Origin of the sequence: Gorillibacterium terrae (genome assembly GCF_051594785.1) — a bacterium.
In the GTDB taxonomy this organism is placed as follows: Bacteria; Bacillota; Bacilli; order Paenibacillales; family NBRC-103111; genus Gorillibacterium.
The window spans coordinates 2,117,864-2,233,206 of sequence record NZ_JBPPGI010000001.1; the positions used below are offsets into that span (position 1 = coordinate 2,117,864).

General features: G+C 59.4%; 91 protein-coding genes, 1 pseudogene and 1 riboswitch (1 of these 93 cut by a window edge). Of the genes and pseudogenes, 23 read left to right on the forward strand and 69 right to left on the reverse strand.

The features are described 5' to 3' along the window. Positions 1-26 precede the first annotated feature (26 nt). The 16 genes from ACSEXS_RS09430 to ACSEXS_RS09505 form a co-directional block, all read right to left on the reverse strand. Entirely contained in the window at positions 27-413 is a 387-nt protein-coding gene (locus ACSEXS_RS09430; protein ID WP_058304694.1) for a MerR family transcriptional regulator, read from the reverse strand. A 105-nt stretch (positions 414-518) separates the two neighbouring features. After that, positions 519-1,769 carry a methionine gamma-lyase family protein gene (locus ACSEXS_RS09435; RefSeq protein WP_438432904.1) on the reverse strand — a complete coding sequence of 417 codons (1,251 nt, stop codon included), beginning with the start codon at positions 1,767-1,769 and terminating at the stop codon, positions 519-521. 167 nt (positions 1,770-1,936) lie between these two features. Then, positions 1,937-3,259, reverse strand: a complete 1,323-nt coding sequence (gene hflX / locus ACSEXS_RS09440) for a GTPase HflX (RefSeq protein ID WP_438432905.1) — start codon at positions 3,257-3,259, stop codon at positions 1,937-1,939. A gap of 851 nt (positions 3,260-4,110) precedes the next feature. After that, positions 4,111-4,317: a cold-shock protein gene (locus ACSEXS_RS09445; protein WP_438432906.1), complete on the reverse strand. Its 207-nt coding sequence runs from the start codon at positions 4,315-4,317 to the stop codon at positions 4,111-4,113. A gap of 92 nt (positions 4,318-4,409) precedes the next feature. Beyond that, complete coding sequence (locus ACSEXS_RS09450) at positions 4,410-4,610, reverse strand: cold-shock protein (protein ID WP_438432907.1); 201 nt, start codon at positions 4,608-4,610, stop codon at positions 4,410-4,412. A 202-nt stretch (positions 4,611-4,812) separates the two neighbouring features. After that, positions 4,813-5,802: an AAA family ATPase gene (locus ACSEXS_RS09455; RefSeq protein ID WP_438432908.1), complete on the reverse strand. Its 990-nt coding sequence runs from the start codon at positions 5,800-5,802 to the stop codon at positions 4,813-4,815. Between the two features lie 60 nt (positions 5,803-5,862). After that, a complete protein-coding gene (locus tag ACSEXS_RS09460) occupies positions 5,863-7,062 on the reverse strand; it encodes a DUF445 domain-containing protein (RefSeq protein ID WP_438432909.1) in 1,200 nt (399 codons plus the stop codon). Between the two features lie 111 nt (positions 7,063-7,173). Next, on the reverse strand, positions 7,174-8,991 hold the full coding sequence (kimA, locus tag ACSEXS_RS09465; RefSeq protein ID WP_438432910.1) for a potassium transporter KimA: 1,818 nt from the start codon (positions 8,989-8,991) through the stop codon (positions 7,174-7,176). Positions 8,992-9,300: 309 nt separating this feature from the next. Continuing rightward, entirely contained in the window at positions 9,301-9,951 is a 651-nt protein-coding gene (locus ACSEXS_RS09470; protein ID WP_438433119.1) for a peptidylprolyl isomerase, read from the reverse strand. Between the two features lie 23 nt (positions 9,952-9,974). Further along, positions 9,975-12,533 (reverse strand): transglycosylase domain-containing protein, encoded by a 2,559-nt coding sequence (locus ACSEXS_RS09475; RefSeq protein ID WP_438432911.1) that lies wholly within the window; start codon positions 12,531-12,533, stop codon positions 9,975-9,977. Positions 12,534-12,730: 197 nt separating this feature from the next. Further along, positions 12,731-12,967, reverse strand: coding sequence for an RNA chaperone Hfq (gene hfq, locus ACSEXS_RS09480; protein ID WP_347767152.1), 237 nt, complete (start codon positions 12,965-12,967; stop codon positions 12,731-12,733). Between the two features lie 82 nt (positions 12,968-13,049). Beyond that, entirely contained in the window at positions 13,050-13,991 is a 942-nt protein-coding gene (miaA, locus tag ACSEXS_RS09485) for a tRNA (adenosine(37)-N6)-dimethylallyltransferase MiaA (RefSeq protein ID WP_438433120.1), read from the reverse strand. A gap of 17 nt (positions 13,992-14,008) precedes the next feature. Then, entirely contained in the window at positions 14,009-14,779 is a 771-nt protein-coding gene (locus ACSEXS_RS09490; RefSeq protein ID WP_438432912.1) for a class I SAM-dependent methyltransferase, read from the reverse strand. A gap of 19 nt (positions 14,780-14,798) precedes the next feature. Next, a complete protein-coding gene (locus ACSEXS_RS09495; RefSeq protein ID WP_438432913.1) occupies positions 14,799-15,503 on the reverse strand; it encodes a hypothetical protein in 705 nt (234 codons plus the stop codon). Next, positions 15,500-16,408, reverse strand: a complete 909-nt coding sequence (locus tag ACSEXS_RS09500; RefSeq protein WP_438432914.1) for an ATP-binding cassette domain-containing protein — start codon at positions 16,406-16,408, stop codon at positions 15,500-15,502. The genes ACSEXS_RS09495 and ACSEXS_RS09500 overlap by 4 nt, the downstream gene beginning before the upstream one ends. Positions 16,409-16,449: 41 nt before the next feature. Further along, positions 16,450-17,622 (reverse strand): ROK family transcriptional regulator, encoded by a 1,173-nt coding sequence (locus tag ACSEXS_RS09505; RefSeq protein WP_438432915.1) that lies wholly within the window; start codon positions 17,620-17,622, stop codon positions 16,450-16,452. A 180-nt stretch (positions 17,623-17,802) separates the two neighbouring features. Here ACSEXS_RS09505 and xylA point away from each other — a divergent pair, with 180 nt between their 5' ends. Beyond that, positions 17,803-19,119 (forward strand): xylose isomerase, encoded by a 1,317-nt coding sequence (gene xylA / locus ACSEXS_RS09510; RefSeq protein WP_438432916.1) that lies wholly within the window; start codon positions 17,803-17,805, stop codon positions 19,117-19,119. A gap of 148 nt (positions 19,120-19,267) precedes the next feature. Here the strand turns inward: xylA and ACSEXS_RS09515 are convergent, their stop codons facing one another. The 5 genes from ACSEXS_RS09515 to yiaY all read right to left on the reverse strand — a co-directional run bounded on the left by ACSEXS_RS09515 (position 19,268) and on the right by yiaY (position 29,329). After that, entirely contained in the window at positions 19,268-20,980 is a 1,713-nt protein-coding gene (locus ACSEXS_RS09515; RefSeq protein WP_438432917.1) for an ATP-dependent nuclease, read from the reverse strand. A gap of 172 nt (positions 20,981-21,152) precedes the next feature. Continuing rightward, the gene (mutL, locus tag ACSEXS_RS09520; protein WP_438432918.1) at positions 21,153-23,294 is read right to left on the reverse strand and encodes a DNA mismatch repair endonuclease MutL; all 2,142 of its coding nucleotides are present in this window, start codon (positions 23,292-23,294) and stop codon (positions 21,153-21,155) included. Between the two features lie 30 nt (positions 23,295-23,324). Continuing rightward, a complete protein-coding gene (gene mutS, locus ACSEXS_RS09525; RefSeq protein WP_438432919.1) occupies positions 23,325-26,174 on the reverse strand; it encodes a DNA mismatch repair protein MutS in 2,850 nt (949 codons plus the stop codon). A gap of 233 nt (positions 26,175-26,407) precedes the next feature. Then, a complete protein-coding gene (locus ACSEXS_RS09530) occupies positions 26,408-27,967 on the reverse strand; it encodes a glycosyl hydrolase (protein WP_438432920.1) in 1,560 nt (519 codons plus the stop codon). Positions 27,968-28,174: 207 nt separating this feature from the next. After that, a complete protein-coding gene (gene yiaY, locus ACSEXS_RS09535; RefSeq protein WP_438432921.1) occupies positions 28,175-29,329 on the reverse strand; it encodes an L-threonine dehydrogenase in 1,155 nt (384 codons plus the stop codon). Positions 29,330-29,528: 199 nt separating this feature from the next. Here yiaY and ACSEXS_RS09540 point away from each other — a divergent pair, with 199 nt between their 5' ends. Then, positions 29,529-30,401 carry a helix-turn-helix domain-containing protein gene (locus tag ACSEXS_RS09540; protein ID WP_438432922.1) on the forward strand — a complete coding sequence of 291 codons (873 nt, stop codon included), beginning with the start codon at positions 29,529-29,531 and terminating at the stop codon, positions 30,399-30,401. A 111-nt stretch (positions 30,402-30,512) separates the two neighbouring features. Here ACSEXS_RS09540 and ACSEXS_RS09545 read toward each other — a convergent pair whose 3' ends face one another. The 3 genes from ACSEXS_RS09545 to ACSEXS_RS09555 all read right to left on the reverse strand — a co-directional run bounded on the left by ACSEXS_RS09545 (position 30,513) and on the right by ACSEXS_RS09555 (position 33,964). Then, positions 30,513-32,144, reverse strand: a complete 1,632-nt coding sequence (locus ACSEXS_RS09545; RefSeq protein WP_438432923.1) for a putative amidoligase domain-containing protein — start codon at positions 32,142-32,144, stop codon at positions 30,513-30,515. 116 nt (positions 32,145-32,260) lie between these two features. Beyond that, entirely contained in the window at positions 32,261-32,821 is a 561-nt protein-coding gene (gene cotE, locus ACSEXS_RS09550) for an outer spore coat protein CotE (RefSeq protein WP_438432924.1), read from the reverse strand. A 171-nt stretch (positions 32,822-32,992) separates the two neighbouring features. After that, on the reverse strand, positions 32,993-33,964 hold the full coding sequence (locus ACSEXS_RS09555; RefSeq protein ID WP_438432925.1) for an aromatic acid exporter family protein: 972 nt from the start codon (positions 33,962-33,964) through the stop codon (positions 32,993-32,995). Between the two features lie 221 nt (positions 33,965-34,185). On the opposite strand from ACSEXS_RS09555, the gene ACSEXS_RS09560 reads away from it, so the two are divergent. Then, a complete protein-coding gene (locus ACSEXS_RS09560) occupies positions 34,186-34,329 on the forward strand; it encodes a hypothetical protein (protein WP_438432926.1) in 144 nt (47 codons plus the stop codon). A 182-nt stretch (positions 34,330-34,511) separates the two neighbouring features. Then, positions 34,512-35,840 carry a hypothetical protein gene (locus tag ACSEXS_RS09565; RefSeq protein WP_438432927.1) on the forward strand — a complete coding sequence of 443 codons (1,329 nt, stop codon included), beginning with the start codon at positions 34,512-34,514 and terminating at the stop codon, positions 35,838-35,840. A 56-nt stretch (positions 35,841-35,896) separates the two neighbouring features. On the opposite strand, the gene ACSEXS_RS09570 is transcribed toward ACSEXS_RS09565, so the two are convergent. Further along, entirely contained in the window at positions 35,897-36,799 is a 903-nt protein-coding gene (locus tag ACSEXS_RS09570; protein ID WP_438432928.1) for a GNAT family N-acetyltransferase, read from the reverse strand. Positions 36,800-37,059: 260 nt separating this feature from the next. After that, positions 37,060-38,430, reverse strand: coding sequence for a glycine--tRNA ligase (locus ACSEXS_RS09575; RefSeq protein WP_438433121.1), 1,371 nt, complete (start codon positions 38,428-38,430; stop codon positions 37,060-37,062). A gap of 491 nt (positions 38,431-38,921) precedes the next feature. Further along, a riboswitch (guanidine-I (ykkC/yxkD leader) is annotated at positions 38,922-39,021 on the forward strand. 78 nt (positions 39,022-39,099) lie between these two features. On the opposite strand from ACSEXS_RS09575, the pseudogene ACSEXS_RS09580 reads away from it, so the two are divergent. Then, a pseudogene (locus ACSEXS_RS09580) lies at positions 39,100-39,453 on the forward strand (DMT family transporter). Further along, a complete protein-coding gene (locus ACSEXS_RS09585) occupies positions 39,450-39,764 on the forward strand; it encodes a DMT family transporter (RefSeq protein WP_438432929.1) in 315 nt (104 codons plus the stop codon). Before ACSEXS_RS09580 ends, ACSEXS_RS09585 begins: the two are co-directional and overlap by 4 nt. A gap of 162 nt (positions 39,765-39,926) precedes the next feature. On the opposite strand, the gene ACSEXS_RS09590 is transcribed toward ACSEXS_RS09585, so the two are convergent. From ACSEXS_RS09590 to ACSEXS_RS09600, 3 genes are all read right to left on the reverse strand, one after another. Further along, complete coding sequence (locus ACSEXS_RS09590; RefSeq protein WP_438432930.1) at positions 39,927-42,878, reverse strand: glycoside hydrolase family 48 protein; 2,952 nt, start codon at positions 42,876-42,878, stop codon at positions 39,927-39,929. A 30-nt stretch (positions 42,879-42,908) separates the two neighbouring features. Continuing rightward, a complete protein-coding gene (locus ACSEXS_RS09595) occupies positions 42,909-45,476 on the reverse strand; it encodes a glycoside hydrolase family 9 protein (RefSeq protein ID WP_438433122.1) in 2,568 nt (855 codons plus the stop codon). A 354-nt stretch (positions 45,477-45,830) separates the two neighbouring features. Then, on the reverse strand, positions 45,831-46,265 hold the full coding sequence (locus tag ACSEXS_RS09600) for an acyl-CoA thioesterase (RefSeq protein WP_438432931.1): 435 nt from the start codon (positions 46,263-46,265) through the stop codon (positions 45,831-45,833). A gap of 229 nt (positions 46,266-46,494) precedes the next feature. On the opposite strand from ACSEXS_RS09600, the gene ACSEXS_RS09605 reads away from it, so the two are divergent. The 3 genes from ACSEXS_RS09605 (at position 46,495) to ACSEXS_RS09615 (ending at position 55,616) form a co-directional block, all read left to right on the forward strand. After that, positions 46,495-47,382, forward strand: coding sequence for a fructose bisphosphate aldolase (locus tag ACSEXS_RS09605; RefSeq protein WP_438432932.1), 888 nt, complete (start codon positions 46,495-46,497; stop codon positions 47,380-47,382). Positions 47,383-47,553: 171 nt separating this feature from the next. Then, positions 47,554-54,303: a CLIPPER-2 domain-containing protein gene (locus ACSEXS_RS09610; protein WP_438432933.1), complete on the forward strand. Its 6,750-nt coding sequence runs from the start codon at positions 47,554-47,556 to the stop codon at positions 54,301-54,303. Further along, entirely contained in the window at positions 54,300-55,616 is a 1,317-nt protein-coding gene (locus ACSEXS_RS09615; protein WP_438432934.1) for a COG1361 family protein, read from the forward strand. The genes ACSEXS_RS09610 and ACSEXS_RS09615 overlap by 4 nt, the downstream gene beginning before the upstream one ends. 94 nt (positions 55,617-55,710) lie before the next feature. On the opposite strand, the gene ACSEXS_RS09620 is transcribed toward ACSEXS_RS09615, so the two are convergent. The 6 genes from ACSEXS_RS09620 to ACSEXS_RS09645 all read right to left on the reverse strand — a co-directional run bounded on the left by ACSEXS_RS09620 (position 55,711) and on the right by ACSEXS_RS09645 (position 60,129). Further along, positions 55,711-56,154 carry a hypothetical protein gene (locus ACSEXS_RS09620; RefSeq protein ID WP_438432935.1) on the reverse strand — a complete coding sequence of 148 codons (444 nt, stop codon included), beginning with the start codon at positions 56,152-56,154 and terminating at the stop codon, positions 55,711-55,713. Between the two features lie 46 nt (positions 56,155-56,200). Continuing rightward, positions 56,201-56,551, reverse strand: a complete 351-nt coding sequence (locus tag ACSEXS_RS09625; protein WP_438432936.1) for a hypothetical protein — start codon at positions 56,549-56,551, stop codon at positions 56,201-56,203. A 17-nt stretch (positions 56,552-56,568) separates the two neighbouring features. Next, positions 56,569-56,994: a zinc ribbon domain-containing protein gene (locus ACSEXS_RS09630; protein WP_438432937.1), complete on the reverse strand. Its 426-nt coding sequence runs from the start codon at positions 56,992-56,994 to the stop codon at positions 56,569-56,571. A 160-nt stretch (positions 56,995-57,154) separates the two neighbouring features. Then, on the reverse strand, positions 57,155-58,144 hold the full coding sequence (locus ACSEXS_RS09635; RefSeq protein WP_438432938.1) for a GNAT family N-acetyltransferase: 990 nt from the start codon (positions 58,142-58,144) through the stop codon (positions 57,155-57,157). Beyond that, entirely contained in the window at positions 58,141-59,076 is a 936-nt protein-coding gene (locus ACSEXS_RS09640; RefSeq protein WP_438432939.1) for a carbon-nitrogen hydrolase family protein, read from the reverse strand. The genes ACSEXS_RS09635 and ACSEXS_RS09640 overlap by 4 nt, the downstream gene beginning before the upstream one ends. 132 nt (positions 59,077-59,208) lie before the next feature. After that, positions 59,209-60,129, reverse strand: a complete 921-nt coding sequence (locus tag ACSEXS_RS09645) for a helix-turn-helix transcriptional regulator (protein WP_438432940.1) — start codon at positions 60,127-60,129, stop codon at positions 59,209-59,211. A 93-nt stretch (positions 60,130-60,222) separates the two neighbouring features. On the opposite strand from ACSEXS_RS09645, the gene ACSEXS_RS09650 reads away from it, so the two are divergent. After that, positions 60,223-60,714, forward strand: a complete 492-nt coding sequence (locus ACSEXS_RS09650; RefSeq protein WP_438432941.1) for an effector binding domain-containing protein — start codon at positions 60,223-60,225, stop codon at positions 60,712-60,714. A 168-nt stretch (positions 60,715-60,882) separates the two neighbouring features. On the opposite strand, the gene ACSEXS_RS09655 is transcribed toward ACSEXS_RS09650, so the two are convergent. Then, entirely contained in the window at positions 60,883-61,194 is a 312-nt protein-coding gene (locus ACSEXS_RS09655; RefSeq protein ID WP_438432942.1) for a putative quinol monooxygenase, read from the reverse strand. Positions 61,195-61,221: 27 nt separating this feature from the next. Beyond that, positions 61,222-61,617 (reverse strand): VOC family protein, encoded by a 396-nt coding sequence (locus ACSEXS_RS09660; protein ID WP_438432943.1) that lies wholly within the window; start codon positions 61,615-61,617, stop codon positions 61,222-61,224. Between the two features lie 149 nt (positions 61,618-61,766). Between ACSEXS_RS09660 and ACSEXS_RS09665 the strand changes: the two genes are divergently transcribed. Further along, positions 61,767-62,738: a MerR family transcriptional regulator gene (locus ACSEXS_RS09665; RefSeq protein ID WP_438432944.1), complete on the forward strand. Its 972-nt coding sequence runs from the start codon at positions 61,767-61,769 to the stop codon at positions 62,736-62,738. A 32-nt stretch (positions 62,739-62,770) separates the two neighbouring features. Here ACSEXS_RS09665 and ACSEXS_RS09670 read toward each other — a convergent pair whose 3' ends face one another. From ACSEXS_RS09670 to ACSEXS_RS09705, 8 genes are all read right to left on the reverse strand, one after another. Then, a complete protein-coding gene (locus ACSEXS_RS09670) occupies positions 62,771-63,025 on the reverse strand; it encodes a GNAT family N-acetyltransferase (protein ID WP_438432945.1) in 255 nt (84 codons plus the stop codon). Positions 63,026-63,079: 54 nt separating this feature from the next. After that, positions 63,080-63,583 (reverse strand): GNAT family N-acetyltransferase, encoded by a 504-nt coding sequence (locus ACSEXS_RS09675; RefSeq protein WP_438432946.1) that lies wholly within the window; start codon positions 63,581-63,583, stop codon positions 63,080-63,082. A 162-nt stretch (positions 63,584-63,745) separates the two neighbouring features. Beyond that, positions 63,746-64,537: an ABC transporter permease gene (locus tag ACSEXS_RS09680; protein WP_438433123.1), complete on the reverse strand. Its 792-nt coding sequence runs from the start codon at positions 64,535-64,537 to the stop codon at positions 63,746-63,748. A 32-nt stretch (positions 64,538-64,569) separates the two neighbouring features. Beyond that, positions 64,570-65,358 (reverse strand): ABC transporter ATP-binding protein, encoded by a 789-nt coding sequence (locus ACSEXS_RS09685; RefSeq protein ID WP_438432947.1) that lies wholly within the window; start codon positions 65,356-65,358, stop codon positions 64,570-64,572. A gap of 54 nt (positions 65,359-65,412) precedes the next feature. Continuing rightward, positions 65,413-66,411 (reverse strand): ABC transporter substrate-binding protein, encoded by a 999-nt coding sequence (locus ACSEXS_RS09690; RefSeq protein WP_438432948.1) that lies wholly within the window; start codon positions 66,409-66,411, stop codon positions 65,413-65,415. A gap of 230 nt (positions 66,412-66,641) precedes the next feature. Continuing rightward, complete coding sequence (locus tag ACSEXS_RS09695) at positions 66,642-67,655, reverse strand: glycosyltransferase family 2 protein (RefSeq protein ID WP_438432949.1); 1,014 nt, start codon at positions 67,653-67,655, stop codon at positions 66,642-66,644. Between the two features lie 17 nt (positions 67,656-67,672). Then, complete coding sequence (locus ACSEXS_RS09700; protein WP_438432950.1) at positions 67,673-70,051, reverse strand: glycosyltransferase family 39 protein; 2,379 nt, start codon at positions 70,049-70,051, stop codon at positions 67,673-67,675. 303 nt (positions 70,052-70,354) lie between these two features. Continuing rightward, entirely contained in the window at positions 70,355-71,872 is a 1,518-nt protein-coding gene (locus tag ACSEXS_RS09705) for a carboxypeptidase M32 (protein ID WP_438432951.1), read from the reverse strand. Between the two features lie 174 nt (positions 71,873-72,046). Between ACSEXS_RS09705 and ACSEXS_RS09710 the strand changes: the two genes are divergently transcribed. Then, positions 72,047-72,637: a beta-class carbonic anhydrase gene (locus tag ACSEXS_RS09710; RefSeq protein WP_438432952.1), complete on the forward strand. Its 591-nt coding sequence runs from the start codon at positions 72,047-72,049 to the stop codon at positions 72,635-72,637. Positions 72,638-72,826: 189 nt separating this feature from the next. Beyond that, positions 72,827-73,363, forward strand: coding sequence for a ferritin family protein (locus tag ACSEXS_RS09715; protein ID WP_438432953.1), 537 nt, complete (start codon positions 72,827-72,829; stop codon positions 73,361-73,363). A gap of 47 nt (positions 73,364-73,410) precedes the next feature. Here ACSEXS_RS09715 and ACSEXS_RS09720 read toward each other — a convergent pair whose 3' ends face one another. Beyond that, positions 73,411-75,138, reverse strand: coding sequence for a hypothetical protein (locus ACSEXS_RS09720; RefSeq protein ID WP_438432954.1), 1,728 nt, complete (start codon positions 75,136-75,138; stop codon positions 73,411-73,413). 215 nt (positions 75,139-75,353) lie between these two features. On the opposite strand from ACSEXS_RS09720, the gene ACSEXS_RS09725 reads away from it, so the two are divergent. Next, positions 75,354-76,466 carry a glycosyltransferase family 2 protein gene (locus tag ACSEXS_RS09725; RefSeq protein WP_438433124.1) on the forward strand — a complete coding sequence of 371 codons (1,113 nt, stop codon included), beginning with the start codon at positions 75,354-75,356 and terminating at the stop codon, positions 76,464-76,466. Next, positions 76,463-78,004 (forward strand): glycosyltransferase, encoded by a 1,542-nt coding sequence (locus tag ACSEXS_RS09730; protein WP_438432955.1) that lies wholly within the window; start codon positions 76,463-76,465, stop codon positions 78,002-78,004. The genes ACSEXS_RS09725 and ACSEXS_RS09730 overlap by 4 nt, the downstream gene beginning before the upstream one ends. A 112-nt stretch (positions 78,005-78,116) precedes the next feature. On the opposite strand, the gene lpdD is transcribed toward ACSEXS_RS09730, so the two are convergent. The 3 genes from lpdD to ACSEXS_RS09745 form a co-directional block, all read right to left on the reverse strand. After that, on the reverse strand, positions 78,117-78,473 hold the full coding sequence (gene lpdD, locus ACSEXS_RS09735; protein ID WP_438432956.1) for a prenylated flavin chaperone LpdD: 357 nt from the start codon (positions 78,471-78,473) through the stop codon (positions 78,117-78,119). Positions 78,474-78,617: 144 nt separating this feature from the next. After that, positions 78,618-82,211 (reverse strand): alpha-amylase family glycosyl hydrolase, encoded by a 3,594-nt coding sequence (locus ACSEXS_RS09740; protein WP_438432957.1) that lies wholly within the window; start codon positions 82,209-82,211, stop codon positions 78,618-78,620. A 314-nt stretch (positions 82,212-82,525) separates the two neighbouring features. Next, positions 82,526-84,628, reverse strand: a complete 2,103-nt coding sequence (locus tag ACSEXS_RS09745) for a thioredoxin domain-containing protein (protein WP_438432958.1) — start codon at positions 84,626-84,628, stop codon at positions 82,526-82,528. A gap of 221 nt (positions 84,629-84,849) precedes the next feature. On the opposite strand from ACSEXS_RS09745, the gene ACSEXS_RS09750 reads away from it, so the two are divergent. After that, positions 84,850-85,533 (forward strand): aspartate/glutamate racemase family protein, encoded by a 684-nt coding sequence (locus ACSEXS_RS09750; RefSeq protein ID WP_438432959.1) that lies wholly within the window; start codon positions 84,850-84,852, stop codon positions 85,531-85,533. A gap of 25 nt (positions 85,534-85,558) precedes the next feature. Here ACSEXS_RS09750 and ACSEXS_RS09755 read toward each other — a convergent pair whose 3' ends face one another. Then, positions 85,559-86,134: a dihydrofolate reductase family protein gene (locus ACSEXS_RS09755; RefSeq protein ID WP_438432960.1), complete on the reverse strand. Its 576-nt coding sequence runs from the start codon at positions 86,132-86,134 to the stop codon at positions 85,559-85,561. A gap of 280 nt (positions 86,135-86,414) precedes the next feature. Between ACSEXS_RS09755 and ACSEXS_RS09760 the strand changes: the two genes are divergently transcribed. Further along, on the forward strand, positions 86,415-87,146 hold the full coding sequence (locus ACSEXS_RS09760) for a GH12 family glycosyl hydrolase domain-containing protein (RefSeq protein WP_438432961.1): 732 nt from the start codon (positions 86,415-86,417) through the stop codon (positions 87,144-87,146). 73 nt (positions 87,147-87,219) lie between these two features. Continuing rightward, the gene (locus ACSEXS_RS09765; protein ID WP_438432962.1) at positions 87,220-88,029 is read left to right on the forward strand and encodes a lipase family protein; all 810 of its coding nucleotides are present in this window, start codon (positions 87,220-87,222) and stop codon (positions 88,027-88,029) included. Positions 88,030-88,054: 25 nt separating this feature from the next. Here ACSEXS_RS09765 and ACSEXS_RS09770 read toward each other — a convergent pair whose 3' ends face one another. The 3 genes from ACSEXS_RS09770 to ACSEXS_RS09780 all read right to left on the reverse strand — a co-directional run bounded on the left by ACSEXS_RS09770 (position 88,055) and on the right by ACSEXS_RS09780 (position 90,526). Continuing rightward, positions 88,055-89,341, reverse strand: a complete 1,287-nt coding sequence (locus ACSEXS_RS09770; protein WP_438432963.1) for a DUF4179 domain-containing protein — start codon at positions 89,339-89,341, stop codon at positions 88,055-88,057. Then, positions 89,331-89,873, reverse strand: coding sequence for a sigma-70 family RNA polymerase sigma factor (locus tag ACSEXS_RS09775; RefSeq protein WP_438432964.1), 543 nt, complete (start codon positions 89,871-89,873; stop codon positions 89,331-89,333). Before ACSEXS_RS09775 ends, ACSEXS_RS09770 begins: the two co-directional genes overlap by 11 nt. A 230-nt stretch (positions 89,874-90,103) precedes the next feature. After that, a complete protein-coding gene (locus tag ACSEXS_RS09780) occupies positions 90,104-90,526 on the reverse strand; it encodes a hypothetical protein (RefSeq protein WP_438432965.1) in 423 nt (140 codons plus the stop codon). Positions 90,527-90,732: 206 nt separating this feature from the next. Between ACSEXS_RS09780 and ACSEXS_RS09785 the strand changes: the two genes are divergently transcribed. Beyond that, positions 90,733-91,461: a glycosyltransferase gene (locus tag ACSEXS_RS09785; RefSeq protein ID WP_438432966.1), complete on the forward strand. Its 729-nt coding sequence runs from the start codon at positions 90,733-90,735 to the stop codon at positions 91,459-91,461. A 93-nt stretch (positions 91,462-91,554) separates the two neighbouring features. Here ACSEXS_RS09785 and ACSEXS_RS09790 read toward each other — a convergent pair whose 3' ends face one another. After that, positions 91,555-92,010, reverse strand: a complete 456-nt coding sequence (locus ACSEXS_RS09790) for a CBS domain-containing protein (protein ID WP_438432967.1) — start codon at positions 92,008-92,010, stop codon at positions 91,555-91,557. Positions 92,011-92,410: 400 nt separating this feature from the next. Here ACSEXS_RS09790 and ACSEXS_RS09795 point away from each other — a divergent pair, with 400 nt between their 5' ends. Beyond that, positions 92,411-93,439: a CdaR family transcriptional regulator gene (locus ACSEXS_RS09795; RefSeq protein ID WP_438432968.1), complete on the forward strand. Its 1,029-nt coding sequence runs from the start codon at positions 92,411-92,413 to the stop codon at positions 93,437-93,439. 58 nt (positions 93,440-93,497) lie between these two features. On the opposite strand, the gene ACSEXS_RS09800 is transcribed toward ACSEXS_RS09795, so the two are convergent. The 9 genes from ACSEXS_RS09800 to selD form a co-directional block, all read right to left on the reverse strand. Then, positions 93,498-94,643, reverse strand: coding sequence for a glycerate kinase family protein (locus ACSEXS_RS09800; RefSeq protein ID WP_438432969.1), 1,146 nt, complete (start codon positions 94,641-94,643; stop codon positions 93,498-93,500). 24 nt (positions 94,644-94,667) lie between these two features. Then, positions 94,668-95,960, reverse strand: a complete 1,293-nt coding sequence (locus tag ACSEXS_RS09805) for a GntP family permease (RefSeq protein ID WP_438432970.1) — start codon at positions 95,958-95,960, stop codon at positions 94,668-94,670. 375 nt (positions 95,961-96,335) lie between these two features. Further along, the gene (locus tag ACSEXS_RS09810; RefSeq protein ID WP_438432971.1) at positions 96,336-97,271 is read right to left on the reverse strand and encodes an aldo/keto reductase; all 936 of its coding nucleotides are present in this window, start codon (positions 97,269-97,271) and stop codon (positions 96,336-96,338) included. 111 nt (positions 97,272-97,382) lie between these two features. Then, the gene (locus ACSEXS_RS09815) at positions 97,383-98,618 is read right to left on the reverse strand and encodes an MFS transporter (RefSeq protein WP_438432972.1); all 1,236 of its coding nucleotides are present in this window, start codon (positions 98,616-98,618) and stop codon (positions 97,383-97,385) included. Between the two features lie 271 nt (positions 98,619-98,889). Further along, positions 98,890-100,008, reverse strand: coding sequence for a sugar ABC transporter permease (locus ACSEXS_RS09820; protein WP_438433125.1), 1,119 nt, complete (start codon positions 100,006-100,008; stop codon positions 98,890-98,892). Between the two features lie 69 nt (positions 100,009-100,077). Further along, positions 100,078-101,601, reverse strand: a complete 1,524-nt coding sequence (locus ACSEXS_RS09825; protein WP_438432973.1) for an ATP-binding cassette domain-containing protein — start codon at positions 101,599-101,601, stop codon at positions 100,078-100,080. A gap of 87 nt (positions 101,602-101,688) precedes the next feature. Next, positions 101,689-102,798, reverse strand: coding sequence for a sugar ABC transporter substrate-binding protein (locus ACSEXS_RS09830; RefSeq protein ID WP_438432974.1), 1,110 nt, complete (start codon positions 102,796-102,798; stop codon positions 101,689-101,691). Positions 102,799-102,997: 199 nt separating this feature from the next. Further along, on the reverse strand, positions 102,998-104,044 hold the full coding sequence (mnmH, locus tag ACSEXS_RS09835) for a tRNA 2-selenouridine(34) synthase MnmH (RefSeq protein ID WP_438432975.1): 1,047 nt from the start codon (positions 104,042-104,044) through the stop codon (positions 102,998-103,000). Positions 104,045-104,113: 69 nt separating this feature from the next. Continuing rightward, entirely contained in the window at positions 104,114-105,175 is a 1,062-nt protein-coding gene (gene selD / locus ACSEXS_RS09840; RefSeq protein ID WP_438432976.1) for a selenide, water dikinase SelD, read from the reverse strand. A gap of 207 nt (positions 105,176-105,382) precedes the next feature. Between selD and ACSEXS_RS09845 the strand changes: the two genes are divergently transcribed. Beyond that, positions 105,383-106,012 (forward strand): acetate uptake transporter, encoded by a 630-nt coding sequence (locus ACSEXS_RS09845; RefSeq protein WP_438432977.1) that lies wholly within the window; start codon positions 105,383-105,385, stop codon positions 106,010-106,012. A gap of 105 nt (positions 106,013-106,117) precedes the next feature. On the opposite strand, the gene ACSEXS_RS09850 is transcribed toward ACSEXS_RS09845, so the two are convergent. Beyond that, on the reverse strand, positions 106,118-106,876 hold the full coding sequence (locus ACSEXS_RS09850; RefSeq protein WP_438432978.1) for an SDR family oxidoreductase: 759 nt from the start codon (positions 106,874-106,876) through the stop codon (positions 106,118-106,120). 108 nt (positions 106,877-106,984) lie between these two features. Then, positions 106,985-107,869, reverse strand: coding sequence for an ROK family protein (locus tag ACSEXS_RS09855; RefSeq protein WP_438432979.1), 885 nt, complete (start codon positions 107,867-107,869; stop codon positions 106,985-106,987). Positions 107,870-108,104: 235 nt separating this feature from the next. Between ACSEXS_RS09855 and ACSEXS_RS09860 the strand changes: the two genes are divergently transcribed. Together ACSEXS_RS09860 and ACSEXS_RS09865 are read left to right on the forward strand one after the other, a co-directional pair. Beyond that, on the forward strand, positions 108,105-108,509 hold the full coding sequence (locus ACSEXS_RS09860; protein ID WP_438432980.1) for a CBS domain-containing protein: 405 nt from the start codon (positions 108,105-108,107) through the stop codon (positions 108,507-108,509). Between the two features lie 14 nt (positions 108,510-108,523). Further along, entirely contained in the window at positions 108,524-109,342 is an 819-nt protein-coding gene (locus tag ACSEXS_RS09865; protein WP_438432981.1) for a class I SAM-dependent methyltransferase, read from the forward strand. A gap of 9 nt (positions 109,343-109,351) precedes the next feature. On the opposite strand, the gene ACSEXS_RS09870 is transcribed toward ACSEXS_RS09865, so the two are convergent. The 4 genes from ACSEXS_RS09870 to kdpA all read right to left on the reverse strand — a co-directional run. Next, positions 109,352-111,685 (reverse strand): histidine kinase, encoded by a 2,334-nt coding sequence (locus ACSEXS_RS09870; protein WP_438432982.1) that lies wholly within the window; start codon positions 111,683-111,685, stop codon positions 109,352-109,354. Between the two features lie 98 nt (positions 111,686-111,783). Continuing rightward, on the reverse strand, positions 111,784-112,404 hold the full coding sequence (gene kdpC, locus ACSEXS_RS09875; protein WP_438432983.1) for a potassium-transporting ATPase subunit KdpC: 621 nt from the start codon (positions 112,402-112,404) through the stop codon (positions 111,784-111,786). A gap of 47 nt (positions 112,405-112,451) precedes the next feature. Beyond that, complete coding sequence (gene kdpB, locus ACSEXS_RS09880; protein ID WP_438432984.1) at positions 112,452-114,485, reverse strand: potassium-transporting ATPase subunit KdpB; 2,034 nt, start codon at positions 114,483-114,485, stop codon at positions 112,452-112,454. 65 nt (positions 114,486-114,550) lie between these two features. Further along, positions 114,551-115,343, reverse strand: partial view of a potassium-transporting ATPase subunit KdpA gene (gene kdpA, locus ACSEXS_RS09885; protein WP_438432985.1) — the end only. 884 nt of this gene lie beyond the right edge of the window; only the last 793 of its 1,677 coding nucleotides appear in the window; the start codon falls outside the window, past its right edge; the stop codon is at positions 114,551-114,553.

The window sequence follows — 115,343 nt, forward strand, 5'->3', positions numbered from 1 at the left end:
GCCTCACAAGTCCGAACGAAGTCGCCTCAATGGAAGAAGCGGGACAGCTCCCCTTGAATAAGCGATACCTGATTGGGACGCTTGTTGCCCGTGAACAGCTGCTGCTTGAGCATCTTGTGCAGTTGGGAGTCGGACAGCTCCTTGCGCTTCTGCTCCGTTTCCACCGTGATCACGGTCGCTTCCTCGGAATTCTGGGTGATCGGAGACAGGACCTGCTTGATCCCCGCGATGTTGACGCCCTTCTCGATGAGATTCTTGATCTCGAGAAGCCGTTCCACATCGATAAAGGAATACAGCCGTTGGTTCCCGCCCGTACGCGCCGGCTTCACCAGCTCGTGCTGCTCATAATAGCGGATCTGTCTGGCGGTGAGGTCGGTCAGCTTCATCACGATCCCGATCGGAAACAGCGCCATGTTCCTGCGGATTTCATCATTGTTCAAGTCCAATCACTCCTGTGACTGATATTCTCTCCCATCTTACTCCGAAAGAGAAAAAGTGTCAACCTGTGTGAGGTTTAATCACAACAAGTTTCGCTCCTTCAAATTCGACAGCGCGTGCAAGACGCCGAGCTTGGCATGGGCATAGGTAAGTCCGCCTTGCATATAAGCGATGAAGGGCTCCCGCACGGGAGCGTCGGCGGACAGCTCGAGGCTGCCGCCTTGAATAAACGTTCCCGCCGCCATGATAACGGGATCTTCGTACCCCGGCATATCCCATGGCTCGGGCACGACGTGAGCATCGACCGCCGAGGCTTTTTGGATGCCCTGCACGAAGGCGATCAGGTGGTCCGGTCCGGTGAACCGGATCGCCTGGATCAGATCCGTCCGCGTGTCTTGCCAGCGAGGCTGGGTATCGAACCCGAGGTCCTCGAATAAAGCGGCCGCGAAGACGCTCCCCTTGAGCGCCTGGCCGACCAAATGGGGAGCGAGGAACAGCCCCTGGAACAGGCTGCGCATCGTGCCGAGCATCGCCCCCACTTCGCCGCCGATTCCCGGTGCGGTGAGGCGATAGGCCGTCTTCTCCACCAGATCGGCCCGGCCCGCCACGTACCCCCCCGTCGGAGCGATTCCGCCGCCGGGATTCTTGATCAGCGAGCCCGCGATGAGGTCCGCTCCCGCTTCGGTCGGCTCCGTCAGCTCGGTAAACTCGCCATAGCAGTTATCTACGAAGACAATCGCGTCGGGTTTCTTGTTTTTGACGAAACGGACCATCTCGCCGATCTCTTCCACGGTAAAGGAAGCCCTCCAGGCATACCCCCGCGAGCGCTGGATACCGACGACGCGGGTGTCCGGGGTCAGGGCGTCGGCAATGGCGTTCCAATCCGGTTTGCCTTGCGCATTCAGGTTCACCGCATCGAAGCTCACGCCGAAATCGGCCAGCGACCCGGAGCCGTCCCGCCCCGTGCCAATCACGTTGTGCAGCGTATCGTATGGGCTTCCCGTTATGTAAAGCAGCTTGTCGCCCGGCCGAAGGATGCCGAACAAGGCGGTTCCGATGGTATGGGTTCCGGAGACGAAATGCGGCCGGACAAGCGCCGCCTCGGCGCCGAACACTTGGGCGTAAACCAGGTCCAGCACTTCCCGGCCCCGATCATTGTAGCCGTAGCCGGTTGAACCGGCAAAATGAAAATCGCTCACCTTGTGGCGCTGAAACGCCTCGATGACCTTCCACTGATTGGCCTCCGCGAGCCGGTCAAGTTCCTTCAGGCGGCTCTCCGCCTTGGCTTCCGCCTGTTCCGCCAAGCGGCGGATCTCCTCTGAAATGGACATGGCTGATTCTCCCTTGCATGACATAAAAAGCGCAAAAGTTGAGTCTACCACGATTGCCTTCCACGGTCAATTCATTCGGGTAAAATGAAGTTGAGCCTGCTTGGACAAAAAAATCGAGGCTGTCCCATCCGTCAAGAAAAAACGACGGAGGAACAGCCTCGCGGTGATCAAGCTTCGGCATCGGGAACGGGCTTGCCGGACCGGTCCGCGCGATAAGGCGCCAGCGCGCGTCCGTGCTTTTCCGCTTCCGCCGCGTCCAGCCGCACGCTCAGCAGCATCTCGTCCTCCTCCACGGCGCTGTCCAGCACCGTACCGATCCGGTAAGCGAGCGCAATCAGCTCGCCTTTATCGGCCGGGATGCGGTAGTGCGCCACCCCGCCGGACAGCTTGCGCTCCAGAAGCGCCTTAAGGCCGTCCAGATCGGCTTCGTTGAAGGCGGAGATGCGCAGGTATTCGCCGGGAGCGGCGAGCAGATTCCGCTGCTCTTGCGGCAACTGATCGACTTTATTGAACAGCGTCACGGTCTCCTTGTCTTGGGCCCCGAGCTCGCGGAGCACCCCGTCGACCACCCGCATCTGCTCGTCCCGCATCTCCGAGGAGCTATCCACCACGTGCAGGATGAGGTCCGCTTCGTTCGCCTCCTCCAGCGTGGCCCGGAAGGCGGCGACCAGATCGTGCGGCAGGTTCTGGATAAACCCGACGGTATCGGTCAGGACGATTTCCTTGCCGTTCGGAAGCTCCAGGCTCCGCGTGGTCGGGTCCAGGGTCGCGAACAGCTTGTTCTCCACATAGACGTCGGCCTGGGTGAGCTGGCGAAGCAGCGTCGACTTGCCGGCGTTGGTGTAGCCGACCAGCGCCACCTGGTAGACGCCGGTCTTCTTGCGGCGCTCGCGGTGCAGGCTGCGCAGGCGCACGACCTCCTGCAGCTGCCGCTTAAGCGTCGAGATGCGCTCGCGGATGTGCCGCCGGTCGGTTTCCAGCTTGGTCTCGCCGCCCCCGAAGCGGGTGCCGACCCCGCCGCCTTGGCGGGACAAATTTTTGCCTTGTCCGGTCAGCCGGGGCAGCAGGTAGCTCAGATGCGCCAGCTCCACCTGAAGAATCCCTTCGCGGGTCTTGGCCCGCTGGGCGAAAATATCCAGGATCAGCTGGGTGCGGTCGATGATCTTGGCATCCAGCAGCGCTTCCAGGTTGCGCACCTGCGCGCCGGACAGCTCCTGGTCGAACACCACGATATTCGCTCCGGTCTGGATGACCATCTGCTTCACTTCTTCCGCCTTGCCTTTGCCGATAAACCACTTGGAATCGGCGGTTTCGCGGTTCTGGGTGATGACCCCAAGCACCTCGAGCCCCGCCGTCTCAGCGAGGTTGATCAGTTCGTTCAGCGAATGCTTGGCCATCTCGGGCGTCCATTTGCGGTCGTCGGTGACGAGGCTGACGAGAATGGCTTTTTCGTCGAGGGCCTGAGCCACTTCATGGGATGTCGGTTTCATATAGCCTCCTTGCAGTCAGACCGCCGGGAAAGGATCACCCGGGCGTCTGCCGCCTGTCGCGTAGAATGGGATAAAAGAAAAAGGCAAGTCCTCGGGTCTGTCCTATCAGCATTTGCCGGGGCTGGAGCGGCTATACCCTGCACCTCGGCGGGTTTTCCCGGAACGAACGCGTTCCTTTCTTGTATTGTTCCACGGCGGAGGCGCGAATTCAAGGGTGATTTTTCCTTTAGCCGTTTCCTCGGACCGAACGAAACAAAAGAGGAAAAGGAGGCCGCATGGTCGGAACCCCCTTCCCTCAGCTTGCATATAGGTCTTTGTCATTCGGCAACCGATACGGAACCATTCTTGTTCGCCTGCTCACGCGCATATGCCGTCTTCCGCATCACACGGGTCGCAACCGTTACGCCTGATCCGCTCATCCTTTCCCGAAAGCGGGCACCGGAACCCGTTTTCGCCGTTTTTACCCGAACTGTACGTCCCTGAACCGCTCCAAACTCCGCATCCCCGGAACCGGTCCGTTCCTTTGGACATCGGTCCGCACTTGCAGCCTTGCTCCGATCCTGGCATCCCTAAGCAAAAGCGATCCTTCCTCCGGGCCGCCGAATTTCCGCCGCATCCCGCCGCCGTTTCCCGAGCCATCGGCGCGCGGCATCCGCCTGCGAAAGCGGCCTCTCGCACCTCATCCTCGCCTCCTGACCTCACTATATGAACGGTCCGGAATGTCCCATTCCAGCGCCTGATCGGCAGCGCAAAAAAACCGCCAAGCGCTCTTTGGTGCGCTTGGCGGCTGGTTCCGCTGGAATCCCTGCCCGGCTTCCTCCGGAGAACCAACGATCCGATCCGGAGGTTGCTCAGGGAAAAGCCACAGTTTTCGTCGAATTCATCAAGACGGGAAGCATCCGGGTCTCCTGCTGCATCCCCGATCCGCACAACGGACAGACGGGTTCATCCGCGAACACGAAGTTCGTTCTCATCCAGCCCTTGCAGTTGCCGCTGACGCAGGACCATACCGCCGTGTCCTCTTCGGGCAGCGCTTCGGGAATCTTTTTGGAGAACATATTCATCCCTCCCTATCCTCAAGGATGACCGCTAATGAATTCATTCTGCCGACGGTGCCGGCGGACTCTCAAGTCACGGATAACGCTGTTCCTTACAGCCGAACCACACTCTCGGCCTGCGGCCCCCGCTGGCCTTGAGTCACATTCAGCTGCACGCGCTCGCCCTCGTTCAGAGATTTGAAGCCTTCTCCCTGGATCGCGCTGTAATGGACGAAGACGTCCTGGCCTTCCTCCAATTCAATGAAGCCGTACCCTTTTTCCGCGTTGAACCATTTCACCTTACCGGTCGTCATCCATCCAAACCTCCAACATGAATTGGCTGGGTTGCCCCAACTCTATACAGTATGCGGGGACGAGGCCAAATATATGCAAAGGCCGGCGGGCCGCCAAAAAAATACCCGCGCGGGTCCCCTGCGGCATGGACCGCAAAGAACCGAACGCGGGTATATGGCGCCGTTTGGATGCCTGGCTGGCCCAATACGGCCTCTATTCCCGTCATAAGGAGAACAAGAGCTTCTCCTGCGGAGCGGGCGTCTGGGGCAGATCCTCCGGCCTCAGAGCCATCAGCTCCTGCTTGGACGGAGTGCCGGTGCCCTGGCGAAGCAGGCGGACCGCTTGATTGCGCAGGGCCTTCTCCAGCAGGTTGCGGATAAACCGGCCGTTGCTGAAGGCCGCGAGGCAGGTATCCTTCTCCCGCTGAATCTGCTGCCGCAGCTTCCATTCCGCCTGCGGGGTCAGCACGTACTCGCGCTCCTTCAGCATCAGGCCGGCGATTTGGATGAGCTGGTCCACGGAATAGTCGGGAAAGTCGATGATCACCGGGAAGCGCGACGGCAGCCCCGGGTTCGTGCCGAGAAATTCCTCCATCTCGTCCGGGTAGCCGGCCAGAATGAGGATGAATTGGTTCTTGTGATCCTCCATCGCTTTCACCAAGGCGTCGATGGCCTCCTTGCCGAAGTCCTTCTCGCCGCCGCGGGCCAGGCTGTACGCTTCATCGATGAACAGGACGCCGCCCATCGCCCGCTTGATCAGCTCGCGCGTCTTCAGGGCGGTATGGCCGATGTATTCGCCGACCAGGTCGGCCCGCTCGGCTTCGATGAGATGGCCCTTGGTGAGCACGCCCATCTCCTGGAACAGGCGGGCGACCATCCGGGCGACCGTGGTCTTGCCCGTCCCCGGGTTGCCCTTGAACACCATATGGTAAACCTGCGGCTGAATCGCCAGGCCCGCTTCCGATCGGTAGCGCCTTACCGCCAGCATGGCGTAAATCTCATACAGAAGGTCCTTCACTTCCGTGAGGCCGATCATCCGGTCGAACTCCTGCATCATCTCGGCAAACGGCTCCGGTTTGCGCTCCGCTGCGGCCGCCGGCTGGGCGTCCGGGACCGCTTCCGCCTTGGGTCCGCGCAGGACCACGCTGATCTGGCGGGCCGGTCTCTCTTTTTGAACGGACTCCTGGGGCATTCTGTTCTCGCCCACGCTCATGCTCTTCACCTCTCCCTTCCGGTGTTAGCAGTATACGCGGGAGCCCAGATTTTAGTTCGATTATAAACGGAACAGCGTGAGGACGAGACCGACCAGAAACCCGCAAACGGCTCCGTTCAGCCGAATCCACTGCAGGTCGGTGCCGATCTTCTCCTCCAGCATGCTGACAAGCGCCTGGTCGTCCAGCCGGTTGATGTTGTCGCGGACCAGGCTGCCGATCCGGTAATGATTGCGTTCGACAGTGTTCACGAGAGCCTCCTGAAGCTGGCGTTCCCACTGGCCGGTCGTCTCCGGCATGTCCGCGAGCTTATTCAAGATAAAGCGCAGAACGCGCACCACCCTGGGGCCTCCCCGCTCCGCCTCCTCGTCCAGCTTCGCCAGCACGGATTCGCGGATCTCTTCCAGCCGCTCTCTCAGCCAAGCTTCGGTATGGGCCGACGCCAGCTTGTCCAGCCCCCAGGAGCGCAAGCCTTCCGCGAGGCGCGGATCGTCCGCGGCGGCGAAGGCATGCCGCCGGATTTCCTCCAGCACCTTCGCCCGCATGGGCGCCTGCGGCCAGCGCAGATCCCTCAGCGTCGAAGCGAGCATGCCCTTCAGCATGCTGCCGAGCCGCTCTTCGCTGAGGAAGCCCGCCGCCGCCTGAAAGGCGATGCCCATCAGCCCGCCCACCTGCAGCTCCCTCAGCTTGCCGTGGGCCATCTGCCCGAGGAGCGCCTCGGTTTCCGGCCGCTCCACCCATTCCTCGCCGGCGGCCAGCACCGCGTCGAGGGCCCGCTCGTCCCAGCCGTCGCGGATGCCGGCCTCGGCCAGGCGGCGAAGCGGCGTCTGAAGCTCGGCCCGCTCCAGGGCGCTGCCGAGCCCGGCCTGCAGGACGGCGGCGGCCTTGTCCAGGGGCAGCGCGCGGACGGCGGCCGCGGCTCCCCGGACTACCGCGGTCCGCGTGCTGCGCTTGCCGGCCAGCTTGACGGTTCCGGACGCGGCCAGGGGCAGCAGCCGGACCTCCGTCAGCTTGCGCTGGATGCTCTCCTTGTTGAGCAGCTCCGTCTCCAAGGCGCCGACCAGCGAATCGACGATGCGGTTGCGGTTCTTGAGCAGGAGCGAGGTGTGCGGGATCGGAATGCCGAGCGGGTGGCGGAACAGCGCCGTCACGGCGAACCAGTCCGCCAGCCCGCCGACCAGTCCGGCCTCGAAGCCGCCGGACAAGATGCGGTAAAAGGGGCCTTCCGGGAAGAACAAACTCCCGGCAAAGCCCCCTGCCATCACCAGCAGCGACACCGCTGCCAGTTGACGTGTATTCGATTCGTTCTTTGGTTTTTTCGCGCGAGTTAATCGAATCGGAAAAACCCCCTTCCCAAATTCACGAAGCCTGACTTAGCGGTTAAAATGGTACGGGACTGTTGCGATAACGACATCCTTCTGGGCGAACAGGTAAGCCCGGATCAAAAAGCTGGTCTGGTTGTGCAGCAGATTCTGCCACCAGTGCTTGGTGATAAACTGCGGAATGAGAATCGTGATGTGGTCCTTCTCCGACGTCTTCCACTCCACCGTGTTGATGAACCGCGTGAGCGGTCGCAAGATGCTCCGGTATCGGGAACGCAGCGTAATCAGCCGCACGCCGGGATTCCACTGTTCCCACTTTTCTTCCATCTTCGCGATTTCCTCTTCGTCAAACCCGACATAGACCGCGACGACATTGTCGGTGAGCGACTTGGCATAGCTGATGGTGTGCAGGACCACCCGGGTGATGCCGGCAACCGGTACGATGATCGTGCTACCCTTGATGACCGGCTTTTCCTCGCAGATGTCGATTCTCAGCAGGTCGGCTGTGTTCTTGTAATGCAGGCTGATCCGGTTAAACAGGTAGATGACCACCGGCAGGAAGATGAAGATTCCCCAAACGGAATGGAACTTGGTGATGATGAAGATCATCGTGATCGTCAGCGTGGTCAGCATGCCGACAGTGTTGATGGCAAACTTGACCAGCCATCCCTTCGGCCGTTTCTTGTACCAGCGGACCATCATTCCGAGCTGGCTGATGGTAAACGGGATGAAAACGCCGACGGCGTAGAGCGGAATCAGGCTGGTGGTGTCGCCGCCCGAACCGATGATCAGGAACGCCGACATGGCGCCAAGGAAGATAATCCCGTTGGAAAAGCCGAGCCGGTCGCCGCGCACCTGGAAGGCGTGGGGCAGGAATTTATCCTTCGACAGCATGAAGGCGAGCAGCGGGAACGCCGCATAACCCGTATTCGCCGCCAGGAAGAGAATGATAGCGGTGATGCCTTGAATCCAGAAGAACAGCACGCCGCGGCCGAAGGTGGCTTCGGTAATCTGCGAGACGACGGTCATCTTCTCGTTCGGCAGCACGCCGTTCCAATAGGCGAGCAGGCTGATGCCGATAAACATAAAGCCGAGAATGGCGCCCATCATCATGAGCGTCTTGGCCGCATTCCGCTCCGCCGGCTGGCGGAAGTTGGGAATGGCGTTGGAAACGGCCTCTACCCCGGTCAAGGCGGTACAGCCGGAGCTGAAGGCTTTGAGCAGCAGGAATAGACTTATGCCGGAGACGGAAGTACCCATCGCAGGGACAGTTCCGTGTGCTCCGTACATCGCGTATTTCACCACTCCGGTGATGATTAACACCACGATGGAGGCGATGAACAGATAGACCGGAATCATCAGGAAGCTGGCCGATTCGGTGATACCGCGTAGATTGATGAGCGTCAGGAAGATGATCATCACCAGCGCGATCAATACGCGATGCTCATGCAGCGACGGGAAGGCGGATGTGATCGCGTCGGTACCCGCCGACGAGCTGACCGCTACCGTCAGAATATAATCGACCAGAAGCGAGCCGCCGGCCATCAAGCTGGTGGTTTTACCCAGATTGTCCTTGGCGACGATGTAGGCTCCGCCGCCGGACGGATAAGCGTAGATCGTCTGCCGGTACGACAGGATCAGCACGAGCAAGAGACCCAGAACGGCGAGCGAGATCGGAATGGAATACCAGATCGCAATGGCTCCGGCCGCCATCAGGGCGATGAGGATCTGCTCGGTGCCGTACGCCACCGAGGACAGGGCGTCAGAGGACAGAACAGCCAGCGCTTTAAGCTTGGTCAGTTTTTCACCTTCGAGCTCGGTCGACTTCATGGGACGACCGATCAAAAAGCGCTTCAGTTGGTTAGCCATTGCAGCAAAACTCCTTTATGGATCAGGCGGTTAGGGCTGAGCGTCAGCCCGATTTCTAATCATAAAGTAACGCAATTTATCCGTAAAGAATCGCTCTTCCACATTTTCATGAGCCGTTGCTTCTGTAACCGCAACCATTTGCCGCTTCCGGGGCAAAACCTTAATTTCTTTCCGCCAATCCCCCTTCTATCTAGGTTTTGCTTCCATTCTCTCGTTCATTCCTCCGACTCGCGCTCGCGGTTCCAATAAAAAACAGCCCGCCAAAATGGCGGGCTGCCGAAAACGGCTCCAACCGGCTTGGAGGCTGCGTCAGGAACCGGTTTTGATGGTGATGCTCTTGATCGTTACTGTCTCCGTGGGCCTGCTTGGCTCGCCGCTGGCGCCGGTGGTCACGGGGGTGGCGGCAATCGCCTTCACCGCGTCCATGCCATCGCTGACCTTGCCGAAGATGGAATACTTGGCGTATTCCGGCTGGTTCAGCCCCTTGCTGTCATCGCCGGTGCAGATGAAGAATTGGCTGCCGCCGGTGTGCGGGTCGCCGGTATTGGCCATGGCGAGGATTCCCGGCTCATACGAATGGCCATTGTTCAGTTCGTCCTCGATCGTATACCCGGGACCTCCGGCTCCCGTTCCTGTCGGGTCCCCGGTCTGGATCATATACGTCTCCAGGATCCGATGAAAGGTCACTCCGTCGTAAAAGTGTTGGTTGGCCAGGAACACGAAGTTGTTCACCGTGATCGGAGCGTCCTTGGCAAACAAATCGACGGTGAAGCTGCCTTTGCTGGTCTCGAATACCGCTTGATAAGTCTTTGCCTTGTCGATGGTCATCTTCGGTTCCTCGGTCCAACTGGCCGGGGATGCGCTCGCTGCCGAATCCGAGGCTGACGGGGTGGACGATTGAGACTTGCCGCAGCCTGCCGCGACGGTCAGCAGCACCAAGGCGAGAACCGGGAGGATCATTCTGGATTTTGCAAATGCGACATTCACGGATTTCTTCCTCCATTTCCATTTCCATTGCCACGGCCGTTGCCGTTGTGCAACCCATTTCCGTTGCCGCCAAGGACGGCGCCGACTCCGTCCGCACCGCCCTCTTCATTGCCGGACGCCGGCGTGGAAGTCGGCGTTGGATTGCCTTCGTCGGGCGAAGGCGTGACCGTCGGGCTCTCCGTCTCCCCAGGGGGAGGCGTCGGTTCGGCGCCCGTATCTCCCGGAGACGGCGTCGCCGAGTCCGATGGCGTCTCGCCTTCGTCCGGGGTCGCGGACGGAGTCTCCGATGGGCTTACGGAAGGAGACGGCGTAAGGCCCGCATCCGCCGGGATGGCGATCACAGCCGTGTTCGAAGGCGTTCCCTCTTCCCCGCCTTCGGGATCATAGGTCGTCACATAGTATTGGTAATTGCCACCGGCCACAACCGTCATGTCTTCGAACTCGCTCACGCCGGAGAGCTCCTGCAGCACGGTCGCGGCATCCTCGGACGCTTCCTTGCGGTACAGCCGGAAGGTCAGCTTGGACGCGTCGGACGGAGCCGTCCAAGTCAACTTGACATGGGCCGTTTCCGGATCAAAGACCGCGGTGAGGTTGGTAACCCCGGCGGGCGGAGTCGCAGCGTCCTGAATGCCTGCCGGACGCTCAAAATCTTTCACCGGGTGCCCGGCCAAGGCTTTTTCCATGACCGTCTTAAAGATCACGCCGGCGCTGCCGCTCGACATGGTGATGTAATGGCTCTTGTCGGTGGTGTCGAAGCCCATCCAGACGGCGCCGGTCCATTCCGGCGTATAGCCGACGAACCACAGGTCGGTATTATACTTCTCCAAGCCCTTGACCGTGAGCTGACTGGAGCCGGTCTTGCCGGCCAATGGGCGGTTCATTGCCGCTTTCGCCCCGGTGCCGCCCGATTGGACGACCGTCTCGAGAATCTGCGTCATGTTCCACGCCGTTTCCGCGCTCATGACCTGCTTGGCCTTGGTCTTGAAGGAAGCGACGGTATCTCCGTCTGCCCCCTGAATCTCGGTGATCGCGTGCGCTTCGTGCAGGGTTCCGCCCGTCGGGAAGGACGTATAGGCCTGCGCCATCTGCAAAGGCGAAACGCCGTGCGCCATGCCGCCCAGAGCAAGCGCCAGGTTGTTGTCGCTCGGATCGAACGAAAGCCCCAGCTTCTCGGCGAAGGCTTTGCCGGTCTTGACCCCGATGTCCTGCAGAACGGACACGGCCGGTACGTTCTTGGACTTTTTGACGGCGTACTGCAGGGTTACCTTGCCTTCGTACTTCCCGTCGGCGTTGCGCGGGCTGTACCCGTTAAAGTCGGTCCGGGTGTCGTTCAATTGGCTGTACGGCGTATATTTGCCGCTCTCCAGCGCCGGCGCGTAGACCAGAACCGGCTTGATCGACGAACCGGGAGAACGGGTCATGTTGACGGCCCGGTTGAAGGTCATCTTCGACTGGTAATCCCGACCGCCGGTCATGGCGACGATGCCGCCTGTGGCGTTGTCGAGAATGACCATGCTGCTCTGCATCATCTCGCCGTTCATGTCTTCCTGGAACAGGCTGTCGTCCTTGTAGGCGGTATCCATCGCCTTCTGGGCGCTCTGGACCAGCGTCGTCTTGATTTGGTACCCGCCGCGGGCCAGCTTGTCTTCGTCGATTCCGTACTTGTCCTCCGCTTCCTGAACGACGTAGTCCTTGAAGCTGTCGAATGCGGCGGTGCTGCCCGTCTGGGCGCTCTTCGCCGGCTTGACGTATTTGACCTTGGCCGCCTGCTCCATCTGATCCTTGGTGATGTAGCCTTGGTTGTACATCAGGGTGAGCACGACCTCGCGCCGCTCCATCGACTTGTCCGGATGCTTGATCGGATTATAGTAGGAAGGCGCCTTCGGCATCGCGGCCAGCGTCGCCATCTGCCAGAGCTCCAGCTTTTTCAGGTCGGTGACGCCAAAATAAGTTTTCGCCGCCGTCTTTACGCCCCATGAGCTGTTCCCGAAGAAAATCTGATTGAGGTACTTCTCCATGATTTCCTTCTTCGTAAACTGCTGCTCCAGCGCCATGGCCATGGACATTTCCGTCGCTTTGCGGAAGAACGTCTTGTCCGCGTTCAGGAACATGTTCTTGGCGAGCTGCTGGGTGATGGTGCTGCCGCCCTCGACCGCTCTGCGCTGCACGACGTCCTTGACGATCGCCCGGGCGATCGACTGGGGGTCGACGCCGGAGTGATCCCAGAAGCGTTTGTCCTCCGTCGCCACGAACGCGTCGACGAGAAGATCGGGAAATTCCTCGTATTTGGCGATGATCCGATTGTTCTCGCCGTTGTAGAGCTTGGCGACTTCATTGCCCTCCACATCGTAGATCGTGGAGGCTTGGGCCATGACGAATTTATTCTCGTTTTCCTTCAGCTGCTTTTGGCCGCTGTACAAGATGAACACGTAGCCTGCGAGGCCGACGACGATCGCCAGCGCAGCGGTAATGATCAGCGCCGTAAAGACCTTCTTCTTGCTCAGCCGCTTTTTCTTCTTGACCGGCTGTCTCTTCTGCGGTGTTCGATTCGACATGCGAATCCCCCCTATCCTCTATTTCTCTGCGGTCAACCGTACACTATACGAGACGAACGGCGGATATGTTTCGTTTTACACCAAATCGAATCGGCTCAAAACAAAGAACAACCCAGCGCGTGAGGGCTCGGGTTGCTCTGTCTGCCGTACATGAAAAGCCCCAGCGGGGCGAAAAGCTTGTCTTAGGTTCCGGCCGGTCAGTCCGCGTTCGAATCGGACAGGAAGGAGACCGAGCGAAGCGGGGTAAACGTCGAGATGGCATGCTTGTACACCATCTGCTGACGGCCTTCGCTGTCGATAATGATCGTGAAGTTGTCAAAGGCTTTGACCAAACCCCGGATTTGAAACCCGTTGGTGAGGTAGACCGTAACCGGAATATTCTCTTTGCGCAGCGAGTTCAAAAAATTGTCTTGGATGTTGATCGACTTGTTCATGCAAGGGTCCCCTTTCCTGATATAAGGCTAAATCGACCCGGCGCTCGACTGTCCGGTTTCGTTTCTATTCGAATGATTCGCTTTACCTATTGATCTTTCCTGCTATTATAGCATCAATTTCAAGCATTTGCTTGGAAAAGTTTTTTCCGCTTCCCGCCTCCACCCAGTGGATTTCGCGCATATGGCGGAACCAGGAGAGCTGCCGCTTGGCAAAGCGGCGGGTATTTCGCTTGAGGAGCGCAACCGCTTCCTCCAGGCCGAGCTCCCCGGCGAGACAGGCGGACAACTCCTTGTAGCCCAATCCCTGCATGGCCGGAAGCTCTCGGCCGTAGCCTTCGTCGAGCAGGCGCTTCACCTCGTCCAGGAAGCCTTCGGCCATCATCTGGTCGACCCGCTCCTCGATCCGCCGGTAAAGCTCTTCCCGCTCCATGGCGAGCCCGAGCAAGCACAGGCGATAGGGAGACTCCCTCCGCTGGCGGGCGAGATGCTCGGACTGCGGAATGCCGGTCAGATGCGCCACTTCGAGCGCCCGGATCACCCGCCGGTGATCGTTCGGGTGCAGCCGGTCGGCGCTCGCGGGATCGATCTCCCGGAGCCGGGCGTGCAGCGCCAGCTCTCCGTGCGCTTCCAGGAACGCCTGCTGCTCGCGGCGGAACGCCTCGTCGGCTCCGCCCTCGCTGAACTCGAAGCCGTAGACCAGGGATTCGATGTAGAGGCCCGTCCCTCCCACCACGAAAGGCAGCTTGCCCCGGCTCGCGATCTCCGCGATCGTTTCCCGGGCCCGCCTTTGGAAATCCGCCGTGTTGAACGTCTGGTCCGGGCGGACGATGTCGATAAAATGATGGGGAATGCCCTCCATCTCCTCCGGCCGGATCTTCGCCGTGCCGATGTCCATGCCCTTGTACACCTGCATGGAATCGCCGGACAGGATCTCGCCGTTCCATGCCTTGGCGATGGAAAGGCTCAGCTTGGTCTTGCCGACGGCGGTCGGCCCGACCAGGACGAGCAGCGGCGGCTTGTCCATCCATTCGTGCGGCCCGCTCACAGCTCGATCACCCCGTAAGCGACCTTGGTGCGCGAGCGGTGCTTATGGAACCCGAGCCGCTCGTACTCGGGGCTGTCGTGATGCTCCTTTAGCAGCACCCGCCGCACGGCGACCCGCTTCGCCTCTTCGACGGCTTCCGGCGTCAGGGCGGCGGGATTGGCGATCTCGCGGAAGGGCGAGATGGCGCTCGATTCCGTGACCGGAATGCGGAACATCGGATCGAAGTAGACGATGTCGTAGCTCTTATCGGGCAGCTTCCGCAAGTAGTCCAGATGGTCGGCGTGCACCACCTCGATCCGCCTCATCGCCTCATTAACGGCATTAAACTTCGCTTCGTAATGCGCCAGCCCTTCCTCCAGCAGCAGCACGGTGATCGCCTCGCTCTCCAGCGCCGTCACCTTGCCGCTGTCGCCCACCGCATGGGCGAACACGATCGAATCGCTGGCGAGTCCGGCGGTACAGTCGAGCACGCGGTCGCCGGGGCGCACACCGGACAGATTGACCAACGGATCGCCCTCACCCTTCGTCATGCGCTTGACACGAATGTAAGCCGTGCTCGGATGGAAATAAATCGGGTCGCCCGCTACCGGGCAATACATCAATTTCTCTTCGGTGAGCAACAGGATGCCCACGTTCCCATAACGCTTGCGCAGGTCGGGCAGGGAATCCCGCCGCCGGTCCACATAGCGCCCGCCCGATTTCGCAGCGAGGCGCTGTGCTTCCGCGCGGGTGGCGGGTGTTGCGTAATAGGATGTCGTAACGAGCATGAAGGTACCTCTTCTTCTGTCAGGAATGGGGACGCCTTCCGAGCCGCCAGAAGCCGGCGGCGGCCAGGATCAGCGCGTAGAGAGCCGGCGCCGCCAGCAATCCGAGATAATGCGGCGTCGAGTAAGTCGGCTGGTTAAAAAGGGCGTCGTTCACCCGAAACACCGGCGGAATCAGCCATGCCACGGGGCGCAGCACCTGCGGCAGCCACTGCTCGATGCCTTTTCCGCCGAGCGAGGCCGCCAGGACAAAGATGAGAGACAACAAGATATCCAGATAGTTCCGGCCGGTAAACGACAACAGCCAGACCAAGAGAATCATCACCAGGGACAGGCTCAGGTGAGCATAGAGTCCGCTCGCCAGCTCCAAGCCGCTCGGCCGGTGGACGAAGGCGCCCCGCAGCACGGGTAGGAGCAACGCCAGAACGCTCATAGCGGCTGTGAGCAGGAACGCCGCAAGCAGCCGTGCCGCTTCATACCGGATGCGGCTCCCGGCGTGGAGAACGGTCAGCTGTCCTTGAACAGGAGATTCCGTGCGTAACAGATTCAGCGTCAGCCAGCCGGTCACGGCGAAGAGCAGGGTCGCAGAGGTCGAATAGCTCTCGAGCACCGGATTCGGAACGACCATGTACATCCAGGCGACGAAAGCGGCATAACTGAACATCGGAGCGAAATACCGGTGCGATCGGAAAAAGTCGCGCAGGAGGTAAACGCTTGTGCTGATCATGACGACAACCCGCCTCCCCTCTGCGCCGGGGCAGCCGGTTCGTCCGATCTCACCGACCGAATGGCGGCGCCGCGCCGAAGCAACTCCATCAAGAGCCGGTCGGATAGCGCCCGGTTCGTCGCCAAGCGGAATCCCGCCTGTTCGCCCGTAGCTGTGTCCAACCACTCCTGAGCCGGCCGCTCAGCCAAGGGACATTGCTCGAGGATGCTGTCCAGCGTCTCGGCATCCAATCCCTCCGCTTCAATGACGACCGCCCTTTCCCCCCGCTTATCCGGGGGAAGGGATTCGGTCTGTACCAACCGGCCTTCTTTTAAATGATAGCAGCGGTCGGCGAGCTCTGCCACGGATCGATCCTCGTGGGTGGAGAAAAGCATCGTCATCCCTTCCGCATGCAGCCGTTTGAGCATCGCGAGCAGCTCGGTCCGGGACGCTTGATCCAGCCCCGACATCGGCTCGTCCATCAGCAGCAGCAGGGGTTCGTCGAGCAGGGCTTGCAGCACGGCGGTTTTCTGCAGCATGCCTTTGGAATAATGCAAGACGGGCCGGTCCGCATCGGCCGTGAGACCGGCGAATTCGGCCAGCTCGGATATCCGACGGCGCAGACGCCCCGCCTCCATTTTGCGTATGCGGCCCATGGCCGTCAGGTATTCGTTCAAGGAAAAGCGCAGCGGAGGAAACCGGTCGGGCACGTAGCCCATCTGACGGGTCGGTATTCCCGGTTTCACCGTCCCGGCCGAGGGGATATCCATACCTGCAGCCAGCCGCAGCAGCGTGCTTTTGCCCGAACCGTTCCGGCCCTTGATTGCCGCGCTCTCTCCCTGCGCCAGTGTCAGATCAATTCCGCTTAGAACCATTTTTGAGCCAAATCGTTTTTCCACGTGCAAAAGCTGCAAAACATCTCCCATCGTCTCATCCCCGCTATTCCCGCAGCGCTCCGGCGCCGAAATCAATCCATGGATACCTTCGGAGATGCAAAAAAGCTGGCAATGGCGATCGAGGCCGCTCCCCGAACGGTCGCCCGATCCCCCAGTTGGGAGAACCGGATCGCCAAATTCGTCCTCGGGTAAGGCAGCGATCGCTGCTCGACCCATTCCACCATCGGCTCCATGAGCCAGGGCTCAGCCGACGCCAGTTTGCCGCCCAGGACGATCAGCTCCGGATTGAGACTGTTCATGATGTTAATAATTCCCGCCCCCAGGAGGCGCGCCTGCCGCTTGAGCAGCTCAAGCACTGCCGTCTCGCCCCGAACCGCCCGTTCCAGCAGGCGGTCCAGCGTTAAAGCCGGATCGTCCAGGACGCTTCTCGCCTGCTCCATGAAGGCGCTCTCCGATGCGTACAGCTCCCAACAGCCCGCATTGCCGCACCGGCAGGGCTTGCCGTCGTAGAGAATGGAGATATGGCCCATCTCTCCGGAAAAGCCCGACGAGCCGCGATACAGCTCGCCCTTCAGCAGGATTCCCGTCCCGATCCCGGCGCCGATACTCACATAGACGAGATTGGATACCCCTTGGGCCAGACCGTAGCGGCTTTCCCCCAAGGCTCCTACGTTCGCTTCATTTTCAATGACGACGGGCATTTGAAATTCGTTCTCCAGAATCGCCTGAAGCGGAACGTTCTCCCAGCCGAGATTCGGCGCAAACAGCACGTTGCCCGCTTCGTCGCTGAAGCCGGGAATGCCGATTCCCACGCCGACGACTCCGTAAGGACTCGGAGGGACCTCCTCCGACAGCCCGCGGATGCAGGAGATGAGAAGCCGGGTCGCCGAAGCGGTGTCCCGGTTATCGTGGCTTACCCGCCGCTCCTGCACGATGGTTCCGTTCAGGTCGGTCAGCACGGCGGTCAACCCGTCCGTGCCGAGGTCGATGCCGATCGCATATCCCGCGTCGGCCTGAAATAGCAGAGTGACGGGCTTGCGCCCGCCTCTCGATTCGCCCGCTCCGCTCTCGAAGGCCAGATTCGCCTCGATCAGCTCGGTGACCAGCGTCGACACCGTCGCTTTGGTGAGTCCCGTCTTCTCGGCAATCCGCGCGCGGGAGGTTGGCGATTCGAAGCGAATCAGGTCGAGCACGAGCGCTTTGTTCAGTTTTTTCATCAGGCTTAAATCGCCGGTTTGCTTCATGACTTCCCCCAACCGTTCAATATTTCTCGATTTTATCATGTTTCCTAAGCGAATTCATCTTTCTTTCCACAAAGTTAGTTTATTCAATTTACAAAGTCCTTGGCAAGTGGTATGATGACCTTGTAAGCGTTTCTCCGTCAGAGGCGAAGCGCCAATCCAGAAACCCGGAGGGAATCATCCATGAGCTATTTCGGCAATGTGGACAAAGTCAAATACGAAGGCAAGCAATCGACGAATCCGCTCGCATTCAAGCACTACAACCCGGACCAGGTCATCCTCGGCAAAACGATGCGCGAGCATCTTCGCTTCGCCGTCGCTTACTGGCACTCTTACACCTATAACGGCAGCGATCCGTTCGGCGCCGGCACGATGCTGCGCGGCTACGACCGCTACACCGGCATGGACCTCGCCAAAGCCCGCGTTGAAGCGAACTTCGAGCTGCTGAACATCCTGGACACCGATTTCTTCTGCTTCCACGACCGCGATATCGCTCCGGAAGGCGACACCCTCCAGGAAACGAACAAGAACCTCGATACCATCGTCGCCCTGATTAAGGAAAACATGAAGACCAGCGGCAAGAAGCTGCTGTGGAACACCGCCAACATGTTCACCAACCCCCGGTTCGTGCACGGCGCCTCCACGACCAGCAACGCCGAAGTCTACGCATACGCCGCCGCTCAGGTCAAGAAAGCGCTTGAGCACGGCAAGGAGCTGGGCGGTCAAAACTACGTGTTCTGGGGCGGCCGCGAAGGCTACGAATCCCTGCTGAACACGGACATGGCCCTCGAGCTCGACAACATGGCCCGCTTCATGCATATGGCCGTTGATTATGCCAAGGAAATCGGCTTCGACGCCCAATTCCTGATCGAACCGAAGCCGAAGGAGCCGTCGAAGCACCAGTACGACTTTGACGCCGCCACCTCGCTGTCCTTCCTGCAGAAGTACGACCTGAAGAAGCACTTCAAGCTGAACATCGAAGCCAACCATGCTACCTTGGCCGGCCATACCTTCGAGCATGAGCTGCACGTCTCCCGCATCAACGACGCACTCGGCTCGATCGACGCCAACCAAGGCGACGTGCTCCTCGGCTGGGATACCGACGAATTCCCGACGGACCTGTACTCCTCGACGCTCGCCATGTACGAAATCCTCCAGAACGAAGGCGGCATCGGCCGCGGCGGCGTCAACTTCGACTCCAAGGTTCGCCGTCAATCCTTCGAACCGATCGACGTCGTCTACTCGCACATCGCCGGGATGGACTCCTTCGCCCGCGGCCTCGTCGTCGCCGCCAAGATGCTGGAAGACGGAGCCCTCAAGAAGGTGCTCGACGAGAAGTACGAAACGTTCAAATCCGGCATCGGCGCGGATATCGTCGCCGGCAAAATGGACTTCAAATCGCTGGAAGCCCATGCCCTCAAGAACAACCCGATCGTCAACAAGTCCGGCCACCTGGAGCTGGTTCGCGCTACGGTCAACCAGTACCTGCTGAACGCGTAAGACCCGTTCGCAACGGTAGTCAGAAAGTTAACGAATAAAAAACCTTAACAAAACAGAGCCGTGTATTTTTAGGGATTTAGATCTCGTCCCCTAAATACGCGGCTCTTTTCTTTTTTAGAACACTATATTATTATCAATCCCCTTTATTTTAACTTACAAGCATATCAATTACGCTTTTTACCTCTTCGTCTATTTCTTCAGCACGAATATTTCTTACCATCCTTGCTAAAGTACAACTCTTACTGTAGTTTTCTTTCATCCAAACATTTATATCACTTATAAGCTCCTTTCCACCTATTAAACTTATTTTTTCATCATTATTCGTCCATTTTTCTAGTATTAAAGTTCTCGCTTCTTCGTTACATTTTCCTATACCTTTGCTTCGATCTAATTTGTGTATTTGTTCAGAAATTTGGTCTGTAACACTTACTCTATAAGAATCGAGTAATTCGCTAAGTTGTATATTAAACTCTTCAAACTTAGAAATGGGTAAACCAGTTAATCGAAAAAGCATCATTGGTTTAATTAGGTAATTTTCTATCTCTTTTTTACTCCAGATATGTAGATTCAAGTGGCATTCTATTGCTTTTTTGTATTGCTTATTTATAGTCACCATTGGATAATAATCTCTATCAATTACACAAAAACACTTAACATGATCTTCTGTTTCGTTATGGAATAATTTGGCTGCGCCAAAAGCTTCATCAAGTCTACTCCATCCGCCTAATTCAACTGAAGGTAATAATTCAAGCGAATAATCACTGTCTGGATATATCTTTGAATGCAATTTTGATAAAATTTTAATATCTTTCCCCTCAACAAATAAACACTTTTTTGTATTAGAAATTCGAACTAACGATACATTATGAATACTTCCGAGTCCATCAATAATATGCTGTACTCCTTTTTTACTAATAGCATATGACATTTTTCTACTTGTTTTATCAATATCAATAATATTTCTAGGCTCTACCTCTGAAATAATCTCTACCGAATGTGTAGCTATAATTACCTGCTTAAACCTCCTTTTTATTAGTTTTAGTAATTTTCGTTGTAAGTCGGGATGCATATATACATCAGGCTCATCAAGGATTATTGTGTCACAATCCTTTGACCTGCATACGAACCAAATTATCTGAAGCCACATTTGAATACCGCTACCCATCAAACCAATTTCTGATGTAAATCCAGCATCTTCAACGGAAAAAAAGATATATTCGTTATCAGTGGAAGGTTCGACTAAGTCTCGTATTCTTAGTCCAGGCCAGGTATTTTCTGAGAGTGAGCAAAAATCTGAAAAAAAATAATTTTTATATAGCATAATTTCATTCCTAAAGTGGCGTGAAGATAAATAAGTGTCTTTATCTCCAACAATAGTATTTCGAGTTAGCATTTTCTCGTTTTCCTTAATCAACCCAATCTGAGGCAGAATATTAATATTGCTAAGATTACACAAATTCGCCTTGTTTTGCGAAGTTATTAATTCGCCTTCTTGGTTATAAATGCAAGCAAATGCTACTTTGCTATTAATAAAAATAATTATCTTAGAATTATCCTTAAAGAATGCAGTAATTTGAGCTGTAACGTCTTCGTAGAAGTAAATTACCCCTCGCAAGTCAATACGTAATTTATCTGTATTAATCTTGAACCCGCGAGTGCTCGCTGATATGCCTAAGGAACGTGGTGGTTCTGTATATAAGGTAGTACTCGCTTTATTTCGCGCGCTCGATATCATTCTCAAAGCTTCGACAACTGTCGATTTTCCAGCGTTATTTTTTCCTACAATAATTGTCAAGTCTTTAAAAGACATCGTTGAGTTTTTAAAACATCGATAGTTTTCAAATTGTACTCTTGCTATCATTTCCCATCCTCCTAGTACTTTCAGTAGTTTCTTAAGAAAATTCAATTTCCGATTTGACTCATCATAAAAAAGAACAGGGAGTAATTCAGATCTCAAACCTAACCCAAGATTATTTTTAATGAAAGATTTAATAGGAGGATGGGTACTAAGTTTTCAAAATGTACATAGTGCTTCACATCACGCGCTTGAACAGCTTCTCCAGCTCGTACAGCGTGAAGCTGATCAGGATCGGCCGGCCGTGCGGGCAAGTATACGGGTTGCGGCAGGCAGCCAATCGGTCAAGCAGCGATTCCATGTCGGCGCGGGTGATCGGCTGGTTGGCCTTGATCGACGCCTTACAGGAGCACATGGCGGCGGCAGCGTCGCGGAAAGCCGCCAGATCGAGCGCTTTCTTCTCCGTCAGCACCCAGTCGATCATTTCCTCGACGAGCGCCTTCTCTTCCCCGGCAGGCAGCCAGTGGGGATAGGCCCGCACGAGGAAGGACGAGCCGCCGAACGGCTCCAGGTACAAGCCCGCCTGCTCCAGAAGCGTTAGACGCGACTCGAGCACGGCGGCCTCCGCCGAGGTAAACTCCAGCGTCAGTGGCAGCAGCAGCTCCTGGCTCTCTTCGCCGGGCCGCCCGAATTTGTCGCGGTAGTATTCGTAATTGATCCGCTCGTGCGCCGCATGCTGGTCGATCAGGTACATCCCCTCCTCGTTCTGGGCGACGAGGTAGGTGCCGTGCACCTGTCCGACCGGCTCCAGCTTGGGAAAGGACGGGAGCACCGGCGCCGAGCCGTCCTCCGGCGAGGACAGGCGCGCGAGCTGCTCGGCGGTCAGCATGCCGCCCGAGCCGCCGCCCGCGGGACGGCCGTACGGCGTTCCCGGCGAAGCCGGACGGGGGTAAGCCCCCGTCCCTTCCGCTGCGGAACGCGGAGCGCCGCCTGCGGGAGCTTGGGCCGGGTTGCCCGAAGCCGTCCGGCCTCGGTCGGCCGTGAAGCCGCCGGGCATGCGGAGGTCGGCCGCGTTCGTGACCGGACGGAACGGATTCGGTTCGCCCGGCGAAGCGGTTCCCTCTTGCGGGAAGGGCCGCACGCCTTCCTGCCAGGCGGCGGAGCCTGACGGTCCAGCGCCGGCGGTACGGCCGAACGGCGAGCCCGCAGCGGCGTCGGAGCGGGCCGCACCCTGCCCGCCGAAGAACGGCGCATCGCCCTCCCGTTCGGGCGGCGCGGGCGGCAGCGGTGAGCGCTCTGCCGGATTCCCCTCGTCCGGCCGATACAGAGCGAATTGCTCCTGCACAACCGCATTCTTGCCGACCGGCGTCCGGCTGCCGCCGGGAATCAGCGTCTGCCGGCCCAGCGCTTCGCGGACGGCCGCTTCCGTCAGCGCGACCAGCTCCGCCTCCTTGCTGAAGCGGACCTCCAGCTTGGAGGGATGCACGTTCACGTCGAGCAGCGACGGGTCCATCGTCAGATGCAGCGCTCCGACCGGGTAGCGATTGACCGGGAGCAGCGTGTGATAGGCCCGCAGAATCGCCTGGGTCACCGCGAAGCTGCGGATGTAGCGTCCGTTCACGACGAGGGTCAAGGCCGCCCGACCGGTGCGGGTCGTCTCCGGCCGGGACACGAAGCCGTGAATGACGTAATCGAGGTCCTCCGCCTTGACTTCGACCATGCTCTTCGCCGTCGACGCCCCGTAGACGGCAGCCAGCACGCCGAGCAGGTCGCCGTTGCCGAGCGTATTCAGCAGAGTGTGTCCGTTGTGGCGGAGCGTGAAGGCGATCTCCGGATGAGCCATGGCGATTCGGTACAGGTAATCCGAGATGTGGCCGAGCTCCGTCTGTATTGTCTTCATGTACTTTAACCGGGCCGGCGTGTTGTAGAACAGCTCGCGGACCCGGATATCCGTCCCGCGCTCGGCAGCCGTTTCCTCGGCGGCGACGAGGGCTCCGCCTTCAATCGCCAGCCGCTTGCCCAACCCGTCCTCGCGGCCGGTCGTGACGCATTCCACCTTGGCGACGGCCGCGATGCTGGGCAGCGCCTCGCCGCGGAAGCCGAGCGTGCGGATTTGGAACAGCTCCTTGCCGTTCTTGATCTTGCTCGTGGCGTGACGGGCAAACGCGATCTCGCAATCGTCGTCGGCGATGCCCGAGCCGTTGTCCTTGACGCGGATCAGCTGGAGTCCGCCTTCTTCCACGGTTACATCGATCCGCGTGCTGCCGGCGTCCACGGCATTCTCCACCAGCTCCTTCACCACGGAGGAGGGCCGCTCCACTACTTCGCCCGCCGCGATCTGGTTGGCGATATGATCGTCGAGAATATTGATGATCCCCATCCCGGTTCCCCCTTTCCCTATCCGCTTCCGTCAGCGCCCGGCTTTGGCGTCGGCCTCGCCCAGCTTCTGCTTCAGCTCATACAGGAAATTCATCGCCGCAAGCGGCGTCATGTTGATCAGATCCGCCGTCCGCAAGCGGTCGGCCAACTGCTGCAGCTTGGCGTCCGCCTTACGCGAAGGCGAAGGCTCGGCGGGCGGCTCGGCGAACAGGCTGAGCTGCACCGCCCCGGCTTCGGCGCTCCCGTCCGGAAGGGTCGGCTCGGCCGGAACGCTTGCGTCGCTGGCCCGCGGCGGTTCAGCCGGCGCATTTGCGGCATCGGCCCGCGGTTCGGCCGGTTCGCTCTCGCCGAGAGCATTCGGCGACTCGGCCGGAACGCTTACGTCGTCGGTCCGCGACGGCTCAGCCCGTTCCGCTTCCCGCCCCGCCGCCGCAGGGCGCTTATCCGCCAGGGCCGGAGCCGCCTCCAACACGGCGGCTTGCTCCTCCGCGCCCTTCGTCTCGAACACGTTCAGGAGCGTGTACGAACGCTCGATGATCGAATCCGGCAGCCCGGCGATCCGGGCGCAGTAGATGCCGTAGCTGGTGCTGGCCGCGCCCGGGATCAGCTTGCGCAGGAAGGTCACCTCCTGGCCGCTCTCCTTGACGGCCATGCAGGCGTTGCGCAGCCGGGCCAGACTCTCTTCCAGATGGGCCAGCTCGTGGAAATGGGTCGAGACCAGCGTCTTGCAACCGATCCGGTCATGCAGGAACTCGATGACCGCCTGGGCGATCGCCATCCCTTCGCCGGTCGAGGTGCCGCGGCCGAGCTCGTCGATGATGACGAGGCTCCGCTCCGTGGCCTTCTCGGTCATGACGCGGATGTCCATCATCTCGACCATGAACGTGCTCTGTCCGCCGATCAGGTCGTCGGCCGCGCCGATCCGCGTGAAGATGCGGTCGATGAGCGGCAGCTCGGCCCGTTCGGCGGGAACGAAGCAGCCGATCTGGGCGAGGATCGACAGCACCGCCACCTGGCGCATGTAGGTGCTCTTCCCGGCCATGTTCGGGCCGGTGATGAGCAGCACATGCGTGTCGTCCCGCACGAGCCGCGTTCCGTTGGCGATGAACGAGGCATCGCCCATAACCGCTTCGACGACCGGGTGGCGTCCGCCTTCGACGACGAGGTTATACCCGTCCGTGACGACGGGGCGGACGAACCGGTTCGCCGCGCTCACGGCGGCAAAGGACTGCAGCACGTCGACCGAAGCGACCGCCTCGGCCAGCTTCTGGAGGCGGCGGATTTCCCCGCCGATCCGGTCGCGCAGCTCGCAGAACAGCTCGTACTCGAGCCCGAACATCTTCTCCTCGGCCTCGAGAATGAGGGCTTCCTTCTCCTTCAGCTCCGGCGTGATGTACCGCTCGGCGTTCGCCAGCGTCTGCTTGCGCTCATAGAGCCCCTCCGGCAGGGAGGCGAGATGCGCCCGGGTGATTTCGATATAATAGCCGAACACCTTGTTGTAGCCGACCTTGAGCGACTTGATGCCGGTGCGTTCCCGCTCCTGCCGCTCCAGCCCCGCGATCCAGGTCTTGCCCTCGCGGCTGGCCGTCTTCAGCCGGTCCAAATGCTCGTGATAGCCGTCGCGGATAATGCCGCCTTCCTTCACCGACAGGGGCGGGTCTTCGACGATCGCAGCCTGAATCCAGCTTAGCACGTCGGCGCATTCGTCCAGATTCTCCGCCAGCCGGCGCAGGGTTTCCGAGCCGGTGGCAAGACAGGCGGCGCGGAACGCCGGCATCTGCTCCAGCGAGCGGCGGAGCGCCGCCAGGTCGCGGCCGCTCGCGCTGCCGTAGGAGATGCGGCCGACCAGCCGCTCCAGGTCGTAGACCTCGCGCAGCACAAGCCGCAGTTCCTCCCGCTCGATGAGGCGGCCGACCAGCTTGTCTACCGCTTCGAGCCGCTCCTCGATCCTTCCTAGGCTGAACAGCGGCTTCTCGATCCAGCGCCGGAGCAGGCGGCCGCCCATGGCCGTCTCGGTCTTGTCGAGCAGCCAGTAGAGCGAGCCCTTCTTCGTCTGCTCGCGGACGGTCTCGGTCAGCTCCAGGTTCCGCCGCGTAAACGGGTCCATGGTCATGAACTGGTCCGTTTCGTAGAAGCGAATCTCGGTCATATGCGCGAGCGAACGCTTCTGGGTTTCCTTGAGGTACGTCATCAGCAGCACGACGGCGTCGCGCGCGGCCGGGTCGAGCCGGTCCAGGTCTCCCGCGGCAAAATGCCCGCGCACAAACTCGTCGTCCCGCTTGTTCCAATCGGTCCGCGGCACGCTCGCCACCATCGGCAGAGCGGCGAGGCGCTCCAGCATCGGACCGTGCGCCAGCAGCTCTGCGGGCTGAAAGGCGGTCAGCTCGTCCGCCAGCCGGTCGGCGGAGCTGTCCAGCCAGGTGACGTGCAGCTCGCCGGTCGACAAATCCCCGGCTGCGAAGCCGTACCGGTCCCCGACTTCGACGGCGCAAGCGATATAATTGTTCGCCCGCTCGTTCAGCAGCTTGCCGTCCATCAGCGTGCCGGGCGTGACGATGCGGACGATCTCGCGGCGCACCATCCCCTTGGCCGTGGCCGGGTCCTCCATCTGCTCGCAAATGGCGACCTTGTAGCCTTTTTCGATCAAGCGGGATATGTAATTCTCGGCCGAATGGTAGGGAACGCCGCACATGGGAATGCGTTCCTCGAGTCCCCCTTCCCGGCCGGTCAGGGTCAGCTCCAGCTCGCGGGAGGCCTGGATCGCATCCTCGAAGAACATTTCATAGAAATCGCCGAGCCGAAAAAACAAAAACGCATCCGGCACCTCGGCTTTCACGGCCAGATACTGCTGCATCATCGGGGTATACGTCAACGGTTCCATCCTCCATCATCTCCCGGTCCGCGCATCCGCTCCGTCGTCCATAGCGGCCCGCGTTCCAGCTTTGCCCGAAGCCCATCGGGCGGTTCCCGTCCGGGCTTGGGGCATTCCGGGGCAAAACTTCACCTTCCAGTATACCACACCGCAGGCCGTTCTTCGAAAGAGAAAGGGCCCGCCTGCGGGGCCGAATCAAACGGCGGCTTAAGCAGGCGGGCCCCGGAAGAGGCGACTCCTTATTAATCCGAAAGTCCATACGTCTTCAGATTGGCAGGCAGTTCGTCGAGGGTGATCACGTAATCGCTGTTGAATACTTTTTTGAGATGCTCCTGCGGGTTGTATTTGCCGTCGGTGAGGTAATCCCCCGTCCAGGTGCTGAACCAGCTCCAATGGGCTCCGTACTGCTGCAGCAGATCGGGGTCGGGAATAATGCCGTCTTCCGGAAGGGCGACCAGCTTCTTGTCGTTCACCAGCTCCAGCAACCGGTCGTACTGGTTGCTGGACGGGCTGAAATCGCCGACCTCGTTGTAGATGTCGGTGCTGACGATATCCACGACGTCGTCACCGGGGTACCAGTCCTTGGCAACCGAATTCCACACCCAGATCAGGTTGTTCAGCTTGTGATGGTTGGTTAGGCGGTCGTACATCAGCCGGTACAGCTCCTTGGCCGGTTCGGCCCCCTTCGAGCCCCACCAGAACCAGCCGCCCTCTGCCTCGTGCAGCGGCCGCCAAAGCACGGGGATATGGGCATCCTGCAGCCGTTTCAACTGGACGGCGATCGCATCGATGTCGCGAAGCAGCAAGCGATAGTCCTCCGAATTCTTGTCGGCCAGCGCTTTTTGCACGTCAAAGGCGGTCGAGTCCGCATAGAAGCCTCTCCACCATTCCTTGCCCTCCGTGTCGAACAGGCCGCTCGGGGAATTCCAGTGCCAGCAGAGAGAGACGATGCCGCCCTTGCCCGCCCAGTCGAAGATATTCTCGATTTCGGTACTGGTTGAGCCGTGCTCGACGCGCGAAGGGGAATACTCGATCAGGTCAAAAGAGAACACCGCCGGCGCTTTGCCGGTAACGAGCTGGAGAAACTCCAGGTTCTTGTAGTCTTGCTGCCCCGAGAGAATCTTGTTGCCGTAGAGGTCGACCAAGTAATTCATCAAGGCTTGCGCTTCCAGAGAGGCGTTCGGATTAACCAGCGTCTTCGCAACCTGATGCTCTTTCTTGCCCGAAGCGGGCGTCAGCTTGACGTAATCCAGGTTGTACCATCCCCAGCCCGCATCAAACCGGATCGTATTTTCTCCTTCATTAAGCATGACTTTTCCCGCGGAAAGCTCCTTAAATGTTTTGACCGTCGTCAAGGCAACCTCACCCATGGATTGCCCGTTGACGGACAGGTTCGTCTTCTTATCGCCAAACGGCGCGCTGTAGCCGATCGTCAGCTCATAGAGTCCTGCGGCTGCAGCGGTTACATGGAGCTCGGCGCTGCCTTTCTCGATGAACACGTAGCCCTTGCCCGAAAAGCCGGCATCCTTGCTCTCAATCGAGGCGCCGCTGTCGAGCACGCCGTCCTCCGCTTCCGCTTGAACCGGCTTTGCCTCAGGAGCGGGACTGGCGGCGGTTGCGGCAGGCGTAGCCGAGGCGGCGGAAGCACCGGTCGACGGCGACGTGACGGCAGAGGCCGAAGGAAGGACCGAAGGCTCCTCTGCATCGGATGCATTTCCCCGAGGCCACAGCGCGGCCGTCACAACGGCGGCAAGGATAACAACAATAACAACAATCGGTACCAACAAACGCGGATTCTTCATAAAAGCTCTCCTTCTGCCTGGATGATTCGCCCTTTCGGTTCATGTAAGCGATACCAACAGTATAAACGATAACCAATCAAATATCATCTTTTTTTATTTTATTGTTATCTTGTTATGCAATGTTCAAATAACAAAAAAACGCCTCCCGAGATCGGGAGGCGCCTGGTGAAACGCTCCATGGCAGTGGAGCGGACATCAGCTAATCGCTTACATCGCATTGCGGAACAGCTCGACGACCTGGCTGTGCGTCGGCTGAATCGGGTTGGTGGCGCCGCAGGCATCCTTCATGGCGTTGGTCGCCAGGGTGTCAAAGTCGGCTTCCTTGACGCCCAGCTCGGCCAATCCCTTCGGGATGCCGACTTCCGCCGCCAGCGCTTCGATCGCTTCGATGGCGCGGGCTGCGCCTTCTTCGGCGGACAGCCCTTCCACGTCGACGCCCAACTCCTTCGCCACATCGCGCAGACGAACGGCTGCGGCCGTGGCGTTGAAGCGTTCGATGTGCGGCAGAAGGATTGCGTTGCACACGCCGTGCGGGAGGTTGTAGAAGCCGCCGAGCTGATGGGCCATCGCGTGCACATAGCCGAGGCCGGCGTTGTTGAAGGCCATCCCGGCGAGGAATTCGGCGTAGGCCATGCGGTCGCGGGCTTCGGCATCGCTGCCGTCGCGAACAGCCGCGGCCAGATAATCGCGGATGAGGCCGATCGCTTGCAGAGCGCAGGCGTCGGTAATCGGCGTGGCATCGACGGAGACATACGCCTCGATCGCATGCGTCAGCGCATCCATGCCCGTGGCGGCGGTCAGCGATTTCGGCATCGCCATCATCAGATCCGGGTCGTTGACGGCAATGGCAGGCGTGGTGTGCTTGTCCACGATCGCCATCTTGATGTGGCGGATTTCGTCCGTGATGATGCAGAACATCGTCATTTCGCTCGCAGTTCCCGCCGTCGTGTTGATCGCCACCAAGGGCAGCTGCGGCTTCGCCGAGCGGTTGACGCCTTCGTAATCGGCGATCTCTCCGCCGTTCGCGGCAACCAGGGCAATCCCCTTCGCGCAGTCGTGGGGCGAGCCGCCGCCCAGCGAGACGACCATGTCGCAGTCCGCTTCCTTCAGCATCGCGAGGCCTTCGCGGACGTTCGTGACCGTCGGGTTCGGCTTGGTGCCGCTGTAGACCACCGATTCGACGCCCGCTCCGGTCAGCACGTCTTGAACTTTGGCGGCGATGCCGATCTGCACCAGCACCTCGTCGGTGACGATCAGCGCTTTATGGAAGCCCATGCTCTTGATTTCCTCGCCCGCGGCCTGCAAAGCGCCCGAGCCCATCAGGCTGAGGGAGGGCATTGCAAATTTATACACTTTTGTCATAGGGTAACATCCTTTCTTTGATCCATTATCTGTGGTACGATGTTATTTGTTTCACAAGCTCTTCCTTTAGCCTAACAAACCGGTGCGTCGAAAACTAACCGAAACTATGAAAAACTAGCTCAATTTTTTACCGAGCCCGCTTCCGCCGTTTCCGGTAGACGCCGGCGAAGAACTGCCCGATTCGGAGGAGTGTTGCCCCATGGAGCGCTGTTTGCATAATTTTGACCGCTATGATGAACTTCATTACAGCTTCGAATCGGAGTCGCTGCGCATTCTCTATTACGATCTGCCGCAGAGCTACGCGGAGACTTACGCCTCCTATGAAAACCCCCGGGTCTGCCTGATCCTCGACGGGGAGAAATCCGTAACCTTGAACGAGACGGAAAGCTTTCATTACGACGCGAGCGAGTTGATACTTCTGCCGCCGCACAGCCGGGTGGACATGTCCATCGTGCGCCCGACCAAAGCGCTCGCCTTGGAGCTGAACGACCATCTGCTGGACAAGCTGCGCGGGCCCGTGTCCGAGGAGCTGGAAACTCAGCTGACGGAGCTGAACCCCGCCCTCCACCGCTATCCCCTGAACGGCGAAGCCCGGCTGCTCGCCGAGCCGCTGGAGCGAATCAAGGCTTGTCTCGCGGGCAATCCCGCCGATCACGCCTTCCTCATGGACCTCGCCGCCCAAGAGATGGCGTACCATGTCCTGCGGCTGGAGGGGTCGAGGAACCTGCTCGGCCCGAACAGCACGCACCCGATTCGGCGGGCGATCCGCGACATTCACGACCACCTGCTGGACCTGCCCCATATCAAGGAGCTTGCCGCCGGCTACAACATGTCCGCCGCCCATTTCACCAACCAGTTCAAGAAGATCACCGGGCTCTCGCCGCTCGAATACATCACCCACCAGAAGCTGCTCGTCGCCCGCGATCTGCTGCGCACGAAGAGCGTCACGGAAACGGCCTACGACCTGAACTACGAGAACCTTTCGCATTTCATCGCGCTGTTCAAACGGAAGTTCGGCATGACGCCCAAGCAGTATCAGCTCAGCCTGCAGCCGCTCGCCGCCGTGCATTAACCTCGGCCCTCATACGTAAGCCAACACGCCAAAGACCCCCGGAGTCGGCAGCCGCCTTCCGGGGGTCTTGATCTTTGCCTATCGGGGCGAACCGCAGCCGCGCTCGCGGTCTTACACGAACAGCACAGCCTGCGCCGCAGCCGCAAACGGCTTGCGGCTCGGGTCGGCGGCCGCCTCCGGCGAAGCGGCGGGGTAATCCGCCGGGCCGATGCCCCAGGCGGCTCGGAAATCGCCACCCGCGTCGATCAAGCCGCCGGCGGCGGGTCCGGCGAAGAGCGCCCGCTTCAGCCAGGCCAGCTCGGCCGCTTGCCCGCGGTAGGCCGCAAGCGGCTCCAGCTCCGCCCACCGGGCGGCGGCCGCGGCCCGGAGCGGCTCCGCTTCGCCGCGGTAGTAATGCCGCCGCAGGCCGGGGTGCTGCAGCGGGTCCGCGCGCAGCTCGCGCCAATGCAGCGCGACCGTGCGGGCCAGCGCCAGCACGCCCGCCGCCAGCTCCGGCGACGCCAGCCAGCTCGGCAGCGGCCGGTATTCGAAGCCGCCGTGGCGCTTGCGGCGGCAGTCCCCGAGGCGGCCATAGCGCGGCCGCCTGCGGTGCGAGCCCTCCCCCTCCAAGAGCAGCAGGGGGAGGGCGCAGTAGTTGTCCAGCGCGCGGACGAGCGCGCTGGTGAGCGGCACGCCGCTGAAGTGGATATGCCCCCCGAGGGGCAATCCCTTCACCGGCATGCCGCCCGCGAGCCAGGCGAGCGCTTCGCCGCCCGGCAGCTTCCGGGCGGCCTCGCTCATCGTCCGCCGCAGCCCCCGCACCAGCCCCGCCGCATCCGGGCTCGGATCGGGGCGCAGCTCGGCGAGCGGCAGGATGACCCGGTGGCCGCTCAGGATCACCGCATCGCAGCCGACCCGGCCCTGCCGCTCCAGGAACCGCGAGGCGGGCACGACCTTGCCGTCCGGCCCGGCGAGCACGAACTCGGGATCGGCCCCAAGCAGCAGCCTAGGCTGCTCTGGCCACGGCTCCGCGGCGAAGCGATTCATCGCTTCCGCGAGCTTCTCCGCCCAAGGCGCGGCCAGATCGGGCTCGGCATCCACCTCGCAGATGCGAGTGTCCCCATCCGCGGTGGAGACTAACGTCACCAGGCCGTAATCGAGGCCGAGCGTGTAGACGGCCCGCACGGCATCCCGCACCGCTCGATTGGCCCGGTGATGCCGCTCGCCCTCCGGCAGCTCGCGGAAGCCGAGCTCTTGCCGCGCCTGAAGGACGGCGGTTCCGGGCGGGGCCGCTCTGCGGGCGTAGACGGCAAGCGCATCCCATTGGAAGACGGGAATGCGGTATTCCCAGACCCTCGCTTCACCCGCGAAGCGAGCCCCCGTGTCCGTCTGCCCGTCCGCCCGTTGCCCTCGTGCCTCCGGCTCTGTCGGGTCCGCCTCCTCCGCTGCCTGCCCGACATGAGGATTCGGCCGGCCGCTGCCGCTGCCGCTTCGCCCCCCGTTCCTTGCGGCATCCAGCCGGCCCGCGGTCTTCAGCCCGCACTGGCGCAGAAGCTCGCCGGCCGCCGCTCCCTTCCTCAGCCTCAGCAGCGCCGCGAGCCGGCCGAGCACAACAGGCTCCGCCGGTTCCGGCGCCAGCGTCCCGTAACGGATGACGGCGTCCCACAGCCCGTCCGCCGGCAGCTTACGCCCATGCGGGAACCGCAGGAGCTCCGCGAAGCGTTCCGCCCCCTTTTCCCCGGCATGCAGAAAAAAACACTTCATCCGCCTCTCCCCTTCCGCCGCATCATGCCCCCGAAATCGCCGCCCTCTTTTTTCAAGCAAAAGAGGGCATCCGCCCTCAGCAGCTGCCCTTCGCTTCGCATATGCTGGATCAAAGATCAGCTTAATTCTTCGTCAAGAAGCTCCAGGTCGAGGTCGTCGTATTCGGCATCGTCGGAACCGTCGAAATCGTAGCTCTTCTCGTCTCCGTCGAGACCGTGCGGACTGACCACCACGCAGACCTTGGTCTCCGCCGTCATTTCCACCTTGAACTCGCGCTCTACCCGGATGACCACGCCGTTTCCGGAAATGCTCGCTTCCACGCAGTTCGGGTCGGTGACCGCCAGCGCATACACCTCGGCGGTGGCCGGTTTATGTTTTTTGTCCAGGAACGAGAGCGGAACGACGTCGACGTACGAGACCGTTTCCTTCGCCACGTCCGTCTTCGTGTTGCGGTCATACGAATACCAGATGTTGATATCGTAGGATCCGATCACTTCCACCCCGTTCGTGGAATGAACCGCTTCGTATTGGTTATTGATGATCCAAGCGCCCAGGATGCTGGTTGGAGCGTTAGCCGGAGTTACGGTATGGCTCACCTGACTGAATTTACGACCTTTGCCGCATACAGCTTTCGTTATGATTTCTCTTAATTGCAAGTCTTTATCTGTGATGGACATGTTTCAACCTCCTCCATACAATCATTCTTTTAAAATTGTATGCAGGACATTCGTCTAGGGTGACAACTCCCTGTGAAATATTTGGGCGGCTGCCTTATCCACGACAAACGGCCGGCGCTTCCCTTTCAGGATATGCCGGCCGCGCTTGCGTTTAGAAGTAAAACTTGCCTCTTACGCCTGCGCCCTCTCCTTTACTGCTGGGCGCTTTTTTTTGAGCTGGCGCGCGATGGACAGGAAGGTCTTGAGCTCCAGGTTCAGTTGCAGGAGCGCCGAGCGCACCTCGAATTCGCGGCGGTTCTCCGGCAGCGGCATGCGCTTGAAGTCCGCGTCCAGCTTTGCCAGCTCCTCGTCGATCCGCCCCGTGTAATAGGGATTCTTCAAATCTTCCGCCAGCGCCTCGAAGAGCTCCGCGACCGCCTCTCCGTGCGGCAGATTTTGATAGACCTGGGACACCAGATCGAGCATCCGCTGAATCGAATAGAGCTGCTGACGCCGCATCTCGAAATAGGTGTGCCACTCGCCCTTGTTCTGAAAGAGGGCATTCTCGTCCGCTTCCGTAGCCAGCTTGACGCCTTCCTCGACCTTCTCCATCGCGGCGAGCAGCTCTTCCCCGCCCCAGACCCGCTCCACGTTCCGCAGGTGGCCGGCGATCTCTTTCAGGATAGCCGAGAAATTGGCTTCGACCGCCTCCTTGGTCCGCATCATCTGCTGCTCCGACCGGGGCGTATAGATGAGGTTGATGACGGCCGCCACCCCAAGGCCCATGGCGAGCAGCAGTACTTCGTTGCCGATCAGGGGTAGCGTCGTTTCCTTGGCGGCATAGAGATGAAGCATGATGACGGAGCTCATGACGATGCCGTCCTGCATTTTCATTTTGTACAAGGCCAGGTACTGCACGAAGATGTAAATCCCGATCACCCAGATGTGATAGCCGAGCAAATAAAAAGCCGCCGTCGCCACCAGCAGCCCGAGGACCGAGGCGATGAAGCGGCTGACGATGCTTCGCACGCTGCGTTTCTTCGTGGAATCGATGCCCAGAATGGCGAACAGGCCCGCCGTATAGGCATTGCTTAAGCCCAGCAGGAGCGAGCCTTCGATGGCCGCGGCGGCGGCTACGGATGATTTAACGACGCGCACTAGCATGATGAACCTCCCGGTAAGTCGATGTCATTTGACAGTATACGCGCTTTCGGGGCCTCCAACAAGACAAGCCCGCAAAAGCGCTCTGCCGTTCGATTCGGGAAACGTGCCCATGGGTGACTGGAGCGGGAGCTGCCGCCGGGCCGCTCATGAATCCCTTCTGTCCGGGGAACGCTATCTCCGGACACCTGCCGACAACAACGGCCTAAGAGGAGGGACGACGATTGGCCAACCATAAACCGGGCGACGAGCCCAAGAAGCCGAAGCATACCGGCGAGCTTCGCAACGGCCGCAAGAGCATCATCAAGAACGAGAGCAGCGGCGAAGAGACGCTCACGCCGAACGAATTTCGTTCGAACGACCGCTAGCCTAACCGAAGATTCGTCCGCTGCCGCGGTCCGGTCCCTTCCCCCGAAGGAATCGGGCCGTTTTTAATCGCGCCGTGGGCTCCATCGCCAAGGTTGGGCCGGATTGCCAATCCGGCGGCAAGTCCCTATAATCGAGAAGAACCCCATGCTTCACACCAAGCGATAAAAAGGATGTTGTGCCCATGCCGCTCGCTCAAGAGCTTGTCCGCTATTCTTCCCTGCTGCTCGCGCTCGCCTGCCTTACCGTGCTCGCCGTCAAATTCGTCCAGGAATACCTAGGAGGAACCCTCGGCTTCGGCTTGCCGGGACGAGCCTTGGTCTATCCCGAGCCGGATGCGAAGGCATTTAAACCTATGGGTCGCGCCGCGGTCTGGAAAAGGCTGCTGCTGTTATTCGTCGTTACCCGTGGCTTGATCTTCATCGGAGCTTACGCCTACAAGGCAGCCACCCAGAACGGGAAGCTTCCCTTCGTGTCCACGCTCATCAAGCTGTTTAAGATTTACGACACGGAATGGTACCTGAGCATCGCCCAATTCGGATATCTGACCGACACCGATCACAACAAGCTGTCGATTTGCTTTTATCCGTTTTATCCGGCGCTCGTCAAGCTATTCCATTTCATCGTGCCGGGCGGCTATTTCATGGCCGGGGTAGTCGTCTCGAACTTGTTCCTGCTGGTCGCGCTCTACTACCTCATGCGGCTCGTGGAGGGCGAATACCGGGATTCCCGTCTGGGTCTGCTCACCGCGGAGTTGATGCTCTTGTTCCCGTTCTCCTTCTTCTTCAGCATCGCGTACACGGAGTCCGTGTTCATCGCCTTCACCATTCTGACCTTCTATACCCTCCGGAGAAAAAAATGGCTGCTCGCCGGCCTCTTCGGAATGCTGGCCGCGCTGACGCGCAATCACGGCGTCCTGCTGATGGCTCCGATTCTGATCGAGATTCTCTACGATCATGAGTTCTTCCGCCGCTTCCGGGACAAGACGGCATCGCGCAGCGCTTGGACCCTCGGGCTGCTGCGCCGCTTCACGGCCGTCGTGCTGCCCGCTGTCGGGATCGGGATCTACCTCGTGGTCAACAAGGTTGTCACGGGCAACGCGTTCCAGTTCCTCGTGTACCAGAAGGAGCACTGGAAGCAGAAATTCGGCTTCTTCGCCGACCTGCTGTTCCGCCATACCGGCAAGATCTACACCGGGGAACCGCGCTATGCCTTCGGCATCTGGATTCCCGGCATTCTGCTGTTCTTCCTCGCGCTCTTGCTGCTGCTCTTCTGCGCCAAACGGCTGCGGCTGTCTTACTCCGTCTACGCGCTGGCCTATATCATCATCTCCTTCTCTCCGACCGGCCTGCTCAGCGGACCGCGTTATGTCGGCGGACTCTTCGTGCTTTACCTGATGGGGGCTCTCTTGCTTCGCCATGCACCGGAGCAGGTGAGATCCTCGGCAAAAATTGTCCTGTCCTTCTCGCTGTGTTACTATACCATCCTGTTCGTCTCGAAATTCGTATTTTGACGGAAACGGCAAAAATCGCCCTGCACCGAACCGATTGGTCGGACAGGGCGATTTTTTTATTCATCCCGAAGCGCGTCGTGCTCGTACAGCTTGGTCGGCCGACCCCAGGTAAACGTGGTCACGCCGATTTCGTGAAAGCCGTATTTCTCGTAGTAGCCGATATGGTCGGTCGTCAAGTATACCTGCTCATAGCCGAATCGCGAAGCCTCACGCCGGGCATGCTGGAGCAGCAGCTTGCCGTAGCGATTGCCCCTCTCCTGCGGCGCGATCAACAGCGGTGAGATCCACGGGGAAAGACCGCTTTCCACCACCTTCTCGGCTGCGAACAACCCGACCCAGCCGATCACGGCATCGTTCTTCAGCAGAAAGTAGCCCTGCGGCAGCGGACCGTCCGCTTGGAGGCAGGGTTCCGTCTGATGCTTGACCAGCTCGGGGTCGCGGAAATGACCGAGCAGCAGCTCCTGGCATTCTCGGAGCCGGGACGGCTCATCGCGAAGCGACCGGATCTCCACTCCGTGATCCACGGGGTAGCTGCGGATGACCTCTCCTTCGGTTTCCGACTTCACCCGAAATCCGAGCGAGTCATACAGGCGCCCCGCCGCCCGATTCTCCTTGCGGTGGCCCAGGCGGATTCGCGGCACCCGCTCGCTGCGAATCAGCAGCTCCATCATCCGGCGCATGGCCGCCGACGCGATGCCTTGACGCTGATAGCGGCGATCGATCATCAGCGGATTAATGAAGCCGCTGACCCCGTCCTCGTCTAGGCCGCCGCCGATGAGCCCGACGATTTCGTCGCCGCGTTTGATCGCATACAGCGTCGTTCCTTCTTCATACCGGCTGATCCCGATCCAATGAACGTTGGAAATCGGAAAAACCTCCGTTTGATCATCGCCAACCCTTAACTGGCAAGCTTCATACCAATTGGCTGCATCCAGCCTCTCGAGGGATATCTCCTGCAACGCCAAGCCTCCCGTTCGTTTTGCGTGCGAAAGCCATTGCGCCCTGCCCACACCGGCAGCCCCGCCCGCATCGGCCGCTGTCTCGGCCGTTATGTCCATTATCGGCAGCCGGTCCTTCCCCTGGCAAACGGCTTTTTGGCTATAACCAAAGTCGCCCGGCTGCGACGCGCAAGCGACCGTCCCGATGAAACGCCAAAAAAGCCGCGTCCCCTTGCGGGCGGCCGCGGCTTTCCTTGTATGCTGCAACTCGTGTCGTCCGATTACCAGGCCAGCTTCCCGTTCAGGAAGCCCTTCAGCTCGGCGATCGGCATCCGCACCTGCTCCATCGTATCGCGGTCGCGGACGGTCACCTGGCCGTCCTGCTCGGACTCGAAGTCGTAGGTAATGCAGAACGGCGTTCCGATCTCGTCCTGGCGGCGATACCGCTTGCCGATCGAACCGGAATCGTCGTAGTCGACCATAAAGTCTTTCGCCAAGCTGGCGAATACGTCGCCCGCACCGTCGGCCAGCTTCTTGGACAGCGGGAACACGGCCGCCTTGAAGGGCGCGAGAGCCGGATGCAGATGCAGCACCGTGCGGCTGTCGTTGTTCTCCAGCGCCTGCTCCTCGTAGCTGTCGATGAGGAACGCCAGCGTCACGCGGTCCGCGCCGAGCGACGGCTCGATGCAATACGGAACGTAGCGTTCGCCCGCTTCCTGGTCGATGTAGTTGAAATCTTCGCCGGAATGCTCCATGTGCTGCTTAAGGTCATAATCCGTGCGGTCGGCGATGCCCCACAGCTCGCCCCAGCCGAACGGGAAGCGATATTCAATATCCGTGGTGCCGTTGCTGTAGTGGGACAGCTCATCCTCGGAGTGGTCGCGCAGGCGGATGCTTCCTTCCTTCATACCGAGGTTCAGGAGCCAGTCCTTGCAGAAGCTGCGCCAGTATTCGAACCATTTCAGGTCTTCGCCCGGCTTGCAGAAGAATTCCAGCTCCATCTGCTCGAATTCGCGGGTGCGGAACGTAAAGTTGCCCGGGGTGATCTCGTTGCGGAAGCTCTTGCCAACCTGGCCGATGCCGAACGGCAGCTTCTTGCGCATGGTACGCTGGACGTTCTTGAAGTTGACGAAGATGCCCTGAGCCGTCTCCGGGCGCAGGTAGATTTCGTTCGTGCTCGTCTCGGTGACGCCCTGGTGGGTCTTGAACATCAGGTTGAACTGACGGATGTCGGTGTAATCGAAAGCTCCGCAGTCGGGACACACGATGTGATGCTCTTTCACCAGGTCCATCATCTGATCGAAGCTGAGGCCGTCGACGACCATCTCGATTCCCTTCGCGTCCAGGGCGTTCTCGATGATTTTGTCCGCCCGGTGGCGGGCCTTGCATTGCTTGCAGTCGATCATCGGGTCGTTGAAGTTGCCGACATGGCCCGAGGCGACCCACGCTTTGGGGTTCATCAGAATCGCGGCATCCAGGCCGACGTTGTAAGGCGACTCCTGGATGAATTTCTTCCACCAGGCTTTCTTCACGTTATTCTTCAGTTCGACTCCCAGCGGGCCGTAATCCCAGGTGTTGGCCAAGCCTCCGTAAATCTCCGATCCCGGGAAAATAAAGCCCCGGTGCTTGGCGATCGCCGTGATCTGATCCATGGTTACATTCGTGCTCATCGTTCATCGTGCTCCTTTTTGTTCATGAATGGGCAAAACGGGGCTATCCCGAGCGAACCCGTCCGGCATGGTGCAGAGGATGGTACGCATGCCGTTAGCGGCATCAAAAAAGCTTCCGCCCTCCGGACAAGATTCGCTCTTGTCCGGGGACGGAAGCCTCACGCCTCCGCGGTTCCACCCCGGTTGACGCGCCGCTCTCCGGTTCCTTGGCCGGAACCTTCGACTTCGCGTCCACCTTCTTTGCCACCGGCTCGGGAGCGCCCTTTCCGCGGCTGTGGCTTCGGGCTTTCACCATTCCCGAATCGCTGAATCCACAGGCATCCGCGTACTTTCTCTCTTTCATCGCCGCAACATGCTATTGCCTTCAGGTTACCGTTTTGACCGGCGCTTGTCAATATGGGCCGCTGCCAGTAAAGCACCATTTTCCCGAGCTTGAAGTTTCCCTTCCGGGCAGCTATAATGCAGGGGAACCAAAAAAGGTTTCCTAGGGTTCCGCAGCCGTTCGGGTTGGTCTGGTCCGAGAGGAAACTCACAGCAATAGCTGTGTCACGGAAGGATAAAAGCCTGGGAGTCACGCTGCAGATGCGGCCTACTCCCGGGTTTTTCTTTGTTTTTTCTTCCCTCATTTCATTCGGAAAGGCGGTAGGAAGCATGAACAAGCAGTGGGGATTGGTCGGGTTGGCCGCCCTGTTCGAGGTGATGTGGGTGGTCGGGCTGAAGCATTCGGACAGCCTTTGGGAATAGGCCGGTACGGCGGTAGCGGTGTTCGTCAGCTTTGGACTGATGATTCGGGCCGCCCGGACCTTGCCGGTGAGCACCGTCTATGCCGTCTTTGTCGGGCTGGGCACGACCGGAACGGTCTTGTCGGAGATGCTGCTCCTCGGCAAACCCATGAATGCCGTCAAATTGGCGCTGACCGCGATTCTGCTGATGGGAGTGATCGGACTCAAGCTGGTCACACCCGCGGCGGCGGATTCGGGAAAAGGAGGAGAAGAATCGTCATGAGTTGGGTTTTCTTGATCCTGGCCGGTCTGTTCGAAATGCTGGGCGTGGGGGCGATCAATCTGGTAAACCGAAAGAAAAGCGTTCAATCGGTCGGCTTGCTCGTTGTCTGCTTCGGCGCCAGCTTTCTCCTCCTGACCCTGGCCATGCAGGAGATTGACATGAGCACCGCCTATGCCATCTGGACCGGCATCGGCACAGCCGGAGCTGCGATTCTGGGGATGATTCTGTACAAGGAGCCGCGGGATTGGAAGCGGCTGGTGTTCATGGTCATGATCCTCGGCGCGGCGGTCGGATTGAAAGGAGTGTCTTAACCCATCAAAAAGCAAGAGCGGTTCAAAGGAAGCTTTGAGCCGCTCTTGCTTTATGGTTTGAAGGAAGGACCGCCGAGCTGCCGGCAACGATAGCCCGGCCGGTCACTCCCGCCGGATCACCGGCATTCCCGGGGGCGCGGAGAATGCCGGCTTCAGCCTGGGTTACGGGGTGACGCCGTAGACCAGATTGCCGTTTTGGTAGAGGGCGACATGGTTCCAATCGGTCAGGTTAAGCTTGGTGGCGTCGAAGGAGTAGTCGTTCGCTTCATCGAAGTTCGACCAATCTCCCTTGTGGAAGCGGGTTTGAATCACACCGCTCTGGCCTCCCGGAGCCAGCGTTCCCGAACCGGCCTTGAAGGAGATCTCCAGGTAGGTGTCGGCCGTCGCCGTCGGGGTGGTCATCGTCACGAACTGGCCTTGGATGTTGGAGCCGCCAATCTGGGCGTAATCGCAGAAGAAGTTGAGGACGGCGGAAGTCGCATCCTTGGTAAAGTAATACCGAATCTTCAGCGTGCTCAGATCCACCGAGGAGGTGCCGCTGTTCACGATGTTAAATTGCGGCATCACGGCATTGTTGGTGGCGTTGGTATCGCCCGCCTTGTACTGCACCTTCAGCGCCGGCGTAGGTGTTGCGGTCGGCGTGGCCGTCGGTGTTACAGTCGGCGTGGCCGTCGGTGTTACAGTCGGCGTGGCCGTCGGTGTTGCGGTCGGCGTAGCCGTCGGCGTTGCGGTCGGCGTAACCGTCGGTGTTGCGGTCGGCGTAGCCGTCGGTGTTGCGGTCGGCGTAGCCGTCGGCGTTGCGGTCGGCGTAGCCGTCGGTGTTGCGGTCGGCGTAGCCGTCGGTGTTGCGGTCGGCGTAGCCGTCGGGGTTGCCGTCGGCGTCGGCGTTGGGCCGCTGGTACCGATCAGGCGGTCAAATTCGGCGTAAGCCGTGGCGATGTCGACCTGCGACCAGAACCGGTGATACTTGAACGTCGGCGTCCCGTGCTCCCACTTCTGCGTGGTCGGATTCCAGGACGTGTTGTACAGGTTGAGCAGATACGCCCATTGCGGGTCCTGCGTGATCTTCGGCCGCAGCTCGGCAAAGCTGATGTAGACGCCGTTGCCGCCCTTAGCCGGATCGGAAGCGACGGCTCCGGAGCCCGGCAGGGTGTTGCCCTGGCCGTACGTGCCGGTCCAGCCGGCGGGGAAATAGACTTCCTTGGTGAAGTAGCGGAACGCATCGCTCTTCGTTTCTTCCGTGACGATACCGACGCCGTCGTTAAAGTTCCAGGCAACGTCGAGCAATTGGGCGGCAAGCGTCTTCGCTTGGGCCCCGAGTCCCGAGTCGGTTCCGGTCTCGGCGCGGCTGCCGGCGGCGAAGAAGGTCAGCGCCTTCACGTAGCTGCCGAGTACCCCGACGTCTTGACCGGGATTGCGCGTAACGGCATGATAATTCGGATTGCCGGTGAAGGCGGAGTAGCTGCTCCACGTATCCGGCTGGCCCTGCCAATCCAGCGTGCTCGGCAGGTAGAACTGCCCGGGCGCGTCGGTCGTGGCGATAACGGGATTCGCGCCTCCCATCACACGCTGACCGGATGCAGTCAGATAGTAGCCGCTGTCGTCCGTAACCGGCTTCTTGTTGACGAAGACGTAATCCATCGACCAGTCAACCCACTTGGAGATGACATTCTTCGCCATCTTGAAGTTCTCGGAGGTGATGTCACCGCTCGAAGCGAGGATATAGTACATTTCCGCTACGCGTTCGATCGGCCATGCCTGGAAGCCGAACCAGGTGTTGGAGTTCGGGTCGTGATAGACCGGCGCTTCCTGGTAAGCCATATTATAGAAGGTGCTCACTCCGGAGGGGTATTTGGCGTAGCTGCCGTTGATGCTGTTGGTGGCACCGCCGCCTACCGCTCCTTCGCTGGACAGCAGCCAGTTGTAGAATTCCAGCTGGCGCTTCAGCGAGGTGTTCCAGTCCGTCTGGGCCGTGGCGGAGGCCGGAATCAGACCGCCGGCCTGCGTGGACAGCGCGTAAGCCGCCACCGGGTTTTGATAAGCTTGGTGGAAATGGCTGGCGCCGATTCTCCAAGCCCAGTTGCCGCTGCCGTTCTCGCCCAAGCCGCCGCCCCAGGCGGTATACCAGGCCATCAGGTAGGCGCTGGCGTCTTTGCCCGTCCCGGCGGTCGGCGTGCCGTTCGCAGCGCTGCCGATCTTCTGGAAGTACTTGTCGTACATGTCATAGCGGAGATAGTCGCCCATCTTCTTCGCTTTGTCCAGGTACTTGGTATTGGTGTAGCCCAGCTTCTTCGCCCAGTACATGGCCTGGATGACACGGGCGTCCGCATCCGCAGCGTTGGTGTAACGCCATTGGGCGGCCGGAGTCTGGCTTTCCTTGGTGAACAGGCTCATGAAGCCTTCGCCCGTCTTTCCGAAGGACTTGTTGTCCTGGGAAGGCTGGGGAATCGTCTCCCATACGGATTCCTGTTCGCCCCGTTGGTAGGTGTTCACGTAAGTCGAGGTATGGGTCGGGTTGAGCAGATTGCCGAACCCGTACCAGTTGTCCACGTCGATCAGCCAGTGCATCAGATAGGTCTGGTTATTGCCGTAGGTGGACTTCAGCTCGGCGTCGAGCGGGTCCTTGCCGGCGGAATACTGCCCGGACAGCAGCGAAGGATATTGATCCGGATACGGCTTTTCCGCCGCGTACGTGGCCGGGCTGTTCGCGTTGTAGTAGCTCATCGTCGGCTGTTCTTCCTTGCCGTCCCCTTCGTTGACGGGAATGATGAACTTCTCCATGTTGTCCCAGGCCGCTTCCAGCTTGGTCCAATCGCCCGTATAATGCCCGTACAGCGTCTCCAGCCACAGCCAGTAGGAATAGGCTTCCGAGGTGCTCATGTGTCCGTAATCGGGAGCTTCGCTGAGCAGCGTCTCGATGGAGTGATATGGAATGCCTTCCTTGGAGAAGTAACCGTTTGCAGGATTCTTAATCTGATTGTACATCGTCAGGAATCGGGTCTGATACTCGCTGGTCGCTGCAGATGCCGGCTGCGGACGGAAATAAGAATTACCGCCGAGCAGCAGGGCCGAGCTCAGCACCACGGCAAGACCCACGCGAAGCTTATTTTTCATCGCTTGCCTGCCTCCTCTATCCTAGATTTGTCAGGGAGTCGTTCCGTAGACAAGGGTGCCGTTCTGGTACAAGGCTACCTTGCTCCAATCGGCCAAACTGGTTTTGGTTGCATCGAAGGAGAAATCGTTCGCTTCGTTGAAATTGGACCAATCGGCTTTATGGAAGCGCGTCTGGATGAGACCGCTCTGGCCTCCGGCGGCAATGTTGCCGGCAGCGGCTTTAAAGCTGATCTCCAGGTACGTATCCGCACTGGCCGTCGGGGTGGCCATCGTAACGAACGTCCCCTGGACATTGGCACCGCCCACTTGAGCGTAGTCGCAGAAGAAGTTCAGCGCCGCCGTTGCGGAATCCTTGGTGAAGTAATAGCGGATTTTCAGGGTGCTGAGATCCACCGCCGACGTTCCGGTGTTCACGATATTGAAGTAAGGCATAACGGCGTTGTTGGCCGCATCCGTATCGCCCGTCTTGTACTGCACCTTAAGCGTTCCGGTCGTCGGCGTAGCCGTCGGGGTTGCCGTCGGAGTTGCCGTCGGAGTTGCCGTCGGCGTTGCGGTTGGCGTAGCCGTAGGAGTCGCAGTCGGCGTAGCCGTCGGGGTTGCCGTAGGAGTTGCAGTCGGCGTAGCCGTCGGGGTTGCCGTAGGAGTTGCAGTCGGCGTAGCCGTCGGTGTCGGCGTCGGCGTCACTCCGTTCGGTTCTTGGCCGAATACCTTCACTCCCGCATCATAGACCGGAATTCGGGCGGTCTTCTGCACGCCGGTATTGACTAGGCCGTAATACGAGAAGTCATTCGAAGGGTCCCAAGCGGTCGTCGGTCCGCTGATCCGGAACTGGACTTCCTTGCGGTAGTTGGACTGGCCGCCCGGATAAATCTTCGTGCCGGTAAAGTCGACATTCACATAGTAGATTTTCTTCGCGGCGTCCCACGGCAGAATCTTGGAGATGGTCGCTCCCTGGTTGTAAGCGGAGGTCACCGTCACCTGGTCCGCCGTATAGCCGGCTGCGTAAACCTCGCTCAAGTCCAGGAAATACTTGAAGGACAGCTTATCGCCCATTCGGGCGGGCCAGCCGGAGATATTGTTCAGGTACGCCTTGATTTCCGTGAAGCCGGTGTTGCTTTGGTTGATCTGTGCTTCTACAAAGAATTCGTCCGTCTTCGTCTCCGGCGCAGGGAAGCTCGCCAGCGGCTGCTGTCCGGCTCCGTAGAGCAGGTTCATCTTGGCCAGCGCGCCGGTAAAGCCGGCGTTGTAATCCGTCGCCACCTCGTTGCTCACGTAATCGGTAACGCTGTCCGTGTAGCCGTCCGAAGCATCCGGGCCTCCGACCAGAGCGCCGTAGAGAATGTGGCGGTGGTTCGTCGGATTCGACAGGCTATCCGTCCAGGAGCTGTGGGCCGTCCGATGGTGCGGATGCTGCGGCGAGTTGTTGCCGAAGCCGACCACATAGCTGCGGTTCGCGGGGTTATCGCCCAGCATGTAGCGAATCTGGCTGACTGCAAAATCGCGGTAGCGCGCTTTCTTAACGGAATCCGTTACAAAGTCCGAGTAGACGAACGCCAGGAAGGATTCGTTGGCCGCATAGCGCAGAGACCCCCAGGAATCCAGCCAGGCGAGGCCGCCGGGCGTATACTTGATCTTCTGGCCTTCGTTGCCGACGGTCCAGTAATCGAGGTTCCGTTCCGTCTCCTTGGCGAAGTTGGCCGCTTCCGGCATGCCGAGCTGGCTGGTGATCCGGGCCAGCAGAAGCTGCGCGCCATAGCGCTTGTCGTCCCAGGCGATCGTCCACTTGAACGGCCAGGTTCCGTCCTGCTCCTTGCCCCAACTGGCCGTCGCCGCAATCGCCTTGTTCAGGTAGGTGACGTCCTTCGTAGCCAGATACAGCCAGATGCCGCCCCATGACAGCTCATCCTGGTACCCGCTCCACGATTTGTAGAACGACGCCGCGTCGGTGATGCTGTCGGAGTAGCTGCCGCGGTACGTATCCGCAAAATTGTACAGCTGCTTGGCGTGCACGAGTAGCTTATCGGCGTACGTGGGGTCCGTCGGACGGAAAACCAGCGAAGCCGCCGCGAGCGCAGCCGCGGTTTCCCCGGCCAGATCCGAGCCCGGATGGGCCGCGTCGATCTTGTACGATTTGCGTTCCATCTGCATGACCTCTGCAGGTCCCCACCAGGCGTGGTCGATGCCGCCGGTGCCGACCTGGCCCCAAAGTTCATTCGGAGCCGTATGCGCTTTCATAAAATAGTCGGTCGCCCACTTGAGGTTATCCAACAGCGCGTCAAGCTGGCCTGCCTGGGCGTAGCCATCCCGATATTCGTAAGCGGACCAAGCGAGCATCGTGGCCGAGAAGGCCATCGGGAAGCCGAACTTGACATGGTCGCCGGCATCGTACCAGCCGCCGGTCAGATCCACGCCGTTGTCGGCGCCGTCGGTCAAGCCGGAATTGCCCCGCCACTCGACGCGGTTATTTGCCGGCAGAACCCCCGACCGCTGTTCTTCATAGAAATAAACCGCCTTTTGCAGAGCCTCCGCGTAATTATAAGTGCCTGCCGCTTGGCTGATTCCGCCAAGCCTTGGAGAAGCTACGACTCCCGCCGTCATGCTGAGGGTCAGAAACCACATGCCGACCTTCTTGATTCGCTGGCGCTTGCCACTCATCTTGTCACCCTCTTTTCCGATTTTTTTGCCAGATGATGCAAATCTAACGATGAAGCGCTTACACATCCTCCCTTCATTTTGGTTGTTCAGACAAAAGGCGCATCTGGACAATCCCAGTATTACCTTTTTTTAGTAGATTGGACAGGGGAGAAAAACGACTTTTCTATGATAATCACAACTTTATTCCATATCCTACCTTTTACAGAATTCCCCGGCAGAACAACAAAACCCCTTGCCCGCTATGGGGCAAAGGGGTTATTCGCCAAGGGCAAAACCTGAGACCAAGCGTTCCTCCAGTCAATCGGAAAACGGCTCTTCCAAGCAGGCGGCAAACAAGTCGTACAGCTCGGGAACCGCCTTCTTCAGGGACACCGGCCGCCGCTTGGCATTGTCGAAATAGCAGTGGCGGGTCTCTCCGGTGGTGCGCAGCTCCCCCGTCGCCGCGTCGGTGATCCGGTACCCGACGCTCAGCCGGGCGGGACTCAGCTCCGTTACCCTGCACTCGATCCGCACCCGATCGCCGAAGCGAACCATGGATTTGTACTCGCAGCTTACGCCCGTTACCGCCAGATCGATTCCCGTCACCGTCACCCGCTCGTACCCGAAACCGATTTTATCCATGAAGTCCACCCGGGCCTCCTCAAACCAGCGAATGTAATTGGAGTGGTGGATAATTCCCATCTGATCGGTCTCGTGGTACCAGGCTTTGCGTTCGTAAGGTTGAATTTCCATCTGCTCGTCCTCCCTTTGCCCTTCGGCCGCTCCTTCAGCCGGATTTCGCATCCGTAACTTGGATCATTATACCATACCGGCCCCGTCCGCTTTGTCCCCGTTCTCCCTGACGGATACCGGCGAACCGGCGCTTGCTCCCGGACCGGTATGCATGCCGCTCCCGATTAGTGCTATAATATACAGGTTGAAGCTGCCATCTCACTCACGCGAAGGGAAAGGAGCAAGATCGATGAACAAGGAACAGTTGGACCGTATTCAACAGGGAAAAGGCTTTATCGCCGCCCTGGACCAAAGCGGGGGCAGCACCCCCAAGGCACTGCAGCAATACGGCATTGAGGAAGACCGCTATTCCGGCGACGATGAAATGTACGCGCTGGTCCATGAAATGCGGACGCGGATTATCAAGAGCCCGGCTTTCGATTCCGAGTACATCTTGGGCGCCATCCTGTTCGAGAACACGATGGACCGCACCATCGACGGTCAGTTTACCGCCGATTTCCTGTGGGAGAAGAAGGGCATTGTGCCGTTTCTGAAGGTGGACCAAGGCCTGGCCGCGGAAGAAAACGGGGTTCAGGTCATGAAGCCCATTCCCGGTCTGGATGACCTGTTGAAGCGCGCCGTCGGCAAGCATATCTTCGGTACCAAGATGCGCTCCGTGATCAAGCAGGCGAATGCGGAAGGCATCCGCAAGGTCGTCGAGCAGCAGTTTGAGATCGGCAAGCAGATCGCAGCCGCCGGTCTCGTCCCGATCATCGAGCCTGAGGTCGACATCCACATTCCCGACAAAGCAGAAGCGGAAAGCCTCCTGAAGGACGAGATTCAAAAGCAACTGAACGTCCTAGACTCCGGCGTGCTGGTGATGCTGAAGCTGTCCATTCCGACGGTGGTCGACTTTTACCGCGACCTGATGCAGGACCCGCATGTTGTTCGCGTCGTCGCCCTCTCCGGCGGTTACCCGCAGAAGCAGGCCAACGAACTGCTCGCCAAGAACCACGGGCTGATCGCCAGCTTCTCCCGGGCGCTCTCCCAAGGACTCACCGCCCAGCAGAGCGACGAAGACTTTAACGCCCTGCTTCGAGAGACGATCCAAGATATTTACGAAGCTTCGATTACCTGATTTGCCAGTACAGGAAGCATTCGCCCCAGGCGTCAACAAGCCCCGCCGGACCTTACTCCACGGTCCTGCGGGGCTTTTTTGCGCCTTGCTCGGTTTTCGGAAAAATTCCCTTAAGGACAGGCAAAATTCGCCGCCGCCTACGTATAGTTTATCAGCTAGGGCCGCTATTTTTTGAATGTTCCCCGACGGGAGGTGAAACAAATTCCGCTCATCGTCCGAGCAACCGTCAACGCTACCGGTGCCATTACGTTTACAGGGAACACCTTGGGACTCTCGCGTTCCGAGGTGTCCGGCGTTCCGGGTACAGCGGACAGCATAGGTGCGTTTACGACGATAAATACCTCTCTGCGCTATGGCACATATCCTATTGGCACGACCGACAATTATTTGCTCAACAGCTCGTCCGCCATTCTCACCCTGCCCGCCGGGAGTACCGTTCTCTACGCCGAGCTGATCTGGGGCGGAACGTATGTCAACGGTTCGACCAATCTGACGTCTGCCATCAACAACTCCGTCCTCTTCACGCTGCCGAACGGAACAACTTCGGAGATTTCTCCGGACTCCGCTACCAGCAACCAGTTTGACTTCGGCAATGGTGCCCTGGGGTACGTCCGCACTTCGAATGTAACGACCTTGGTTCAACAAGGCGGGGCGGGAACGTACACAACGGGGCGTGTGGTGGGAACCCTGACGATCACCAACGATTCCACGGCCAACCACGCGGGTTGGACGCTCGGCGTGATCTATCAGAACCCCAATTTGCCGTTCCGCAACATGTCTTTGCGTGCCGGCGCCGTATTGGTTCAGGCCAATTCCAGCGCCGTGACAACGACGCTGACAGGCTTCTCCACGCCGGTTTCCGGCGCCTTGGGCGGCCGTGCCCTGTTCAGCGCTCAGGAGGGCGATGCCAACCGGACGGGGGATCAGGCTCTGTTCGGCGCCACGACGTCGAGCCTGGTCGCGCTGTCGGGTACCAACAACTTCGCGAACAACTTCTTCGCTTCCCAGATTAACAACGATGCCGGAGCGCTGGATACGACCGGCACCTTCGGCACCCGCAACCAGACCAACGGTGCGCCCGGCACCAACATCTCCGGCGGCAGACAGGGTTGGGATATCACCAACGTGGACATCTCGGCCAGCCTGGTCAATAACCAGACCTCGGCCGTCCTACGCCTGACCACCTCGGGCGATGCCTATGCGCTGAACGCCAACGCCATCCAGGTGGACATCAATGCGCCGAGGGTCAGCGTGGTCAAATCGGCCAATGTCACCGGAGCGCTGGTGGGCGATACCATTCGTTACACGGTTACGATCAGCAATACGGGGACCGCCAGCACGACGGATACCATCTTGACCGATCCTCTTCCGAACGGGCTGACCTTCGTCGCCGGCAGCGTCACCGTTGGCGGCATTCCCCGACCCACCAACGATATCACCGCCGGCGTGCCTATCGGCACGATCGCTCCAGGCGCTTCCTCCACCGTCGCATACAGCGCCCGAGTCGCATCCATGCCCAGCCCTCAGTTGGCGGTCAATACTGCGAATGCTTCGTTTTCCTTCCAGAGCGTGGCCGGCGGTCCGGTGACCAACGCCACCATCCCGTCGAACAGCGTGACCATCCCGATCTACTCGCCCATCCTGACCCTGGTCAAATCGGCCAATACCGCCAATGCGACGGTGGGAAGCACCGTCACCTACACGATTAACTTGACCAACTCCGGGAACATCGCCGCGACCACGACGGTCACCGACCCGATTCCCGCGGGCACCGCCTTCGTTCCGGGGAGCGTCACCGTGAACGGGAGCACCGTCCCCGGAGGAAACATCGCCACCGGGGTGCCCGTCGGCTCGATTCCTTCCGGCGGCACGTCGACCGTTACGTTCCAGGTCGTCGTTCAATCCCTGCCTTCGCCGCCGCAGCTTGCCAACCAAGCCTCCGCCGCCTACACCTTCACGGTGCCGGATGGACGAACCACCGCCGGCTCTGCGGTTTCCAACACCCTCACCATTCCGGTCGCCCTGCCGAATGTGACGGCAGTCAAGAGCTCCAGCGTTCCCGATACGGCCGTCGGGGAAACTTTCACCTTCTCCATAGCGGTAGCCAATAACGGCATCGCCTCGGTGACCAATGTGACGCTGACGGATACACTTCCCGCCGGCGTCGTCCTGGTGGCCGGAAGCGTTACGGTGGGCGGCGTGGCTCAGCCGTCGGCGAACCCGGCTTCGGGCATCGCCATTGGCACGCTTGCGGCGGGAAGCTCGACGACCGTCGCGTTTCAGGTGACATCCTCTTCTCTGCCGACGCCGGCAACCTTCGCCAACCGCGCCTCGGTTGCTTACAGCTCCGGAGCTTTCAGCGGCGTCACGCTGTCCAATACCGTGACCGTTCCGGTTTATCAACCGATCCTCAGCGCGGCCAAGTCGGTAGACCGCACGGTGGCGACGGTAGGCGACACGATCACTTACACGGTATTTGTATCCAACACCGGAAACTTGGCCGCACAGACCACGTTGACCGACACGGTTCCCGCAGGCACAACCTTCGTCCCCGGAAGCGTCACCGTCAACACCGTTTCCGTTCCCGGAGCGTCCCCGATTACCGGCATCCCGCTCGGGTCGGTGGCTCCCGGAAGCAGCGTTCCCGTCACCTTCCGGTTCGTGCTGAACACACTGCCCAACCCGCCGCGGCTCATCAACCAGGCGACCGCCGCTTATTCGTTCCAGTTGCCCAGCGGCCGCAGCTTCACCGGATTCAGCGTACCTTCCAATACGGTGAACATTCCGGCCACCTCGCCCAGCGTAGGCGTCGTCAAGTCCGTCAATCGCACCACGGCGACCCTCAATGACATTCTGACGTATACGACGGTTGTAACCAACAATGGAGCCCAAGCTGTCACGAACCTCGTTTTCTCCGACAGCCTGCCCGTCGGGGCCACGTTCGTTCCGGGGACCGTCACGGTGGCCGGAGCCTCCAGGCCGACGGCGGACCCGGCAGCGGGCTTCCCGCTGGGCACGCTTGCCGTGGGAGCCGGCGTCACCGTCGTCTTCCAGGCGCAGGTGACCTCGGTGCCGGCCAGTACGCCGGCGATCCTCGCCAACCGGGCCAATGTCGGCTTCACCTCGGGAGCGCTGACCACGTCCGCCTCTTCGAATCTGGTGAACACCTTCGTCAACTTGCCGGTCATCACCAACGGGAAGACCAGCAGCGTCGGCAGTGCGACCGTCGGCGACACCTTCACTTACACGCTGACGGTCAGCAACACCGGCAATTATCCGGCAGACGTCACGGTGACGGATGCTCTGCCGGCCTCCATCGTTTTCGTGCCGAACAGCGTCATCGTCAACGGCTTTCCGAATCCCGGCGCGAGTCCGCTTACGGGAATTCCGCTCAATACCGTATTCGCCGGGGACGTCAATACGATCAGCTTTTCCGTTACGGTAGTCTCCCTGCCGAACCCCCAGCAGACGGTAAACCAGGCGAATGCCGCTGTCACTTACACCTTGCCGGACGGACGGACGATGAACACCGTTGTCGTATCGAATCCTGCTACCGTTTCCGTCTCTGCGCCCAATGTTTCGGTAACCAAGAGCAGCAATGTCCCCAATGTCGTGAGCGGAGATACGGTGACGTATACCGCTGTCATCGCCAATCATGGCGCAGCCCCCGTCAATAACGTGGTGCTGAGCGATATGATTCCGACCGGAACCGCATTCGTCACCGGCAGTGTAACGGTAAACGGCGTCCCTGCGCCGCTTGCAAATCCCGCTTCCGGCATTCCAATCGGGACAGTAGCATCGGGTGCTACTGCGACCGTAACCTTCGAGGTGATCGTGAGCATGCCCGTTCCACCCGTGATTTCCAATCAGTCTACCGTCGGCTTTACGTCCGGCGCCTTCTCGTCGTCCTCCATGTCGAACATCGTGAACACCCCTGTCACCCAACCGGTAATCGGCCTCGTCAAGACGGCAAGCACCGCCAACGCTTCCGTCGGGGATACGATTGTCTACAGCATCGCCGTGACCAACAGCGGCAATGTCGCGGCCACAACTACGGTCGCGGACTCGATTCCCGTCGGAACGACCTTCGTTCCGAACAGCGTCGTGGTCGCCGGGACCCCGGTCCCGGGTGCGGACCCCACCGCCGGAATCGCTGTCGGCAGCATCGCGCCCGGCGCTTCCGTGCTCGTTACCTTCAGCGTTGTGGTCAGCTCGCTGCCCACCCCGCAGGTCTTGACGAACCAAGCCAGCGCCTCCTATACCTATGTGCCGCCCGACGGACGCACCCTGACCGGCACGTCTGTGTCCAATACGCTCAGCTTCCCGGTCTCGGCCCCCAACCTGGCTTTGGCCAAAAGCACGACAACGGTCAACACCGCCATCGGCGACGTTATTCCCTATACGATCACCGTGACCAATACCGGTATCGAGGCGGTCACCAACACGGTGGTCGTCGATGCACTGCCCGCCGGTACCACGTTCGTCGCCGGGAACGTCACCGTCGGCGGTACGCCGGTACCCTCCGCATTTCCGCCGTCCGGCATTCCGGTCGGGACCATTGCAGCCGGTGCCTCCATTCCTGTTACTTTTAATGTAACGGTGCAGTCGCTCCCCGTATCCGGACAGCTCAGCAACCAATCCACGGCCACCTTCACGTCCGGGGCCTTCTCCGGAACGGCACAGTCCAATGTCGTGACGACGCCCGTCAACCAGCCGATCATCACCGCCGTCAAGTCGGCGGGCGTTCCGACCGCAACGGTAGGGGATACTCTGAATTACACCATCGTCGTCAGCAATACGGGGAACTACGCGGCTGCCGCTACGGTTACCGATACGATTCCCACCGGCACCTCCTTCGTGCCCAACAGCGTCATCGTCGGCGGCATTCCGAGGGCCGGCGCCTCGCCGGTCACCGGCATTCCCGTCGGGCCGGTTGCTCCGGGCGCTTCGGTTTCGGTCACCTTCTCGGTGCTGATCGAAACGCTGCCGACGCCTCAGCAGCTGCTGAACCAAGCTACGGTGAGTTACCAGTTCACCCTGCCGGATGGGCGCCCCTTCTCCGGTACGATCTTGTCCAATACCGTCACCGTCGGTGTCACCGCGCCCAATGTAGCGGTCGTCAAGAGCTCGACGAGGACGGCGACGACGGTCGGCGACACGATTGCCTATTCCATTTCGGTGACGAACAACGGCCTGACGGGGATCAGCAACGCAATCCTGACCGACCCGATCCCGCCGGGCACGGCTCTTGTGCCGGGCAGCGTGACGGTCGGCGGCTTACCGCAGCCCACGGCAAATCCGGCCACCGGCATCCTCATCGGCAGCATTGCCCCCGGTACTTCCGTGACGGTTGCCTTCAGCCTCCACGTTGCGTCGGTACCGACTCCGGCAACGATCGACAATCGCTCCTTCGTCAGCTTTACATCCGGCGCCTTCTCGGCGACCGCTTTCTCGAATACGATCAGCATTCCGGTCTATCAGCCGGTGTTCACGGTCGCCAAAAGCGTCAGCAGCCTGAATGCCACGGTAGGGGATACCATCGTTTATACCTCGGTAGTGACCGACTCCGGCAATTACGGCGCTGCCGTGACCTTGACGGACCTGCTGCCGGCCGGAACCACCCTCGTACCCAACAGCGTCATCGTCAACGGCGCCGCCGTACCCGGAGCCGATCCCGCCGCGGGATTGTCGCTTGGCGTCGTCACGCCGGCAGTTCCCGCGACGGTCGTGTTCTCCGCCGTTATCACCTCGCTGCCTCCATCCCAGCAGCTGGCGAACCAGTCCACGGTCGCCTACAGTTATACTTTGCCGGATAACCGAACGTTCTCCGGCACAGCCGCCTCCAACACGGTCGTCACAGCCGTATCGTCGCCCAATGTGACCGTCGTCAAGAGCTCGACCTTCACCGCCGCTACCGTCGGCGACGCGATCCCATATACCATTCTTGTTACCAACGCGGGCATCGCTGCGGTGACCGACGCCGTACTGTCCGACCCGCTTCCCGCGAATACCGCCTTTGTGCCGGGCAGCGTCACCGTAGGCGGAACCCCGCTGCCCAATGCCAATCCGGCAGCGGGCATTCCGCTCGGCGGCATCGCTGCCGGTGCGACCGTCACGGTCACCTTCAGTGCCAACGTGACGTCGCTTCCGGCCGCCGGTACGGTCAGCAACTCTGCCGTCGTCAGCTTTACTTCGGGAGCCTTCACGGGTACCTCGACGTCCAACAAGCTCGTCACCCCCGTGTATCAGGCCATTCTGGCGGTTGTCAAGGGAGCGAACGTATCGGTCGCCACGGTCGGGGATACCGTGGTGTACTTCCTGAACCTGACGAATACCGGCAATATTCCGGCTACGGTTACGCTGAGCGATCCCGTTCCGGCGGGAGGCGATTTCGTTCCCAATTCCGTGATCATCAACGGTGTGCCTCAGCCGGGAATCGACCCCGATCTGGGAATTCCCGTCGGAACCGTTCCTCCCGGAGGAACCGTTACCGTCACGATCACCCTGCAGGTGACGATCGACGCGCTGCCGTCTCCGCAGCAGTTGGCGAACTCCGCGACGGCCACGTTCTCCTATCTGCTTCCGGATGGAAGAACCATTACCGGGTCAATTCCCTCCAATACGGTCGTCATCCCGGTCTCGGCTCCGGACGTCACCGTGGTCAAGAGCACGCCGGCGGTTGACGCAGTAAGCGGCGACACCATCACCTATACGATTGTCGTCACGAACAACGGCATTTCGGCGGTCAACAACGTCGTGCTCATCGACCCGATTCCGGCGGGCAGCACCTTCGTACCGGGCAGCGTTACGGTGGGAGGAACGCCCGAGCCCGGCGCCAACCCGGCGACCGGTATACCGATCGGCTCGATCCCGGCCGGCGGCTCCGTCACGGCGACCTTCCAGGTCGTAGTCTCGTCATGATCAAATCGCTGGCGGCAACGGACGCTCTGATGAACCAATCCCGCATTCAGTACAGCGCGGGAGAAACCCAGTGGATCGCCTATTCCAATACGATCAGCACCCCGCTCGTCGGGCCGGTGATCACGCTGGTCAAAAGCACCTCCGTCACCATGGTCACCCCGGGGGTTCCCGTCACCTTCTCCGTCGTCGTCCGCAATACCGGCAACCGGGCCGCCCAGGTGGTTCTGTTCGATTCGCCGGAGGAAGGCACCGAATTCATCGCCAACAGTCTCCACCGGGACGGCATCCCCGTCCCGGGTGCCGACCTGGCGACCGGGCTGTCGCTCGGTCTCCTGGGACCCGGGCAGGCGACTCAAATCACTTTCCAATTGGTCGTGCCGGTCCCACTGCCGAGCGGAACACTGGAAAACCAGGCGCTCGCCCGCTACGTTTTTGAAGCGGGGGGTGGACGCGTCGTAACGGGAAGCGCCCGGTCCAACCTTATCGCTATCCCCATCGACCCCATCAGTAAGCCGGATATTCGAGTCGCCCTGAATGTTAACCAGACCGGTACTACGGTGGGAGCAATCCTGCAATACACCGCCGTAGTCGTGAATCTGGGCAACCTCTCGGCAGATGTCGTCCTGCTGGTTCGAATTCCGGACGGAACCGTCTTCGTCCCGAACAGCATCCGCATCAACGGCGTCTTGCAGAGCGGCGGATACCCCGCCGGCGGAATCGCGCTCGGCACACTGCTCCCCGGGCAGCAGGTGACGGTCACCTATGAGGTGACGGTCTTGAGCCTGAACGCGGTGTCCCCGGGGCAGTCCTTGCAGAATCAGGCGGAAGCCGTCTATACGTACCGCGCGTCCGATGGAAGTATCGTCACCTCGACCTCGCCGGAATCCAATCCGGTGTCCACGACGGTGTATGCTCCGGTGATTGTTCCTCAGGTGAGCGTGTCTCCGTCTGTCGTCGAACCGGAGGATGTGATCCATTATGTCCTCGTTCTGACGAATTCCGGTAACCTTGCCGCCGAGGTAACCATCGGCCGGTTCCTTCCTCGGGACACGAGGCTTGTGCCGGGCAGCATTCGAATCAACGGCGTTCCCGCCCCCGACCCCGGAGGAGACGGTCTGTTGAGACTGGGTTCGATAGCGCCTGGCCAGAGCATCGAAATCACATTCGATGTGATGATAAGTCCGTTTATCATGACGACAATCCTAGGGGGAGATTACGTCGCTTCCTATTCCTATGAGCTGAACGGGGTGCTTTACCGGGGAGAGGCCCGATCCAACGCTTATACCATCGTAGTGGAAACGCATGATGAATGAATGGGGTTCACAAAAGTCGGCAGGGAGGCCATTGGCCTCCCTGCTTTCTCGTTGTGTCAATGGGATTCCTTCATGCAGCAGTCCCGCCGCGCTGCTAGGAACCATACGTGATGCGGATTCCGTGAATAGCTTTTTTTCGTTTGAAGGCATCGGCTGCCGCAGCGGTTACTCGGATAGACGTTCGCCCCGTCCACCGCGCCTCGAAGGTTTCTTCAGAGACATAGACATTTCCGGTTGCCGTGCTGCGCAGCTCCGTTTGGTGAGGCAAGAGAGACAGGTGATAGCTGAAGCCCGTCGTGGCTCCGCAATTTCTTCGAAAGACGACCAGGTCATCTCCCCCAAACGGCTGAGGTTCGCGAACCAACGTCTCATTTTCGCACATATCGGATGCGGCGATTTGTCCGAATGCATGCAGGCTGAGCAGGATGAAGGCAGGAATACTGATGATGATCCCCACGCTCAGCAGGAGAATCCAACGCTTGGTCCGTCTGCGAAGACGGTCCATCCCTTCATCGATCAACCCGTTTCCGGAAGCCATGGTCTCCCTCCTTTTCTCGACCTCGGTCGGCGAGAGTGCCACCGCTTTATCGTAAAGCATCATTGTCCTTGCTATATTGGAGTTGATGGAAGTGGTAGTCCTCGTTTCCCTTTTTGAAGTAAGAAGCAAAATACTCCCGATCCTTCTCGATCAGATTCCAAATGATCGGGTCTTTCACGACAATCTTGAACATCTGCCGGTTTGGACTATTCGGGTCGTAAGCCATGACCCAACTGGTCCGGTAATCCGACGAATGTTGCTTCTCTGTCACGATTATCATGGATGCCGTAGAGGTCCTCATCTGTCCAGGCTGCTCATAGACAACGTACAAGAACAGCAGAAGGCCGCCCCCCGCCGCAATCAGGAGCATCCGTTTGGATCTTGTCCAATTTCCCATCTTGCCCTCCATATCGGTTATCCGCCAAACAGCACATCCAGCGCCGTTCCCAGTCTCCCCGCCGGTTTTCCCCGCAGGACACCAGGATCATAGACTTCCACGAATCCGCAGTTCAGGCAGGAGACGAACAGATAATGATGATGCTGAATATCGAACAGTTTGCTGAGTCCCGTTCCAGTCATAGCCGCTTCTTTCACGTCGCAGGCCGAATGACCGCACTTGGCGCATCGAAATCTCTCGATGATCTCTTCCTCCAGCAAAAGCGCTCCTCTTCCATCATTCCGCTCTTCGTCATGCCATTCTTCGTCCAGCCGCAACCCGCCTTCCTCGGATGCTTCTCCCTCGAAGGGATTCAAGTGATCCTCCAATACTTCCTGTCGGCATTCGGGACACAATTGATCTACAAGCACGACGCGGTGATGGCACCAGGGGCATTCGATCATCCAGCTCATCCTTTCATTCGAACCCTTTTTTCTTTTATTATATCAGGATATGTAAGTTCTGGTAGAGCGGCCTTCAAGAAGCCGGTTAGCCGACGACAAAAAGACCACAAGGCATCGCCTCAAGGTCTTCTGGTCTTCGAAACTTCCAAGAGAACCGGACTTAACGATCAAGCCGCTTGGTCAGGTAAAGGGCGATATCGTCGTCTATCATTACGCTCTCACCCCAACCGACATATCGCTCCCCGTTGTAGATCCCTTTGCCGTCCGGGATATAGCCGCGTTGGACGTACAGTCGCTGGGCGTTGCCATAATCCGCAAAAAGCCCGACTCCGATACCGGCGACAGCGGATCGCTCCCGAATGATCTCCTCGGCCCGATCCATCAACCTGGACCCAATTCCCCGGCGGCGGAACTTCTCCAACACATTGAAATCGTTCACTTCCGGAATTCCCTGGTCCCGGAACGATTCGTAATACGAATTCCAAAGCACGTTGACATAGCCTGCGAAAACGCCATCCCATTCGGCAATGAGGGCCACTCGTTCACCCCGCCGTTGTTCTTCCAGATATCTTTCATATAGCTCGATCGGTTTGTTCCAGCCCTGTTCTTCAAACGCTTTGGAGATGCTAACGGGATCGCTGTCAGCCATCTCCCGGATGAACAGGCTCATGTGTGATTCTTCCTTCTGTTCAAGCTTGATTGTATCGGCTTCGTAGATTTTGCTTATATCCCCTGAGGGGTGATACCCTTGCCCGATATGCCGCCAGTCATACTTCTCGTAGTAGTTCGTGTGGTCGGTGCAGAGGTAGAGCTTGTCGAACCCCAAACTCCCCGCTTCCCTTCTTCCATGCTCGAGCAGATCCGCCCCCAGCTTATTTCCCCTCCTCTCTTCTTCAATGTATAAAGCGCAGAGATAGGGAAACAGGTCCCCCCTGCTGACAAAGTCATTCGTGATCAAGCCGAAGCCTCCGATAATCCGGTCCGCTTCCATCATTAAATAGAACCGGGGCAAGGGGCTGGCGGTGGTCAAGCTGTGAAGCATACAGTCGTGATAGATCCTCTCGTCGATTCCCCACCGCTCTGAGAAATACCGGACCGCCTGGGGGAGTAACTCCGGATTTTCCCTTACTCCCATGATCGTGGTGCTCATTGTGCTTCCTCTCCTTCTCGGGGAGATTGTACCCCGTCCGTTGCCCGTATGAAGGGCTCTTCGACTTTCTCGCTTAACAAACCTATATAGGCCCGTACTTTGCGGAACGTATTTCCCATCATTTCTCTGCTCCGGTAATTCCGCATGGAATCCAGATCAAACGTCGCCGGGAAAAGCCCCTCCGTCCGGTTATCCGCAAGGAGGATCGTATTGTCGACCGACTTCCCCTGGTCATCCCAAACCACCGGGCTAAACGCGCAAGAGTTTCCGGCATTGTCTCCGGGCGGATTGGCCATGACGATCCCGACCATATTCTCATAGGCTCGGGTGGACAACGCCTGTACCCGATGCCTCATGCTCTCGCAATCATTGGGAACGAGGATGATTTCCGCGCCCTTCAGCATGAGCATTCGGGCGCTTTCCGGATATTCCCGGTCATAGCAAATCATCACGCCCAGCTTGATCCCGTCAAAATCGCATACTTTAAATTCCGTGCCGCTTTCCAGCACCCGCTCCGTGGCAAAATCGCAGGTATGGACTTTGCTGTATTTCAGCAAGACCTCTCCGCTCCTGCCGATCACAAAAGCCGAATTTTGCGGGCGCCGAATTCCTTTCGTAAACCCGGTTATCACGATGCCGATAGACAGTTCTTGGGCGAGCTGCCGAAAAGCTAACAGATAATGGCTGTCATCGTCTATTGCGGCATCGCACCAGGCTTTATACTCGGGGTGGTTCTCGATATCGGCCAACGGCAAGTCGGTTTCGGCAATATCCGGAAAAGCATACGCCGTAATCCAGCATTCCGGAAATAAAACCAGGTCTGCCCCAAGCGCTTTCGCCTCTCTTACATAGTTCAAGCCAATTTCGGTATTTCGTTTGGGATCGGGAAGGATCGAGTTGGATTGAACCGCTGCAACGGTAAAGGTGCCCATACGTTCATCTCCTTTTAGATCATGCGGCTGAGGTCCAACGAGAACTCCGGTTTCGTTCGGTATTCCAAATACCGAACATGGCCGGTAAACCGTTTCATCCGATTCCCGAAATTCTCCTCCTCGCAATCCTTCCTATTCATATCTCTGCAGAATGCGGCGGACGTACGCTTGAAAGCCGGCGCGCACTTCCGGCGGTCCCAGCACTTCGCATTTGTTCCCGAAGGCAAGCAGCTTGTCGTAGCCGAACGGGTTCGGGACGATGGGATAGCTCGCCAGGCAGGTTTCTTCCCCCCACTCCAGGATATGGCTCTCCCCAAAGCGCTCGATCACTTGATCGGCGACGGAGCGGTCGACGCGAACCGTGACCTCCACCCTTTCCCGGCTCATCCAGCCGGTGCCATCCATGGACAGCGGGGTAAAGTCCCGCGGGGTAAAGCGATCCGGCGACACCTGCAGGCCGCTCATCCGCGCCAATTTGAAGACGCGGGTATCCGCCCGATCGACGCAATATCCTTGCACATACCAACGGCTCTCTTTAAAGACCACCTGGTAGGGCTCGACCTTGCGGGAGCTCATCCGCCCGTCCCGGTCCACGTAATCGAAGACCAGATACCGCCTTTCCTCCATCGCGGTCTCCACCAAATTAAGCCCGTTGCGCAGCGATTCGTTGCCTTGGCTCAAGCTTAGATCGATGGCATGCTTCTCGCCCGCCGGCTCGCCGCCGCTCTCCCGTTGGAGCGCTTGCAGCTTTTCCAGAACGTAATTCAGTTCCTTTTGGCCAAAAAGCTGACGATAGCTCTTCACGCTGGTCAACAGGGTCTGAATATCCGAATGGGACAGGAACGACTTGTCGAGCTTGAAGGATTTCACCAGACCGACGCCTCCCGTCGCTCCGGATTGCGTGAAGATGGGCAATCCGGCATACGTCAGCGTATCGATGTCGCGATAGATGGTTCTACGACTGACTTCCAGCCGTTCCGCCAATTCCCGCGCGCTGATGACCTCATGCTCCAACAGAATCAGGATCAATGCCACCAAGCGGTCGATTTTCATGCCCAGCCTCCTTCATGTATGCCATATTGCTGTCAACGTTGATCGACTATGCTGAGAGTGCAGTTCCCATTCCGCCATGAGGAGGCCTATCCAATGACCAACTACCGAATCGAACAGAAGCAAGCCTTTCGAAGCATCGGGTTCAAAACCGTTCTTGCCGAAGGGACCGCTATCCACGATCCCCGCTATTCCAGCCTGAAGACGGCGTTTTTCAGAAGCGTGCTGGAGAATGGACAAATCGCCGGCCTTCGCCCTTATGCCGACAGTCCTTACGGGTTTGCCGCGGTTACGGAAGAAAACGGACAGATTATTTATTGCGCGGGGGTCTTGGCATCCCAACCCGAGCCTGAGCAGGCGAGCGAAGTCCGTTTTCCCGCAGGCGATTATTTGGTTTTATCGGGTAAGGGAGGATTGTCTCGATTAGCCTTCGATAAGCTGGAGGACCAAGCCTTCGGGACCCTGCTCGCCGGCGATTTCGACTATGCTTATTCGGGCGCGCCGATCGCGGAAGTGCTGCTGAATGGAAATCCGACGGACGCCGAAGTGGAAGTATGGATTCCGGTGCGGAAGCGGAGCATCAAGTAGCCCGCGAGTCAGGAGAAACTTGACAGATGCCCTTACGGGCGGGAAAGCGGTTCCCAATCGGGAGCCGTTTTTTCCGTTCCGGTCTGCCCGGTGTGCGGCGCGAACTAACCCAGCCCGGACAAATCTCGTTGGAGCCGAGCCGGGTCCCTATTCGCGGTTTCCGTCTCCCTATGCCCGCCGCATGCCTTTGCCTCCGACAGGCTGCAGCTTGATCTGCTCCACTCCGGCGATAAGCGGTCTGGCTTGTCCGATCAAAGCTTGGGCCTGCTCCAGAGCCAAGGAGGCTTGATGGGCCGCAGCATCGGTCCACAGCTCCGTCACCCATACGCCGTTAGGGTCGTCAACTTGCAGATTCACGAGATACAGCTCGCAGCCTTCGACCGTATCCATGCCGCCCGCGGCCTCCAGCAGGAGCTTCGCCAGTGCGTCCCGTTGGCCTTCTTGCGTACGAAATTTGGTATAGAGTCCAAATGCCTGCATATTCATCTCTCCTTGGGGGATTGGCTATTAGAAGACCAATTCGCAATCGGAATGCTCCCAGACATCAAACAGGTTGCCGTCCAGGTCTTCAAACGTAAAGAATTTCCCGTAATGGCCTTCATCGCTCAGGCTTCCTACCTTCACTTCGGACGCTTTCAAATCACGGTGCAGCGAGACGATATCGTCGGTAAAGAACGTGATGACCCATCTGTTCTTGCCGTTCACCTGGAACACCGCCCGGGATTCATGGTCGGTTTGAATGAGGTCCAGAATGGGACGATTTCCTCGAAATAGACTCAAGTACCCTTCGCGTTCATGGCGAACTTGAAAACCGAAATGCTTTCCGAACCAGTCGGCTGATTTCTTAATGTCCGTCACGGGCACGACCGTGTAGGCGATCCCGAGTATTCTTCCTTGGTCCATGTGTAAACCTCCCGCGCTTCGATTCTCCTGTGCTTCCATTGTACCAGTTGCCCATGGGCGATGGTACCGGAGACCTGTCCGAATTCCCCCTTGACTCGTCACTTGCGTCGTAGTTTACGATACAGGTATCACTTAGGGGAGGGATTGGCTTGTCCGAAGAATTGTGGAAGGTTCGGGAAGTATCCTTGACTTACGGAATCACCACCCGTGCGCTGAAATATTACGAGGAAGCGGGGCTCATCCACAGCATTCGCGTGGAGGATTATGCGTACCGCTGCTACGACGAGGAAGCGATCCGCCGCATAGAGCAGATTCTGGTGCTGCGCAAGCTCGACATCGGCATTAAGGACATCCAGCGTATCTTTCGCTCGCCCGGCGCGGCGGCGCTGATCGAGGTGCTGGAAGAGAAAATCGGCAGGATCGACCACGAGACGGCTCTTCTGCGCAGCTTGCGCGGATTGGTATTGTCGCTCATCGATCAGCTTGCGGAAGAAGGCAGTAGCCAAGAGCCCGATCTTAAGCTGCTCTACGAAAAAGCGAACGGAGTCGGCCACTTCATCGAAGGCTATCGCGAGGCCGACAAGGAGCAGCCGGTCCGGCGGCTCATCGAAGCGGCGGAGAAGCTGGAGAAGCTGCCGGATATTCGGATCATATCCCTCCCTTCCCTACGGATGGCGCGTTCCGGGTCACGGGGCTTGGAGGCCTTCGACAAGTGGTTCAGCCCGATTCGCGTGCCGCAGAGCTTGTTTCCGCGGGACTTTATGTGGTTCAATCCCGCCCTGAACGATTTTGAATGGCTGTTTGCCATTCCGGAAGGAATGACGGATACGAATGGCTTCGAGGTATTCGATTTTCCGGGCGGCCTCTATGCGGCGGCAGTCGCCTTCGACGACGACGATATCAACCGGGTCAATCGGCTGGTGCACCGCTGGGTGGACGAAAGCGGGGTGTACGCGGCTTCCACGCTGGAAAACGACGAGTTCGAGCGGTATGACATGGGGCATATCATCGGCGCGATGCACTTCGCAGACGGGACGGTCAAAGAACAGATGGACTTGTTTATCCCGATTGTCAAACAACCGCCGCACGCTGCTCCCTCTATACCGACATCGGATACGTAAGCCCGTTCCCGTTCAAACCGCCTTTTCATAAGCTACTTGCCCGCGCCCTCGACGGAAAACAGATCGCATAGTTTAACAAATCCCAAGCTTATCGCCAATCTTGCAGATGCCACATTGCCATTCTCACAAGTCCAGATCGGGACTAAGCCGTTCTTAACGACATGCTTAAGATAGGCCGCGCATACGACTCGGGCATACCCTTGGCGTCTGTAGCCTTCCAAGGTAGCTATCCCCGGCTCAGCAATCGTCTCGGGCCCCTGATCAGAAAAGGATTGTCCCTTTCCCATGCTTGCAAAAAGAAGAGAAGCTTCAATACGCTTCTCTTCTTCCCTGCGGCTCCTCTATTTACCCAAGTGCGACCCAAGCTTCAGCCAATAGGAGAACTCATCCGTTTCATGCGTATGCTCAAAACCAAGCTTCTTCAATACGCGGATGGAGGCGGCGTTGTCCTTCTCCGTTTCGGCGGTGACGCCTGCCGCGTTCATCTCCTCGAGCGCCCAACGGACAAGCCGTCCGTTCCCCTCGGTGGCAAAGCCTCGTCCCTGCCGGTCATCCGCCATGCCGTAGCCGATTTCGACATAGCCGTTGTCGTTGGGCTTGCCTTTGAACAGCGCCCCGCCGACGACCGTGTTGTCGGATTTATCATAGAAGGTCCACGTCCTATACCAGATCAGGTCTTCCCTGGCAAACGACCCCTCATCCGCCAATGCCAAATGGCGCTTGTAAAATTGACTGAAGTCGGCGGCCAATTCATCGCCAAGCTCAGCCGACCGGCACATGGCTTCATAGGTATCGCATACCAGGACCAGACGTTCCGTAGTCAGTTCAAGTTCAGAATTCCCCATAAATTCCCCTTCCGGAAGCGATTCGTGCGGGATCATACTTCCGCACCCGCTTGCCGGTACATAGGGAAGATCCGCTGTCCCATTAAACATACTTCGCTGCCGAATTCGAGTCAATTCCTTCTATTCCTATAATAAAATTTCCCGCAAATGTCTCCCGGCCCCTTAATTCGACCGGATCAGCCGCTTCTCCAGCCAGGCCACGGCTTGATACATCAGCGTCGCGACGATGGCGATGAGGAACAAGGTCCCGAGCACCAAGGTGAAATTGAACACCTGAAACCCATATACGATCAGGTATCCCAGTCCCTGCTGGGAAACCAGGAATTCGCCGACGATGACCCCGACCCATGATAGGCCGACGTTCACCTTCAGCGTCGAGACGATGGCCGGATAAGCCGCCGGCAGGATCACCTTGCGGAACACCTGGGTCCGGGTTCCGCCGAAGAGCTGCACCACCTTGATGTAGCCGGAATCCACCTCGCGAAAGCTGGCGAAGATGACCAAGGTGGTGATGATGACGTTCACGGCCAGCGTCGTCCCGATGATCGACAGCATTCCCGGGCCGAGACCGACGATGAAGAGCGGACCGAGCGCCACCTTCGGCATGCTGTTCAGCACGACGATATACGGGTCGAGCACCCGCTCGACGAACGGCGACCACCAGAGCATAACGGCCAGCGCCGTTCCGAAGACCGTGCCGAGGAAGAAGCCGATCACCGTCTCCGTAACCGTCATGCCGATGTGGGGAAAGATCGAACCGTCCCGGGTCATATCGGCGAGCAGGCCGACGATCTTGCTCGGATAGCTGAACAGAAGCACGTCGATCGCTTTGGTCCGGCCCGCCCACTCCCATGAGCCGAAGAACAGAATGAGAATCGCCAATTGCGTCAGCCTCACCTGGAGCCGATGCCGCCTGCGTCCGGCCAGGTAAGTCTTATGGGTCTGGAGCGTCAGGTTCAGCTTGTCGCGCTCCTTGCCGATGATGATCACGACGCTCCCTCCTTGCCGTCGGGGTCTTCCAGCTCGCGCCAGATTTCGTGGAACAACGGGTGAAACCCGGGAAGCTCCCTCGCCTCGATCGGACTCGCCCGGCGGATATTCTCGGGAATCTGCAGCTCATGGCGAATCCGACCGGGATTGCGGCCCATGATCAGCACCCGATCGCTCATGGCGACCGCTTCGGAGATGTCATGGGTCACGAGCAGCGCCGTCTTCCGGTGCGTCCGCAGGATTTCCAGGATCAACTCTTCGAGTTGCAGCCGCGTCTGATAATCCAACGCGGAGAAGGGCTCGTCGAGCAGCAGCAGATCGGGCTCGGTCGCCAGCGTCCGCACGAGGGCGACCCGCTGCCGCATGCCGCCCGAGAGCTGGTGCGGGTAACTGTCCCGGACCTGCAGGAGCCCGAGCTCGTCGAGCAGATGCAGAATCCATTTGCGCCGGGTTGCATCCGCCTTGCCACTCAACTCCAGTCCGAGCATGACATTGTCATGGATGGTCCGCCAAGGGAAGAGGTAATCCTGCTGGAGCATGTAGCCCACCCGCGGAGACAGCTTGCCGCCCGGTTTCCCCGCAACCCGAACCGTGCCCTCCGTCGGACGGATCAAGCCGGCGATGATCGACAGTAGGGTCGTCTTGCCGCAACCGCTTGGGCCTACCAAACTGACAAATTCGCCCGGGTGGACCGCCAGGTGAATATCGTCCACCGCGAGCGATGCCCCCCGGTCGGTCACATAGACATGAGTGATTCCGTCCAGGAGCAAAGAAGGTTCGCTCAACGCCTCATCCCCTCCTTTTACGGCAAAGCTGCGTTCACCGCTTATTTCGGCGGCTTACGGATGTTCCTTCATGGCCTTTTCGGCAAAGGCATTGTCGACGAGCTTCTGGAAGTCGGCCCGGGTCTTGAGCTCGCCGGCCTGCTGCATGACGTCCTGCAGATTGTTCCACTCCGCTTCATCGATCTCCGGATTCTGCGCGTAGGTTTCCTGCTTCTTGTAGCGCTCGACGGCACTCTCGATAATTTTGCGGTCCGTCGAGGGGAAATAATCGGCGATGGCGTCGACGATCTTGTCGACGGGCTGCTCCTGAACCCACCGCTGCGCCCGGTAGATGGCGTTGGTGAATTTCTGCGCGGTCTCCGGATGCTTGGTCAGGAAGCTTTTCTTGGCCATGAACACGGTATACGGCAAGTGGCCGCTTTCCACGCCGAAGGAAGCGACGACGGTCCCTTTGCCTTCCTTTTCGAACACCGAAGCCTGCGGCTCGAACAATTGAACGTAATCGCCGGTGCCGGACGCGAAGGCCGTAGCAATATTGGCGAATTCGATGTTCTGAATCAGCGTCGTATCCTTATGCGGGTCGATGCCGTGCTTGCGCAGGGTGAATTCGCCGGCCATCTGCGGCATGCCGCCCTTGCGCTGGCCGAGGAACGTACTCCCCTTCAGCTCGTTCCAATCGAACGTCCCCTTGTTCTTGCGGGCGACCAGGAAGGTCCCGTCCGTCTGCGTGAGCTGGGCGAAGTTGATCACCGGATCATCCGAGCCCTGCTGCTCAACGTAGATGGACGTCTCGGAGCCGACCAAGCCAACGTCCACGACCCCGGACAGAATCGCCGTCATCGTCTTATCTCCGCCCGCCGTCGTCGTCAGCTCGACATCCAGGCCCTCATCCTTGAAGAACCCCTGCGTAAGCGCGACATACTGCGGCGCATAAAAGATCGACCGCGTCACCTCGCCGATCTTCACCTTGGACGCTTCCTTTTTGCCGCAGCCGCTGAGCGCAAGGGCCAGCGCCAGAACGGCGAACGTGCCGATTTTGATGCCTCTGTTCATCCTCATACCTCCCCTGTCACTCTGGCTAACGACAGTGTATGCGCCTATAGGCGAATAGGTCCCATTCGGAGAGCCTGGGCGAACAGCAAAAACCCCGGCGCCCGCATCTCCTTGTCGGAGAACGTCACACCGGGGATTCAAGCAAGGGTTGTCTTAACAGGGCAGATGCCAGTCCGCCAGCCGCTTCACGTCAACTTAGCTTACGGGCTAATGCGGCTCCGGGTACTAGATCACAGCGACCGTCGCCTGGCTGCGAGCTCGCGAACGTTCGAGGACTCCGATCGAGCGGGAACGGCTTTCGGTTCCGCCCGCCTCGCGATCACATCGCGCACGATATAGAGCGGCCGGGCTTTGGACTCCTCATAGATCCGGCCGATGTATTCGCCCACGGCGCCGAGCATGATGAGGATGAAGCCGCTGAAGAACAGCTGCACGATCATGAGGGACGACCAGCCGGGCACGACTTTGTCGGTAAACAGCTTCAGGTAGAAGATCGTCAGCATGTAGAGGAAGCCCGCGGCGGATGACAGGATTCCGGCGTAACCGGCCAGCTTGAGCGGCTTGTGGGAAAACGAAGTGATGCCGTCCAGGCATAGCTTGAGCATCTTGCCGAACGGATACTTGGTCTCGCCGGCGAACCGTTCCTCGCGGACATACTCGATGGCCGTCTGTCGAAAGCCGACCCAACTGACCAACCCCCGCACAAACCGGTTCTTCTCCGGCAGCTTCTTCATCTCGTCGCACACCCGGCGGTCGATGAGCCGGAAATCGCCGGTATCCACCGGAATGTCGATCTCCGTAGAAGCCCGCAGCAGCCGGTAGAACGCGCGGGCGGTCGCCTTCTTGAACCAGGTCTCGCCTTTGCGGGCGATCCGCTTGGCGTAGACGACCTCATAGCCCTCCTTCCACTTCGCGATCATATCCAGGATCAGCTCGGGAGGGTCCTGCAGATCCGCGTCGATGACGACGACCGCATCCCCCGCCGCGTAATCCATACCCGCCGTGATGGCGACTTGATGGCCGAAGTTCCGGGCGAAGTCGATGAGCTTGACGGATTCGTCCCGGTTGCAAAAGTCTCCGATGATAGCGGCCGTTTGGTCCCGGCTGCCGTCGTTGACGAAGATGAGCTCGTACGCCTCCCCCGTCGTATCCATCACATTCTGCAAGCGGCGGTATGTTTCCTGGATAACGGCTTCCTCGTTGTATACCGGAATGACGATCGAGTAGCGTATCGGTCTTTCCATCTTCCTCACCCCTTCGGTTACTTGTTGATTTCATACAGCGTGGTCCCGCCGAACCCGCCCATGCCCAGAATGCCTGCCGAACCGTCGTCCTCCGAGGCCGCTGCCTTCCATTCGCTTTCCGTTATAGCGGTACTGTTCTGAACGATCCACTGGGTAACCTCGGAGGAGCCGCCTCGTCCGCCGAACCCTTCGCCGGACAGCAGGAAGTACTTCACATCCCCGTTCTCGACCATCTTCTTCAGCTTATCGACCGTCAGAATGGGATCGGAGCCGGAGAAGCCGCCCATCGCCATCACGGCTTTGCGGGTCTCGATGATGTAGGGAGCCGCTGTCTGCGAACTGGTGGTGGCGAACAGGTATTTTTCGCCGGTGTTGTGCTCGGTCAGGTATCGGACCAGATCCTGATCCACCGAAGAGGTGCCGCGCGAGAAGTTAAACCCGCCGGATACAGTCGCGCCGTTCAGACCGGTGCGGTCACCTCCGTTCGCGGAGGTTTTTCCGCCGCCGTTGCCCAACCCTGCTCCGTCCGTCCGGCTGCCATCGGTCCCGCTTCCGCCGGTGCCGTTCGCCGCGCCGTCCGTCCCCGTTCCGCCCGTCGCGCCGGTCTGTCCCCAGTTGGCGTTGCCTCTCCGGCCGCCGTCGCGTTCGCCGAAGCCGCCGGAGAACCCGCCTGGCATGTTGCCCATCGCGGTACGGCTGCCGCCGAAGCCGAACATTCCCGCCGCTCCCGTCGGTCCGGCCGCCGGTACCGAGGAGTTGGGGTTCTTCTCCGTGGAGGGCAGATACGACCAGTACCCGGGAGCCGCCAGCAGGACGAGCATGCCCAGAACGGAGGCGCCGAAGGCGGCCTTGCTCTGGAGCATGCGGAGCAGCAACAGGAGCGCCAGAATGACGCCGCCCGCCCCGACGCCGATCACCCAGCCTTTTCCCATCGTCGCCGAATAAGGATTGAGCACATAAAGCTCAAATGCCGTGGTCGCCAGGAGGGACACCGGCAACAGCCATGCCTTCCAGCCCTGCTTGTCGCGGTAGAAGCTCCACAATGCGCTCCAGCCTGCTCCGGCCAGCGCCGCGATTGGAGGAGCCAACATGATCAGGTAGTACTGATGGAAGAAGCCGGCGATGCTGAAGAAACCGCCGACCGGCACCAGCCAAGCCAGCCAAAACAGCGTCTCCTTCTCGCGGTCGGTCAGGCTCTTGCGGAAGCGAAGGCCGGAGAGCAGGCCGATGGTTGCGAGGAGAGCGAACGGCAGGAGCCAACTGGCCTGGCCGGACAGCTCGGATTGGAAGAGACGGAACACGCCCTTCTGCCCGGTATTGAACATCCCGCCGCCGCCCCGGTTCATACCGCCGCCGTCTCCCATGCCGCCGGGCAACTGACCGCCGCCCGGCATTTGGCCGGGGAAGCCGTTCGTGCCGCCGGGAGCGCCTCCGGGGGCTGCGCCGTTCTGCCCGTCCGGGGCTGTCGCGTCCGGGGCGCCGGGAAAATTCGGGTTGGCCGCCGCGCCGTTTGCCGCGTTCGTGCCGCCCGCTTGCCCCGCGCCGCGCTCCGTTCGCTCCGCCTGGCCGGGCATCTGCCCGCCGGGGAAGCCGCCGCCGCCTTTGTTGCGGTCTCCGGTCAACCGGCTTACTCCGTTATAGCCGAAGGCCAGCTCCAGGACCGAATTCGTCTCGCTGCTGCCGATATACGGCCGCTTATCCGCCGGAATGGAGTCGACGATCACCGCCCACGATACGGAGACGACGAGCATCACGGCGGTTGCGCCCGTCAGAATGCCCAGCTTCTTCTTCCAATTGACGTTCACGGCGAGCCAATAGAACAGATAAAACGCCGGGACGACCATGTACGCTTGCAGCATCTTCATGTTGAAAGCCAGGCCGATCACGGCGAACGCGCCGAACAGCCAGCCTGTGCGCTTCGTGCGGACGCCCTTCATCAGCATCCAGGCGCCAAGCAGCAGCGTGAAGACGAGCATGCCGTCGATGTTATTGGAGCGGCTGATCACGACCGCGATCGGCGTCAGCGCCAGAATCAGCGCTCCCATGCGGGCCGCCAGCTTGCCGAAGCTCGGCTTCAGCAGGAAATACAGCAGCAGCACCGATCCGACGTTGGCCAGGGCCTGCGGCAGGATGACACTCCAGCCATGCAGGCCGAACAATTTGGCGAATGCCGTTTGCACCCAAAAGACTACCGGGGGCTTATCCACCGTGACGAAGCCGACCGGGTCCAGCGACCCGAAGAAGAAGGCCTTGAAATTCTCCATCATACTGGCGACCGCCGCCGTGTAGTAGGAATTGGAGTATTTGTCCCTCCAGATACCGAATACATTGAGGAACAGGGAAATCACCGTGATGATCGCCAAGTACCCGTCGAATTTCTTCCATCTCTTTTCCATCTTACCGACTCCTTCTCTACAGGTCCGTCTCCGCCTGCGGCGGTTTGCTTTTCTGTATTGTGAACCACCTGCCTTAAGCGGACGTTATCCTTTCCTTAAAGGAACCTTAAGTCGCAAAAAATAGCAGCCCCTCTGCCCGAAAAGCCGATTCGGCTCGGGCTGGCGGCCTCTTTGCTGAGAGAAACGGCACAAAAGAGCGGCTTGGCGGCTTGCCGCATGAAAAAGAGCGGGTTCCGACCGGCAGAGTAATCTGCCGCCGAATCCCGCTCCTGTGGATGCCGAACTTTTTCGCTTAAGCGCCGCTTAGGCCAGTTGATAGACGTCCTTGTATTTTCGCTCCAGGTACTCCACCAGATAAGCCGGATTCAGCTCTTCGCCGGTGATGCCGGTCACGAGCTCGCCGGGTGTCTTCATCGCGCCATACTGATGGATTTTCTCCTTCAGCCAGCCGCGGATCGGGGCAAAATCGCCCTTCGCCACCAGCTCGTCGAGGTTCGGAAGCTCTTGGCGCAGCGTCTTCTCGAACTGGGCCGCGTACATATTGCCGAGCGCATACGACGGGAAATAGCCGAAGCTCCCGCCTGCCCAATGCACATCCTGCAGGATGCCTTTCGTATCGTTCGGCGGGGTGATGCCGAGGTATTCCTCGTATTTGGCGTTCCAGAGCGCCGGAAGCTCCTCCACCGTCACCTTGCCGGCGATGATATCCTTTTCCAGCTCGTAACGGATCATGATGTGCAGGTTGTAGGTCAGCTCGTCGGATTCCGTCCGAATCAGCGACGGCTTGGCCTCGTTCATGGCACGGTAAAAGGTTTCCTTCGAGATGCCGGAGAGCTGTTCCGGGAATTCCTTGACCAGATCGGCATAATAGCGGTCCCAGAACGGGCGGCTGCGGCCGATCATGTTCTCCCAGAACCGGGATTGCGATTCGTGAATGCCCATCGAGGTACCGGAGCACAGAATGGTCCGATCCAGCTCCGGCGAAACATTCTGCTCATAGAGCGCATGGCCGCATTCATGGATCGTGCTGAACAGCGCGTCCAGGAAATGGTTCTCCTTGTAATGGGTCGTAATGCGGACGTCTCCCAGGTTGAGGCCGGTGGCAAACGGATGCTCGGTTTCGTCGACCCGTCCGGCGTCAAAGTCGTAGCCGAGCTGCTCCAGAATGTAGCGGTTGAACGCCTTTTGCCGGTCGATCGGGAAGGATTGATACAGGAATTCCGTCTCCGGCTGATTCTTCGATTCCTGGACGGCCTTCACGAGCGGCACCAGCTTCTCGCGGAGCGCACCGAATACTTGATCCAGTTTTTCCACGGTCATCCCCGGCTCGTACTGGTCGAGCAGCGTGTCGTACGGATGCTTGTCGTAGCCCCAGAGCTCGACGAATTCCCGCGTGAACGCGATGATTTTCGCAAGATACGGGCTGAACTGGGCGTAATCGTTCGCGTGCTTGGCTTCTTCCCATGCCGATTCGGCCTGCGAGGTCAGCACCACATATTCCTGGTACTTGTCGGGCGGAATCTTCACGCTGCGGTCATAATTCTTGCGGTTCTCCTCCACCAGCCTCTTCAGGAAGGGATCGCACTGCTTGGCGTTCTCCGCTTCTTCGAAGAAAGCCAAGTAACCGGCCATTTCATCCGATACGGACATTTTGAACGCTTCGGTGGACAGCAAGCCGATCGCTTCCGCCCGGACCGCCACCCCCTTCTTGGGAGCGCCCGTTCTCAGGTCCCAATACATGACTCCGACGGCTTCGGAGTAACTCCTCATCCGGTGGTTGTACTCCAGAAAGCCCTGCTTTTTCTCTTCGAAAGCCTCCATCTCTTCGCCTCTTTTCCCAGTATGGCCTTGGCCTATGTACTCCCTTCGATCTTACTTGCTTCGGGGATAAAATTCAAACCCGTTTCATCCGATTGGAGCGAAAGGCCCGCATGTGCTAAACTAGATAGCAACGCAACGGAGGTTATCCGCCGTAAATCTAAAGGAGGGGAATCCATGTCCCGTTTGACCGAAATTCTGGAATACAATCGTACGTTTGTGCAAAATCGCGAATACGAAGCTTTCCGGACCACGAAGTTCCCGGATAAAAAAGTCGTAATCCTGACGTGTATGGATACCCGCTTGGTGGAGCTGCTTCCGAAGGCCATGAATTTGAAGAACGGCGACGCCAAAATCATCAAGAGCGCCGGCGCCATCGTCGCCCACCCGTTCGGGAGTATCATGCGCAGCATTCTGGTGGCGATCTATTCCCTCGGCGCCGAGGAGGTGCTCGTGGTCGGCCATCACGACTGCGGCATGACGAGCCTCAACCCGGATGAAATACTCTCGAAGGCCGCCTCCCGCGGCATCTCCTCCGAGACCATCCGGACCCTGAGCCATTCGGGCATCGACCTGAAGCGGTTCTTGAGCGGCTTCCATTCCGTCACCGACGCGGTTGCCGACAGCGTCAGCATGATCCGCAACCACCCCCTGCTCCCGGCGGATATCGGCGTGCACGGTCTGGTCATTCACCCCGAGACGGGCGAGCTGAGCATCGTCACCCGGGGGAAGGAAACGCCCGTTCCCGCCACGAGCCAGGAAGCTTGAACAAGAAGGTCTGATAGGTTATCAAACTCAGCCAAGAAGGTCTGATCGAATTATCAAACAAGCCGAAGCCGGGTTTTCACCGGCTTCGGCTTGTTTCGCTTCCGAGGAAACTTCCAACCGTTCCTGCACGGAATCGGATACCGGTGCATATGCCTACATCAAATAGGTTTGCGATGGAGGAAATGAGCCATGTATGTTCCTTATGGACCCCCTGTTTACCGCACGGCACCGACGGCGCATTTTCGCCCCCTCTGGGCGGTGGATTATGCCGAAGCCCTGAATATGATGAAACAAGCGGTACAGGGAGAACGCAACGACGAATTGTTTTACAGCGATCTGATTGAGATGGCTCCGACCAAAGAGCAAAAGGACATCATCGCCTCGATCCGCGAAGACGAAAGGGGCCACAACCGCATGTTCCGGGCCATGTACCGCGAGCTGACCGGCCAGGAAATCCCTCCTTCGGCGACCGCCGAATCGTACGAAAAGCCCAAGTCCTATCTCACCGGGATCGAAAAAGCGCTCTTTGGCGAGCTGGCGGCCGTCGAACGATACCGGAAAATGAGCTCCGGGCTGCCGGCGGGGGTGTATCGGGATACGGTGCAGGGCATCCTCCAGGATGAACTCAAGCATGCGGCCAAATACAATTACTTGTTCACCCTGAACAAGACGGCCGGCTCTCGATCCTATTCGCGCGAGGAAGGGAAACGCTCCCTCGCCCGGTAACTTGCCGCCCCCGGTCCAAGCCGTCCGGGGGCTTTTGTTCCGCTTCTTCAGAGAATCCGGTTGATGGACCAGACCAGCGGATTGGTGGAGCCGCCGCCCAGGTTCAACCCGATCGTAAGCCCGGCCGCCTCATAGAACAATCCGACGGTATCTCCGGCGGTTAGGGAAACATCGGCGCATAACGTGACCGATCCGCTTCCCAATATCGCCCTCAAGGTAAGAACAAGCGCCACGTTCACGTTCAGGATCGGAAAAAGCCCCGTAACCAAGTCCTGCACCGGTGCAGAGGTTCGGCGAACGGCAAGATAAGGATTGACTCCCGAGCCCAGCGAAACCGTGAGAGCGGCCGTCGTGCTGAAATTGGCGGTCAGCTCGATGTTGTATCTTCCGGTCGTCGGAACCGTGAATATTCCCGTCGTCGAATTAAAGTTGGCATTCCCGTAGTAGGGACTGGCTACGCTGAAGCCGGTGACCGGAGCACTGGCCGAAGTGGTCAGCGTCGCGAGCGAAGCGGAAAACCCGTCTGCTGCCACGCTGCCGGTAGCCCCCGTCACCCCGGTTATGCCGGTAGCGCCGGTAGCACCGGTTGCTCCGGTAGCACCGGTAATCCCAGTTAAGCCGGTTACGCCCGTAGTACCTGTTGTGCCCGTTGCTCCGGTAGTCCCGGTTACCCCCGTGGCACCGGTTGCTCCGGTTGTTCCAGTCGTCCCCGTTGCTCCGGCAAGCCCCGTTGCACCAGTAGAACCCGCTGTTCCGGTTGCTCCGGTAGCACCGGTTACGCCCGTTGCTCCGGCAAGCCCCGTTGCACCAGTAGAACCCGTTGTTCCGGTTGCTCCGGTTGCTCCGGTTATCCCCGTAGTTCCGGTCGCTCCCGTTGCTCCGGTAGTCCCGGTTACCCCCGTGGCACCGGTTGCTCCGGTTGTTCCAGTCGTCCCCGTTGCTCCGGCAAGCCCCGTTGCTCCGGTAGCACCGGAACTCCCCGCTACCCCCGTGGCACCTGTTGCGCCCGTTGCTCCGGTCGCTCCCGTCGTTCCCGTGTCTCCCGCAGCTCCGGTTACGCCTGTTGTTCCGGTCGTCCCCGTTGCTCCAGTCGTCCCCGTGGTACCCGTTACGCCGGATACGCCCGTGGCACCTGTAGCGCCAGTTGCTCCGGTTGCGCCGGTAGTACCTGCTGTTCCGGTAGCACCGGTAACACCGGTACTCCCCGCCCCCGTGGCACCCGTTTCCCCCGTTGCTCCGGTTGCGCCGGTTGCGCCCGTCGCGGACAAGCGGTCTTCGATTCGAACGTTGGCCGCTCCTGGATTCGTCACCTCGATACTCAACGTATCCGACAGAAACCGAAGGACTCCGCCGAGAGGCAGCGCGGCGCTGCCGGTCGGACCGATTACATTCAAGGCGGAGCCCCCGGGGATGACGACTCCGCCTGCAAGGGCGTCCGTCATCCCCATAGCCTCCATGGACCCGGATTCCTCGGGAACCGCGGAGATCGAGGCCATGCGGTCTTGGGCATTTTGCCGCTTCCATTCCGGCTTAATCAGCTCGGTCCAGAATTTTCGTATGCGGTCGCGTTCCGTTTCCTTCTCTTCCGAGCCGGCTGAACCGTCAGTGGCACCGGGCCCGGGTTCGAGAAGCTCCCTGAGCGTTGCCCCTTCCTCGCCGAGAAAAAAGCGAAGTCCCCGTTCCTCCAAGGCCAGAGAAGACAGCAAAAGGGTCACGGCCTCCTCCCGGTTCAGCGGCGCTTCCCGTCCAAGCTTCGGATACTGGGCTTCCCCCATTTTTCCGCCTCCCTTTCATCCTCTGATGAATCGGCCACCTTCTACCATTCTTATGGGATAGGCGAACAGACATGTATGGGAACAGGCGCATATTTTACAAAAAACCGGTTCTTTCTCCCGGCGATTGTCCCCTTTCTGCTGCATCTTCTCTTTTTGCAGGGAATAAGGTGTAGAGAACCAAAACGACAAGACCCGAGCGAAGGAGTCGAGCCCCACTGATTACCATAAGCCTGTGCATGATTGTCAAAAACGAACAAGCGGTCATCGCCCGTTGTCTGGATTCGGTAGCCGATCTGATGGATGAGCTGATCCTGGTGGATACCGGCTCGACGGACGAGACTCCCGCCATTCTGGGCCGTTATGCGGATCGTGTCTATTCCTTCGACTGGGTGGACGACTTCGCGGCGGCGCGAAATTATGCGTTCGCTCAAGCGACGGGCGATTACATCTTCTGGCTGGACGCGGATGACGTGCTTCTGGAGGAAGACCGCGAGAAGCTTCGCGCTTTAAAGGAACAATTGGACCCCAAGGTCGATTCGGTGACCATGCTGTACCACCTGGGCGAGGACGAATACGGCAACGTGACCTTCAGCCTGCGCCGCAACCGGCTGGTCAAGCGGGCGCGGGGCTTCCGCTGGATCGGCGCGGTCCACGAATACCTGGAGGTCGGCGGACGGATCGTGCACAGCGATATTGCCGTCAAGCACCGGAGCCTTGAACCCGAACGCGATTCGGACCGTAACCTGCGGATTTACGAGACCCGCTATGCGCGCGGCGAGGAATTCTCCCCCCGCGATCTGTATTACTACGCCAACGAGCTAAAGGACCACGGCCTGCCGCGGCGGGCGATCCGCTTCTATGAAGCCTTCCTCATGACCCGCAAGGGCTGGGTGGAAGATTCCATCTCGGCTTGCGGCAAGCTGGCCGACTGCTATCATTCCTTGGGCAATGCGCAACTGGAACGGGAAGCCTCCCTCCGCTCCCTGGAATACGGCGCCCCGCGGCCGGAATTCTGCTGCCGGATCGGGCATTCCTTCCTCACGGAGCAGCAGTATGAGGCGGCTGTCTTCTGGTATAAGCTGGCAACGGAAATCAAGCTGCCCGAGGATCACCTGGCGTTCGTCAATCCCGCCTGCTCCACTTGGCTGCCGCATCTGCAGCTCTGCGTCTGCTACGACCGGCTGGGCCGCCATGAACTGGCCTGGCAGCATAACGAGCTCGCGCTGAACTTCCGCCCGAACGATCCGATCATGCTGGGCAACCGCGAGTACCTCACCAAACGGATAGCCGAGAGGGCGGCGGAGCTAAAGGGGGAACAGGCGCCATGACCCTGCCGCATATCCTGATCGGCTGCCCCGTTAAGCAGAAGCCGGCGATCCTGTGCAAATTTCTGCAATCGCTGAACGCCTTGAACGTCACCGTTTTCCAAGCGGAGTTTGCGTTCATCGACGACAACGACGATCCTGCCAGCTCCGCTCTTCTGGCCGAATTCGCCGGCCGGCAGAGCGGATGCTCGATCTGGCAAGCGGAGGCGGGCTCCGCCGAATACCTTCGTACGGACACCACGCATTACTGGAACGAGGAGCTGATCTGGCGGGTCGCCGCGTTCAAAGACCGGTTGATTCAAGCGGCGCGGAATCGGGGCGCGGACGGACTGTTCCTGCTCGATTCCGACCTGCTGCTTCACCCGGAGACGCTGAACCGGCTCTATTCGGCCGAAGTCGAGATCGTCTCGGAAATCTTCTGGACCCGCTGGCAGCCCGATGCGGCGGAACAGCCGCAGGTGTGGCTGCGGGATGAATACCAGCAGTGGGAGCAAAAGCCCGGAGAGGTCTTGTCCGAAGCGGAGAAAGCGGTCCGGTATCAGGCATTTTTGCGGCAAATGAGAACGCCCGGGCTGTACCCGGTGGGCGGCCTCGGCGCCTGTACGCTGATCCGCAGCGAAGCGCTGAGACGAGGGGTTTCGTTCCAACCGATCTATAACCTGTCCTTCTGGGGCGAAGACCGGCATTTTTGCGTTCGGGCGGCCGCGCTGGGGCTGTCCTTGTACGTGGACACGCATCTGCCGGCCCTGCATCTCTACCGGGATCGCGATCTGGAGCGGGCGGACGCCTTCCTCCGTCAGGCCGGGCAACCGACAGAGCCTGACGCCTCCGTTCGCAAAGGCGTCACCCTGTCGATGGTAGTGCGCAACGAAGCCGAACGCTACCTGAGACAGGTGCTGGAGGCCTGCCGGCCCTTCGTAGCGCAAGCGGTCATCGTCGATGACGCCAGCACGGACGACACGGAGCGGATCGTCCGCGAAGCGCTCGACGGAATTCCGCTCCGTTACGTCCGCAACGACGCTTCCCGGTTCGGCAATGAGGTCGAGCTGCGCAAGCAGCAGTGGGCGGAAACCGTCGCGGCATCCCCCGAGTGGATTCTGAACCTCGATGCGGACGAGATCCCGGAGGAACGGTTCTTCCGGGAGCTTCCCGCCCTGCTCGAGCAGGATGAGACCGACCTCTACTGCTTCCGGCTGTACGACTTCTGGAGCGAGACGCATTACCGGGAGGACAGCCTCTGGCAAGCCCATAAGTGGTACCGCCCGTTCCTGCTGCGCTACCGCCCCGGTTGGGATTACCGCTGGCGGGAGACGGCCCAGCACTGCGGCCGGTTCCCGGAGAACATCTTTCAGCTTCCGAATCGGATCTCTCCCCTGCGCATCAAGCACATGGGCTGGGCAAAGCCCGAACACCGGATGGAAAAATACCGTCGGTACCAATCGCTCGATCCGGACGGCCAATTCGGCTCGCGGGAGCAATACGAGTCGATTCTGGAGGAACGGCCCAACCTCGTGGAATGGTCGGAGACGGAGGAGGCGTAAATCCGATTCGCACTCTCGAATAGAAAGATAAAGACGGCATGGCCCGGGGCCATGCCGTCTTTCTGCCTTCTCGCATCCGGTTGGTACAAGCCATAAAACCGCCTTGGCGCGCTTATCCCGCCGCCGGCTCAAGCAAGCCGTCGAGAACGCGGTTCATTTCCTCGCGCACCGTCTGCACCGCAAGCTCGATGTCGGCACGCGAAGCCGACGGAATGTGAATGCCCATGACGACCGTCACGGTCGTCTTTAGGCGCGTGCAGGCGTTTCCCGCCCATTCGAGGGCGAGCCGATCCTCCCGATGTCCCGGCGCGACGCCGAGCTCGGTATGAATCTTGCCATCCTCCTGGTGGAAGGCCATGGCTGTGGCCCCGATATGCGCTTCTCCTCCGGTTACCACAAAAAGATAGTCCTGGCCTATCCTTTCGGTTTGAATGCGGATGTCAAACGGCGGTTTTACAGCCTTGTTCATTCGGTCTCCCCCATTCCTGAGATTGTCGGTTGCGAAACGTTCTCAACGTTTCTGTTCCCATTGTATGCGCATTCAGGGGAAGTTTCAATCAAAATGCCCGGTTGCCGTGCAACTTTTTGTAATCATTCTAATCAGCAAGGCATCCTATTTCAAATAGGGCCCGGTTTCGCCCATCCCGCCTTTGCCGTTCAGGACATACACCCTGGCATTTCCTTTGCCCGAACACGTTATGGTGAGCTTGCCGTCGTTGACCACCTTGGTGTCTCCGGTGACCGCGTCCACATAAGTTCCATTGGGAATCCCCGTGAACGTGGCGTTGCCCGAAATCGTCACCAGCGCGAAACTGTCCAATCCCTTGGCGCTGTCGGTAAATCTTCGCTTGAACGCCAGATCGCCGCTGACATTCTCGGTCGAATATTCACCCTTCTGCAAGGCGGGAACCGCTCTGCGGATCAAGTTGAGCTCGCGGATATGCTTCGCCAGCGGATAGCTCAGCGATTCGGCAAGCGTACCGGTTGCATTGGTGTATTTTCCATAATCCTGGACGTTCACGCTGCCCACGATACGGTCGCCGAAATAGGCGCGTCCCGTCGTGCTGAGCGGCGCGTTCGGGCCCGGATCGATGACGGCGCCTTTTTGGAATTCCACCTCGGTGCCATAAAAGATCGCGGGAATCCCCCGGAAGGTGAACATCAAGTCGAGATTCTCCGCCCAGGTATCCTGGGTCCCGGCAAACCGCTGATTTTCCGGGGCCTGGTCGGGCGCGTAATCGTGGGAATCGACGTAGGTCACGTTCCAAGTTGCATCGTTATAGAACTTGTCGCCGCTTCTCATGTTAAAGGCTTCCTGTGCGGTCTTGAAGGCCCAATGCATCGGAAAATCGATGACATCCAGTCCCGATTTCATCGAATAATCCGGCGTATGGTAAGTGTTGCCGGTCAGGAAGGCATTGTTCGAGGTGGGCTGTCCCGCCGTGGACGCGTTGTCCGCCCAGTTCTGCTCCACCGATGCTTTGTTGGAGGCGTAGTCGTCTTTTCCGTCGCCCGGGTAGGCTTTCGATTCTTTCCAGGTATAGAACGGCGTGGAGATGGCCGGAATCCCGCTGTTCCACACATCCCGGTACCGGGTAGCCACTTCTCCGAAGATATAGAAGCTGGAGCCTCCTCTCTCCTTCCAAGCGGGGATAAAGTATTTATTGAAGATGTACCGGCTCACATGCTTCACGGTATCGACCCGGAAGGCGTCGACGCCCATGTCGATGTATTTGTTGTAGGTGTCGATCAGATAGTGATCGACCGTCGGCTCTTCCGTATTGAGGTCGACGCAATCTCCGGCGATCTGTCCGGTCTGCACCGTATAGGACTCCCAGGAGAGGCTCTTCTCGGTGTGGTAGATGTTATTGTTGGTCGCTTCCGACTTCATGAGCGCCAGGCGGGCTTGGTACTGCTGATCGGGGGTCAGGGAATCGTAGTTGGCCGGCAGCTTATTCGAAGTTTTGATCAGATTGGCAACCGTATCCGGCTTGGTCGGGTCCTTTTTAAACAGGGGATAAAGGTTTTCTTCGCCGAAGTTGCCGGTATGATTGACGACGATGTCCTGAATGATCTTCAGCCCTTTGGCATGGGCCGCGCTGATCAAGTCCTGATAGGAAACGCCGGCCGACTCATAGCGGGGGTCCACCTTGGCAAAATTAATCGCATGATAGCCGTGGTAATCGTAACCGCTTGCATTCTGGACCACCGGCGTAATCCAAATCGCGCTGAAGCCGAGGGCCTTGATGTAATCGAGTTTCTCGATGAGTCCCTTAAAATCGCCCCGCCAGGCCGGGTCGGAATCCGGATTCCCCGCCTTCGCGTCGTCCCAGGCGTGAACGTTGTTGCCGGGATCTCCGTCGTAGAACCGGGAGGTAATGACGAAGTAGATCGTATCTTCCCGGAAATCGCCCTTGTCTTTGCCGACATTGTAATAGAAGCTCTGGGTCGTTCGGTTGCCGCCCCCGTCCACAACCAGGAACTTCAGCGTCGTGCTCTTGGTGAGAACGATGGCGGGTCCCGTTAAGCCCGCCGAGGCATTGCCGGACAGATAGACCTTGGAGCCGGTGGTCGGCTCGGTGTTGTTATCCGTGTAATAGGCGGTGGTCGCTGCCGTCTTGTTGTCCTTCACGACGAAGGACACCGAAACCGACGTATCGGTCTTCACCGGCAGGTTGGCCGTGATGGTCGGCGCCTGCACATCGGCATTCGGATCAATCACATAGGCGAAGGTCGCTGCGCTTCCCGCTTGACCGAGCGAGTTGACCCCGAAAGCCTTGACCGTCAAGGTCGACGCGACCTGGATGGGCGCCGTGTATAAGGCGGAGGCGGTGGTTGGCGTGGAGCCGTCCGTCGTGTAATAGATTTTATCGTCGGTATTGCTGCCGGTGAGAGTTACCGATTGAGCGGCATCGTATAGCTTGGGGGCGGGCGCTGCCGAGATCACCGGGATTTTGGGCGCTTCCGGGTTGGCATCGTACCAGACGTTATCGGTGTAATACCAGCCTTCCTTCGTGCTGCGCGACAAATCGGCCGTCTGCTTGCCGTTGCCGTCGTTGAAGATGAGGCTCGCGCTTGTAGCTCCTGCAATAGAATAGCTGTACCAATCGTTGCCGTCAGCCTTCATCAACAGTCCTGGCCAAGCGCCGCTTGTCGAAACGGTTGAAGGTACGAGGTTCCAGTAATGGATACGAATCGTGGAATTCCAGCTTGCGGGCCTCTTAACGTGAACCGTTAAGCCGGTTGGGGTTGCAGTTGGCGTAACAGTGGGCGTTGCGGTCGGCGTTGCGGTCGGCGTAGCCGTTGGAGTAGAAGTAGGCGTTGCGGTTGGAGTGGCCGTTGGAGTAGAGGTGGGCGTTGCGGTCGGCGTCGCAGTCGGAGTTGTGGTTGGCGTTACGGTTGGCGTTACGGTTGGCGTTGCGGTCGGCGTAGCCGTTGGAGTAGAAGTAGGCGTTGCGGTTGGCGTTGGAGACGAGCCAATCGCCGTTACGGCCACATAGTCGATATTGATGTTCCCGGTGTCGCCTGAATCGTAACGGTAAGAGATCGTGTTGCTTCCGGCCACCAGAGACACCGTCTCGGCTTGGTTGCCCCAAGTATCCCAGTTGGCCAAGGGAGCCAGGATGGTTTGCTTAATCTTGGTACCGTTTACATAAATGGAAACCGTTTTACTGCTGCCCGTCGCATTGGCATAGCGAAGAAGCGCGCTATAATTTCCCGCAGCGGGAGCTTGAACGGTGAAGGCAGTCGACGCCCCCACCGCTGTATAGCCGTCGACGAAGCCGAGACCGGAATACCCGGAATGATTGGTATTCATTTTAGCGCCGCCGGAAAGGTAAGCGCTTTCAGATTCGTACTGCCCGTTCGCCGGAACGAGAACGGTCCAGTTCTTTCCGCCGTTGTTATCCCAATAGTCTGTTGGAGCCGTTATATGATAACAGTAAGTGAGCGTCGCCCCTTCGGCGACATTGAGGTTTACCGTGAACGTCGTTCCGTTCTTGGCCATCGCCGTATCCGTGAACGACGACCAATTGTTCGTGGACCAATGCAAGGTTACGGCAGCCGCCGTCGAATTCGTGTACGTGACGGTATAAGCGGCATTGGTAGCCGCAGAAACGCCGCCTGATAAATTGACCCCGAACAAGCTGAAACAAAGCGCAAGAATGACCAACAGAGGAACGAAACGCTTTGATTTTCGGTTTGTCATAATGAACCAGCCCTCCTTACCTTTACTAAATTCTCACCTTCAACTTTTTTAGCAAACGTTTGCATCAAAAAACGTGACTATGGCCTTCTTAACAAGTAACGTTATATCATCACATCATCCTTCCGTTTATGGAATAATTGGATTATATTCTGATATATTTTTCCAGTCAATGCTCCGAATTGCCTAGTACAATCCTTTAGATTTGCATGCATTTCGGCACTCATTTTGTGCAAATCAGGCATGAACAGGAAAAGGACCAACCCGGCAATGCCTTCGCTCCGGGTTGGTCCTTTATTCAACATGGGCTTCTTCTCCTAGGCAATCGGTTTGGGCTCCAGGTTCGCCCGCAAAACCGCCTCATCGGTGATCGGCGCCTGGCAGGCGAAATTCTCGCATACATAGGCGGCCGCCTGGCCGTCGATCGGATTCTTGTCCCGCACCAGCGGGCACAATCGGCGAATCGCCTCTCCCTCTTCACCGCTCGGATGGAAGAGGATCAAATCGTCCGGCGCATACCTCCGCCGGCATTCCGCCAGCATCCGCTCCGCCTTCGGGTCGCCTGTGCTTCCGGCAATGACCAGCTCCCGGCCCGGATTCACGGCGGCATGGGCCGCTGCCAGCAGCAGCGAATGAGCGGTGGGCTGGGCATCCAGCTCTTCCCGGAACACCGCCGCAAGCCGCTCCGCCTTACGGGTCCAATCCTCCCGGTCCAGATAACGGGCGAGCTTATGGAGCACCAGCAGGGCGGCCGAGTTCCCGGACGGCATGGCTCCGTCATAGCTCTCCTTGGGCCGCATGAATAGCCGCTCGGCGTCCATCCCGGTGAAGAAGAACCCGCCGCCCTCCTCGTCCCAGAACAGGCGGAGCATCTCCGAAGCAAGCTGTTCCGCCCATTCCAGATGCTCCGCTTGGGCCGTCGCCTCGAACAGCTCGACGAGTCCCCAGGTCAGGAACGCATAATCGTCCAAATACGCGGGATATGCAGCCTCTCCGTCCCGGTAGCGGGCAAGCAGCCGGCCATCCTCCCGGACCAGCTTGGCTTGAAGAAACCGGACCGCCCGCGCGGCGGCTTCGCTGTATGCCGGCTCAGCAAATGCTTTGGCCGCCTTCGCCAGCGCCGCGATCATGAGGCCGTTCCACGCCGTCAGAATCTTATCGTCCTTGTGGGGATGGATTCTTCCTTCTCTCGCAGCGAACAACTTCTCCCGGGCAGCATTCAAGCGCGCCTGCGCCGCTTCTTCCGCCATCCCGTTCGCGCGGGCAAAATCCGAGAGCCGCAAGTGGATGAGGTTCGGAATGGAGGCTCCTTCGAAATTCCCCGCTTCCGTGATCCCGAACACCTCGCAGAAGAAGCTCCCTTCCTCCTCGCCCAGCACTTTCCGCACGCCTTCCGGCGTCCATACGTAGAACTTGCCTTCTTCGCCTTCCGAATCGGCATCCTCCGCCGAATAGAACGCCCCGCCTTCGTCCGTCATATCCCTCTGCACGTACTCGAAGATCTCGCGAACCGTTTCCCGGTAGCTCTCTTTTCCCGTCAGCTGCCACGCTTCCGTATAGGCAATCGCGAGGAGGGCGTTGTCGTACAGCATTTTCTCGAAATGGGGAACCAGCCAGCGCTCGTCCGTCGAATAACGGGCGAAGCCGAAGCCGATATGATCGTAAATGCCGCCTTGGCGCATGGCGTCGAGCGTGGTTTCCACCATGCGGAGCGCTTCGCCGCTGCCGGTTGCTCGCGCATAGCGGAGCAGCAAGGACAGATTATGCGATGCCGGAAACTTGGGCGCATCGCCAAAACCGCCGTATTCCGAATCGAAGGAGTGCGAATAACCCGAGAAAGCCCGCTGCAGCGCCTCGTTCACCCACTCGGCCGATAAGGCGTCTCCCTCGGCGGCGCTTGCCGCTCCGAAGTCTTCCAGCTGTTCGGCGGCGTTGTCGGCGGTTCGGCGGATGGCATCCGGATCTTCCTTCCATTTCTCCGCCAATCCGCCGAGAATGTCCATCAGGCCGTAACGGCCGTATTTTCGCCGCTTGGGAAAATACGTTCCGGCATAAAAGGGCTTCCTGTCGGGGGTGAGGAGAACGGTGAGCGGCCATCCGCCCTGCCCGGTCATGGCTTGGCAGACCGTCATGTACACCTGATCCACATCGGGCCGCTCCTCGCGGTCCACCTTGATCGCGATATAGTCTCGGTTGAGCAACTCCGCGACTTCCTCATCCTCGAAGCTTTCCCGCTCCATGACATGGCACCAGTGGCAAGTGGAATACCCGATGCTGAGAAAGACGGGTTTGTTCTCGCGTGCCGCCGTCTCAAACGCCTCGTCTCCCCAGGGATACCAGTGGACCGGATTATAGGCATGCTGAAGCAGGTATGGCGATTTCTCCTTGGCCAATCGATTGGCTATGCGTGGTGTGGTCATGGGCATCCCCTCGTTACGTCTTGAATTTAGGGTATTGCTAAAGTTAGTTTACCCAAAATTGGCAGGAGAGCGCTCCCATCTGACAGTTGATACAATACTCGTTGGTCATTAAAGCCAAAACTGTGCTGATTACAATGAGGGATAGAAATGATTGGACTCTTCTTATTTCCATTCTTGCTGTAAACTGAATCGAGAACGCTTATTTGTTGGAGGGTAATGAGATGATCGGAATTTTAGCCGGCATGGGACCTAAGTCGACGGGACCCTTTGTCGATAAAGTGGTCGAAGAGTGCCAATCCATCTATGGCGCAAAGCACGACATGGATTTTCCCCCTATGATGGTTTATTCCTGTCCGACGCCTTTCTATCTGGACAAGCCGTTGAATCACCAAGACATGGAGACGGCCATTATCGCCGGGGCGCAGAAACTGGAGAAAACCGGTGTGGATTTTATAGCAATGCCATGCAATACAGCGCATCTTTATTTTGACCAAATCGAACGTGCCCTTTCCGTTCCCCTAATAAACATGATCGACGAAACGGTCAGCCAAATCCCCAACCATTCAAAAAGAGTGGCGCTATTGGCTACCCACCCAACCATTCAGTCCGGAGTCTATCAAGCCGCTCTTTCGAAGATCGGCATTGAAGTTATCCATAAAGAGCATTGGCAAGGCTGTGTGAATCAAATGATAGCCCTCATAAAAGCGGGCCAGCTCAAGCAAGCGGTTCCATTCAGGGATAAATTATTATCCGAGTTGGCGAAAACGGTGGATACGGCCATTATCGCCTGCACCGATTTAAATGCCATTCCCGATCATCCCTTGGATTCGATCGGTTTGGTCGACTCGTCGACTTGCCTGGCACGGGCGGTCGTTCATCACCATTTGGCTAGGTTGAAATCCTAAGTTGATTTGTGACCATATGACAAGTTCATCTTACCCTCTGGTAAACGAGTCCGATGGCCCCCGATTCAAAGGTTTTGTTTTCGATTAGCTTAAGATTGAGCTTCCCTTTGAGGCCTTGGAATAACGGCAACCCCTTCCCGATCAGAACGGGAGAAACCGTAATTTTATACTCGTCGATTAAATCAAACTGCATGAGGTAGTGGGCGAACCGGGGACTGCCGAGGATGATCATATCCTTGCCTGGCTGCTGTTTGAGGTGACGGATCTCTTCCTCGACGTCTTCTTTCACGAGTCTGGAATTATTCCATTCGACTTTCTCCAGCGTGGTGGAAAACACGATTTTGGCTGTCTTTTCGATCCACTCGGCATGGTTCCGTTCATGCTGCGAAGCTGACGGGTTCGAAGGGACAGACGGCCAGTAACGGTGCATCATCTGATAAGTCCCGCGCCCCCAAATGACCGTGTCGGCCGTACTCAGAATTTGATCGGCGTGCTTCTCCAAATCCGCATCGTAGGAGACCCAGCCAATGTCCATTTCACCATTCGGCCCTTCTACAAAACCGTCAAGCGATGCGTGCAGAAATAGAACGAGTTTCCTCATTTTCATTCTCCTTTGTTCATGAGAGATGTCTTCGTTTACTACATTTTAGCATAACTCAACTTGGAATGATTCTTATGGCTTTCTGGTCCGTATCCAAAATCCGCAATTCACCCTGGAAAACATGTCCAATTTACCCGGTAGTTTCGGAAAGACGAACGCCTCATAATACAAATATGTAAGCGCTATCTTTTCCACTTATACCGGGTTCAAACTGGAGGTGACGCTTCCCGGGAATCGGTTGCAGGACGCAGCTTTTCAATAATAGTAAGGAGGTTATTCGATGAAAAAGAGATTCCGATTCATGACGGTAACGGCGCTTGCACTCGCAGCGATACTGGCCAGCGTCTCCGTCGTCTTTGCCGCGACTTGGTCATCCACGGAGAAATACGGAAATTGGTCCAACGGGGGATATACCGTCTATAACAACGTCTGGGGAAGCGGAGCCGGCGCTCAATCGATCTGGGCCAATTCCTACAGCAATTGGGGTGTCTGGGCTCAGCACCCGTCCACGGGCGGCATCAAATCTTATCCCAACAGCACCCGCGAAGTCGGCGTTGCCATCGGCTCGCTGAAGAGCGTTACCAGCAGTTTTAATGTCACCGTCCCCACCAGCGGCGCCGCCTTTGAATCCGCCTACGACATCTGGGCGGGCAACAACAATGCTTATGAAATCATGCTGTGGATGAACGCCTACGGCGGCGTAAAGCCGATTGCCGCGAGCTGGTCTTCCACCGGCGATCCGGTCGCTTCGTACACCAACGTTTCCGTCGGCGGCCACACCTGGAACGTCTACAAGGGCAGCAACGGCTCCAACGCCGTCTACTCCTTCGTCCGGACCGGCAACACCAACTCCGGCACGGTCGACGTGCTTGCCATCATGAACTGGATCAAGGGCAAGGGCTGGTTCGGCAACGAGACGCTCAACCGGGTGCAGTTCGGCTTCGAGATCACCTCGTCTCCGGCCGGGCTCAATTTCATGACCAACAGCTATTCCGTCAGCTACAGCAAATAACCGTCCGCCGTCCGGTATGCACCGATCTCCTTTCCCGATCATACATGGAGAGGGAAAGGAGGTCGGAATGCCCATGGGACACATTGCCTGCGATGAGGAAAAGGCGATCTTCCTGGCGACGGTCTGCTCGCAGACCTACGCGCAATACGCCGACCCCGGCGGCTCGTTCGTGCTGCCGCAAGGCTATGCGCTTCGCCATGTCATCTACGCAGCCTCGATCAACGCAGAGTGGGAACGGTTCGGGTTCATCCTGGAGTCGCCGGAGGAGATTCTCATCGCCTTTCGCGGCACGAGCTCGACGAGCGATTGGATCTCGGATGCCATCGCCCTCCAGGTCAGATGCCCGTTCCTGGCGAAGCGGACTCTGACGCACCGCGGATTCACTGCGATCTATGAAACGGCCCGCAATGAAATTCGGTCCGCCCTCGCCGGTCTTCCGGCGGAAAAGGCCGTAACCGTTACCGGCCACAGCCTTGGAGCGGCGCTCGCCACTCTCTGCGCGGCGGATGTAGCCGCGAATTCCGCTTGCTCCTCTCCCCGCCTGTTCACCTTCGGTTCTCCGCGCGTCGGCGATCCCGCCTTTGCCGATACGGTCGCCCGCCTGATCCCGGACAGCTTCCGGTTCGCCAACCTGTTCGATATCGTCACCTATGCCCCGCCTGCCGTCCTCCAGCTTCCCAAATCGGATATCCGCTACGAATACCGGCACGTTCCGGTTCTCTGTTCCCTCGCCTTCCAGAACGGCTCCTTCGGCCTTAACCACGTGATCGGCCGTTACTACGCCGAGCTGGCCAAACGGAATCCCCGTTATGCCCTCGCGCTTCAGGCGGAAAACCCCGGCCTTTGCCCGGAAGCCGGCGAGAATACGGCGGCTACGGCATGAACAGCCTTGAATGACAGGTCCCGTTTTATTGGATCGGAATGTCGACGGTCTCGTTGTAGACCTTCTTGGCAATGATGCCTTTGACGTACAAGGAATCCGGCTCCTCCTGCGTATCGAAGAGAAGCGTTCGCGTACTCACGAGGCGGCCGTCCGGTTCCTTCCGGTCCGTCTGATCGACGGTCTTCTGAAGGGGCACCTCTCCCGTCTTCGTTCCAAGCGACACGCCGTTCAGCAGCACATCCTCGTCCGTCTCGATGCGTACCTCCGTCCCTCGCTCGCTCCGGGTCAGGTTCGTAACGCGCAGCTCCCGGTCATCCAACGGGTAGGGCTCGGCCATCTCGGCGAGCGGGAATGCCTTGCCGATCGGCCGGTAGGAACGGAATTCCCTCAACACCAAACTGAGGGACTCGATCTTCTCCGGCAGAGCGTCGAAGCTGACGGTAAAGGTTCGTCCCTTCGCCGTATGGCTGATGCCGCTGCCCATCTGTTGGACGGGCCGACCATTGACGACCAGCTCGACATCGCTCATCGCCCGGTCCAACACCAGATCGTTCTCCACCCGCAGCGTGCCTTCGACCAGGGTCTTCGTCGGCGTGACCGTAAGGGAACGGAAGGTGATGGCGCTGCCGTCCATGCGAAGGGTCCGGTTGATCTTCTGCTCGATCCGGGTCGGCATCGCTTCGTCGGCGCGGTACGGAAAACTGACCTCCCCCCGCTTCCTCACGCCATTCTCCATTTCCTTCTTCCAATAGGTAAGCGTCAGCTTGCGGGCGAACGGACTCACCGGCTCGAACGTATAGATGCCCTTGAGCTCGGTGTGGTCCTCGTTCGGCTGCATGACGCCGCTCTGCTGGTTCGAATCGGTCAGGAAGCCGCTTAGCTTGGCGGGCTGAAACCATTCGGTCCCGTCGTCTCCCACCCCCTCGGGGCGTCTCAGCGTGTAGAACAGAATCAGTTGATTGGCATCCGATAGGATGCCGTCGATCGTCAGCTCCGCTCCGTCCTCCAGGCTCACCCTCCTGTCGAGCGCTTGGCCCTTGCCCTGCTCGTTCAGCTCCCGGATCGTTCCGTTTGTGATTTCGTCGAAGCCGAGGAGTTTCTTGCCATAGTAAGCCAACGCATTATATTGAAAGCTTGCCAACAGAACGATGGCCACAAGGACCGCAGCCGCCGCCCTTCCGGCCAACCGCCGCTTTCTCCGAAGGGGCGCTGTGTTGAGCGCCTTCCGGAGCCTCGCTTCCAACTCATCCGGAACGGGCACTTCGTCCAGACGCGATTTATCCCGGAGCAGCTCCTCCAAGTTATTCTCCATCTCCATCCCTCCCGTACAGTTCCCTCAGCTTGCGAAGGCCGTGGAAAATTCTCGATTTGACCGTTCCCGGCGAGACGCGGGTGATCTCGGCAATCGTCCGGTAATCCAAGTCGTGATAATACTTGAGCCGGATCGCCTCGTGCTGATCCTCGTTCAACCGGACGAGCAGCGTTTCCAGGTCAATCCGTTCTTCGGTTGTGCGGGCTTCGGCCCTACCGTCGACCCATTGATCGGTCCCCTCTGCGGGCTCGTCCCGAAGCGGCAGCAACCGTTTGCCGGTGCGGAGCGTCCGCTTGCATCGGTTAACCAGAATCGTCTTGCTCCAGGAATAGAAGGCTTCCTCCTTCCGGAGCCGCCCGATCTGTTCGAATAGCTTAACGATCATATCCTCCAGCGCATCCATGGCCTCTTCTTCGTTCCTCAGGTAAGCGTAGGCCAGCCGGTAATAGGCTTCTTTTTCCGCCAGGACGAGCTGCAGCAGGGCTTCCTTGTCTCCTTTCTTCGCTCTCTTGACCGCTTGCGTCACATCCATGTCTTCACCTCTCTTCCCTTAGAGCCTGGAGACAACCGAATCGTTCAATTCCGGGCCAAATTACTTTCGACCGCAAAAAAACGGAAGCGCGCCGGCTCCCGCCGTAACTTCCGTTCAGCATACCATACCTGCTTTGCCCTGATGTACAGAAAAAGAGAGCGCTTGACGATCAAAAGGCCCCCTCAGAGTCTTAAACTCTCTGAAGGAGCCCCTTAGCAGGTGAAGTCGAGTTAGTCCCCGATGAGCGTACCGGAGAAATTCTCGGGACCGACGCGGATCGTGCCAAGCAGGTTGGACGAGATGAAGGCCGTGTAGGTCAGTTGATCGGTGATCGGCGGGTTGAAATCCGTCGCATTGAAGGCGATGACCTGCGGCGCCAGCAGGCTGAGGTCGAAGGTGGAGGTCGCCGAGTAGACCACCGGGCTCGATATGGTCGTTCCTCTAACGATCGTAATCGTGATCCCGACCAGGGCCAAAGGAAGCTGCAGGCTGATCGTTCCGTTCAGTTGGACGCGCGGCGTTCCGGATACACCGGCCGTGTTGAGACCGATCTGGCCGAACAGCTGCGGCGTGTTGATGAGCAGAATCGGAACCGCGATGGAGTTGGCGTAGCTTGCATTCTGCGAGGTTCTTCCATCGATAAAGACTCCCAATGTTTTCACCTCCTTGCCTCGAATGCTTTATCCTATGACTCTTGTGCGAATCGGTGATAGAAAGAGCTAAAATATGTGAATATCTCGTAGATTCGTGTCAAGGGGAGCCGCCGATTTATATACTGAACAAAAGCGAAAATCGGTCCGTCCCGGACATCATCCTGACTTCGCATGGAACCGGACGAAGCAAAAAGGAGTAACGAAGCATGAATCCAAAGGTCTCCATCGTCATTCCCTTTTACAACTGCGTTTACGTCCAGGAAGCGATTCAGAGCGCGCTCGACCAAACCTATCCGAATATCGAAATCCTCGTGGTGGACGACGGCTCCACGGAGCACGCCAATCTGCTCTTGCCGTACAAAAAGCGTATCACCCTCATCCGCAAACCGAACGGAGGAACCGGCAGCGCGCTCAATGCCGGAATCCGCAAGTCGACCGGGGATTACATTGCCTGGCTCAGCGCCGACGATCGGTTCTACCCCGACAAGATCAGCCAACAGATGGACTATATGCTGGCCAATCAAGCGAAGATCAGCTTTACCGACTATGACCTGATCGACGAGAAATCCCAAGTCACCGACAAAGAGGTCTGTATCAAATACAGCACCGTGATCCATTTCTATCGGCATCTGCTGATCGGCAATCCCATCAACGGATGCACGGTTATCGTATCGCGCAAGCTCCTGAACAAGGTCGGCCTGTTCGACGAATCCCTGCTGTTCACGCAGGATTACGACTTGTGGCTGCGGATTATCCTGGCCGGGGAAGATTTTCATTACTTCAATGTTCCCACCGTCCAGTACCGCAAGCACGACGAGGCCGGAAGCATCCGCCACGTGGACCGAATCTATCCCGAGATCGATGCCGTGCAAGCTCATTACTCCAAGCGGCTGGAGCAGCTCATTGAAGCCCTGGTTCAAGCGGGCTTAGGGTGAGCCTTCGCAGGACGCGCTCGGCCTAGCACAGCAAAAAGTCCCCCCGCGGTTCCGGATAACCGGACGCGAGAGGACTTTTCAAGTTTTCCAGCGCTAAAGCATGCTTTGAAAGGCATGGCGGATGACGTCTCCGCGGCTGATGATGCCGACCAGCACCCTCCCGCGCTCCACCGGCACCTTCTTGATCCGCCGTTTGCCGAGAATGGCGGCGATCTTCTCGATATCCTCGTCCCAGGGGACGGTGATGACCTTTTTCTTCGCGATGCTCATCACATTCAGGTCCAGGACCTTGCGGGCCCGCTCCTCGAACTCGTCGTCGTCGCCCTTCAGGATAACCGTATGAAAATAAAAATCGACGATCAGGTCTTCGTGCTTCCCGAGACAGCGCATAATATCGCCGTCGCTGAGGTAGGCTACGATCTCATTGCGTTCATTGACCACCGGCATGCCGCTGATGCGGTACTTGATGCATTTTTCCACGAAGGAGCGAACCGTATCGGTCTCCTTTACTTTATAAACCTGTTGAATCATGATTTCATGGGCTTTCATTCTTTCACTCCGCACCGTCAGAATCAAGCCTTAGGCTCTGTTGAGAAGTATACGCTTTCCGTCAAGTCGCCGCAATTGGCTATATAGATTGAACTTATTCGTTACGCCTGCGCAGATGGAATGTCATTCCGATTCGCTGTTGATCCCAGATTTTCGGAATGACACGATTCTAGGGGAAATCCGGGATCAAAGGCGAACGCTTCGCTTCTTCACGACCTTCCTCTTCTCCGGCTTTCTTTTGTTCAATCTATATAACGAACGAATTCTGAGACCCGATGCCTCATGCAAAGGAGCCCGCCCGGTACGATGACTTTTGGACAGCGGCATGCTATTCTTTATTCATATGCACAAGGATTGGTCCTTCGCCTACCGCCTACATCGCAGCTCCAGGAGGTTCATCATGTTCCAAATTTCGGAAAAACAAGCTCAGGAAATCGTCGATAAAATGATGCAGGATATCCCGTACAGCATCAACATCATGAACGAACGCGGCATCATCGTCGGCAGCGGCAAAAAAGAACGGATCGGCACGGTCCATCAAGGAGCGGTGAGAGCCTTGACCACCGGCGAGATGGTGGAGGTCTGGGAAGACAGCCGGACGGAGAGGAAGGGAACCAACGAGCCGATCGTCATCGCGGGCAAGCGCGTCGGCGTGATCGGCATCACCGGCAACCCGGACGAGGTTCGCCCTTTCTGCAACCTCGTGCGGACGACGGTCTCGCTCCTGATCGAGCAGCGCATCGCGCTGGAGAGCCAGGCCAACGCCGCAAGCCGGAAGAAGGCGTTCCTGGAGATGCTGCTGAATCACCGCGGCCCCTATTCGCATAAGCTCGCCCGGGAAGCGGCGGAATACGGCTTGAACCTGCATCTGAAGACGACGGCGCTCGTGGTCCGGCAGCTTAAGCCGGACAGCGGACGATGGAAGCTGCCGCTGCAGACGCCTTCGTTCCCTCTGGAGGAAGGCAGCCTTCTCGTCCTGCTGCAGAACGCCCAAGATCCGGCGGCTATCCGGGCCGAGCTGGCCGCAAGCGATACCCGCGTCCTGGTGACGAGCGGCCTGGAGGAAAGCCGCGTCGCCGACAGCTATCAACAGGCGGCAGCGGCGATGAAGATTCTGCTTGCGTTGAAGCCGCCGGTGCGGACGGCGGCCTACGCGGAAGTCGAGTTCCTGGTCAAGCTGAGCCGCGCCGAGCTGACCGAAGGGCCGCTTGCTGCCGCCAAACTGGCGGATGCGCCGGATCTTCTGGAAACCCTGCGGAGCTTCATCTACTACAGCGGCAGCGTCCAGCACACCTCCGAGGCCCTCAACATTCACCGCAATACCCTGCAATACCGCTTGAAGCGGATCCACGCCTTGACGGGCAAGGACCCGCGGAACCTGCTCGAACTGTTCGAGCTGACGCATGGCCTGCTCGCGCTGTTCAAATGAGGGGATTCATCCCCATATTGCAAAGGCTGCGTTCCCTTTCGGGTTCGCAGCCTCTTCTTTACCGCTCGTTCAGCTTCAGAATGCGGGCGATGTTCTCGCAGGTCCGCTCGACATTCGCCGGACCCTCCGCCAGCAGCTTATCCAGCTCCGACGCGCCGGGCACGATGCCGAACACCGCGTCGATGCCCTCCGCATACAGGGAGTCGATGCCTTCGCCGATATAGCCTGCCACGGCGATGACCGGCTTGCCCGACTCCTTGGCGGCCTTCGCGACCCCGTACGGCGTCTTGCCGAACTTGGTCTGGGAGTCGATGCCGCCTTCGCCGGTGAACACCCAGTCCGCCTGGGCGATCCTTTCCCTCAGCCCGGTGTAGTCGGTCACGATCTCAATGCCCTTCTTCAGCACGGCGCGGGTGAAGATCAGCAGCCCCGCGCCGAGCCCCCCCGCCGCTCCGGCGCCGGGCAGCTCGCACACATCTTTGCCGAGCTGTTCCTTGACAACCGCCGCGTAATGATTGAGGTTGGCGTCGAGCTGCTCCACCATCTCCGGCGTTGCCCCCTTCTGCGGACCGAAGACGCGGGAAGCGCCGGTTGGTCCGCACAGCGGATTGGACACGTCGCAGGCCACAATCAGCTCGACCTCCCGCAGGCGCTCATCCAGGCCGGATACATCGATTCGCGCCAGCCGGGAGAGGCTTCCTCCGCCGGCTGGCAGCTCCCGGCCCTCCTCGTCGAGGAACCGGGCGCCGAGCGCGGCCGCCATGCCGGTTCCGCCGTCGTTGGTGGCGCTGCCGCCGATGCCGACGATAATCTTCTTGATTCCCTGCTCCAGGCATTCCCGGATCAATTCGCCGGTGCCGTATGTGGTGGTGATGAGGGGATTCTTGGTCTCTTTGGTGACCAGGTGAATGCCGCTGGCGGAGGCCATCTCGATCGCCGCCGTCGTCCCGTTCCCCAGAATCCCGTATTGGGCGGTTACCGGCTGCCCCAACGGGCCGGTAACCTCCTTGGTGCAGATCCTTCCTTGCGAGGCGTCCACCAGGGATTGGACTGTCCCCTCTCCGCCGTCGGCCATCGGCACATGCTCGAAGATGGCGTCGGGGAAGATTTTTTTGATTCCGTTTTCCATCGCTATGCAAACTTCCTTGGCCGTCATGCTTTCCTTAAAGGAATCCGGCGCCAGTACAAACCTTTTCTCTCTCATGGTCTCTCCTCCATGCATTTAAGATCAGAACAGGAACCCGTACACAATCGTCGCCACGACGGTCATCGTCCCGCCGACGATGGCTTCGTAAGGGATAAGTCCCATCCGCTGCTTGATGGTCATCTTCATGCTGTCCGCGGTGACATGGAAGTAGTTGCCCTGCGGCAGCGAGTCGATCACCGTCGCCCCGGTATGAACCATCACGGCCGCCGCGAGCGGAGCGGTGCCCATATCGAGGATGGCTTGACCGAAGGAACCGGTGGCCAGAATGACGCCGGTCGACGTCGATGCCGTCGCAGCCGCCATCAGAATACCGGAGATCGGAGCCAGGAAGGTGCCGGAGATGCCCGCTTCCTTAATCAAGGATACCACTTGGGCGGACAGATCGGAGGCGGAAATGAGCCCCGCGATGCATCCCGCGCCGATCAGAATCAACACGGTCGCCGTCATTTTGTTCAACCCGGCCGCAGTGTACGCCAGCGTCTTGTTGCCTTTGCCCATGGCCAGCAATCCGATGATGCCGGCGATCGGCAGAATGTAGAGGGCATCCACCTTGAAGTTGGCCAGGGCCGAGATGCCCGAGATGGAGCCGATCGGATTGATCATGAGCAGAACGACTGCCACAAGGGGAGCCACGATCGCTTTGCCGAGCGGCGGATACTTGGTCGTGTCCATCTGAACGTTCTTGGCTTCGTCGGCCGTCACCTTGATTCCTTTGTTCTTGATCAGCGAAGCCACGATCACCGTGACGATCAGGCCGCAGACGGCCGGGATGAAGCCGGCCAGCATCACCTGGCTGAGATCCAGGTTGAAGCCGCGGGCCGCCGCGATGGTGTTGGGGTTCGGGGAAATGATGTTCCCCGCTTTGCCCCCGCCGGACAGTGCGAGCAGCAGCGCCACCTTGGAAATGCCGGTCTTGCTGCCGACCGACAGGGCGATCGGAGCGACGATGAGAACGGCTACCGGGATGAAGACGCCGACCGCCGTAATGATCATCGTGGCGAGCGCCAGCGCCAGGATGGCTTTATTGCCGAACTTGCGGACAATCGCCTGGGCGATGGTCTCCGCGGCTCCGGATTCCATCATGACCCCGGCGAGGACGCCGGCGGCCAGGACGCGCAGCACCGTGCCCATGACGCTTTGGGTACCGCTTACAAGAACACTCACCGTCTGTTCGAGATTCGCACCGCCGATTAAAGCGCCTACAATCGCGCCGACCATCAGTGCGTAAGTGGGATTCAGCTTGCGCAGGATGAGGATGATCGCAATCGCCAGCCCCGCAATCGCCCCATACCAACCAATCGTTAAACCGCTCATGATGTTTTGCCCCCATGGATAGATTCTGAACACGCTTTCAGTATAACGGCAATTTCAAACCGTGGATATTGATGAACGGACGAAATGTCTTGTGCACTTGAACAATCGTTTCGTATCCGTACCTCCGTGTATTTTTGCATCGGAGGCCGTTCTTCATACCAAGATCAAGAAAGAGCTCAGATTTATGAAAAAAAGGATGACGCCGCTTTTCGCGGACATCATCCTTTGGGCTTGAACATGTGGTTGACGACCGTCATGCGACGCCCCACCGCGCGCTGGGAGCTGCGCGCGGTGCTTGTCGCTCGATGATCCGGCAAAGCGCCGAACCTGATCCCGCTCGCATTTCCGGAACACCTCAAGCAGACCCGCACTCCTTTACCAGCCGAGCGGCCGGTCGCGGAGCTCCTCCTGCCACCACTGCCTGAGCCGATGCAAAACCTCCGGCCGCAGCCCTTCCCCGCTTGCAGCCAGATTGTCGCGAAGCTGCCGGGAATCCCGCATGCCGGGAATCACGGTCGCCACCTCGGGATAAGCCAGAATGAACCGCAGCGCCGAGATCGACAGCGGAACCGCTTCCCCGACGATGGACTTAACCGCGTCCACCAGCTCGGATCGCCGCTCGATTTCCTCGGACGACCACCGCCGGCGAACCCCTTCGAAGCGGCTGTTCCGTCCGAACTTGCCGGACAGCCAGCCCGAATCCAGCGGCACCTTGACGATGAGGGCGATCCCTTTATCCCGGGCCTCGGCGAAGGCCTCCGCCGTTTCCTGATGAAAGAGATTAAACATAACCTCCAGAACGCCGACTCCCGGATGCCGCATAGCCTCCCGCATGTCCCGGCTGGAATCGACGGACGCACCGTATGCGAGCAGCTTCCCTTCTCGCTTCAGCTCTTCCAACACTTCGTAATGCCCGTACTTGCCATCGAGATAGTCGAAGGGCGGATTGTGCAGCAGCAGCGAATCGACATGGTCCGTCTGCAGCCTCAACAGGCTCTGCTCCAAGGACTCGCGAATCCGCCCGGCCGAATAATCCGTCCCGCCCTCGGCGCTGTGTCCGAACTTGGTATTAAGGACCACCCGCTCCCGGCTGCCGCGCAATGCTCTGCCGAGCAGCGTCTCACTGGCTCCGCTCCCGTAATTGGGCGAGGAGTCGAAAAACCGGACACCAAGGTCGACCGCTTCCCGCACGAGAGCAATCGCCTCCTCATCCCCCATTCCCGCCCAATCGCGATCGTTGCCGAGCTGCCAGGCTCCAAAGCCGATCTCCGAAACCCGCTTGCCCGTTCTTCCGTAAGGTCTGGTTTGCATGAGTGCTCCTCCCGGTCTCTTGTTCTTACCTTTCGTCTCTTCTACTCTTCCCGTCTATTCTATCCGATAAGGCCGCCCTCCGGCGCCTCATTCCTTTCGCTATTCCTTTCGCTATTCCTTTCGACGGCTGAAGACTCCCAGGAGCGGGAGCAGCAGCGCCGCCGCGGCCGTCAGCGAGGCGCGCAGGGAATAACGCTTTCCGATCCAGCCCACGAACGGACCGCCCACGGTTTGACCGAGCGCATCCGACTGACTGACCAGCGACAGCACGGTCGCCCGGCTGCCGCTGTCCAGATTGCGGTTCATCCAGGTATCGAGGAAGGGGCCGTTCAGTACGCCCGCGAGCTGGATCAGCAGCAGCGCCGGGAACGCCCAGAGGGGGCCGGGTGCAAAGGCAAAAGCCGCGATCGCTCCGACCCGGACCGCGGTCAGGACAAACAAGCCGCGGAACACCGTCCGCTCCTGTCCGAAATCCAACCGGGCTTCGATGCTGCGAATGGCCAGCAGCCCCAGGATGGTAGTCGCGGCTGCGATAACCCCGAGCCACACCGGCAAGGACCAACGGATGCCGCCGGGGAACCCGATATCGCGAATCAAGTGGGCCTGCCACAGCCGGTCGTATCCTTCCGACGCCGCTCCGCTGAAGAGGGAAGCGCCGAGCAGCAGGAGCAGCACGGGATGCCGACGCGCCTCCCGCACGCCGCGTACCCAGCTTCCCGCCACGGCCTTCCAGGCGGAGCTTCCGGCATGGGGCTTCGGTCGATGCGTTTCCTTCATCTGCCGGAGCAAAACTAGACCCAGTACCACGTACAAACCGCCTCCGACCAGATAGGGCAGGTTCGGGGCAAGGGCGGACAGCCCGACGCTGACGGGAATGCCGATCAGCGATCCGATCAGCCCCATCCGCTTGGCGGAGAGAAAGACCGCTCCTGCGTGCTCTTCCCCCACTTCGTCCACCATCCAGGCCGAATCGGCACCGCTGATGAAGGTATAGCCGATGCCGCAAATTGACTGCGATACCAAGATCCAGAAGAAGGCCGGAATCCAGGAAACGGCTCCGCCGAGCCAAAGCGCCCCGCCTTCGATCACGAACCCCGCTCCCAGTACGAACAGGCCGATCAGAACCGACAACCGGCGGCTGTAGGCATCGGCCAAAGCGCCGGTCAGCCCTTCGAAGACCAGCACGCTTCCTTCCAGGATCATCCCTACCAGCAGAAGCTGAAACGGATTCAGATCCAGGGCCACCACTTGATAAACCGCATAGGTCGTAAACATAATCGAGCCGGCCAGGCTCGTCGTCAAGCTCATGGCTTCGTAGATCCGGGCTGCCTTACCGTTAATTCTCAAAGATGATCCACCTTTCGAGGGCCTATGTACTTTCAACTTTGTCGGTTTGGCCCTGCTTATCAGGTTTCATTGTAAGAGTCCAGGCCGTTCGCACGCCACGGAGAAAACGGATATACCCATCTTTAACCCAGCTCGAGAGCCCGAACGCCGCCCCCGCCCTGCATGCCGCAAGAGTGCAGCCCGAGTCTGCCTACGGCAAGAGCGCAGTCCGAGTATACCCTCGGCTGCGCTCCTGCGTTGGCTTCAGTCAATGAAATCTGGAATGCTTCGGTTAAGCCCGCTGACGGCGGGTCATGACGTCGAAGATGACCGCCAGGGCGAGCACGCCGCCGCGGATCATGTACTGATAGGAGATACCGACGCCGAGCAGGTTCATGCCGCTGGACAAGGAAGCCATGACGACCGCGCCGATGATCGAGCCCGTCACCTTGCCGACGCCGCCCGCCGCCGATACGCCGCCGACGTAGGCGGCTGCGATGGCATCCAGCTCGAACAAGGTACCCGCGGTGGTGGTGGCCGATTGGAGCCGTGACGTGAACAGAATGCCGGACAGTGCGGCAAGCATGCCCATCGAGCAGAAGACGAAGTAGGTGATCTTCTTGACGCTGATCCCGCTCAGGTGAGCCGCCTCCGGGTTGCTGCCGACTGCATAGATATGACGGCCGATAACCGTGGAAGAGGTCAAGAAGTGATAGATGACGACGACGGCCAGGACGATCACGACCGTCCAGGAGAAGCCGTTGTAGCCGGCCAGTATCCAGGTGATATAGGCGATGACCGCCGAGATCAGGAGCAGCTTGACCAGGAACATGCCGTTCGAGATAACCTCGAATTGATACTTCAGCTTGTTGTTGCGTTTGCGGAATTCAAAGAGGATAAACAGGACGATGATGGCCGCGCCGACGATCAGCGACAGCACATTCAGACCGCCAACGCGGGCGAGTGCCGGAATGAAGCCGTTGCCGATGGCATTAAAATGCTCGTCCTTGACGATGATCGTACCCGTCTTCTCGGTGACCCGCAGGAGCGCGCCGCGGAAGATCAGCATGGCGGCCAGCGAGGCGACGAACGATGGGATGCCGAGCTGGGCGACGAGGAAGCCGTTGAACAAGCCGACGATGATGCCGAGCACCAGGATCGCCGGGATGGTAATCCAGACCGGCACGCCGGCCTGCGTCAGCAGAATCGCCGCGATCGCGCCCATGAACCCGGCGGCGAAGCCGACCGACAGGTCGATGTGCCGAATGACGATCACGAGGGTCATGCCGACGGCGAGCACGGCGATGTAGCCGGTGGCGTCGATCAGGTTGCTGATGTTGCGTGAGGACATGAACAGGCCGTCCGTCAGGATCGAGAAGGTCGCCATGATGACGATTAAGGCGATGTACATGCCGTAATCGCGGATGTTTTCTTTGATCAGCTTTTTGCTTTCGTTTAAGAGATTCACCGCTTATGCCCCCTACTCCGTTGCGAGTTTCATGATTTTCTCTTGATCCGCTTCCGCCGCCGCCAGCTCGCCCTTGATCCGGCCTTCGGCCATGACGTACACCCGGTCGCTCATGCCGAGCACCTCGGGCAGCTCCGACGAAATCATGATGATGCTCATGCCCTGGTGGATCAGCTTGTTCATGATCGTGTAAATTTCGAACTTCGCGCCGACGTCGATCCCTCGCGTCGGTTCGTCCAGGATGAGCAGACTTGGACCCACGAACAGCCACTTGGCGAGCGACACCTTCTGCTGGTTGCCGCCGCTTAGGTTACCGACGAGCTGCTCCACGGACGGAGCTTTGATATTGAGCGAGGCCTTGTATTCGGTTGAAATCTTAACCTCTTCGTTCATGTTGAGGATGCCGACGCGCGAAGAGATTCCATTTAGATGGGCGGCGGTGATGTTCTGCTTGATATCCTGAATTAGGAACAGGCCGTCTCCTTTGCGGTCTTCCGTCACATAGGCGATGCCCGCGTTCATCGCGTCCTTCGGGCTGCGGAAGTGCCGCTTCTGGCCGTTCACCCACAGCTCGCCGCGGAGCCGGTATCCCTTCGGATTGCCGAAGATGCTCTGGGCCAGCTCCGTGCGTCCCGAACCCATGAGCCCGGCAATGCCGACGATTTCGCCTTTTCGCACCTGAAGGTTCACATTCTTGACGATATCGCGGCCCAGCTTCGGATCAAACGCCGTCCAATCCTTGATTTCGAGTATAGGGTCGCCGAAAGAGCGCTCCGCCCGCTTCGGGTAGATGTCGTCGATTTCCCGGCCCACCATGTTCTTGATGATGACCGATTCCGAGATTTCGTTCTTCGCCGCGTCCAGCGTGCAGATCGTCTTCCCGTCCCGCAGGACGGTCGCCTTGTCGGCGATGGAGATGACCTCCTTCAGCTTGTGGGAGATCATGATGCAGGTGATGCCCTGCTCCTTCAGCTCCCGCAGCAGGTTGAGCAGGTTTTCGCTGTCGTCCTCGTTCAGGGCCGCCGTCGGTTCGTCCAGGATGAGCAGCTTGACGTCCTTGCTCAGCGCCTTGGCAATTTCCACGAGCTGCTGCTTGCCCACGCCCAGGTCCTTGATCAGCGTCTCCGGGTTGACGGAGAGCTTGACCTTGCGCAGCATGTCGTTCGCTTTTGCGATGGTTTGGTTCCAATCGACCACGGAGCCCCGCTTCACTTCGTTGCCGACAAAGATATTTTCATAGACCGAGAGGTCCGGGAAGAGCGCGAGCTCTTGATAGATGATGGCGATGCCGGCTTTTACGCTGTCGGTGATCTTGGAGAAGCTTTGAACCTGCCCTTCGAACAGGATGTCGCCCGTGTAGGTGCCGTAAGGATAGACGCCGCTCAGCACTTTCATCAGCGTGGACTTGCCGGCGCCGTTCTCTCCGATCAGGCAGTGGATTTCTCCTCTCTCCACCTTGAAGTTCACGTTCGAGAGGGCCTTCACGGCTTTGAATTCTTTGGTAATGTTCTTCATTTCCAGGATGGTTGAATTCATTTCAAAGGCTCCTTCACAAGCAAGTTGAGAAAAGAGCGGAATAGCGGCGGACGAATCCGTCACTATTCCGGTTCCTAGGCATGGGGCTTATTTCAGGCCGGTGAAGTCGCTTGCTTGGTAATAGCCCGAATCGACCAGGGCCGCCTTCACGTTGCTTTGATCCACGACGATGACGTCGGTCTGCTTGGCCTTGACGTCGACCTTGCCGTTGTTCTGCACCCCGGTGGTATCCGGCGTCTTGCCGTCGAGCAGGCTGACCGCCATGCCGTTGGCATCCTTGACCAGGTTGCGCACATCCTTGAACACGGTCATCGATTGCTTGCCGTCGATGATGTACTGAATGGAAGCCTTCTCGGCGTCCTGCCCGGTGACGACGAAGCTCTTGATGTCCTTATCCGAGGCAAACACGTCGGCGATGGAGCGCGAGGTACCGTCGTTGGGAGCCAGGATCGCCACGTCGCCCTTCAGGTCGGCGGCGGCGGAGGTCAAGTGCGTCTGAGCCTTGTTCTTGGCTTCGTTGGGGTCCCAGTTGGTGGTAACTTGGCTGATGATCTTGCTGTACTCTTCGCGCTTCAGGTCCTTCTGCTGGGAGAGGGTTACCGCTTCGCTGGAGTTGGCGATCTTGAAGGTGCCGTCGGCAATCTTCGGCTGGAGCACTTCCCATGCGCCCTGGAAGAACAGGAAGGCGTTGTTGTCGGTTGCGGCGCCGGCGTACAGGTACAGCGGCTCGCCCTTGCCCTTGGCGTGGTCGATCAGGTACTGGCCTTGGGCTTTCCCTACGGCAACGCTGTCGAAGGTTACGTAGTAGTCTACCGCGTCGGTATTGGTAATCAGACGGTCATAGGAGATGACTTTGACGCCGGCCGACTTGGCTTTTTCCGCTGCGGCGGCGGCGGCATCCCCGTCCTGCGGGCAGATGATGAGCACCTTGATGCCTTTGGCGATGAGGGCGTCGACGTTTTCCTTTTCCTTGGCGGAAGAGCCTTGGCTGAACAGGATTTCGGACTTGTACTTGGTGGCGCCGAGCGCGTCGGTAAAGCGTTTTTCGTCCTGCACCCACCGCGGTTCGTCCTTCGTCGGAAGCACAATCCCCACGTCTACCTTGGAGCCGCTGCCGTTCTTGCCGCAGGCCGCGACCATGACGGTCAGCATCAGGATCACGAGCACATACGGAATCGCTTTCCAAGTCTTTCTCATTACTGAATCCTCCCCTATATGGTTGATCGATTCTTGCATAACCGATGTTACACCCCTCCCCCTTTCGCCAGAATAGAAAATCCTCATGCCTTTCTTCGATATTCTCATCAATTCAGGAGCCGAACGGCAAAAAGCCGCTCCGGCGCGCATAGGCGGCCAAAAGCGGCGGGTCGATCGGGTGATCTAGACGGAATACGTTCTATTGAGAGGGAAGCGGTCCTTCCCGGGCGGACAAATACGCGGCGACGGCTTCCTCCGCTTCCTGCGGACTCGCGGCCTGGAAGGTCACCAGCTCGGGAAACCCGTAGCGGTTCGCGGAAAATTCATACCGGGGATCGTAATAGTAGCGAAGCAGCAGACTTGCGGCGTTCGCATAGCGCTCCTCCAGCAGGCTGCGCTCGATCTCGGCCGCCACCGGAATATGGATGCGGTCCTTGATGTGGCGGAAGGCGGCGAGAGATTCCTCCGCATGCTCCTGCGGCCGGTAGTCCGCCAGGATCTGCTCCACCCGAGCTTCCAGAGGAAGCTCGATCCGGATCTGCACGGCCTGCTCCATCCGTTCCGCCAGGAACGGCGGAACGACGATCCGTCCGATCCGCTTGCTCTCCGCTTCGAGCAGCAGGTAGGGCGAGTCCTGCCAGCGCAGGAGCTCCTCCAGCAGCAGGCTGTCGAAGGTCTTCTGGTTATGCGGCTTAAGGCCGATCTGGCCGAAGACCGAGCCGCGGTGGCCGGCGAGTCCTTCCAGATCGATGACGGGATAGCCCCGCTCCTTCAAGCGGAGCAGAAGCGCCGTCTTCCCCGTTCCCGTCAGTCCGTGGATGACGTAGGGACGGGACGAGAGCCGGAAGCTCTCCAATGTCTGCACGACCCAGTTGCGGTAAGCCCGGTATCCTCCGTTCAGCCGGTAGAGATGAATGTCCATCAGCGAAGCGACCGTGGCCGCCGTGCGGCTGCGCATGCCGCCGCGCCAGCAGAATACGGCCTTGTCGCCGGGAACGGAGGCCAGCTCCTTCACAAAAGCGGGAAGCTTGGCCGAGACCAGCGCGAGTCCGCGCTCCTTTGCCGCTTGAACGCCGATCTTGGCATAGAGCGTGCCGACCTCCGCCCGCTCGCCGTCGTCGAAGAGCGGAATATTCACGGCTCCCGGAATGGTCGCGTCGGCGAATTCGGAGGGAGACCGCACATCGATGAAGGACACCGGCTTCGGCCGGGTCCGAGCTTCTTCTATGGTGATATCCTGGAACACCCTTGCACACTCCTCTGTTTGCCCTGCGCAGGCCATGTCAACCCGCTGCGGCCGGCGCAAGGCTTTCGGTCAGCGTCCCGCCGCCGCAACCCGAATCTCGCCGGGATGCTCGGCCGTGACTTCGCCGATCAGCGCCGCTTCGACGCCAGCGGCTAGCAGCTTGGCGAAGAGCTCGTCGCAATCTTCGGCGGCAACGGAAATCAACAGGCCGCCGGAGGTAACGGCATCGCAGAGAATGTAACGGCCGACTTGGTCCAGCTCCTCCGGAAACCGGATGCTGCCTTCCAGGTGGGCGAAGTTGTTCTTCGTTCCGCCCGGAACGAAGCCGTTCTCGGCCAACTCGCGGACACGCGGCAGCACCGGTACGTCCTCGTGCCGGATCACGAGGCCGACACCGCTGCCCTTGGCCAGCTCCGAGGCGTGGCCGAGCAGGCCGAAGCCGGTGACGTCGGTGCAGGCATGGACCCGGTAAGGCTCCATGACCTCAGCCGCCGTCTTGTTGAGCGTGGTCATCACCGAGGTGAGCCGGCGGACCTCCTCCTCCGAGAGCTGATCCTTCTTGATCGAGGTGGTCAGGATGCCGACCCCGATCGGCTTGGTCAGGATCAGCCGGTCGCCCGGCTTCGCCCCGGCGTTCGTCCGCACCCGGTCGGGATGAATGAGTCCGGTGACGGCGAGCCCGAACTTGGGCTCCTTGTCGTCGATGGAATGCCCGCCGACCAGCGTGGCTCCCGCTTCCCTCACCTTATCCGCCGCACCGCGGAGGATGTCGGCGAGGATGCTCTTGTCGAGCGTCGAGATCGGAAAGGCGACGATGTTCAGCACCGTCAGCGGCTTGCCGCCCATGGCGTAGATGTCGCTCAGCGCGTTCGCCGCCGCGATCTGGCCGAAGGAATACGGGTCGTCCACGATCGGGGTGAAGAAATCGACGGTCTGCACGAGCGCCAGCTCGTCCGACAGCCGGTACACCCCGGCATCGTCGCTCGTATCCAGCCCCACGAGCAGGTCGGGATTGGGCTCGGCCGGGGGAAGGCTGCGAATCACCTGCATCAGATCGGCCGGTCCGATCTTGCAGCCGCAGCCGCCTTTGGAAGAGAGGGAAGTCAGTTTAACCGGTTCGGTAGGGGACATGCCCGTTTCACTCCTTTTTTGCATAGGCTTTAAGCGCATCTTCCTTCCATTGTACCAAAAACCGCACCAATGCGCTCTCCCCGGCGGTCGGATCGCTCTCCCGGTCTGTTCGTGACGGCATTCACAATATCTCCACAGTCGAAACGTGGCAAATTCTGTAGAATGAATGGGTATGTGCCATTCGATCCATAGGGGGATTTTGTCAACGTGAACGAAGGAAAGCCTTCCGTCAAACCGGAGACCGTCTCGGTCACCACCGCCGATCCGTCCGCCATCGGACTGTTCGGACTCGCCATGGTAACCCTGGTCGCATCCAGCCAGAAGCTGGAATGGACGACCGGCGTATCGGGCATTATTCCTTGGGCGATTTTTCTCGGAGCCTGCGCCCAGCTGTTCGCCTGCTTCGGCGATTCGAAGCGCAACAACACCTTTGGAGCCACGGCGTTCGGAGCGTATGCGTTCTTCTGGCTCGGCGTCGCCTTCACCTGGATGATCAAGCTCGGCGTGTTCGGCTCGGAGATGGCCGGCCAATTTGATCCCAAGCAGCTCGGCTTCGCCTTCCTCGGCTACCTGATCTTCACCGTCTACATGACGATCGGCGCCATGGAAGCGAACAAGGTCCTGTTCGTCATCTTCTTCCTGATCATCTTCTTGTTCCTCGGCCTCACCTTGAACGCCTTCGGCATCGCCGAAGACGCCAGCCACAAGCTCGCCGCGGTCGCCGAATTCCTGATCGCGCTCGCTTCCTTCTACGGCTCCGCCGCATCGGTGCTCAATACCCACTTCGGCCGGGTCTTCCTGCCGATCGGCAAGCCGTTTGGCTGGTTCAAAAAATAATGTAAAAAGCCGGACGATAAGGGGAACCCCCGATCGGCCGGCTTTTTCGATTCACGCGCGTCCCGCTTCCGGGACTCCCCTATGTACGTTGTCCGTTACTCCGCCTCAGTACGCGGTCCAACCGCCGTCCGCCGTGACGATGGCGCCGTTCACGAAGCTGGAGTCGTCCGAAGCGAGGAACAAGGCGACCGCGGCAATCTCGTCGGGCTTGGCGTTGCGCGGACTTAAGTTTCCGCCGGCCATCGCCCGCTCCATGCCGAAGGAGTCCGGCGCGGTGATGGAATTGCCGATATTGGTCTCCACCGAGCCGGGCGCGATGCCGTTGCAGCGGATGCCCTTTCCGGCGTACTGGAAGCCGACATTGCGGGTAAAGCCTACCGCCGCATGCTTGGAGGCCGTGTAAGCCGCACCGGCGCGGGAGCCGAACAAGCCGCCGACGGAGACAATGTTGATGATATTGCCCTTGCCCTTGTCCAGGAAGATCGGCAGCGCTTGACGGGTGGTCCGCATCGGGCCGGTGGCGTTGACGGCGAAGACCTTCTCCCACAGCTCATCCGTCATGTCCTTGGCGGAGACGAAGTTGTCGAGAATTCCGGCGTTGTTGACCAGAATGTCCAAGGTACCGAACTGATCCACGGAGGCTTGAATAAGCGCCTGCACTTCCTGTTCATTGGTAACGTCCGTCCGCTGGGCAACGGCTTCTCCGCCCGCTTGGCGAATTTCCGCCGCCGTCGCCTCCGCCGCATTCCCGTTGATGTCCGACACGATGACCTTGGCCCCTTCCGCCGCGAAGCGGATGGCGATCGCTTTGCCCATGCCGGAGCCCGCTCCGGTCACGATGGCCGCTTTGTCCTGCAGCTTCATCTTCTCGTTCCTCCTGTCTGAAGTTCACACCCTGACAAGTATTCCCAAACAAACAAAAAACCTTTACCCAATAGGCAAAGGTTTGAAACAAGCGCAATCCTGGCCGGATCAGACTTCGATCCCGCGCAGGGCGGCCAGACCGAGCGCAAGCGAGCCGGCTAGACCCGCGTTGTCCCCGAGACCCGGAGGCACGATGTAATCGTCCAGCTCCTCCGTCAGCGCCCGGGCGCTGACGTAGCCGTTCAAATTCCTGCTCACTTCGTTGCGAATCAGCGGGAAGAGCTGCTCCTGCTTCATGACGCCGCCGCCCAGAATGACTTTCTGGGGAGACAGCAGCAGGATGGTATTCGCAATGGACTGGGCCAGGTAATACGCTTCGAGTTCCCAGGCCGGGTGATCCTTGGGCAGCTCGCTGCCCTTGACGCCCCACCGCTTCTCGATGCCCGGTCCGGCTGCCATGCCCTCCAGGCAATCGCCATGGTACGGACAGACGCCGGCGAACGCATCCTCCGGATGGCGGCGGGTCAGCACATGCCCTCCTTCGGGATGAACCAGCCCGTGTACCAGGCGTCCCTGAGCATAGACCCCTACGCCAATTCCGGTTCCTACCGTGTAATAGACGCAGCTTGATTGCCCCTTTGCCGCACCCCAGATGGCTTCGCCGTAAGCGGCCGCATTTACGTCCGTATCCCAACCGAACGGCACGGGATATGCCGCCTTGAGCGCTCCAAGAAAATCGTATCCGTTCCAGCCCGGTTTGGGCGTTGTGGTCACATGCCCGTATTCGGGGCGGGTCCTGTCGACTCCGAGCGGACCGAACGATCCGATGCCGATGGCCGCCACCCCTTTATCCCGGAAATAGTCGATCACCTTGGGAATGGTGATTTCCGGCATTTCCGTCGGAAAGCTTATCCGGTCCTCGATAACCCCCTGCTCATTGCCGTACCCGCAGACAAATTTCGTGCCTCCGGCTTCCACTGCTCCTATGCGCATGTTACCGTTCCTCCTCTGTCATCCTCGCCGCCGTTATTGGGCCGATTCAAGCCATGGTGCATTTGGATTATACCATCCCCTATGAACCGTTTCCATGGAGGAACGGAGCCGATGGGTAACCGAAGGATTCCGTCACAAAAGCTCCACAATTGCTGCCGTTTTTCGCCCGTGGCCTTTTCTTCCCCTTCCCGCTGTGCTTTAATGGGGAAAAATCCATGCAAAGGAGCTGACGCATGTGCAAGTCTCGTCCTTTCTTTTGCCGAAGGAACAGGTCGCCTATCTAATCTCCTCGTGTACCCTGCTGGAAGCGGTCCATGAACTCGAACGGCACCAATACACCGCCATTCCCATTCTCGACGAAGCCGGAACGTACATCGGCACCTTGTCCGAAGGGGATCTGCTCTGGCATATGAAGCACACGCCCGGGCTCAGCTTCGACACGATGAACGGGGTTCCGCTCGCCGCCGTCAAGAAGCGCTTCCAGTTGGAGAGCGTCCGGATCGACGCGAACATGGAAGACATGCTGAGCCTCGCCGCCGACCAGAACTTCATTCCGGTGGTGGATGCTGCCGGGCTGTTCCTCGGCATCATTCGCCGCAAGGACATCATCGCCTACTACAACAGCAACATCATGGACTGAAGGGAGGCGCGACCATGACCCGCAATCCGCTCAAGAACAACGTAGACCGCTTCACCGGCTTCAGCGGGCTGTACAACGACAACCGCCCGGCCGCCCCGGCCGAGGTCGTGCGGATGGTGACGCGCTACCTCGGCGGGCGTCCCGGGCTGGTCGCCGACGTCGGCTGCGGTACGGGCCTGTCCAGCTTCGTCTGGCTCGGCCAGGCCGACCGGATCGTCGGCTTCGAGCCGAACGGCGACATGCGCAAGCAGGCCGAGGACCGGCTGCTCCGCGAAGGCGATCCGGCGTCGCTGCGCTTCCTGCCGGGCTATTCCCACGAGCTCGCGCTCGCCGACGGCTCCGCCGATGCGGTCACCTGCTCGCAGTCGTTCCATTGGATGGACCCGGAGCCGACGCTGCGGGAGTTCGCCCGCGTGCTGCGGCCGGGCGGAGTCTTCGCCGCATACGACTGCGACTGGCCGCCTGCCTTCCATGCGGACATCGAGAGCGGTTACCTGAAGCTCCAGGAAGAGACCGAGCGGCTGCTCGGGGAGTTGCCCGAGCAGGACGGCCTCGCCAAGAAGTGGGACAAAGAACGGCACCTCGAGCGTATCCGCCGCTCCGGCTTGTTCCGCTACGCCCGGGAGGTCGTTTTCCACCACTGGGAGCCTTGTACGGCCGAACGCTACGTCAACCTGGCGCTCAGCCAGGGCGGGCTGCAGACCGTGCTGCGCGAAGCGCCGGGCAAGCTCGATCGCGCCATCGCCGAATTCCGCCGAATCGCGGAGACCGCCTTTGCCGGCGAGTCCGCCGAGGTTCTCTTCTCCTACCGCATGCGGCTCGGGGTGAAGTAAGGCCGCGGCTTACAGCGATCTCTCCGAGATGGAGGGATCGAAATCCGCGACGATCAGCATATCCATGTGTCGGCCGTTTTGCAGGAGATAATGAACCGGGCTCTCCCGAAAGAGAGAGTACCAGAGCGGCTTGCGGGAATGCCCGATGATGAGCTGCGTTGTCTGCACCTCGTTCATCCGCTCCAGCAGCTGCTTGGGAACTCTCCGGCGGCTCTCGCTTTCCACCACCTCCATCTTCCCTCCGAGCCGCTCCGTTAAATGCCGCAGGGACTCCAGCCGCTTCTCGCAGCGGTCCGTTTTCTCCCGGCCGCAGTGAACATAGTGCACGTACCATTCGGCCTTCAGCCGATGGGCGATGCGAAATCCCCGGCGAATCAGGCGCTCCGCGCGCGGCCCCAGATCCACACAGACAAAGATCACTTCCCGCCGGCTCCAAGGCCCCCGGAGGGACGCGTCCCGATCCCACGCCTCCAGCCGTTCGTCCACGTCGTCCGCGATCTCGCGCAGGGCGAGCTCCCGTAAGGCAATCAAATTGCCCATCTTGAAGAAGGAATCCAGCGCTTGATCGATTTTCTCGCGGGCGTAGATCTTTCCTTCCCGCATTCGCTCCTGCAGCATCTGGGGGGTCACGTCGATCAGCTCGACTTGATTGGCGAGCTGCAAGACCGCATCGGGCACCGTCTCCCGGACCCGGACCCCGGTCAACTGCTCGACCGCGTCGTTGAGGCTTTCCAGGTGCTGAACGTTCACCGTCGTGATCACGGAAATGCCGCTCTCGAGCAGCCGAATCACATCCTCGTACCGCTTCTTGGTCGAGCTTCCCGGCACATTCGTATGCGCCAGCTCGTCGACCAGCACCACCTCGGGCCGCCGCGCGATGATCGCCTCCGTGTCCATTTCCTCCAGCTCCGTACCTTGGTAGATCGTCTTCGCCCGAGGGATAAAGGGGAGCGAGCCGATCTGCTCCTTCGTTTCCTTGCGCCCGTGCGTTTCCAGCAGCCCGACCACGACATCGATGCCCTTCTTCATCAGAAGGTTGCCCTCCTGCAACATCTTGTACGTCTTGCCCACTCCCGGAGCGGAGCCGATGTAGACCTTGAAGGTACCGCGGCGGATGGTCTCGATCTTCTTCTCAATCTCCTTGCTGCTCAAGCGGTGAAACGGATTCGCCTCGCCCCGCTTCTTGGAGTGGATCGGCAGAATCCGCTCCCCTTCCCGCTCGGAGCGGTCGGCCATGAGAAACAAGTCGATGTTCTGCGTCTGCCGGAGCACCCGGTTGCCGATCGACCCGTGCCACAACTCCTGCCAGCGGCTCTTCCGGGAATGCCCCATGACGATGCGGGTGACGTTGTTCTGAATCGCGTAGCGCACAAGCGCAGACGGAAGTCTGCTTAAGCGTGACACCGTAAGCTCCTCGAACTTCGCGTCCACCTTATCGACCAACTTGAGAATCGAGCGCTTGAACGCCTGCTGTTCCTTGCTGAGCGGCTTGCCCGCCACCACGAACGTCGTCACCAGCAGGTCGCCGTTCAGCCGCTTCGCGATCTGCTGACCCCGGCGGACGTACAGCGAACCGTTCCAGTGGTACTGGGCCGAGACCAGAATCCGTTCCGCCGCTCCCGACGGCCCGACCAGCCCCTTCTCTTCCCGGTATTTCTCCAGGGTACCGTTGACTCCCTCCGCCACCAGCCGGAGCGACAGCTCGCGCAGGACGCCGAGGTTGCCGCGGCGGGACATGGCGGGATGGGCGCTCTCTCCCAGAATTCCTTCGTCGATCCGGTTCAGGATCGTCTCCGGCGACACATCGATCAACCGGATTTCATCCGCCAGCTCCAGCGTATCCATGGGAACCGTCTCCTCGGCGCGGATGCCGGTCATTTTGTAGACGAGCTCTTCCACGCCGGCCAGCTCATAGACGTTGATCGTGGTGATGACGCTGATCCCCTGGTCCATCAGATAGCGGATATCCTCCAGCCGGGTGCGAAAGCGTGCGCCTTGGCGGTTGCGGTGGGCCAGACCGTCCACCAGCAGCACCTCGGGATTTCGCTTGAGCAGAGCATCGAGCGGCAAATCCTTCTGCTCCTTGTCGCCTCGCCACCAATGAATACTGGGAATGCGCTCCAGGTCGAGTGATTGCTCGATGGTATCCGACCTCTGCATGGTCGAGACCGCGCTTAAGACCACGTCGATTCCCCGCTGCTTCAAGAGCTTGCCTTCCTGCAGCATATGATACGTCTTGCCGGACCCGCTTACCGAGCCGATGATGATCTTCAGCCTTCCCCGGTGAAGCCGATAGATGGAATACAGAATCTCTTCCGGGGTTTTGCGCTTGTAGGTCGGCATGGATAAGCCTCCTCCTCCAAATCGATCGAACCGTTGTGCTTTCCTTCAACGGCAAAAGGACCCCATCCGCCAATCGCTCGCGGATAGGGCTATGCCGGTTATTTTGCCAGCTCTTCCGATAGAGCCAGGTTGAGCTTCAGGACGTTCACCCGCTTCTCTCCGAACAGGCCCAAGTCCCGGCCCTCCGTGTGCCGGTTCACCAGCTTGGTCAGCTCCTCGGCGGAGAGTCCGGTCGCCTTGCTGACCCGGGGAATCTGGACCTCGGCCGCCTGCGGAGAGATATGCGGGTCGAGGCCGGAGCCGGAGTTCGTGACGAGGTCCACGGGCAGCCGGTCGAGGGCCACGCCGGGGTTATCCGCCTGCCACTGGGCGATGGTGTCCTGGGTTCGCTGCAGCAGAGCCGGATTGGAGGGAGCGTAGTTGTTCGAGCCGGAAGCTTCGGCCTTGTACTCGATGCTCGATACCCGGCCGTGGAAGTAGCGGGGATCGGTGAAATTCTGGCCGATCAGCTCCGAGCCGACGGCCTGGCCCGCCGCGTTCTTCAGAACGCTGCCGTTCGCCTGGTCCGGCATCAGCACCTGGGCGAGTCCCGTGCTGGCGAGCGGATAGGCAATGCCGCATAGTACAATAAAGATCAAACTGATCCGAATGACACCGAAGAGATAGGAACCCTTGGATTCTTTGCGGCCTTCCGCCGCGGTCTCCGGGGTTGTTTTCATCGTGTTCACCTTCCCGTAAATGATGATCGAGCCGGGGCGATCCGCCCTTACAGCCAGAGGTTGACCAGCAGGTCAATGAGCTTGATCCCGACAAAAGGAACGGCAACTCCGCCCAGTCCGTAGATCAGGATGTTGCGGCGGAGCAGGCGCGTGGAGCTCATCGGCTTATAAGCCGCTCCCCGCATGGCAAGGGGAATCAGGATCGGGATAATCACCGCGTTGAACACCAGTGCCGACAGGATCGCGGAGTTCGGCGAGCCGAGGCCCATAACGTTGAGGTGCTTCATCTCCGGAATGGCCAGCATGAACATGGCGGGGATGATGGCAAAGTACTTGGCGATATCGTTGGCGATGCTGAACGTCGTCAATGCGCCGCGGGTCATCAGCAGCTGCTTGCCGATGGCTACCACCTCGATGATCTTCGACGGGTCCGAATCGAGGTCGACCATGTTGGCCGCTTCCTTGGCGGCGGCCGTTCCGCTGTTCATCGCGAGGCCCACGTCCGCTTGCGCCAAGGCGGGCGCATCGTTGGTTCCGTCGCCGGTCATCGCGACCAGCTTGCCTTCCGCCTGCTCCCGGCGGATGACCGCGATCTTGTCCTCCGGCGTGCTTTCGGCGATGAAATCGTCCACGCCGGCTTCCCGGGCGATGGTCGCTGCGGTCAGCGGGTTATCGCCGGTACACATGATTGTCTTGATCCCCATCTTGCGCAGCTCGTCGAAGCGCTCCTTCATCCCGGGCTTCACGGTATCCTTCAGGTAGATCAAGCCGAAGATTCGGCTGCCCACGGCGACCGCAAGCGGCGTGCCTCCCTGCCGGGCGACGGCTTCGGCCTTGGCATCGAGGTCTTGCGGAATGGAGCCGCCGAGCGAAACGACCCATCGTTTGACCGCATCCACCGCTCCCTTGCGCACCTGCCGGCCATCCGTCAGGTTGACCCCGCTCATCCGCGTTTCCGCCTTGAATTCGATGATCTCTCCGCCTTCGGCGATTCGAGCGTCATAGGGATGCCGGAGCTTGCCGGCCAGCTCCAAGACCGACCGGCCTTCCGGCGTTTCGTCCTGCAGCGAGCTGATCACGGCCCAAGCCGCCAGCTCGGCCTCGTTCTCCGATTGGACCGGAAGGAACTCGGCGGCCATCCGGTTGCCGAACGTGATCGTCCCGGTTTTGTCCAGGATCATGGTGTTGATATCCCCGGCGGCTTCGACCGCCTTGCCGGACATGGCCAGGACATTGAATTGGGTGACGCGGTCCATGCCGGCGATGCCGATGGCCGACAGCAGCCCGCCGATCGTCGTCGGAATCAGGCAGACGAGGAGCGAGATCAGCACCGGAATGTCCAGCTCGATGTTCAAGTAACTCGCAATCGGCTTCAAGGTAACCACGACGATCAGGAAGATGATCGTCAGGCTGATCAACAGCGTGCTCAGCGCGATCTCGTTCGGGGTCTTCTGCCGCTTGGCCCCTTCGACCAGAGAGATCATCCGGTCGAGGAAGGATTCCCCGGGGTCGCGGGTGATGCGCACCTTGATCCGGTCGCTGACCACCCGGGTTCCGCCGGTGACCGAGTTGAAATCCCCGCCCGCTTCCTTAATGACCGGGGCGGATTCCCCTGTAATCGCCGACTCGTCCACCGAGGCCAAGCCTTCGATGACTTCCCCGTCACCGGGTATCAGCTCTCCCTGGGAGACGATCACGATGTCTCCCTTGCGCAAGTCCGACGAGGCGACCTCCGTCACGGCCGTGCCCGTCAGCTTGTTCGCTTTGCTGTCCTGCTTGGTCTTCTTCAGCGAGTCCGCCTGCGCCTTCCCACGCCCCTCCGCCAAGGCTTCGGCAAAGTTGGCGAACAAAACCGTGAAGAGCAGGATCACAAATACGGCAATGTTGAAGCCGATCGTATCCTCGGCCTGAAAGTACCCCGGAGCCACGACCATCATCAACACAATGAGCGTGCCCAGCTCCACGACGAACATGACCGGATTCTTGATCAGCGTCGCGGGGTTCAGCTTCATGAAACTTTCTTTTATCGCTTGGCGGACGATGGGTCCGCTCAGGAGTTTTTTTCGCGGTTGCGTGCTCATCTTCTTCTCCCTCTCCTCCCTAATTCCACGTCCCGAGCCTATTGCCGCTGCGCTGCCGGGACCGGCTAACGCAGGGTTAAGTACTCGGCAACGGGTCCTGCCACCACGACCGGCAAAAAGGTCAGCGCGCCGATAATCAGCACCGTGCCGATCAGAATTCCGGTGAACAGCCCGTTGTCGGTCCGGAACGTCCCGATGGTCTCCGGCACAGGCTTCTTCTTCAGCATCGACCCGGCCACCGCCATCATGGCGATAATCGAGACATACCGGCCGAGCAGCATGACGACTCCGGTCGTGATGTTCCAGAAGGAGGTATTGTCTGCGAGTCCCTCAAAGCCGGAACCGTTGTTCGCCGCCGAGGACACATATTCGTAGAGGACCTGCGTTACCCCGTGATAGCCGGGATTGCTGATCGCCCCTTTGCCCAAATCGGTCAGGAAGGCGGCGGCGGTCGGTGCCAGAATGATAAAGGGATGAATGAGAATCGCCAGGGCGATGAGCTTCATTTCCCGCGCCTCCAGCTTGCGGCCGAGAAATTCCGGCGTCCGCCCCACCATCAGCCCGCAGAGGAACACCCCGAGCATGGCATACATGAGCATATTGATCAATCCGACGCCCTTGCCGCCGAAGACATTGTTCAGCATCATCAGGGCGAGCGGCGTGATCTGCCCGAGCGGGGTCAAGGTGTCGTGCATGTTGTCCACGCTGCCTGTCGTCGCCGCCGTGGTGACGGTAGTGAACAGCGAGGACTGGGCGACTCCGAACCGGACCTCCTTGCCTTCCATGCTGCCCTGGGAGGCGTCGATGCCCAGCTTGTTGATCGCCGGGTTCCCCTGCATCTCCGAGAAGTAATTGAGC

What these genes read in the sequence shown, in the direction of transcription:
- ACSEXS_RS09430 (WP_058304694.1), bottom strand. Translation starts at nt 413, where the DNA reads ATGGCGCTGTTTCCGATCGGGATCGTGATGAAGCTGACCGACCTCACC.
- ACSEXS_RS09435 (WP_438432904.1), bottom strand. Translation starts at nt 1,769, where the DNA reads ATGTCCATTTCAGAGGAGATCCGCCGCTTGGCGGAACAGGCGGAAGCC.
- hflX (WP_438432905.1), bottom strand. Translation starts at nt 3,259, where the DNA reads ATGAAACCGACATCCCATGAAGTGGCTCAGGCCCTCGACGAAAAAGCC.
- ACSEXS_RS09445 (WP_438432906.1), bottom strand. Translation starts at nt 4,317, where the DNA reads ATGTTCTCCAAAAAGATTCCCGAAGCGCTGCCCGAAGAGGACACGGCG.
- ACSEXS_RS09450 (WP_438432907.1), bottom strand. Translation starts at nt 4,610, where the DNA reads ATGACGACCGGTAAGGTGAAATGGTTCAACGCGGAAAAAGGGTACGGC.
- ACSEXS_RS09455 (WP_438432908.1), bottom strand. Translation starts at nt 5,802, where the DNA reads ATGAGCGTGGGCGAGAACAGAATGCCCCAGGAGTCCGTTCAAAAAGAG.
- ACSEXS_RS09460 (WP_438432909.1), bottom strand. Translation starts at nt 7,062, where the DNA reads ATGGCAGGGGGCTTTGCCGGGAGTTTGTTCTTCCCGGAAGGCCCCTTT.
- kimA (WP_438432910.1), bottom strand. Translation starts at nt 8,991, where the DNA reads ATGGCTAACCAACTGAAGCGCTTTTTGATCGGTCGTCCCATGAAGTCG.
- ACSEXS_RS09470 (WP_438433119.1), bottom strand. Translation starts at nt 9,951, where the DNA reads ATGATCCTCCCGGTTCTCGCCTTGGTGCTGCTGACCGTCGCGGCAGGC.
- ACSEXS_RS09475 (WP_438432911.1), bottom strand. Translation starts at nt 12,533, where the DNA reads ATGTCGAATCGAACACCGCAGAAGAGACAGCCGGTCAAGAAGAAAAAG.
- hfq (WP_347767152.1), bottom strand. Translation starts at nt 12,967, where the DNA reads ATGAACAAGTCGATCAACATCCAAGACAATTTTTTGAACTCGCTGCGC.
- miaA (WP_438433120.1), bottom strand. Translation starts at nt 13,991, where the DNA reads ATGGACAAGCCGCCGCTGCTCGTCCTGGTCGGGCCGACCGCCGTCGGC.
- ACSEXS_RS09490 (WP_438432912.1), bottom strand. Translation starts at nt 14,779, where the DNA reads ATGCTCGTTACGACATCCTATTACGCAACACCCGCCACCCGCGCGGAA.
- ACSEXS_RS09495 (WP_438432913.1), bottom strand. Translation starts at nt 15,503, where the DNA reads ATGATCAGCACAAGCGTTTACCTCCTGCGCGACTTTTTCCGATCGCAC.
- ACSEXS_RS09500 (WP_438432914.1), bottom strand. Translation starts at nt 16,408, where the DNA reads ATGGGAGATGTTTTGCAGCTTTTGCACGTGGAAAAACGATTTGGCTCA.
- ACSEXS_RS09505 (WP_438432915.1), bottom strand. Translation starts at nt 17,622, where the DNA reads ATGAAGCAAACCGGCGATTTAAGCCTGATGAAAAAACTGAACAAAGCG.
- xylA (WP_438432916.1), top strand. Translation starts at nt 17,803, where the DNA reads ATGAGCTATTTCGGCAATGTGGACAAAGTCAAATACGAAGGCAAGCAA.
- ACSEXS_RS09515 (WP_438432917.1), bottom strand. Translation starts at nt 20,980, where the DNA reads ATGATAGCAAGAGTACAATTTGAAAACTATCGATGTTTTAAAAACTCA.
- mutL (WP_438432918.1), bottom strand. Translation starts at nt 23,294, where the DNA reads ATGGGGATCATCAATATTCTCGACGATCATATCGCCAACCAGATCGCG.
- mutS (WP_438432919.1), bottom strand. Translation starts at nt 26,174, where the DNA reads ATGGAACCGTTGACGTATACCCCGATGATGCAGCAGTATCTGGCCGTG.
- ACSEXS_RS09530 (WP_438432920.1), bottom strand. Translation starts at nt 27,967, where the DNA reads ATGAAGAATCCGCGTTTGTTGGTACCGATTGTTGTTATTGTTGTTATC.
- yiaY (WP_438432921.1), bottom strand. Translation starts at nt 29,329, where the DNA reads ATGACAAAAGTGTATAAATTTGCAATGCCCTCCCTCAGCCTGATGGGC.
- ACSEXS_RS09540 (WP_438432922.1), top strand. Translation starts at nt 29,529, where the DNA reads ATGGAGCGCTGTTTGCATAATTTTGACCGCTATGATGAACTTCATTAC.
- ACSEXS_RS09545 (WP_438432923.1), bottom strand. Translation starts at nt 32,144, where the DNA reads ATGAAGTGTTTTTTTCTGCATGCCGGGGAAAAGGGGGCGGAACGCTTC.
- cotE (WP_438432924.1), bottom strand. Translation starts at nt 32,821, where the DNA reads ATGTCCATCACAGATAAAGACTTGCAATTAAGAGAAATCATAACGAAA.
- ACSEXS_RS09555 (WP_438432925.1), bottom strand. Translation starts at nt 33,964, where the DNA reads ATGCTAGTGCGCGTCGTTAAATCATCCGTAGCCGCCGCCGCGGCCATC.
- ACSEXS_RS09565 (WP_438432927.1), top strand. Translation starts at nt 34,512, where the DNA reads ATGCCGCTCGCTCAAGAGCTTGTCCGCTATTCTTCCCTGCTGCTCGCG.
- ACSEXS_RS09575 (WP_438433121.1), bottom strand. Translation starts at nt 38,430, where the DNA reads ATGGATCAGATCACGGCGATCGCCAAGCACCGGGGCTTTATTTTCCCG.
- ACSEXS_RS09585 (WP_438432929.1), top strand. Translation starts at nt 39,450, where the DNA reads ATGAGTTGGGTTTTCTTGATCCTGGCCGGTCTGTTCGAAATGCTGGGC.
- ACSEXS_RS09590 (WP_438432930.1), bottom strand. Translation starts at nt 42,878, where the DNA reads ATGAAAAATAAGCTTCGCGTGGGTCTTGCCGTGGTGCTGAGCTCGGCC.
- ACSEXS_RS09595 (WP_438433122.1), bottom strand. Translation starts at nt 45,476, where the DNA reads ATGACGGCGGGAGTCGTAGCTTCTCCAAGGCTTGGCGGAATCAGCCAA.
- ACSEXS_RS09600 (WP_438432931.1), bottom strand. Translation starts at nt 46,265, where the DNA reads ATGGAAATTCAACCTTACGAACGCAAAGCCTGGTACCACGAGACCGAT.
- ACSEXS_RS09605 (WP_438432932.1), top strand. Translation starts at nt 46,495, where the DNA reads ATGAACAAGGAACAGTTGGACCGTATTCAACAGGGAAAAGGCTTTATC.
- ACSEXS_RS09615 (WP_438432934.1), top strand. Translation starts at nt 54,300, where the DNA reads ATGATCAAATCGCTGGCGGCAACGGACGCTCTGATGAACCAATCCCGC.
- ACSEXS_RS09620 (WP_438432935.1), bottom strand. Translation starts at nt 56,154, where the DNA reads ATGGCTTCCGGAAACGGGTTGATCGATGAAGGGATGGACCGTCTTCGC.
- ACSEXS_RS09625 (WP_438432936.1), bottom strand. Translation starts at nt 56,551, where the DNA reads ATGGGAAATTGGACAAGATCCAAACGGATGCTCCTGATTGCGGCGGGG.
- ACSEXS_RS09630 (WP_438432937.1), bottom strand. Translation starts at nt 56,994, where the DNA reads ATGATCGAATGCCCCTGGTGCCATCACCGCGTCGTGCTTGTAGATCAA.
- ACSEXS_RS09635 (WP_438432938.1), bottom strand. Translation starts at nt 58,144, where the DNA reads ATGAGCACCACGATCATGGGAGTAAGGGAAAATCCGGAGTTACTCCCC.
- ACSEXS_RS09640 (WP_438432939.1), bottom strand. Translation starts at nt 59,076, where the DNA reads ATGGGCACCTTTACCGTTGCAGCGGTTCAATCCAACTCGATCCTTCCC.
- ACSEXS_RS09645 (WP_438432940.1), bottom strand. Translation starts at nt 60,129, where the DNA reads ATGAAAATCGACCGCTTGGTGGCATTGATCCTGATTCTGTTGGAGCAT.
- ACSEXS_RS09650 (WP_438432941.1), top strand. Translation starts at nt 60,223, where the DNA reads ATGACCAACTACCGAATCGAACAGAAGCAAGCCTTTCGAAGCATCGGG.
- ACSEXS_RS09655 (WP_438432942.1), bottom strand. Translation starts at nt 61,194, where the DNA reads ATGCAGGCATTTGGACTCTATACCAAATTTCGTACGCAAGAAGGCCAA.
- ACSEXS_RS09660 (WP_438432943.1), bottom strand. Translation starts at nt 61,617, where the DNA reads ATGGACCAAGGAAGAATACTCGGGATCGCCTACACGGTCGTGCCCGTG.
- ACSEXS_RS09670 (WP_438432945.1), bottom strand. Translation starts at nt 63,025, where the DNA reads ATGGGAAAGGGACAATCCTTTTCTGATCAGGGGCCCGAGACGATTGCT.
- ACSEXS_RS09675 (WP_438432946.1), bottom strand. Translation starts at nt 63,583, where the DNA reads ATGGGGAATTCTGAACTTGAACTGACTACGGAACGTCTGGTCCTGGTA.
- ACSEXS_RS09690 (WP_438432948.1), bottom strand. Translation starts at nt 66,411, where the DNA reads ATGAACAGAGGCATCAAAATCGGCACGTTCGCCGTTCTGGCGCTGGCC.
- ACSEXS_RS09695 (WP_438432949.1), bottom strand. Translation starts at nt 67,655, where the DNA reads ATGGAAAGACCGATACGCTACTCGATCGTCATTCCGGTATACAACGAG.
- ACSEXS_RS09700 (WP_438432950.1), bottom strand. Translation starts at nt 70,051, where the DNA reads ATGGAAAAGAGATGGAAGAAATTCGACGGGTACTTGGCGATCATCACG.
- ACSEXS_RS09705 (WP_438432951.1), bottom strand. Translation starts at nt 71,872, where the DNA reads ATGGAGGCTTTCGAAGAGAAAAAGCAGGGCTTTCTGGAGTACAACCAC.
- ACSEXS_RS09710 (WP_438432952.1), top strand. Translation starts at nt 72,047, where the DNA reads ATGTCCCGTTTGACCGAAATTCTGGAATACAATCGTACGTTTGTGCAA.
- ACSEXS_RS09715 (WP_438432953.1), top strand. Translation starts at nt 72,827, where the DNA reads ATGTATGTTCCTTATGGACCCCCTGTTTACCGCACGGCACCGACGGCG.
- ACSEXS_RS09720 (WP_438432954.1), bottom strand. Translation starts at nt 75,138, where the DNA reads ATGGGGGAAGCCCAGTATCCGAAGCTTGGACGGGAAGCGCCGCTGAAC.
- ACSEXS_RS09730 (WP_438432955.1), top strand. Translation starts at nt 76,463, where the DNA reads ATGACCCTGCCGCATATCCTGATCGGCTGCCCCGTTAAGCAGAAGCCG.
- lpdD (WP_438432956.1), bottom strand. Translation starts at nt 78,473, where the DNA reads ATGAACAAGGCTGTAAAACCGCCGTTTGACATCCGCATTCAAACCGAA.
- ACSEXS_RS09740 (WP_438432957.1), bottom strand. Translation starts at nt 82,211, where the DNA reads ATGACAAACCGAAAATCAAAGCGTTTCGTTCCTCTGTTGGTCATTCTT.
- ACSEXS_RS09745 (WP_438432958.1), bottom strand. Translation starts at nt 84,628, where the DNA reads ATGACCACACCACGCATAGCCAATCGATTGGCCAAGGAGAAATCGCCA.
- ACSEXS_RS09750 (WP_438432959.1), top strand. Translation starts at nt 84,850, where the DNA reads ATGATCGGAATTTTAGCCGGCATGGGACCTAAGTCGACGGGACCCTTT.
- ACSEXS_RS09755 (WP_438432960.1), bottom strand. Translation starts at nt 86,134, where the DNA reads ATGAGGAAACTCGTTCTATTTCTGCACGCATCGCTTGACGGTTTTGTA.
- ACSEXS_RS09760 (WP_438432961.1), top strand. Translation starts at nt 86,415, where the DNA reads ATGAAAAAGAGATTCCGATTCATGACGGTAACGGCGCTTGCACTCGCA.
- ACSEXS_RS09765 (WP_438432962.1), top strand. Translation starts at nt 87,220, where the DNA reads ATGGGACACATTGCCTGCGATGAGGAAAAGGCGATCTTCCTGGCGACG.
- ACSEXS_RS09770 (WP_438432963.1), bottom strand. Translation starts at nt 89,341, where the DNA reads ATGGAGAATAACTTGGAGGAGCTGCTCCGGGATAAATCGCGTCTGGAC.
- ACSEXS_RS09775 (WP_438432964.1), bottom strand. Translation starts at nt 89,873, where the DNA reads ATGGATGTGACGCAAGCGGTCAAGAGAGCGAAGAAAGGAGACAAGGAA.
- ACSEXS_RS09785 (WP_438432966.1), top strand. Translation starts at nt 90,733, where the DNA reads ATGAATCCAAAGGTCTCCATCGTCATTCCCTTTTACAACTGCGTTTAC.
- ACSEXS_RS09790 (WP_438432967.1), bottom strand. Translation starts at nt 92,010, where the DNA reads ATGAAAGCCCATGAAATCATGATTCAACAGGTTTATAAAGTAAAGGAG.
- ACSEXS_RS09795 (WP_438432968.1), top strand. Translation starts at nt 92,411, where the DNA reads ATGTTCCAAATTTCGGAAAAACAAGCTCAGGAAATCGTCGATAAAATG.
- ACSEXS_RS09800 (WP_438432969.1), bottom strand. Translation starts at nt 94,643, where the DNA reads ATGAGAGAGAAAAGGTTTGTACTGGCGCCGGATTCCTTTAAGGAAAGC.
- ACSEXS_RS09805 (WP_438432970.1), bottom strand. Translation starts at nt 95,960, where the DNA reads ATGAGCGGTTTAACGATTGGTTGGTATGGGGCGATTGCGGGGCTGGCG.
- ACSEXS_RS09810 (WP_438432971.1), bottom strand. Translation starts at nt 97,271, where the DNA reads ATGCAAACCAGACCTTACGGAAGAACGGGCAAGCGGGTTTCGGAGATC.
- ACSEXS_RS09820 (WP_438433125.1), bottom strand. Translation starts at nt 100,008, where the DNA reads ATGTACATCGCCTTAATCGTCATCATGGCGACCTTCTCGATCCTGACG.
- ACSEXS_RS09825 (WP_438432973.1), bottom strand. Translation starts at nt 101,601, where the DNA reads ATGAATTCAACCATCCTGGAAATGAAGAACATTACCAAAGAATTCAAA.
- ACSEXS_RS09830 (WP_438432974.1), bottom strand. Translation starts at nt 102,798, where the DNA reads ATGAGAAAGACTTGGAAAGCGATTCCGTATGTGCTCGTGATCCTGATG.
- selD (WP_438432976.1), bottom strand. Translation starts at nt 105,175, where the DNA reads ATGTCCCCTACCGAACCGGTTAAACTGACTTCCCTCTCTTCCAAAGGC.
- ACSEXS_RS09850 (WP_438432978.1), bottom strand. Translation starts at nt 106,876, where the DNA reads ATGAAGCTGCAGGACAAAGCGGCCATCGTGACCGGAGCGGGCTCCGGC.
- ACSEXS_RS09855 (WP_438432979.1), bottom strand. Translation starts at nt 107,869, where the DNA reads ATGCGCATAGGAGCAGTGGAAGCCGGAGGCACGAAATTTGTCTGCGGG.
- ACSEXS_RS09865 (WP_438432981.1), top strand. Translation starts at nt 108,524, where the DNA reads ATGACCCGCAATCCGCTCAAGAACAACGTAGACCGCTTCACCGGCTTC.
- ACSEXS_RS09870 (WP_438432982.1), bottom strand. Translation starts at nt 111,685, where the DNA reads ATGCCGACCTACAAGCGCAAAACCCCGGAAGAGATTCTGTATTCCATC.
- kdpC (WP_438432983.1), bottom strand. Translation starts at nt 112,404, where the DNA reads ATGAAAACAACCCCGGAGACCGCGGCGGAAGGCCGCAAAGAATCCAAG.
- kdpB (WP_438432984.1), bottom strand. Translation starts at nt 114,485, where the DNA reads ATGAGCACGCAACCGCGAAAAAAACTCCTGAGCGGACCCATCGTCCGC.